Origin of the sequence: Natrarchaeobius halalkaliphilus, from assembly GCF_003841485.1 — an archaeon.
GTDB lineage: Archaea > Halobacteriota > Halobacteria > Halobacteriales > Natrialbaceae > Natrarchaeobius > Natrarchaeobius halalkaliphilus.
In genome coordinates this window covers 57,672-173,014 of the sequence record NZ_REFY01000004.1, presented here as the reverse complement: position 1 = coordinate 173,014, position 115,343 = coordinate 57,672, and the positions used below count along the sequence as shown (strand labels likewise).

At 60.0% G+C, this 115,343-nt stretch carries 107 protein-coding genes, 2 tRNA genes and 1 pseudogene (2 of these 110 cut by a window edge); 61 read left to right on the top strand and 49 right to left on the bottom strand.

What is annotated here, in order from left to right:
* Positions 1-806, top strand: partial view of a 3-dehydroquinate synthase II gene (locus EA462_RS10940; RefSeq protein WP_124178614.1) — the 3' portion only. The gene continues 379 nt to the left of window position 1, outside the view; 806 of the gene's 1,185 nt are visible here — the last part of the coding sequence; the start codon falls outside the window, past its left edge; its stop codon occupies positions 804-806.
* Between the two features lie 24 nt (positions 807-830).
* Here EA462_RS10940 and EA462_RS10935 read toward each other — a convergent pair whose 3' ends face one another.
* The 3 genes from EA462_RS10935 to EA462_RS10925 form a co-directional block, all read right to left on the bottom strand.
* Positions 831-1,286 carry a zinc ribbon domain-containing protein gene (locus tag EA462_RS10935; protein WP_124178613.1) on the bottom strand — a complete coding sequence of 152 codons (456 nt, stop codon included), beginning with the start codon at positions 1,284-1,286 and terminating at the stop codon, positions 831-833.
* A gap of 60 nt (positions 1,287-1,346) precedes the next feature.
* On the bottom strand, positions 1,347-1,985 hold the full coding sequence (locus EA462_RS10930; protein WP_124178612.1) for a hypothetical protein: 639 nt from the start codon (positions 1,983-1,985) through the stop codon (positions 1,347-1,349).
* Positions 1,986-2,081: 96 nt separating this feature from the next.
* Complete coding sequence (locus tag EA462_RS10925) at positions 2,082-2,651, bottom strand: DUF2391 domain-containing protein (protein ID WP_124178611.1); 570 nt, start codon at positions 2,649-2,651, stop codon at positions 2,082-2,084.
* Between the two features lie 142 nt (positions 2,652-2,793).
* Here EA462_RS10925 and EA462_RS10920 point away from each other — a divergent pair, with 142 nt between their 5' ends.
* Entirely contained in the window at positions 2,794-4,470 is a 1,677-nt protein-coding gene (locus EA462_RS10920) for an aldehyde ferredoxin oxidoreductase family protein (RefSeq protein ID WP_124178610.1), read from the top strand.
* An 88-nt stretch (positions 4,471-4,558) separates the two neighbouring features.
* Here EA462_RS10920 and EA462_RS10915 read toward each other — a convergent pair whose 3' ends face one another.
* Genes EA462_RS10915 through EA462_RS10905 form a run of 3 tightly spaced genes read right to left on the bottom strand, consistent with a single transcriptional unit; the run spans position 4,559 to position 7,083 of the window.
* On the bottom strand, positions 4,559-5,221 hold the full coding sequence (locus EA462_RS10915; protein WP_124178609.1) for a hypothetical protein: 663 nt from the start codon (positions 5,219-5,221) through the stop codon (positions 4,559-4,561).
* A 39-nt stretch (positions 5,222-5,260) separates the two neighbouring features.
* Positions 5,261-6,808 (bottom strand): sodium:solute symporter family protein, encoded by a 1,548-nt coding sequence (locus EA462_RS10910; protein ID WP_124178608.1) that lies wholly within the window; start codon positions 6,806-6,808, stop codon positions 5,261-5,263.
* Complete coding sequence (locus EA462_RS10905) at positions 6,805-7,083, bottom strand: DUF3311 domain-containing protein (protein WP_124178607.1); 279 nt, start codon at positions 7,081-7,083, stop codon at positions 6,805-6,807. The genes EA462_RS10910 and EA462_RS10905 overlap by 4 nt, the downstream gene beginning before the upstream one ends.
* Before the next feature lie 176 nt (positions 7,084-7,259).
* Between EA462_RS10905 and EA462_RS10900 the strand changes: the two genes are divergently transcribed.
* Together EA462_RS10900 and dnaG are read left to right on the top strand one after the other, a co-directional pair.
* A complete protein-coding gene (locus tag EA462_RS10900; protein ID WP_124178606.1) occupies positions 7,260-8,216 on the top strand; it encodes an ArsR/SmtB family transcription factor in 957 nt (318 codons plus the stop codon).
* A 117-nt stretch (positions 8,217-8,333) separates the two neighbouring features.
* A complete protein-coding gene (gene dnaG, locus EA462_RS10895; RefSeq protein ID WP_124178605.1) occupies positions 8,334-9,728 on the top strand; it encodes a DNA primase DnaG in 1,395 nt (464 codons plus the stop codon).
* Positions 9,729-9,798: 70 nt separating this feature from the next.
* Here dnaG and EA462_RS10890 read toward each other — a convergent pair whose 3' ends face one another.
* Complete coding sequence (locus EA462_RS10890; RefSeq protein ID WP_124178604.1) at positions 9,799-11,130, bottom strand: DUF92 domain-containing protein; 1,332 nt, start codon at positions 11,128-11,130, stop codon at positions 9,799-9,801.
* Positions 11,131-11,294: 164 nt separating this feature from the next.
* Here EA462_RS10890 and EA462_RS10885 point away from each other — a divergent pair, with 164 nt between their 5' ends.
* Both EA462_RS10885 and EA462_RS10880 read left to right on the top strand, forming a co-directional pair.
* Complete coding sequence (locus EA462_RS10885; protein ID WP_124178603.1) at positions 11,295-11,900, top strand: undecaprenyl diphosphate synthase family protein; 606 nt, start codon at positions 11,295-11,297, stop codon at positions 11,898-11,900.
* Between the two features lie 138 nt (positions 11,901-12,038).
* Positions 12,039-12,800, top strand: a complete 762-nt coding sequence (locus EA462_RS10880) for a hypothetical protein (protein WP_124178602.1) — start codon at positions 12,039-12,041, stop codon at positions 12,798-12,800.
* Positions 12,801-12,879: 79 nt separating this feature from the next.
* Here EA462_RS10880 and uppS read toward each other — a convergent pair whose 3' ends face one another.
* Entirely contained in the window at positions 12,880-13,863 is a 984-nt protein-coding gene (gene uppS, locus EA462_RS10875) for a polyprenyl diphosphate synthase (protein WP_124178601.1), read from the bottom strand.
* Between the two features lie 414 nt (positions 13,864-14,277).
* Here uppS and EA462_RS10870 point away from each other — a divergent pair, with 414 nt between their 5' ends.
* Together EA462_RS10870 and carB are read left to right on the top strand one after the other, a co-directional pair.
* Positions 14,278-14,694, top strand: a complete 417-nt coding sequence (locus tag EA462_RS10870; protein ID WP_124178600.1) for a DUF5778 family protein — start codon at positions 14,278-14,280, stop codon at positions 14,692-14,694.
* A 144-nt stretch (positions 14,695-14,838) separates the two neighbouring features.
* Positions 14,839-18,063: a carbamoyl-phosphate synthase large subunit gene (gene carB, locus EA462_RS10865; protein WP_124178599.1), complete on the top strand. Its 3,225-nt coding sequence runs from the start codon at positions 14,839-14,841 to the stop codon at positions 18,061-18,063.
* A 111-nt stretch (positions 18,064-18,174) separates the two neighbouring features.
* Here carB and EA462_RS10860 read toward each other — a convergent pair whose 3' ends face one another.
* The 4 genes from EA462_RS10860 to EA462_RS10845 form a co-directional block, all read right to left on the bottom strand.
* On the bottom strand, positions 18,175-19,365 hold the full coding sequence (locus tag EA462_RS10860; protein ID WP_124178598.1) for a M24 family metallopeptidase: 1,191 nt from the start codon (positions 19,363-19,365) through the stop codon (positions 18,175-18,177).
* 415 nt (positions 19,366-19,780) lie between these two features.
* Entirely contained in the window at positions 19,781-20,188 is a 408-nt protein-coding gene (locus EA462_RS10855) for a hypothetical protein (protein WP_124178597.1), read from the bottom strand.
* Between the two features lie 4 nt (positions 20,189-20,192).
* Positions 20,193-20,876, bottom strand: a complete 684-nt coding sequence (locus EA462_RS10850; RefSeq protein ID WP_124178596.1) for a hypothetical protein — start codon at positions 20,874-20,876, stop codon at positions 20,193-20,195.
* Entirely contained in the window at positions 20,876-21,853 is a 978-nt protein-coding gene (locus tag EA462_RS10845) for a hypothetical protein (RefSeq protein WP_124178595.1), read from the bottom strand. Before EA462_RS10845 ends, EA462_RS10850 begins: the two co-directional genes overlap by 1 nt.
* Before the next feature lie 600 nt (positions 21,854-22,453).
* On the opposite strand from EA462_RS10845, the gene aroA reads away from it, so the two are divergent.
* The 3 genes from aroA (at position 22,454) to EA462_RS10830 (ending at position 25,633) form a co-directional block, all read left to right on the top strand.
* Positions 22,454-23,749 carry a 3-phosphoshikimate 1-carboxyvinyltransferase gene (aroA, locus tag EA462_RS10840; protein WP_124178594.1) on the top strand — a complete coding sequence of 432 codons (1,296 nt, stop codon included), beginning with the start codon at positions 22,454-22,456 and terminating at the stop codon, positions 23,747-23,749.
* Positions 23,750-23,979: 230 nt separating this feature from the next.
* Positions 23,980-24,942 carry a hypothetical protein gene (locus tag EA462_RS10835; RefSeq protein ID WP_124178593.1) on the top strand — a complete coding sequence of 321 codons (963 nt, stop codon included), beginning with the start codon at positions 23,980-23,982 and terminating at the stop codon, positions 24,940-24,942.
* Between the two features lie 136 nt (positions 24,943-25,078).
* The gene (locus EA462_RS10830; protein WP_124178592.1) at positions 25,079-25,633 is read left to right on the top strand and encodes a hypothetical protein; all 555 of its coding nucleotides are present in this window, start codon (positions 25,079-25,081) and stop codon (positions 25,631-25,633) included.
* A 264-nt stretch (positions 25,634-25,897) separates the two neighbouring features.
* On the opposite strand, the gene EA462_RS10825 is transcribed toward EA462_RS10830, so the two are convergent.
* The 3 genes from EA462_RS10825 to EA462_RS10815 all read right to left on the bottom strand — a co-directional run bounded on the left by EA462_RS10825 (position 25,898) and on the right by EA462_RS10815 (position 29,352).
* Positions 25,898-26,551, bottom strand: coding sequence for a bifunctional 4-hydroxy-2-oxoglutarate aldolase/2-dehydro-3-deoxy-phosphogluconate aldolase (locus EA462_RS10825; protein WP_124178591.1), 654 nt, complete (start codon positions 26,549-26,551; stop codon positions 25,898-25,900).
* Positions 26,552-26,937: 386 nt separating this feature from the next.
* Complete coding sequence (locus EA462_RS10820) at positions 26,938-28,176, bottom strand: mandelate racemase/muconate lactonizing enzyme family protein (protein WP_124178590.1); 1,239 nt, start codon at positions 28,174-28,176, stop codon at positions 26,938-26,940.
* Between the two features lie 105 nt (positions 28,177-28,281).
* A complete protein-coding gene (locus EA462_RS10815; protein ID WP_124178589.1) occupies positions 28,282-29,352 on the bottom strand; it encodes a glucose 1-dehydrogenase in 1,071 nt (356 codons plus the stop codon).
* Positions 29,353-29,556: 204 nt separating this feature from the next.
* Here EA462_RS10815 and EA462_RS10810 point away from each other — a divergent pair, with 204 nt between their 5' ends.
* Positions 29,557-29,712, top strand: coding sequence for a rubrerythrin-like domain-containing protein (locus tag EA462_RS10810; RefSeq protein ID WP_124178588.1), 156 nt, complete (start codon positions 29,557-29,559; stop codon positions 29,710-29,712).
* Between the two features lie 39 nt (positions 29,713-29,751).
* On the opposite strand, the gene EA462_RS10805 is transcribed toward EA462_RS10810, so the two are convergent.
* Positions 29,752-30,126: a CBS domain-containing protein gene (locus EA462_RS10805; RefSeq protein WP_165872048.1), complete on the bottom strand. Its 375-nt coding sequence runs from the start codon at positions 30,124-30,126 to the stop codon at positions 29,752-29,754.
* A gap of 26 nt (positions 30,127-30,152) precedes the next feature.
* Here EA462_RS10805 and EA462_RS17295 point away from each other — a divergent pair, with 26 nt between their 5' ends.
* Together EA462_RS17295 and aroC are read left to right on the top strand one after the other, a co-directional pair.
* Positions 30,153-30,302: a hypothetical protein gene (locus EA462_RS17295; RefSeq protein ID WP_165872047.1), complete on the top strand. Its 150-nt coding sequence runs from the start codon at positions 30,153-30,155 to the stop codon at positions 30,300-30,302.
* Between the two features lie 26 nt (positions 30,303-30,328).
* Positions 30,329-31,483 carry a chorismate synthase gene (gene aroC / locus EA462_RS10800; protein ID WP_124178587.1) on the top strand — a complete coding sequence of 385 codons (1,155 nt, stop codon included), beginning with the start codon at positions 30,329-30,331 and terminating at the stop codon, positions 31,481-31,483.
* A gap of 13 nt (positions 31,484-31,496) precedes the next feature.
* Here the strand turns inward: aroC and EA462_RS10795 are convergent, their stop codons facing one another.
* Complete coding sequence (locus tag EA462_RS10795) at positions 31,497-31,685, bottom strand: HVO_0649 family zinc finger protein (protein WP_124178586.1); 189 nt, start codon at positions 31,683-31,685, stop codon at positions 31,497-31,499.
* A gap of 139 nt (positions 31,686-31,824) precedes the next feature.
* On the opposite strand from EA462_RS10795, the gene EA462_RS10790 reads away from it, so the two are divergent.
* The 4 genes from EA462_RS10790 (at position 31,825) to EA462_RS10775 (ending at position 37,021) form a co-directional block, all read left to right on the top strand.
* The gene (locus EA462_RS10790) at positions 31,825-33,684 is read left to right on the top strand and encodes a bacterio-opsin activator domain-containing protein (protein WP_124178585.1); all 1,860 of its coding nucleotides are present in this window, start codon (positions 31,825-31,827) and stop codon (positions 33,682-33,684) included.
* 219 nt (positions 33,685-33,903) lie between these two features.
* Entirely contained in the window at positions 33,904-34,092 is a 189-nt protein-coding gene (locus tag EA462_RS10785) for a DUF1328 family protein (RefSeq protein ID WP_124178584.1), read from the top strand.
* 271 nt (positions 34,093-34,363) lie between these two features.
* Entirely contained in the window at positions 34,364-36,289 is a 1,926-nt protein-coding gene (locus EA462_RS10780; protein ID WP_124178583.1) for an aldehyde ferredoxin oxidoreductase family protein, read from the top strand.
* Positions 36,290-36,454: 165 nt separating this feature from the next.
* Positions 36,455-37,021 (top strand): metal-dependent hydrolase, encoded by a 567-nt coding sequence (locus EA462_RS10775; RefSeq protein ID WP_124178582.1) that lies wholly within the window; start codon positions 36,455-36,457, stop codon positions 37,019-37,021.
* 42 nt (positions 37,022-37,063) lie between these two features.
* Here EA462_RS10775 and EA462_RS10770 read toward each other — a convergent pair whose 3' ends face one another.
* Complete coding sequence (locus EA462_RS10770; protein WP_124178581.1) at positions 37,064-37,447, bottom strand: winged helix-turn-helix domain-containing protein; 384 nt, start codon at positions 37,445-37,447, stop codon at positions 37,064-37,066.
* Positions 37,448-37,645: 198 nt separating this feature from the next.
* Here EA462_RS10770 and EA462_RS10765 point away from each other — a divergent pair, with 198 nt between their 5' ends.
* Both EA462_RS10765 and EA462_RS10760 read left to right on the top strand, forming a co-directional pair.
* Positions 37,646-38,320, top strand: a complete 675-nt coding sequence (locus EA462_RS10765) for a helix-turn-helix domain-containing protein (RefSeq protein ID WP_124178580.1) — start codon at positions 37,646-37,648, stop codon at positions 38,318-38,320.
* 218 nt (positions 38,321-38,538) lie between these two features.
* Positions 38,539-38,688, top strand: a complete 150-nt coding sequence (locus tag EA462_RS10760; RefSeq protein WP_124178579.1) for a DUF7560 family zinc ribbon protein — start codon at positions 38,539-38,541, stop codon at positions 38,686-38,688.
* A gap of 13 nt (positions 38,689-38,701) precedes the next feature.
* Here EA462_RS10760 and EA462_RS10755 read toward each other — a convergent pair whose 3' ends face one another.
* The 6 genes from EA462_RS10755 to EA462_RS10730 all read right to left on the bottom strand — a co-directional run bounded on the left by EA462_RS10755 (position 38,702) and on the right by EA462_RS10730 (position 41,430).
* Positions 38,702-39,154, bottom strand: a complete 453-nt coding sequence (locus EA462_RS10755) for a pyridoxamine 5'-phosphate oxidase family protein (protein WP_124178956.1) — start codon at positions 39,152-39,154, stop codon at positions 38,702-38,704.
* Positions 39,155-39,285: 131 nt separating this feature from the next.
* A complete protein-coding gene (locus EA462_RS10750; RefSeq protein ID WP_124178578.1) occupies positions 39,286-39,645 on the bottom strand; it encodes a hypothetical protein in 360 nt (119 codons plus the stop codon).
* Between the two features lies 1 nt (position 39,646).
* On the bottom strand, positions 39,647-39,913 hold the full coding sequence (locus EA462_RS10745; protein WP_124178577.1) for a hypothetical protein: 267 nt from the start codon (positions 39,911-39,913) through the stop codon (positions 39,647-39,649).
* Positions 39,914-39,978: 65 nt separating this feature from the next.
* Positions 39,979-40,296 (bottom strand): AzlD family protein, encoded by a 318-nt coding sequence (locus EA462_RS10740; RefSeq protein WP_124178576.1) that lies wholly within the window; start codon positions 40,294-40,296, stop codon positions 39,979-39,981.
* Positions 40,286-41,110, bottom strand: a complete 825-nt coding sequence (locus EA462_RS10735) for an AzlC family ABC transporter permease (protein ID WP_207891653.1) — start codon at positions 41,108-41,110, stop codon at positions 40,286-40,288. The genes EA462_RS10740 and EA462_RS10735 overlap by 11 nt, the downstream gene beginning before the upstream one ends.
* 23 nt (positions 41,111-41,133) lie before the next feature.
* Positions 41,134-41,430: a ubiquitin-like small modifier protein 1 gene (locus tag EA462_RS10730; protein ID WP_124178574.1), complete on the bottom strand. Its 297-nt coding sequence runs from the start codon at positions 41,428-41,430 to the stop codon at positions 41,134-41,136.
* A gap of 178 nt (positions 41,431-41,608) precedes the next feature.
* Here EA462_RS10730 and EA462_RS10725 point away from each other — a divergent pair, with 178 nt between their 5' ends.
* The 3 genes from EA462_RS10725 to EA462_RS10715 all read left to right on the top strand — a co-directional run bounded on the left by EA462_RS10725 (position 41,609) and on the right by EA462_RS10715 (position 44,837).
* Positions 41,609-42,718, top strand: a complete 1,110-nt coding sequence (locus EA462_RS10725; protein WP_124178573.1) for an OBG GTPase family GTP-binding protein — start codon at positions 41,609-41,611, stop codon at positions 42,716-42,718.
* 171 nt (positions 42,719-42,889) lie between these two features.
* Positions 42,890-43,918: an LLM class flavin-dependent oxidoreductase gene (locus tag EA462_RS10720; RefSeq protein ID WP_124178572.1), complete on the top strand. Its 1,029-nt coding sequence runs from the start codon at positions 42,890-42,892 to the stop codon at positions 43,916-43,918.
* Between the two features lie 121 nt (positions 43,919-44,039).
* Positions 44,040-44,837, top strand: a complete 798-nt coding sequence (locus EA462_RS10715) for a VOC family protein (protein ID WP_124178571.1) — start codon at positions 44,040-44,042, stop codon at positions 44,835-44,837.
* A 105-nt stretch (positions 44,838-44,942) separates the two neighbouring features.
* Here the strand turns inward: EA462_RS10715 and EA462_RS10710 are convergent, their stop codons facing one another.
* Positions 44,943-47,687, bottom strand: coding sequence for an efflux RND transporter permease subunit (locus EA462_RS10710; protein ID WP_124178570.1), 2,745 nt, complete (start codon positions 47,685-47,687; stop codon positions 44,943-44,945).
* Positions 47,688-47,696: 9 nt separating this feature from the next.
* A complete protein-coding gene (locus EA462_RS10705; protein ID WP_124178569.1) occupies positions 47,697-49,298 on the bottom strand; it encodes a COG1361 S-layer family protein in 1,602 nt (533 codons plus the stop codon).
* Positions 49,299-49,491: 193 nt separating this feature from the next.
* On the opposite strand from EA462_RS10705, the gene EA462_RS10700 reads away from it, so the two are divergent.
* The 6 genes from EA462_RS10700 (at position 49,492) to EA462_RS10675 (ending at position 61,217) form a co-directional block, all read left to right on the top strand.
* Positions 49,492-50,091: a TetR/AcrR family transcriptional regulator gene (locus EA462_RS10700; protein ID WP_124178568.1), complete on the top strand. Its 600-nt coding sequence runs from the start codon at positions 49,492-49,494 to the stop codon at positions 50,089-50,091.
* A gap of 384 nt (positions 50,092-50,475) precedes the next feature.
* On the top strand, positions 50,476-53,007 hold the full coding sequence (locus EA462_RS10695; RefSeq protein WP_124178567.1) for a BGTF surface domain-containing protein: 2,532 nt from the start codon (positions 50,476-50,478) through the stop codon (positions 53,005-53,007).
* Positions 53,008-53,688: 681 nt separating this feature from the next.
* Positions 53,689-56,313 (top strand): BGTF surface domain-containing protein, encoded by a 2,625-nt coding sequence (locus EA462_RS10690; protein WP_124178566.1) that lies wholly within the window; start codon positions 53,689-53,691, stop codon positions 56,311-56,313.
* A 976-nt stretch (positions 56,314-57,289) separates the two neighbouring features.
* The gene (locus EA462_RS10685; protein WP_124178565.1) at positions 57,290-59,911 is read left to right on the top strand and encodes a BGTF surface domain-containing protein; all 2,622 of its coding nucleotides are present in this window, start codon (positions 57,290-57,292) and stop codon (positions 59,909-59,911) included.
* Between the two features lie 228 nt (positions 59,912-60,139).
* The gene (locus EA462_RS10680; protein ID WP_124178564.1) at positions 60,140-60,424 is read left to right on the top strand and encodes a hypothetical protein; all 285 of its coding nucleotides are present in this window, start codon (positions 60,140-60,142) and stop codon (positions 60,422-60,424) included.
* 574 nt (positions 60,425-60,998) lie between these two features.
* On the top strand, positions 60,999-61,217 hold the full coding sequence (locus EA462_RS10675) for a hypothetical protein (protein WP_124178563.1): 219 nt from the start codon (positions 60,999-61,001) through the stop codon (positions 61,215-61,217).
* Positions 61,218-61,313: 96 nt separating this feature from the next.
* On the opposite strand, the gene EA462_RS10670 is transcribed toward EA462_RS10675, so the two are convergent.
* The 3 genes from EA462_RS10670 to EA462_RS10660 form a co-directional block, all read right to left on the bottom strand.
* Positions 61,314-61,751: a hypothetical protein gene (locus tag EA462_RS10670; RefSeq protein WP_124178562.1), complete on the bottom strand. Its 438-nt coding sequence runs from the start codon at positions 61,749-61,751 to the stop codon at positions 61,314-61,316.
* 2 nt (positions 61,752-61,753) lie between these two features.
* The gene (locus EA462_RS10665) at positions 61,754-62,278 is read right to left on the bottom strand and encodes a DUF7342 family protein (protein ID WP_243641399.1); all 525 of its coding nucleotides are present in this window, start codon (positions 62,276-62,278) and stop codon (positions 61,754-61,756) included.
* A 99-nt stretch (positions 62,279-62,377) separates the two neighbouring features.
* Complete coding sequence (locus EA462_RS10660; RefSeq protein ID WP_124178561.1) at positions 62,378-63,748, bottom strand: FAD-dependent oxidoreductase; 1,371 nt, start codon at positions 63,746-63,748, stop codon at positions 62,378-62,380.
* A gap of 115 nt (positions 63,749-63,863) precedes the next feature.
* On the opposite strand from EA462_RS10660, the gene EA462_RS10655 reads away from it, so the two are divergent.
* On the top strand, positions 63,864-64,151 hold the full coding sequence (locus EA462_RS10655; RefSeq protein WP_124178560.1) for a DUF357 domain-containing protein: 288 nt from the start codon (positions 63,864-63,866) through the stop codon (positions 64,149-64,151).
* 179 nt (positions 64,152-64,330) lie between these two features.
* Positions 64,331-64,405: transfer RNA gene (locus EA462_RS10650), tRNA-Glu, on the top strand.
* A gap of 352 nt (positions 64,406-64,757) precedes the next feature.
* On the opposite strand, the gene EA462_RS10645 is transcribed toward EA462_RS10650, so the two are convergent.
* From EA462_RS10645 to EA462_RS10630, 4 genes are read right to left on the bottom strand one after another with little or no spacing between them, the layout of a single operon-like run.
* Positions 64,758-65,462, bottom strand: a complete 705-nt coding sequence (locus tag EA462_RS10645) for a TOBE domain-containing protein (protein WP_124178559.1) — start codon at positions 65,460-65,462, stop codon at positions 64,758-64,760.
* Positions 65,463-65,514: 52 nt separating this feature from the next.
* Positions 65,515-66,282 carry an amino acid ABC transporter ATP-binding protein gene (locus EA462_RS10640; protein WP_124178558.1) on the bottom strand — a complete coding sequence of 256 codons (768 nt, stop codon included), beginning with the start codon at positions 66,280-66,282 and terminating at the stop codon, positions 65,515-65,517.
* Positions 66,279-66,995: an ABC transporter permease gene (locus EA462_RS10635; RefSeq protein ID WP_124178557.1), complete on the bottom strand. Its 717-nt coding sequence runs from the start codon at positions 66,993-66,995 to the stop codon at positions 66,279-66,281. The genes EA462_RS10640 and EA462_RS10635 overlap by 4 nt, the downstream gene beginning before the upstream one ends.
* 12 nt (positions 66,996-67,007) lie before the next feature.
* The gene (locus EA462_RS10630; RefSeq protein ID WP_124178556.1) at positions 67,008-67,937 is read right to left on the bottom strand and encodes a substrate-binding domain-containing protein; all 930 of its coding nucleotides are present in this window, start codon (positions 67,935-67,937) and stop codon (positions 67,008-67,010) included.
* A 272-nt stretch (positions 67,938-68,209) separates the two neighbouring features.
* Here EA462_RS10630 and EA462_RS10625 point away from each other — a divergent pair, with 272 nt between their 5' ends.
* The gene (locus EA462_RS10625) at positions 68,210-69,658 is read left to right on the top strand and encodes an aldehyde dehydrogenase family protein (protein WP_124178555.1); all 1,449 of its coding nucleotides are present in this window, start codon (positions 68,210-68,212) and stop codon (positions 69,656-69,658) included.
* A 968-nt stretch (positions 69,659-70,626) separates the two neighbouring features.
* On the opposite strand, the gene EA462_RS10620 is transcribed toward EA462_RS10625, so the two are convergent.
* From EA462_RS10620 to EA462_RS10610, 3 genes are all read right to left on the bottom strand, one after another.
* Positions 70,627-71,877 carry a Zn-dependent hydrolase gene (locus EA462_RS10620; protein ID WP_124178554.1) on the bottom strand — a complete coding sequence of 417 codons (1,251 nt, stop codon included), beginning with the start codon at positions 71,875-71,877 and terminating at the stop codon, positions 70,627-70,629.
* Between the two features lie 30 nt (positions 71,878-71,907).
* A complete protein-coding gene (speB, locus tag EA462_RS10615; protein WP_124178553.1) occupies positions 71,908-72,852 on the bottom strand; it encodes an agmatinase in 945 nt (314 codons plus the stop codon).
* A gap of 80 nt (positions 72,853-72,932) precedes the next feature.
* Complete coding sequence (locus tag EA462_RS10610; protein WP_124178552.1) at positions 72,933-73,544, bottom strand: DUF1989 domain-containing protein; 612 nt, start codon at positions 73,542-73,544, stop codon at positions 72,933-72,935.
* 268 nt (positions 73,545-73,812) lie between these two features.
* Here EA462_RS10610 and EA462_RS10605 point away from each other — a divergent pair, with 268 nt between their 5' ends.
* The 3 genes from EA462_RS10605 (at position 73,813) to EA462_RS10595 (ending at position 76,254) form a co-directional block, all read left to right on the top strand.
* Positions 73,813-74,568: a DUF7114 family protein gene (locus EA462_RS10605; protein ID WP_124178551.1), complete on the top strand. Its 756-nt coding sequence runs from the start codon at positions 73,813-73,815 to the stop codon at positions 74,566-74,568.
* A 259-nt stretch (positions 74,569-74,827) separates the two neighbouring features.
* A tRNA-Thr gene (locus EA462_RS10600) sits at positions 74,828-74,899 on the top strand.
* A 305-nt stretch (positions 74,900-75,204) separates the two neighbouring features.
* Positions 75,205-76,254 (top strand): tyrosine-type recombinase/integrase, encoded by a 1,050-nt coding sequence (locus tag EA462_RS10595; RefSeq protein WP_243641398.1) that lies wholly within the window; start codon positions 75,205-75,207, stop codon positions 76,252-76,254.
* Between the two features lie 76 nt (positions 76,255-76,330).
* Here the strand turns inward: EA462_RS10595 and EA462_RS10590 are convergent, their stop codons facing one another.
* A complete protein-coding gene (locus tag EA462_RS10590) occupies positions 76,331-76,927 on the bottom strand; it encodes a hypothetical protein (RefSeq protein ID WP_124178549.1) in 597 nt (198 codons plus the stop codon).
* A gap of 96 nt (positions 76,928-77,023) precedes the next feature.
* A complete protein-coding gene (locus tag EA462_RS10585; RefSeq protein WP_165872045.1) occupies positions 77,024-78,367 on the bottom strand; it encodes a PD-(D/E)XK nuclease family protein in 1,344 nt (447 codons plus the stop codon).
* A 216-nt stretch (positions 78,368-78,583) separates the two neighbouring features.
* Between EA462_RS10585 and EA462_RS10580 the strand changes: the two genes are divergently transcribed.
* The 10 genes from EA462_RS10580 to EA462_RS10530 all read left to right on the top strand — a co-directional run bounded on the left by EA462_RS10580 (position 78,584) and on the right by EA462_RS10530 (position 86,796).
* Positions 78,584-79,963: a hypothetical protein gene (locus EA462_RS10580; protein ID WP_124178547.1), complete on the top strand. Its 1,380-nt coding sequence runs from the start codon at positions 78,584-78,586 to the stop codon at positions 79,961-79,963.
* A gap of 765 nt (positions 79,964-80,728) precedes the next feature.
* Positions 80,729-81,226, top strand: coding sequence for a hypothetical protein (locus tag EA462_RS10575; protein ID WP_124178546.1), 498 nt, complete (start codon positions 80,729-80,731; stop codon positions 81,224-81,226).
* Positions 81,227-81,234: 8 nt separating this feature from the next.
* Positions 81,235-83,097 (top strand): hypothetical protein, encoded by a 1,863-nt coding sequence (locus tag EA462_RS10570; RefSeq protein ID WP_124178545.1) that lies wholly within the window; start codon positions 81,235-81,237, stop codon positions 83,095-83,097.
* 361 nt (positions 83,098-83,458) lie between these two features.
* Entirely contained in the window at positions 83,459-83,806 is a 348-nt protein-coding gene (locus tag EA462_RS10565) for a hypothetical protein (protein ID WP_207891652.1), read from the top strand.
* Between the two features lie 770 nt (positions 83,807-84,576).
* Entirely contained in the window at positions 84,577-85,074 is a 498-nt protein-coding gene (locus EA462_RS10560) for a hypothetical protein (protein WP_124178543.1), read from the top strand.
* Positions 85,071-85,457: an SWIM zinc finger family protein gene (locus EA462_RS10555; RefSeq protein WP_124178542.1), complete on the top strand. Its 387-nt coding sequence runs from the start codon at positions 85,071-85,073 to the stop codon at positions 85,455-85,457. Before EA462_RS10560 ends, EA462_RS10555 begins: the two co-directional genes overlap by 4 nt.
* Positions 85,454-85,855, top strand: a complete 402-nt coding sequence (locus EA462_RS10550; protein ID WP_124178541.1) for a DUF6166 domain-containing protein — start codon at positions 85,454-85,456, stop codon at positions 85,853-85,855. The genes EA462_RS10555 and EA462_RS10550 overlap by 4 nt, the downstream gene beginning before the upstream one ends.
* A complete protein-coding gene (locus EA462_RS10545; RefSeq protein ID WP_124178540.1) occupies positions 85,848-86,030 on the top strand; it encodes a hypothetical protein in 183 nt (60 codons plus the stop codon). Before EA462_RS10550 ends, EA462_RS10545 begins: the two co-directional genes overlap by 8 nt.
* A 277-nt stretch (positions 86,031-86,307) precedes the next feature.
* Positions 86,308-86,532, top strand: coding sequence for a hypothetical protein (locus tag EA462_RS10535; protein ID WP_124178538.1), 225 nt, complete (start codon positions 86,308-86,310; stop codon positions 86,530-86,532).
* A 33-nt stretch (positions 86,533-86,565) separates the two neighbouring features.
* Positions 86,566-86,796, top strand: coding sequence for a hypothetical protein (locus tag EA462_RS10530; protein WP_124178537.1), 231 nt, complete (start codon positions 86,566-86,568; stop codon positions 86,794-86,796).
* Positions 86,797-86,827: 31 nt separating this feature from the next.
* Here the strand turns inward: EA462_RS10530 and EA462_RS10525 are convergent, their stop codons facing one another.
* Entirely contained in the window at positions 86,828-87,067 is a 240-nt protein-coding gene (locus EA462_RS10525) for a PadR family transcriptional regulator (protein ID WP_124178536.1), read from the bottom strand.
* A gap of 180 nt (positions 87,068-87,247) precedes the next feature.
* On the opposite strand from EA462_RS10525, the gene EA462_RS10520 reads away from it, so the two are divergent.
* The 5 genes from EA462_RS10520 to EA462_RS17290 all read left to right on the top strand — a co-directional run bounded on the left by EA462_RS10520 (position 87,248) and on the right by EA462_RS17290 (position 96,311).
* Positions 87,248-87,985 (top strand): YccF domain-containing protein, encoded by a 738-nt coding sequence (locus EA462_RS10520; RefSeq protein WP_124178535.1) that lies wholly within the window; start codon positions 87,248-87,250, stop codon positions 87,983-87,985.
* A gap of 223 nt (positions 87,986-88,208) precedes the next feature.
* A complete protein-coding gene (locus EA462_RS17560) occupies positions 88,209-92,315 on the top strand; it encodes an Eco57I restriction-modification methylase domain-containing protein (protein WP_124178534.1) in 4,107 nt (1,368 codons plus the stop codon).
* Positions 92,308-95,673 carry a helicase-related protein gene (locus tag EA462_RS10510; protein WP_124178533.1) on the top strand — a complete coding sequence of 1,122 codons (3,366 nt, stop codon included), beginning with the start codon at positions 92,308-92,310 and terminating at the stop codon, positions 95,671-95,673. Before EA462_RS17560 ends, EA462_RS10510 begins: the two co-directional genes overlap by 8 nt.
* Positions 95,674-95,684: 11 nt before the next feature.
* Entirely contained in the window at positions 95,685-96,002 is a 318-nt protein-coding gene (locus EA462_RS10505; protein WP_124178532.1) for a hypothetical protein, read from the top strand.
* A 162-nt stretch (positions 96,003-96,164) separates the two neighbouring features.
* A complete protein-coding gene (locus EA462_RS17290) occupies positions 96,165-96,311 on the top strand; it encodes a hypothetical protein (protein ID WP_165872044.1) in 147 nt (48 codons plus the stop codon).
* Between the two features lie 80 nt (positions 96,312-96,391).
* On the opposite strand, the gene EA462_RS10500 is transcribed toward EA462_RS17290, so the two are convergent.
* Positions 96,392-97,102 (bottom strand): hypothetical protein, encoded by a 711-nt coding sequence (locus tag EA462_RS10500; RefSeq protein ID WP_124178531.1) that lies wholly within the window; start codon positions 97,100-97,102, stop codon positions 96,392-96,394.
* 42 nt (positions 97,103-97,144) lie between these two features.
* Positions 97,145-97,570: a DUF6884 domain-containing protein gene (locus tag EA462_RS10495; protein WP_124178530.1), complete on the bottom strand. Its 426-nt coding sequence runs from the start codon at positions 97,568-97,570 to the stop codon at positions 97,145-97,147.
* 146 nt (positions 97,571-97,716) lie between these two features.
* On the opposite strand from EA462_RS10495, the gene EA462_RS10490 reads away from it, so the two are divergent.
* Positions 97,717-98,178 (top strand): hypothetical protein, encoded by a 462-nt coding sequence (locus tag EA462_RS10490; RefSeq protein WP_124178529.1) that lies wholly within the window; start codon positions 97,717-97,719, stop codon positions 98,176-98,178.
* A 2-nt stretch (positions 98,179-98,180) separates the two neighbouring features.
* A complete protein-coding gene (locus EA462_RS10485) occupies positions 98,181-98,510 on the top strand; it encodes a hypothetical protein (RefSeq protein WP_124178528.1) in 330 nt (109 codons plus the stop codon).
* 89 nt (positions 98,511-98,599) lie between these two features.
* Here the strand turns inward: EA462_RS10485 and EA462_RS10480 are convergent, their stop codons facing one another.
* Positions 98,600-100,291 (bottom strand): hypothetical protein, encoded by a 1,692-nt coding sequence (locus EA462_RS10480; RefSeq protein ID WP_124178527.1) that lies wholly within the window; start codon positions 100,289-100,291, stop codon positions 98,600-98,602.
* A gap of 175 nt (positions 100,292-100,466) precedes the next feature.
* Here EA462_RS10480 and EA462_RS10475 point away from each other — a divergent pair, with 175 nt between their 5' ends.
* The 4 genes from EA462_RS10475 (at position 100,467) to EA462_RS10460 (ending at position 103,799) form a co-directional block, all read left to right on the top strand.
* The gene (locus EA462_RS10475) at positions 100,467-101,435 is read left to right on the top strand and encodes a hypothetical protein (RefSeq protein WP_124178526.1); all 969 of its coding nucleotides are present in this window, start codon (positions 100,467-100,469) and stop codon (positions 101,433-101,435) included.
* On the top strand, positions 101,432-101,941 hold the full coding sequence (locus EA462_RS10470; protein WP_124178525.1) for a hypothetical protein: 510 nt from the start codon (positions 101,432-101,434) through the stop codon (positions 101,939-101,941). Before EA462_RS10475 ends, EA462_RS10470 begins: the two co-directional genes overlap by 4 nt.
* A gap of 428 nt (positions 101,942-102,369) precedes the next feature.
* Complete coding sequence (locus EA462_RS10465) at positions 102,370-102,978, top strand: hypothetical protein (protein WP_124178524.1); 609 nt, start codon at positions 102,370-102,372, stop codon at positions 102,976-102,978.
* Between the two features lie 5 nt (positions 102,979-102,983).
* Positions 102,984-103,799 carry a nucleotidyl transferase AbiEii/AbiGii toxin family protein gene (locus EA462_RS10460; RefSeq protein WP_124178523.1) on the top strand — a complete coding sequence of 272 codons (816 nt, stop codon included), beginning with the start codon at positions 102,984-102,986 and terminating at the stop codon, positions 103,797-103,799.
* 82 nt (positions 103,800-103,881) lie between these two features.
* Here EA462_RS10460 and EA462_RS10455 read toward each other — a convergent pair whose 3' ends face one another.
* Positions 103,882-104,625, bottom strand: a complete 744-nt coding sequence (locus EA462_RS10455; protein WP_165872043.1) for a hypothetical protein — start codon at positions 104,623-104,625, stop codon at positions 103,882-103,884.
* 180 nt (positions 104,626-104,805) lie between these two features.
* Positions 104,806-105,626, bottom strand: a pseudogene (locus EA462_RS10450) (IS5 family transposase).
* A gap of 335 nt (positions 105,627-105,961) precedes the next feature.
* On the opposite strand from EA462_RS10450, the gene EA462_RS10445 reads away from it, so the two are divergent.
* Both EA462_RS10445 and EA462_RS10440 read left to right on the top strand, forming a co-directional pair.
* Positions 105,962-106,423 carry a hypothetical protein gene (locus EA462_RS10445; protein WP_124178521.1) on the top strand — a complete coding sequence of 154 codons (462 nt, stop codon included), beginning with the start codon at positions 105,962-105,964 and terminating at the stop codon, positions 106,421-106,423.
* A gap of 21 nt (positions 106,424-106,444) precedes the next feature.
* Entirely contained in the window at positions 106,445-106,960 is a 516-nt protein-coding gene (locus tag EA462_RS10440; protein WP_124178520.1) for a hypothetical protein, read from the top strand.
* 98 nt (positions 106,961-107,058) lie between these two features.
* Here EA462_RS10440 and EA462_RS10435 read toward each other — a convergent pair whose 3' ends face one another.
* Positions 107,059-107,640, bottom strand: a complete 582-nt coding sequence (locus EA462_RS10435) for a DUF1102 domain-containing protein (protein WP_124178519.1) — start codon at positions 107,638-107,640, stop codon at positions 107,059-107,061.
* A gap of 405 nt (positions 107,641-108,045) precedes the next feature.
* Here EA462_RS10435 and EA462_RS10430 point away from each other — a divergent pair, with 405 nt between their 5' ends.
* On the top strand, positions 108,046-108,657 hold the full coding sequence (locus tag EA462_RS10430) for a DUF1102 domain-containing protein (RefSeq protein ID WP_124178518.1): 612 nt from the start codon (positions 108,046-108,048) through the stop codon (positions 108,655-108,657).
* Positions 108,658-108,667: 10 nt separating this feature from the next.
* Here the strand turns inward: EA462_RS10430 and EA462_RS10425 are convergent, their stop codons facing one another.
* On the bottom strand, positions 108,668-109,822 hold the full coding sequence (locus EA462_RS10425; protein WP_124178517.1) for a DUF5305 domain-containing protein: 1,155 nt from the start codon (positions 109,820-109,822) through the stop codon (positions 108,668-108,670).
* A gap of 31 nt (positions 109,823-109,853) precedes the next feature.
* Positions 109,854-110,861 (bottom strand): S26 family signal peptidase, encoded by a 1,008-nt coding sequence (locus EA462_RS10420; protein WP_243641397.1) that lies wholly within the window; start codon positions 110,859-110,861, stop codon positions 109,854-109,856.
* 469 nt (positions 110,862-111,330) lie between these two features.
* Here EA462_RS10420 and EA462_RS10415 point away from each other — a divergent pair, with 469 nt between their 5' ends.
* Complete coding sequence (locus EA462_RS10415; protein WP_243641396.1) at positions 111,331-111,903, top strand: DUF7344 domain-containing protein; 573 nt, start codon at positions 111,331-111,333, stop codon at positions 111,901-111,903.
* A gap of 382 nt (positions 111,904-112,285) precedes the next feature.
* Here the strand turns inward: EA462_RS10415 and arcS are convergent, their stop codons facing one another.
* Positions 112,286-114,043 (bottom strand): archaeosine synthase subunit alpha, encoded by a 1,758-nt coding sequence (gene arcS / locus EA462_RS10410; RefSeq protein WP_124178515.1) that lies wholly within the window; start codon positions 114,041-114,043, stop codon positions 112,286-112,288.
* 213 nt (positions 114,044-114,256) lie between these two features.
* Here arcS and EA462_RS10405 point away from each other — a divergent pair, with 213 nt between their 5' ends.
* A complete protein-coding gene (locus tag EA462_RS10405) occupies positions 114,257-115,174 on the top strand; it encodes a DMT family transporter (RefSeq protein ID WP_124178514.1) in 918 nt (305 codons plus the stop codon).
* Between the two features lie 118 nt (positions 115,175-115,292).
* On the opposite strand, the gene EA462_RS10400 is transcribed toward EA462_RS10405, so the two are convergent.
* Positions 115,293-115,343: the end of a TRAM domain-containing protein gene (locus tag EA462_RS10400; protein WP_124178513.1), read on the bottom strand. 312 nt of this gene lie beyond the right edge of the window; 51 of the gene's 363 nt are visible here — the last part of the coding sequence; its start codon lies off the right edge, out of view; the stop codon is at positions 115,293-115,295.

Here is a 115,343-nt window from a genome sequence, read left to right as displayed (position 1 = left end):
ACGAAGCGTTCGCAGAGACCGCCGCCGAGGAGGCGGACCACACGATCGTCATCGGTGACGACTGGACGATCATCCCCCTCGAAAACCTGATCGCACGGATCGGTGAGGAGACCGACCTCGTCGCGGGTGTCACGAGCGCCGAGGAGGCGAAAACGGCGTTCGAAACCCTCGAGATCGGAGCCGATTCGGTGTTGCTCGACTCGGACGACCCCGACGAGATCCGCAGAACGGTCGAGGTCCGCGATCAGGCCGAACGCGAGTCACTGGACCTCGAGTACGCCGAAGTCCTGGACGTCGAACAGATCGGAAGCGCGGATCGCGTCTGCGTCGACACCGGCAGCCTGCTCGAGCACGACGAGGGGATGCTCGTGGGTTCGATGTCTCGCGGGCTCGTCTTCGTCCACGCCGAAACCGCCGACTCCCCGTACGTCGCTTCGCGGCCGTTTCGCGTAAACGCGGGAGCCGTCCACGCCTACGTCCGAACGCCCGACGGCGGCACCAAGTACCTCTCCGAGCTCCGGAGCGGCGACGAGGTTCAGATCGTCGACACCGCCGGCCACACCCGCGAAGCCATCGTCGGTCGGGTGAAGATCGAGAAGCGGCCGATGTTCCGGATCGCACTCGAGACCGCCGACGGCGATCGGATCGAGACGCTCCTCCAGAACGCGGAGACGATCAAGGTCTCGACCGCCGAGGGCCGAGCCGCGGTCACGGATCTCGAGGCGGGGGACGAACTCCTGTTGTACTACGAGGACACGGCGCGTCACTTCGGTGAGGCGGTCGAAGAGAGCATCATCGAGAAGTAACGCAACGGACGGCGCCGAGGGCGATCAGTTGTTCGCCCGTATCGGCCGCTCGTCCTGTTCGGCGTCCGTCGGCTCCTCGGGATCCTGGGGCTCGAGGCGGGTGGTACACCAGTGACAGAACGAGAGGTCCTGATCGAGTTCTTTGCCACAGTGTGGACAGGTCGGTCCGTCGGCCGCCTTACTGTTCGATCCGGGCGGAAAGCCGAGCGATCGGAACGTGGCGTCGATCGCGGCGAACAGGACGATAAACGAGAGGATGAACTGTCCCATGGTGTCGATCTCCTGGGTGACGAGTTCCATACTGTCCGTGATCGAGCCCGCGGCAGCGATCTGCTCGGGCGAGGGCAAAAAGAGGACGGCAGCGGTGAGATACAGTCCGGCGAACACCAGCGTCCGAAGCCAGTCCCGGATGAGCGCGTGGCCCGCACCCGGAAGGAGTACCGAGAGGCCGGCCGCCGCGAGCGCACGGAGCCATGTCATACGTATACCATAGAAGAGCCGACTGGTTAACATTCCGATTCGGAGTCGACTCCGCGCCGATCACGGAGCGGAGTCCTCGACGCCGGCGATCAGTCGCGAGCCACACCGCGAACACTCGAGGCACACCGACGACCCGCCCGCTCCGTCACCGACTGGCGGGTTCGTCCGTGCGGTCGGTTCCCCTTTACAGTTCGGACACCGCTCGAGAAACAGCCGAAGGCCGGTCAGGACGAGTCGTCGCTCGTCCCGCTCGAGCGTCTGCCAGACCGGATCACTTTCGCTCAGAACTGCTGTCGCCGCGAGGTCCGCGAGAAACGCGCTATCGGAGGGCCAGCACCCGATTCGATCCCGGTCACGGCTCGCGACGAAACCGTCGGAACTCACCGAAAGCGCCAGCCGGTCGCGCTCGCAGTCGAGACGCGCGGCGAGTTCCTCCAGCCGACTGTTCGTCTCGCGTATCTCCTCGATTCGGTCGTTCCAGGCGGTCCGGAACGTGGGCTCGAGACGCAGCCCCCGGTCGCCGTCTTTGCGTCCCGCATCCACGACCGCGCTGGTCGACCGTAACAGCGTCTCGGCGTCGGAGCCGGCCGCACGCTCGAGTGGCGGTGCACTGGCCGCTCGCGACCGATCGCCGTCGGGTTCTGTCGTCCGTCCCCACGGATGGAGCGACTCGAGGACGGTCGTTACCGTCGCGTACATACTCGATCGATCCGACGGACCAACTCATTGGTATGGAGTGGTTACCCCCCGTATCGGTGGGTGGGACGTCGATCATTTCGACCGGGAGAAACGGTGTCAGCGCTCTCCGGGAAGGATATCGCCCAGGGAGCCGCCGATCGCCATCGCGGTGACGATCACCGACACCTGACAGAGATTCACCCAGGGGTCCTCCCAGGTGACGCGTCCCCAGAGCGTCATCATCGCCGTTGCAGTCCCACACGCGATACCGAGGACCCAGAGCGGACGTCGCGGGACGACACCGAGGTACGGATCGGTGATTCTGACCTCCCGGAAGTCAGCGATGTAGAGGATACCGACGACCATCACGACCGCGAGCGCACCGTTGGCGACGAAAAACGCGGGCGTCTCGGCGAGGAACTCCCCGATCTCGATGACACCGTCCTCGACGAGCAACGGCATGCCGATGATCACGCTTCCGAGGAACGCTTCGGCCTTGTCTTTGCCGGTGAACTCGGTGATCACCCGACCGACGGCCCCGTTGTGGGCGACTCGATCGAGCAACGTCATGGTCCGCCGGACCTCGGTTTGCTCTGTTGGATCGTCTACCGTCTCCTCGAGCGCCTCGAGTTGCTCGTAGATGTCGTCTATCGTGGCCGCTTCAGGTATTCCGTCCGGATCGCTCATATCGGGTAACTCTCCCGTGTGAAAATAATGGTTGGCAGCCGGTTCGTCGACATTTTTGGGCCGTGAACGAATCGAAAGAATAATACGAGATAACGTCCGAAACCGGTACCGTTTTGCGGTCGGCTATCCAACTATCGTAAGTATGAAACACGTACGGGGACCACTGTGTACGATCGACGTCAGCGCACGAACGGTCGAAACCGAACCGATCGACGACGTACTCGAGTCGTCGATCGGCGGACGCGCACTCGGGACACGACTCGCACACGATCGGATCCCGTTCGACGCCGATCCGTTCGGTGAGGAGAACCGACTCTACTTCGCGACGGGGCCGTTCCAGCACTCCACGATGAGCTTTACCGGACGAATGTCGGTCACCGGCGTCTCGCCGCTCACCGACGGACTGCTCTCTTCGAACGCGGGCGGATTTCTCTCGCGGAACTTCACCGGAACCGGATACAGCGCCGTCGAGGTGGCGGGCGAAAGCGACGAACTCGTCATCGTCCACCTCACCGACGAGGGCGTGGAGTTCGAGTCGGTTCCCGACCTCGAGGAGGCGACAGTCTTCGAGACCTGCGAGTATATCGAGGACGAACGCGGCCTCGGCTCAGAGCACACGGTCGTCATCGGTCCCGCCGGTGAGAATCAGGTGCGCTTTGCGTCGATCATGACCTCCAAAGAGCGTGCCTTCGGTCGCGGCGGCCTCGGTGCCGTCCTCGGCTCGAAAAACGTCAAGGCGATCACCTTCGACGGCGACTCCACCCGCGACGTCGAGATTCCGCCGATCCAGATGGAGGTCCACGGCGAGGCCGCACAGGCCGACCACCCGATGAAAGATCAGGGGACGACGTCGGTCGCGGAGTACGCGAACATGGTGGAGGCGTTGCCGACGCGGTACTTCTCGGAACTCACGTTCGAACACATCGACGACATCAGCGGGGATCGCGTCGAGGAGAAAAAGTACAAGAAGGGGACCTGCTCGGCCTGTGCGTTCGCCTGTAAACTCCCGACGAAGGACGAAGAAACGGGCCTCGAGACCGAAGGCCCCGAGTACGAGACGCTGATGGCCTTCGGTTCGAACTCCGGCGTCGACGACATCGTCGACGTGATGAAATCGAACAGGCTGTGCGACGAACTCGGTCTCGATACGATCTCCGCGGGCGACGTCGTCGCCGCCTACCTCGCCAGCGAAGACGAGTTCGGAAACGCCGAGTTGATCCACGAAACCGTCGAGAAGATCGCCTATCGCGAGGGGATCGGGGACACGCTCGCGGAGGGCGTCGCCCGGATTCACGGCGAACTCGGCGTCGAGAACTGGTCGGTCAAGGGGATGGAGTTCTCCGCCCACGACGGCCGGACGCTGAACGGGCAGGGCCTCGCCTTCGCCACTGCGAATCGCGGTGCCGATCACATGTACGCCGAGTTCTACCCCTACGAGTACCCGCTCGTCGACGCCGAGAAGGCCTTCGACAAGGAGGGTCTCGAGGGTAAGCCCCCGAAACTCGTCGAACTCGAGAACGCCAATGCGATCAAAGACAGCGCCGTTCTCTGTAAGTTCTCTCGGGATTTCGTCGACGAGGATCGCCTCTCGACGCTGCTCGACGCCGACTACGAGGAGCTACTCGAGATCGGCAGCGAAATCGTCACGCTCGAGCGCCACTTCAATAACAAACGCGGCTTCGACCGGGCGGACGACACGCTGCCGTACGAGGTTCCGGAGTTCGAGCGGGGTCTCGACGAGTACTACGACGAACGCGGCTGGAACGACGACGGAACGGTCCCCGACGCGCAGTTCGACGGCGTTCCCGCGGACGACTAATCAGGTTGGCGATCCTCCCGATCGGCCGCGTTCACTGGCCGAATTCGATTGTCGAGACCGATGTCACTGATCGACGTCGAGATCGATGTCACTGATCGGCGTCGAGATCGATGTCACTGATCAGCGTCGACACGGTTTCTCGATCGCGCTCCGGATCGATCTCGACCGTCCGGTTTTCGTCCGAACGGCCGTCGCTGACCGCCGCTGTATTCGTTCGGAACCGGTCGGGCCGCTCGAGCGGCAGCGTCCCGCCGGCGACGCCGAACGTTCGTTCGCCCGGCCAGACAGCGACGTGGGCCTCCGCGCGGATAGGATCGGCGTCGTCGGTTCCGTTCGTCGCGTCTACGGATCGGCCGTCGGCAATCGGGTAGCGGACGTCGACGACGGACCACGTTCCCGGCTTGCCGTTCGGCGCTTCGAACTCGAGGCGCTCTCGCACGCCATCGACGATCACGCCGGCGTCCGTGAGCAGCGAGACGAGCTGGTCGGTGGCCCTCGAAACCGCCTTCGAGTGAACCGACGCGGGCGAGACACCGAGCGACGGTAACGGTGGTGAAAACGACAGCTCGACGACGAACAGCGAGCGGACGGGAAGCTCGCTCGCGAGGGCCGCCTCGAGCGGCGTCGTTTCGACGGGTTCGAACACCGTCGTTTCGGCGCTGATCGACGCGAAGAGGACCGTAAGCTCGTCCGCATGCGTCGCGTGTGGTTGCCACGCGCCTGCGAGCGACTCCGGCAGGTCGGCGGTCATCGACCGTGGATACGCGACGTTCGCTTTTCGGTGTGGCGATCAGTCGGCGTTCAACCCGTCGAAGTAGATCGCCCGTCGCTCCTCGGCCGCCGGGGACGTCGCGAGGGAGACGCCGACGGTGAGCACGAAGCCGACTCCCATTCCCACGAGTCCGGCCGTCCAGCCCAGGTACGTTCCCTGAAAGACGACCGTGACGAGAGCGACCAGGCCGGGCTCGAGGCCGCCGAGAACCGGACCCGCGAGTTCGATCGCGGCCACGATCGAGTCGACGAACAGGTTCGCGAGGTAAAACAGCTGACTCGCGACGATGCCCGCCGTGATGCCGGCTCGAGTCGTCCGTCGCCAGTAGAGCGCAACCAGTACGGGAAGTGCGAGCTGGGCGAAGCCGCTGAACGCCGCATCACCCAGTTCGAACAGCGTCGCGGGATTCCAGAGGCTCGCACCGAAGGCTGCGGTCGCAAAGATGACGACGCCGACGCGAGCGAGGAGGTCCTCGCGGCGGTCCGAAATGCTCCGATCGACGAACGGACGGTAGATATCTCGAGTGAAGTACGACGAACCCGAGAGCAACATCGAGTCCGACGACGACATCATCGCGGCCATCGCGCCGGCGATGACGAGCGCGGCGAACCAGAACGGGGTGAACTCGGCAAGAACTGCGGGGAGGACGTTTCCACCCTCCGGGACGGTCACGTCGAGGCCGCGCGCCCACGCGCCGAGCATGAACGCCGGAACGAACAGCAGGACACAGAGGATCGGCCAGAGCGCGAACGACCGTTTCAGGACGGTGCGCGAGCCCGCGACGAAAAAGCGCTGGTTCACCTGCGGGAACATCGCGACGCCGAAGCCGATGACGATCGCCGTCGAGAGCATCCACTGAACCGTATAGAACTCGCTTCCCAGCGCGAGGTGCTGTGTCGCTTCCGCCTCGAGCGCCGCGGTCGCCACACCGGGACCACCGACGACGGCGAGCACCCAGATCATCGCGACCCAGGTGGTGACCAGCATGAACGCCCCCTGGAGCGTGTCGGTCCAGGCGATGCCGCGCATCCCGGCGACGACGACGTAGAGGATCATGAACGCGGTGATCAACCCGGCACCGACGGCGTACGGCAGTGCGCCCTCGGTCAGCGCCGCGAGCGCGGTGCCCGCACCAACCTGCTGTAACATGACGTAGGGAAAGAGCCAGAGCAGGCTCACGCCGGCGACCAGTCCGCGAAGCCGTCTCGAGGCGAAGCGGTCGCCGAGCATCTCTCCGAGCGTGACGTAATCGTACTGGCGGCCGAGCAGCCACTGCTTGTAACCGATGACGTACCAGAGGATCGCAAAGATGATGCCGTCCATCAGGCCCATGACGAGTATCCATTCGGGACCTTCGTGGTAGGCGATGTTCGGACCGGCGAAGAACGTAAACGCAGACAGCAGGGTCGCGAACGTCGTAAAGAGGAGCACGACCGTTCCGAAGGTTCGGCTCGCGAGATAGAAGTCCTCGGCGGTTCGGTCGGTCATCCGGTAGGCGACCACGCCGACGACCAGCGCCAGACACAGGTAGGCGACGATAATTCCCACCTGGATCGATAGCGTCACCGGCGGTCACCCCCTGCGTCCGAGCGCGACGGCCGAGTTCCATCTTCGGCCCTCGAGTCGTCGGGCGTCGACTCGGGTTCGATACCGATTCCCCAGGCCCGCCGTGCGAACAGCCAGAAAACGACCGACGCGATCACCATCCAGGCGATGTGCCACCAGAGCCACAGCGGGAAGCCGGCGACGACGGCGTCCGATCCCCACAGGAACCACGGAATCGCGAGGGCGCTGAGTGTAATCCCGATCGCGACCCACCCGCCGAGTTCTCCTCGAGGCATGTCGGACGGTCGGCACTCGACCTGTGTAACTGTTTCCGTTCGAAATCGAGCGTTGAAGAGATTCGTTCTTCACCGGGTCGATCTCCCGCCTACGAACGGGTTTCGAAAGCTGAAATCGTCCTTTTACGTAGGAAAAAGCGTATAGGGATCCGTGCGAGACTGGAAACTATCCTGACATGGCCCGTCTGTTCCCGTTTCGTTCCGAGACGACCACCCGGGATGGGCAGCCGCGCGTCGTCGACCTCGAGGGTGAAGACGGCGACGCGGTTTTCAGCGCGCTCTCCTCGACCACGGCCCGGCGGATCTACGCCCGACTCGACGAGGACCCCGGGACGCCGAGCGACGTCGCGGACGCGATCGACTCCTCTATTCAGAACGTTCGCTACCACTTAGAGAAGTTAGAGGACGCGGGGCTGGTCGAGATCGTCGACACCTGGTACTCCTCGCGGGGCAACGAGATGAGCGTCTACGCGACGACCGACGGGCCGTTGATCGTCACGAGCGACGAGTCGACGGCCTCGCAGCTGAAGACCGCTATTTCGCGACTGATCGGCGGCATCGGCGCGCTCGCGGGCGGCAGCCTGCTGGTCCAGTACGGGGCGAGCAGGTGGTTCGGGGCCTCCGGTGGAGTGCTCGATGAGTCCGCTCCGGCGACGGGCGAAGAGCGAACGCCGGCGGACGACGGCGACGAGACGACGGGCGAGGAGTACACCGTCGGAGACGACCGACACGAGGAACCGACGGACGCTCCCGACGAAGAAGCGCCACCGGAGGACGAAGAACTCGAGGCCGAAACCGCTGACGACGAGGACGCTGCGAACGATGACGAACTCGAGGAGGATGCGGAGGACGCCGACGCGCTCGACGAACCCGAAGCCGACGTATCGACGGAGGAGGATGCGGACGCCCTCGACGACGAACCGGCGACGGAGACGACCGACGAGCCGAGTTCGTCGTTCGATAGCGCCGCAGAGCCCGCGGCCGACGACGGGACGATCGTCGCGGATGGCGGTGCCGAGGCGGCGGATGCGGCAGTCGGAACGCTGCCGCCCGGGTTGGTGTTCTTTCTCGGCGGCCTCGCCGTGCTGGTCGCCGTCTCGATCTACTGGTACTGGTACCGACCAGCGTGCTGAGTCGCGTCCTGGCTCAGGTCAACAGCTATTTGCCGCTCACGACCCACATTCCATCCAAACCGGTCTCTGTACGCGATAGCCGCGTCACCGCGCCCCTTCCCAGGGGACAGATCTCCCATGGAAGACACCACCAAATACCTCATTCACGCGGACGTCACGGCCGACGGGGTCGTCGAGCGGAGCGACGTCGTCGGTGCGATCTTCGGGCAAACCGAGGGCCTGCTGGGCGACGATCTCGATCTCCGCGATCTCCGTCAGTCACAGAAAGTCGGCCGTATCGACGTCGAAATCGCGAGCACGCACGGCAACTCGCGCGGCCACCTGACAATCGCAACCAGCCTCGACAAAGTCGAAACCGCGACGCTCGCCGCCTCCCTCGAGACGATCACCCGGGTCGGTCCCTGTCGGGCCGAATTGGCGGTCAGCGAAATCGAGGACGTCCGGGCTGCGAAACGAAAGGAAGTCGTCGAGCGAGCGAAGGAACTGCTTCAGACGGGGTTCGACGACACCGTGATGTCCTCCGACGAGATCCTCGCGGAGGTTCGCCAGCACGTCCGAGTCGAGGACATCACCGAGTACGAGGGGCTGCCGGCCGGTCCCCGCGTGACCGACAGCGACGCGATCATCGTCGTCGAGGGCCGGTCGGACGTCCTCACGCTGCTCAAGTACGGTGTCAAAAATGCTATCGCGGTCGAGGGAACCAACGTCCCCGACGCCGTGGCCGAGCTCACGCGCCATCGGACCGTCACCGCCTTCCTCGACGGCGACCGCGGCGGTGACCTGATTCTCGAGGAGCTGTCTCAGGTCGGTGACCTCGATTACGTCGCGTTCGCTCCGCCGGACGAATCCGTCGAGGAACTCGACCACCACCAGCTGTTCGCCGCTCTTCGAAAAAAGGTTCCCTACGACAGCGTCTCGGACCTGAACGAGCCTCGAGACGCCGTTGCAGCGACCGACGGCAGTGCGACTCCCGCCCCGGTTCCGACGGACGAATCCAGTGGGACGCGATCGGCAGTCTCTCCGTCCGGGGAAGCCGAATCCTCGCCGGGACGGGGGGAACAGCCGACGAACGGCCCCGAGACGGGACCGAACGCCACGGTCGCCCCGTCACACCCATCGACGCCGGAACGGGCGGATTCGAGTCCTCCCGCTCGAGCGCTCGAGACCGACGACGCTGTCGACGAGACGCCGGAGCCGGCCTCCGAAACCGTCTACGACCACGCGGACGCCGTCATCCGGGCGAGTACCGACCGGGTTCGATTTGTCGACGCGGACGGCGAAACCGTCGACGAGACCGACGCGAGCGAGGCCTATGACGCGCTCGAGGCGATCGAAACGTCGCCGGAAACCGTCGTCATCGACGGCATTCTCAGCCAGCGCCTGCTGGATCTGTCCGCGGATCGGGACGTCGACCTCGTCATCGCGCGCTCGCTCGGTCAGTTCACCAAGCGGCCGACCAGCGTCCGCGTTCACGCGATCGACGAGATAGCCGAGGAGTCGCCACCGGAGTAGCGCGCCCGGATCCCCGCTCGTCCGAGGACGACGGCCGAGACCGTTATTCGACGGCGATCGAGATCGCTACTCAGCCGAGGACGGCGAACGAGAGAACGAGCAACGCGCCCGCGAGTGCGCCCGACAGCGTCGCGAGGAAGTTGACGCCCTGATTACCGAGGACGGTCCCCTCGAGCGTCGCTCCGAGCAGGCTGTCGACGGTCATCCCGACGAAGCCGGCGGCGACGATGATCGCGGCTCCGGTCGCGTCGACCTCGGGAAACAGCGCGTACGAGATTCCGGCGACGATCGCCGCCCCGACGAGTCCCGCGAGTTCGCCCTGCCAGGTGACGCCGCCGTCGGTTCCGGGCTCGACGCGCTCTAAGGTGGTAATGAGTCGCGGGGTCTCGAAGACGCTCCCGATCTCGCTCGAGAGGGTGTCGCTCATGGCGGTCGCGACGGAGCCAGTGAACGCGAAGAGAAACAGGATCGGATCGGGGTTTCCGGGGAAGAGACCCGCAGAGCTTGCGGCGTACCCGAGGACTGCGACGAGCGCGACGGCGGCGTTTCCGAGGACGTTCCCGGTTCCGCGTGCGCCGTTGTTGTCCTCTGCGACGCCGAGGTCTTCCTTGCGGTCGTATCTGAACTTCGTCGAGAGTCCGCCGATGGCGAAGAAGGCGATGAGGACGGCGAACCAGCCGTAGCCCCCGAGAACGATCGTCACCAGCCCGAGGAGAATTCCGGTGACCATGCCGGCGATCGACGCCGTATCGAGGACGTACGAGACGTAGCCGAGCGCAACGGTGACGACCAGCGCCGCGACGATCTCGAGCGGACCGATCGCCGGCTCGAGTTCGGCCAGCAGCCAGAGCAAGAGCCCGACCGAAACCATGACGATCGGATCATCGTAGAGCAACAGGACGTCCCGGAGCAGGGCTGCCAAGAGCGCGCCGGTCGCGGCGAGAAAGACGATCGTCGGAACCATCGGCTCGATCGGGACGCCGTCGATCGCGTGCGTAGCCGCCTGGCCGACGACCGCTCCGACCGTCGCAACCAGTGCGAAGACCGTCGCGACGACGACCTCGTCGTCGGTTCTCGAGCGTGCGATCTGCTCTGCGACATTGCCGTATCCGATGAGGAAGGCGGTTCCGACGAAGACCGCGATCGACATCGAGGACATGACCGCGATGAGACCGAGCGCAACGACGGCGAGCACGAACGTGATGAGCCCGTAGAGGCGTCCATCCTCGTAGTCGCCGGGATAGGCGAGTAGATCGAACAGCGGGCCCTCGGTCACGACGAACGCGCCCAGCAAAACGACCGCCGCCAGGACCGCACCCGTTCCCGGACCGGACAGCGGAACGGCGAGCGAGAGCGTACAGATGGCCGCAAAGACCGCGGCTCGCCGGATCGGGGTGGTCACGATATCGGTCTCTTTCTGTGGCGGTTACTTGAAGGTTCCCGAACAACCGTCATGCATGTATAGGCCCCCAGAGCTCCCCTACCCGGAAGTAACGCCGGATCGAACCGGTCCGCTGTGTGAACAGTCTCGTAACTGGTATAGTATCGGGTCGGGAATGCGAACCCGTGGGACTGTACGAGCGTTATCTCGCCCGCCGTATCCGCAATCACGAGGCCGATCCCCCGAACCACGTCGCGCTCATCATCACCGAACGGGACCTCCTCGAGGACGGTGCCTACGAGACGCTCGTCGCGTTTTTCTCGTGGGCGCTCGAGTACGCCGGCCGGGTCACCGTCTACGTTAGCGTCCTCGACGCCGAGGCGGTACCGACCCTTCGTCGCGATCTCGAGGGAATCGACGCGCCGGAGGTGGTGGCCGTCCGCGGGCCGGACGACCGAACGCGGGCCGATGCGCCGATCCAGATCGGGATCGGACTCGGCGGCAAACACGAGTTTACGAGTGCCGTCCGGACGCTTGCCGAACGCGTCGACGCAGGCGAGATCGAGCCCGACGAGATAGACGACGGGGACGTCGAGGATCACCTGGTGTTTCCCGCCGAGCCGGATCTCGTCATCAAGACCGGCGCGGAGCGACTCTCCGATTTCATGATCTGGCAGTCGGTCTATTCGGAGCTGTACTTCACCGACGTCAACTGGCGCGATTTCCGCAAGCGGGACTTCCTGCGGGCGGTCAGGGAGTACTGCAACCGGTCCCGACGCTTCGGACGGTAGGCGGTTCCGGTCGCCAGCGAGTTCGTCCGTCTCGAGTCCGAACCGATCGCTCGAGCGAGCCGGGAGTTCGTGATCGCGACGTCGACCCGGCAGTTGCACCGAAAGCGACAGCCGTCTGCGCGGTGTCGTCCAACGGAGATGTCCCTCGCGTTCGCGGCGTCGATCGACGGAGAGACGGTACTCGTGGCGGTTCTCGTCGCGCTGGTCACGGTTGCCCACCTGCTGCCGGACGAGCTTTCGGTGTCCGTCGGACTGTCGCGTCACGACCTCCTTTCGCTGACCGGCGGCGTCTCGATCGTCTACGCGTTCCTCCATTTGCTCCCCGAACTCGACGAGCGCCAGGAGGCGCTCGAGGGTGTGCCCGTCCTCGTCTGGTCGCTCGCTTCCCACCACGTGTACGCCGTCGCGTTCGTCGGACTCGCGCTGTTTTACGGGCTCGAGCGACTGGCGAGGATGTCTCGCTCTTACGGCGTCGAGCGCGAACTGGGGTCGGTCGGAGAGGAGCCAGTCTTCTGGATCCACGTCGGGGGCTTCGCCGTCTACAACGCCTTCATCGGCTACGCGCTCGTCCAGGGTGAAACGGGGACGGACAACGTCGCGCTGTTCGGGGTCGCGATGGCGTTGCACCTGTTCGGTAACGACGAGGCGATGCAACACCACCACCGCGAGCTCTATAGCCGGTTCGGGAAGTGGATCCTCGCGGGCGCGGTCGTCCTCGGTGCCGCGGTCGGCGTGGGCTATACGATCGACGACGTGACGGTGACGACGCTGCTTGGCTTGCTGACCGGCGGCATCCTCTTCAACTCGATCAAGGACGAACTTCCCCGGACGCGAGAGAGCCGGTTCTGGCCATTCGCGCTGGGTTCGGGGACCTACGCGGTGGTGTTACTTCTGCTCTGATTGCAGATGGGAGTCGGCGCTCGACTCCAGTCGGCCGGCCGTTCTAATCTGCCGGCCGTTCTAACTTCGCCGGCCGTTCTCAGTCGGCCGCCCGTCCGCTCGAGTCGATACTCTCGACACCCTGTCCCCCGGGCTGGCCCGTCTCCTCCGCGCTTTCTTTGCCTTCGATCTCCTCGAGATCCGAGCGCTCGGCGGTCGGGAGCGAGTCGCGAAAGCGATCGACGACGGACCGGGCCTCCGGCAGGTCGGGTTCGCTCATCGCGGCGAGCAACGCGAGTGCCCGCCGGGCGCGGGTTCGACGCCAGGACTCCTTTCGGTGCTCGTAGGTTCGGATGCCCCGCAGGAAGTCGGCCTTCGAGAACTCGGGCCAGTAGGGCGTACAGAAGAAGACGGCCGCCTCGTTTCCGTTCGCGTGCCACGGCAGGAAGTTCGAGGTGCGCTCGTCGCCGCCGGTTCGAATAATGAGGTCGACGTCCCGGACCGGCTGGTCGTAGAGTCGGTTCTCGATCGCTTCGACGTCGATCTGGTCGGGCTCGATCGCGCCCCCGTCGACCTCGGTCGCGACGCCTCGGGCGGCCTCGAGCAGCCGGGAGCGACCGCCGTAGGCCAGTGCGATGTTGAGGACGAACTGGTCGTAGTCGCGGGTCCGCTCTTCCGCGTAGGCAACCGCCTCCCGGACGCGCTCGGGGAGCAGTCCCGTCTCCCCGATGGCGCGAATGCAGACGCCGTTTTCGTGGACGCGGTCTGCGTCCGCGAACTCTCGAAGCTTCTCGACCAGGAGGTCGAACAGCCGTTCGTTCTCCTCGGGCGGCCGATCGAAGTTCTCCGTCGAGAAGGTATACAGCGTCAGTTCCTCGACGCCGACGTCCTGACACCACTCGAGAACGCGTTCGGTCGTCTCCGCACCCGCTCGGTGGCCGTCGTGTGCGTCGCCGCCGCGTCCGCGGGCGTACCGCCGGTTGCCGTCCTGAATCACCGCGACGTGCGTCGGTGCTCCCGCGATCTCCCGCGAAAGCAGGCGCTCGTAGGCCGCGTCGACGCGCTGGCGGAGCCACCGCTTCATCGTTCGATTCGACGGTATGGATGACTATGTTTCTTGTGTGTCACTCTCCGACAGTGAGAAGAGTCAAAACACTAACTCGTCTCGTGGACCGGGTCGGGCGCGGATCGCGTTCACGGAACGGATGGTCTGCCAACGTCCCCGCGACCGGGCGATCGAGGAGGGACCAATCACCCCCGCTGATCCATTACTTCGGAAACCAAAGTAATAGGGAAGACGTACACCAGTGGCCTTCAATCGACAAATATTGAAACCGATCGACGTCTACCGCGATGACTCTCCGGCGGGCGGGTTCGTCTCACTCGCCGGACGGACTCGAGTGCGTCCAGGCGCAATCGGATCACTCCCAGGGCGGCTCGAGCCATCCCACGGGCGGAATCGTGACGGCTATCAGTCCGGGGAGCCTCGAGTCGAGCGATGACAGACGCGAACTCGAGTCCCGTCGACGACGACCTCTACCGGCGGACGAAGGCGCTTCTCGAGCCTGGCGAGATCGACCTCAACGGCGTGATCATCCAGACGCCCTACGACGGGAGCGAGGACGTTCGGATGATGCAGGCGACGATCGACGCCGGCGACATCATCGCTGAACACTCGGGGTACGACCCGCAGGATTGTTTCGTCCACTCGGGCAACGACGACCCGGAGTTCTCCTCGAACCAGCACCAGGGTTTGACGCTCGGGGACGAGGCGTTCGTCTGGGAGTGCCAGCAACTCCTCCGGGAGGGGAGCTTCGACGTGGTGATGTACTACGACGGGCGCGCCGATCACGAGGCGATCCTCGAGGGAATCACGGATCTCGGCTACGACGTGACGGGCGTCGAAGGCGACTGAGCGTCGACCGACGGCAGCTCAGACGCCGAGAGTCCGGGCTCGAGGCTGGGTGGGCGACGAATTCGAAATTCGAAAAGTGATTTCGAGAATCGTATCGTTTCGTGGGGCTTATTACGATGTGCGAACTTCGAACGGACAAGACCAATGAGTACGGACCAGGACGGAGCGACGGGCGGGGACGGACGCACGATCTTGCTCATCGGGAGCGGACCGATACAGATCGGGCAGGCCGCCGAGTTCGACTATTCCGGCGCACAGGCCTGCCGCGCACTGCAGGAAGAAGGCGCTCGAGTCGTCCTCGTCAACTCCAACCCCGCGACGATCATGACCGATCCGGAGATGGCGGACGAGGTCTATATCGAGCCGATCACGACCGAGGCCATCGCCGAGATCATTCGGAAGGAAGCTCCCGACGGCGTCATCGCCGGACTCGGCGGCCAGACCGGCCTCAACGTCACCGCCGAACTGGCCGAGGAGGGCGTCCTCGAGGAGTACGACGTCGAAATCATGGGAACGCCGCTCGAGACGATCTACGCGACCGAAGACCGCGACCTCTTTCGCAAGCGAATGGAGAAGATCGGCCAGCCCGTTCCCAGATCGACGACCATCTCGCTCGAGGAGGGTGAGTCGGTCACCGAACTCAGCGACGAGGACGTCCGCGAGCGCGTCGAAGCCGCAGTCGAGGAGGTCGGGGGACTGCCGGTCATCGCCCGGACCACGTACACGCTTGGCGGCTCCGGTTCGGGCGTCGTCGGCGAGATGGACGAACTGCTCTCTCGCGTGCGCAAGGGTCTTCGCCTCTCGCGGAACAGCGAGGTCCTCATCACCGAGTCGATCGCCGGCTGGGTCGAGTACGAATACGAGGTGATGCGCGACGCCGACGACTCCTGTATCATCATCTGCAACATGGAGAACATCGATCCGATGGGGATCCACACCGGGGAGTCGACGGTCGTTACGCCCTCACAACTCGTGCCCGACGAGGGCCACCAGGAGATGCGCACCGCGGCGCTCGACGTCATCCGCGAACTCGGTATCCAGGGCGGGTGTAACATCCAGTTCGCCTGGCACGACGACGGCACCCCCGGCGGCGAGTACCGCGTCGTCGAGGTGAATCCCCGCGTCTCGCGCTCGTCGGCGCTCGCCTCGAAGGCGACGGGGTATCCGATCGCCCGCGTCACCGCGAAAGTCGCCCTCGGCAAGCGACTCCACGAGATCGAAAACGAGATCACCGGCGAGACGACCGCGGCGTTCGAGCCCGCGATCGATTACGTCGTCACCAAGGTGCCGCGCTGGCCCAAGGACAAGTTCGACGACGTCGACTTCGAGCTCACCACCGCGATGAAATCGACCGGCGAGGCGATGGCGATCGGTCGAACCTTCGAGGAGTCGCTGCTCAAAGCCCTCCGATCGTCCGAGTACGATCCCGACGTCGACTGGGAGGAGGTGGACGACGACGAACTCGAGGAACGCTACCTCGAGCGTCCCTCCCCGGACAGGCCGTACGCGATGTTCGAGGCGTTCGAACGCGGCTACACCGTCGACGAAGTCGTCGAGCTGACGGGTATCTTCGAGTGGTACGTCGAACGCTACGGGCGCATCGCCGGCTCGATGCGCGCCGCCGCCGAGGGCGACTTCACGACGGCGGCGATCACCGGCCACACCAACACCTCCATCGCGGCGACGACCGCGTCCGACGTCGGAACCGTCGAAACCGAGGTTCCCGGTCGGACCTACAAGCAAGTCGACACCTGCGCCGGCGAGTTCGAGGCCGAAACGCCGTACTACTACTCCGCGCGCAAAACCGAGTTCGAGTCCGGGCCGCTGATCGGTGAGGCCGCGGCCGGCGAACTCGAGGTGTCCCGCGACGTCGAGAGCGTTATCGTCGTCGGCGGCGGCCCGATCCGAATCGGACAGGGAGTCGAGTTCGACTACTGTTCGGTCCACGCGGTCCAGGCGCTTCGCGAGCTGGGTATCGACGCCCACGTCGTCAACAACAACCCCGAGACTGTCTCGACGGACTACGACACCTCCGACGGCCTCTTTTTCGAGCCGATCACGGCCGAGGAGGTCGCTGACGTCGCGGAGGCGGCAGACGCCGACGGCGTGATGGTCCAGTTCGGCGGCCAGACCTCCGTCAACATCGCCGAACCGCTCGCCGAGGAGATCGACCGCCGCGGCCTCGAGTGTGAGGTCATGGGGACCTCCGTCGAGGCGATGGACTTGGCGGAAGACCGCGACCGGTTCAACGCGCTGATGGACGAACTCGAGATCGCCCAGCCCGACGGCGGAACGGCGTACTCGAAAGAAGAGGCGCTCGAACTCGCCCACGAGATCGGCTACCCCGTCCTCGTGCGTCCCTCCTACGTTCTCGGCGGCCGCGCGATGGACGTCGTCTACGACGACGACGAACTCGAGACCTACATCGAGGAGGCCGTCCGCGTCTCCCCGGACAAGCCGATCCTCGTGGACGACTTCTTGGAGGACGCGATCGAACTCGACGTCGACGCCGTCTCCGACGGCCGCTCGGTGCTGATCGGCGGCATCATGGAACACGTCGAGACCGCGGGCGTCCACTCCGGCGACTCCGCCTGCATGATACCGCCGCGCTCGCTCGACGAGGACACCCTGGAACGCGTCCGGGAGGTCACCGAGGACATCGCGGCGGCGCTGAAGACGAAAGGCCTGCTGAACGTCCAGCTTGCAGTCAGAGACGGTGAAAGCGAGGCGCAAGGCGCCTCGGATAACGCGAGCGGTGAAACCGCGAGCGAAGTGTACGTCCTCGAGGCCAACCCGCGGTCCTCGCGAACGGTGCCGTTCATCTCGAAGGCGACGGGCGTTCCGATCGCGAAACTCGCCGCGCAGGTGATGGCCGGCGAGACGCTAGCGAGCCTCGACGTCGACGAACGGATCCCCGAACACACGTCGATCAAGGAGGTCGTCCTGCCGTTCGACCGCCTGCCGGGATCGGATCCCCGCCTCGGCCCGGAGATGAAATCCACGGGCGAGGTGATGGGAACCGCGAGCGAGTTCGGCATGGCCTACTGGAAGGCCCAGCAGGCCGCCTACAACGCGGCCAGCGAGGGAGCCGCGGTCGTCGATCTCGACGTCGACGGCTTCGAGGACCACTTCGACGTCGTCGAACTCGACGAATCCGAGGACACCCCCCAGGCGATCCGCGAGGGGGCGGTCGATTTCGTCGTCAGCCGCGACCGCGAGACCCTCGAGACGGCCGTCGAAGAGGAGGTCCCCTACCTCTCGACGGAATCGAGCGCGAAAGCCTACCTCGAGGCGCTCGCGACCGTCGGTGACGACCTCGAGGTCGCGTCGGTGACGGACCGACCGAAACGGACCGAGCGGTGGGGCTGAGTTCGGCTCGCCCGCGACGTTCGTCTCGACTCATCGGACCGCTGTACCGATTCGCCGGTGCAACCGCCGGCGAACTATTGGCGTACCGGTAAATCGAAACGGAAACCCGTATCAGCGAGCGGCCGGCTCGAGCGCCACCGGATACTCGGTGAGGTTCTCCGATCCGCCCTCGGTGACCACCACCAGGTCCTCGATTCGGACACCGCCGACGGCGGGATCGTAGATCCCCGGCTCGATCGTGAGAACGTGTCCGGGCTCGAGTTCGCCGCCACCGGGCGAGACGGTCGGCTGTTCGTGAATGTCGAGGCCGACGCCGTGGCCCGTCCCGTGGATGAAGCCCGTGTCCGTGCTCGGATCGCTTCGTAGCGTCTCGTACCCGGCTTCCTCGATGACGTCGCAGGCGACGTCGTGAACTTCCGCGCCGGTGACGCCGGGTTCGACCGCCTCGAGGGCGGCCTCGTAGGCCCGTTCGGTCACCTCGTATCGCCGCCTCGCCTCCTCGCCGGGATCACCGCGGGCGAACGTCCGGGTCATATCACCGAAGTAGCCCGTCTCCTTATCGCGCGGGAAGATATCGATCACGATCAGCTCGTTCGCCTCGAGCGGGCCGCTCCCGCGGTCGTGGGGGTCCGCACCGTCCGCTCCGCAGGCAACGATGGTTTCGTCCAGCTGACAGCCGTTTCGGAGGAGCGTGATCTCGATTTCCTCCGTGACGCGCTCGCTGGTGAGTACCTCGCCGTCGTGAACCAGAACGCCGTCCTCGACGTCGGCGCTCGCGATGAGGGCCTCGGCGGTGGCCATCGCCGCCTCGTTCGCTCGCTGGGTCGCTTCGATCTGGTCGATCTCCCAGTCGGTTTTGGTCGCCCGAATGCCCTCGACGATGCTCTCGGGTTCGACCGTCACGGACACGTCCCGGTCGCGCAGGCCGTCCGCCGTCCCGGTCGGGAACGAGCGCGGGACGGAGACGGAGGCCACGTCGTGGTCGTCGAGAAACGTCTCGAGCATGCGGATCTTCCCCTCGTGAGGGCCGTGTTCGACGGCCAGCCCCTGATAGTCGTAGCTCGCCCGGCGGGTCACCGAATCGGCGTTCGACTCGGCGGTAGCGCGGCCGTACTCGAGTCCCGAGACGAGCAGGTGAACCCCGCCGTCGGGCGTGACGAGCGTCTGGTAGGCGTCGGGCGCCGTGAACCCGGAGACGTATCGCTGGTCGGAATCCGTCGAATCGTCGTCGATCAGATAGCCGTCGACGTCGTCCGAATCGAGGACGTCGATCAGAGCCGAGAGATCGGCGGTAAACTCCATGTCAGTGTGTGTGCAGGGCGAACACAAAACGACGGGGGGTACCGGACGGTGTCGCCTTCGATGGGGATTATCGTAGCAGTTCATAATTTTCATGTGAAGGATCGAGACACAGCCACGACGGACGGTGGCCGAAATCTTCGGTTGGCTACGATAATCCTTATGACACAATCCGCTATGAGTCGTTTCCGACCGATCGCACAAGGGTGGGCGATCGACCGGCAATCAGATCCCTTCCACTGGCCCGAAACATCGTAGCGACGACCGACATCGACCCCGACTGTCACCTCCAAGTACAAAACCAGTACGCGATGTCGAACCCGTGAGCACACCCTCTTCTTCCGATACAAATCCCTGATAGATAGCTGAAAGTCCGTTTTCCCCTACGTTCAGAGATGATCACCGAATAGACGGGGGATTAGACGACATCCCTCGAGATGCTGAGTTTGGCGTCGGGCGTGTGCCCAACGTGGATCCAGGCACCAGCACCTGGGCTGATGTCGTCGGTGAGTTCGACGCTGTCTCGGTCGGTGGCAGCGGTCACGGTTGCCTCGAACTCCGCTCCGATGCCGAGATCGGGTTTTTTACTCGGTGGCGACCCGTCTTCCTCGGGTCCAGCGAAGCCATCGAATTCCAGCGCCTCGTCGTAGACGACTTCCACGGTATCGACGTTGGTGATCGTTACGTCGATCGTGATTGGGTCTTCGTGCCAATTGCTGATACTGATGTACTTTGGTTCTTCACCTTCGATATCCAGACAGCCGGCTGCCAAGATTGCTCCGACGGCCGCCGCGTTTCCGAGGACCGACCGACGTGTGCTTGGCATCAGTTCAATATTCGTCACTCAACCAACGAGTAGCTTCTGATTCGGTGCATCCAGAGAGGTCAGGCGTCCAGTTGGGAGACCCCGAAGGATCACCTTCGTACCCACAGAATTCGGACGGGGGGTGATTGGTGTCAACCCCGGGGAGCGAAAGTGCATACCCCGTCGCCATCGGCGTAATGGTGGCCTGAAACCAGGATTCCTCAACGTGACCACAGGAGTGGTCGTCACTTCTCGAAACGTGCGTTCCTGGGCAGTTGTCGTCGCCGTTCATCAACGAGTGGAGGAGTTCGTGTTTGACTATATTTCTGAAAGCACTTTCGCTCCCGATAGAACTCTCCATAAGGTACGCATTGGCAACTGCGTAGCAGCTATCATCGGATCGGAAAAAACTCCGACTAGCACCCGCTGGGACCTCGCTTGACAGGTCGCGTTTGTAGAGGAGAAGTCCCTGATTACCATCGGGGACGAAGTCAGCGTGTACTCCTGGGATGTTTCGGTACTCAAGTTCATCCAGATAGTCACTGTAATCATTATGATCGGGGCCATCTCGTGTGCCGTGGGAGGTGGCTGAAGAGTCAGTCCCAAGTTGGTCCGCGAGGTTTCCAATGGCGTCCACCGCCACGCTGAAGGTGTCATCGTCGACGTCCTCGTCCCGGAACATCGTTATATCCAACGCCGGACTGGACATTAGCAACCCACCCCCCTTGTGACGTCGATAAACAGAAGTTCCGACCCGATTCTCGCCCAGCGACGATCATCGAGTGTCGAAGTCGGATCCACGTTGATGCGCTTGAGGAACTGTGCGACTGCTTCGTTCGGCTCACCTTTCTCGGTGATACCCCCCTCACTTGCGGCCATAAGAACTTCTTCTTCCTGGGCTGAGAGTAGCGATAATTGATCGTCCACCGCGAGTTGCTCCGTTGCGAACCACTCGTCGAATTCCGCGGCCGTCTTCGCGACAGATTCGGTACGGACATCGTAGACCTCTACGCTCGCCTGCATCGGCCGGAGAAAAAGACGGTGATAATCTCCGGTTTCGTCTTGGACGTAGTGGGGGAAATCCACGTCGGCCAACTGGGTCGGAACGTTCTCGGACGAACCGAACACGTACCCGCGCTGGCGGGGCTTTGCGTCATCGACTGAAGTGTCGGGGTCCGTTTCGAGCAGGTGCAGATACCGCTCGCGGCCGATCGCACCGTGAATTGCCTCCCAAGCAGCGGAGGTGAACTCGTCGACCGGGGTGACGGAGTCCGTTTCGAGCTCCTTTCCGTCTACGGACTCGGCGACGAGTACCGGTGTCTCTCTTGTTTCACGACCGGAAAATGAAACGTCGTACTGGTAATATTCGTCGTCGACGACGAAGCCAGTACCACGAACCCACGGTCGTTCGTACCGGATGGTTCGACCGTTTTCGATAGCGATGTTGATCGTCGACTGTGCATCGTCAGCGAGCGTCTCGAACTGATCCGGTACGACCACGGCAGGTGACCTGTCGTCGTATCGTTCGATCTCGACAGTCAGGTGTCGGGTTGCACTCCCGATCTCGTCCGGGGTTCGTTGTTGATCCTCGTCGCGAGCAGCGGCAACCGAGGTCAATCCAGCAGTTGCCGAAGCTCCTGCCGCAGCGAGGACTATACGACGGGGCAGTGGGTTGTCTTTCGACATGCCAACTATTGTTGGCCGACCAATAATATAAATTCTCCTACTAGATAGAGTATTATTTTATTTTCTTTTATTAGTGTATACAACTATATTGCTAGTTTCATTACCTGAGTGTTACTAAGAACAGGAGAAGGAGAAGACCGTGATACGAGTCTGCCTTAGGTCACTTTTCTTGAAAGCCTTCGTCAGTGAGAGTGAACCACTCGATCAAACTTCCCAACTGAGTGTAGCTTCAACTGACCGTGTCATACAATGATTCTTTCTGTACACGATTCGTCGTCTTAATCGTGAGAAAACAGCTAGCTAACGATATTCCGGCTAAACGCTAATTGTGAGTTGTATAATCGTCAGGAAGGGAGACGTATTCTATGACACGCTAAACCGTATGAAGCAGGCGGCATCGGTCGACGGCCCCCAACGGGGCGAGCACGTTCGTCGTTCGAATTCGATCCCGGCGAGGAAGACGAACCGGCGAACCGCCCTCGAGTGACGGAAGCGGGTCGCCGGTACCGCAATCGACGAGACCGGCGATTTATCCCGCGCCGATCCGACACCATTCGCCGGATCGGTACCGGTATAGGGAATCCACCCCACAGACCGAGCATGCACGTCACGATTTCGCCCTCGAGCGTCGAGGGGACGATCCGGGCACCGCCGTCGAAGAGTTACACCCACCGAGCGATCCTCGCGGCCGGCTACGCCGATCGGACGTCGGTTCGGGACGCGCTCTGGAGCGCGGACACCCGCGCGACCGCCCGGGCGGTGGAGCTGTTCGGCGGTGACGTCGACCGACGCGACGGCGGAACCCTCGAGATCGAGGGCTTCGACGGAACGCCCGGCGTCCCCGCGGACGTCATCGACTGCGATAACAGCGGAACGACGATGCGTCTCGTCACCGCGACTGCTGCGCTGGCCGACGGAACGTCGGTGCTCACCGGCGACGAATCGCTTCGCTCGCGGCCCCAGGGTCCGTTGCTCGAGGCGATCACCGATCTCGGCGCACAGGCAGCGAGCACCCGATCGAACGGGCAGGCTCCGCTGGTCGTCACCGGCCCGATCTCCGGCGATGCGGTCTCGATTCCGGGCGACGTCTCCTCGCAGTACGTCACGGCGCTGTTGATGGCCGGCGCGGTGACCGACGACGGCCTCGAGCTCACGCTCGAGACGGAACTCAAATCCGCGCCGTACGTCGATATCACGCTCGAGTTGCTCGAGGCGTTCGGCGTCGACGCACGGCGGACCGACGACGGCTTCGCGGTCGAGGGGGGACAGCGCTACGGGGCCGAGAGCGGCGAGTACGCCGTTCCCGGGGACTTCTCGTCGATATCCTACCCGCTCGCGGCGGGCGCGATCGCCGGTGAGAACGGCGTTCGAATCGAGGGCGCCCAACCGAGCGCACAGGGCGACACCGCCATCGTCGAGATCGTCGACCGAATGGGCGCGAGCGTCGACTGGGACCGCGACGCGGGAACCATCGACGTCACGACGGGATCGCTCGAGGGGATCGAGGTGTCGGTCGAAAACACGCCGGACCTCCTGCCGACGATCGCGACGCTCGGTGCAGTCGCCGACGGCGACACCCGGATCACGAACGCCGAACACGTTCGCTACAAGGAGACCGACCGCGTGAGCGCGATGGCCGAAGAGCTCGGGAAGATGGGCGTCGAGACGACCGAAGAACCCGACTCGCTGACGATCCACGGTAGCGACTCCCGACTCGAGGGTGCGACCGTCGAGGGACGCGGCGACCACCGGATCGTCATGACGCTCGCGCTGGCGGGACTCGTCGCCGACGGCGAGACGACGATTACGGGTGCCGAACACGTCGACGTCTCCTACCCCGGTTTCTTCGACGCGCTCGAGGGGCTCGGCGCGTCGCTCGAGCGTCGACGGGAGTAACATCGATGCGAACACGACGGAGAACTGAACGCTTCTCGCGGCTGAACGGATCGTTCCGACACGGTATCCGGATAGTGCCGGCAGTTAGTTCATCTTCCGAATGAAATCCGATTTCTGATGGACGTGAATGTCGTCGACTCTGCAGTGAACGAACGCTGTATTGACTCGGATTCGGACGCTTTCACAGCCCCAAACCAATCTTTTTTATTGTTCGTTCAGTCGTCCTCTCTATGAGATCTAATCCGATATCTATCACCCGAGATATTATCAAGAATATCAACACAGACTCCACTGTCTCAGTTCCTCTCGAATATAATTCGGGCTCGATGACAGTGCTTGATCAAGACACCCGCAAAGGGATCTATTCACTGTTGAAAAAGAAGACATCAGTAGAAGACGTAAACGAAATCCGGCGTCTGTCATACGAATGGAAAAACGGGAGCTTTTGTGATGAAGGCCAAACCCTGGAGAGAATATACGATTCCTTCCTCGATATCGACCGTCCGCTCCGTGGAAACGGTGGTGAGTTAGCGGGACGACCGTCCCGAGGCAATGAAGACACGGTTTTGGAAGTAATGTACCGACTTTCCTCGCACTACATTAATTCACACAATGGTGTGTCTGAAGTGTATCGGGGTGTGAATACCTATGATGGGATGATCGAAGCGGTTTTGGACGCGTTGAATCCGGAGAGGAACAGTACAAACCTTGATCTCACCAAGCTATCAAATTTCACGCTTGATCGGGGAACAGCGGATTATCATGGACTGGTCGTTGTGCGCGTCGACTTGGAACCTAAACAGGCAGCGATTGCTGCGGATTTTTTCCTACCGTATTCAGAAACTGATCATACTGAGATACCAGCCGCAGACGAAATCTCAAAGAACGAAGGCGAAATACGTCTGATTGGAGATACAGTTCCTGACATTACCACTTCAAAGATCACTGTCAAAGACGGTAGGAAGCCCATCTCCTTATTATTTGATCCCGCAAACCAAAATACGATCGAAGAACATGATTATGCTGCGGGTATTATTAAAAAAGTCGCTGATGAGAACGAGGTTATTCCAGACGCAGCTATAGACGCCGTCGAAAGTTGGTTCTTCAACTATTTCCAGAAAGATCCGAATAAGGCTTTGAACATTAAAGCACAGGTTGAACAAGTGCTTGACCGATCGATCCATCTCCACTGATACGGTTTACTGTAAATCAACGCCGGCGCATCCGTGAACCAGGCGGCGGGTATGCCGGTAAATCGTTACAGTAATCCGTATGAGAAGCCGGCAGAAGGTTTTAAGGGCCTAGTAGTGTAGTTGAAACTAACAACCGATGAGTATCGATTTGACCGAGCGGGAAGAACAGGAATGGCTTCGTCGAGAGGCACCACCGCTTAGATACTCAGAGCTGGTTTCTGATGAAGAGGTCTTCCAGGGTGTTAAAAAGCAACTGTTACCCCATTTTGCAGCGAAACTTGAAGAGGTCCTTTCCTCGGACACTCGTGATATCTTTGTTTATCTGCGTGAACCAGAATACTATCTCATTGCACGGGTAGCGCTTGATTCGGCATCGAAAACAACGATTGAAGAAGTAACAAATGAGGCCAAGCGGATTGCTTCCGAAGAGGACGTCTCTGCTCGCGAGTTTGCGGAACTATATATGGAAGAAATGACCGGTGCTCTTTTCGAGCGAGTTAATGAGATGAGGCTTCGAATGGTCGCAAAATTCATTGCGAAAAACCGGAGGAATGAATTGCGGATGACGGAATCAGGTGCTGACGAAGATGAACCAGATCACAATTCGTCTATAGACACAGTCAAAGATCAGTCCGGCTTACGCTGGGTTGAAGAGGAGCTTCCCAAATATAAACGGAAGATAATAGCTTAGGCGCGACACCCACACGAGTTCCCCCTCATCTGCGGCTACGATAACTCCGGACGACTCGTCGGGAATCACTCGTATCCGGGCTACGGATATGATTTGAGTTTTGACGATCGTATACCGAAAAACGGAATCCTCGTGTCGCAGTTGTTTGATACGGTTTACTGTAATCATTGCCGGCGCACCCGCCGCCCGGGTTGCGGGTGCGCCGGTAAATCGTTACAGTAATCCGTATGATAGCGAGACGAACCTCCGTCGAACGGATCGAAACTAGTCGGACCGAGCGTCTTCGACGGTCTCGACGAACGCCGCCGCGCTCTCGCGAACCTGATCCATGTCGCCCTCGGAAACGGCGTCGTAGTCGACGAGCGCGCCACCCGCGCCGACCGCCAGCGCGCCGGCGTCGAAGTACTCCGCGACGTTCTCGCGCGAGACGCCGCCGGTCGGGATGATGTCGACGCCCCCGAGCGGTCCCTGAAGTGCGCCGATGTGCCCCGGTCCGACGGTCTTCGCGGGAAACATCTTGAGGACGTCCGCGCCGGCTTCCATCGCGGTCACGGCCTCAGTCGGCGTCAGAACCCCGGGAGCGACGAAGACGCCGTGGCGATTGCAGGTGCGTACGACGTCGACGTCGACGTGGGGCGAAACGACGAACGACGCGCCGGCGTCGATCACCGACTCCGCGCTCGAGGCGTCGAGGACCGTCCCCGCACCGACGACCGTCTCCGTCCCCTCGAGTTCGCGGTCGACGGCGGCGATCTTCTCGGCCGCGCGGGTTCCATCCGCCGTCACCTCGAGTGCGCCGACGCCGGCCTCGTGGATCGCCCGGGCGACGGGGACGATCGAATCCTCGTCGACCCCGCGGAGGACGGCGAGGACGCCGCTCTCGACGATCCTGTCTTCGACCGCTCGCTTCTGGCTCATCGGGAGTCGCCCCCGGTCGTCCTGGCTAGGTTCTCGCGCCGGACCGAGCGCCGACTCGAGTCACGCGTCGTCGATGGGAATCGGGTCATCACGACCCCGTTCGTGACGCCGATGCAAGAAATTTACTCACTCACGAAAAACAGCCGATCTCTCGGACCGGCGATCGTTCGACCGACGGCCGGGACACCGGTCGTCGCGACTCGAGAACCAGAATCGATCGCTTCGTCCCTCGAGTGGCCTCTCGAGGCGTCATACGGTTTGCTGTGACTTTTTACCGGGGCGACCGCAGGACGGCTCGCGGTCGCCCCGGTAACGACTTACAGTAGACCGTATCATTGCACGTCGAACGGTTCCTCATCGTCGAACGGTTCGTCGCTCTCGACCAGCTACTCTTCGTCGAACAGTTCCTCGCCCTCGACCATGTGCTCTGCGACGGCGTCCATGTCGAGGGTGACGCCGAGTCCGGGCCTTTCCGGGATTTCGATGTAGCCGTCCTCGATGACGTCCTCTTCGACGAGATCCCCCCACCAGCCGAGTTCGTAGGAGTGGTACTCCACGGCGAGCGAGTTCGGGATGGCCGCACCGACGTGGGCGCTCGCCATCGTCGCGACCGGCGAGGAGACGTTGTGCATCGCGACCGGCATGTAGTAGAGATCCGCCAGATCCGCGATCTTCCGGGTCTCGCGCATCCCTCCGACTTTCGGCATATCGGGAGCGACGATATCGACGGCCTGCTCTTCGATGAGTCGGCGCTGGCCGTGTTTCCGGTAGACGTTCTCGCCGGCCGTAATCGGCGTCGTCGTCGACTGGGTGACCTCCCGCTGAACGTCGTGGTTCTCCGGCGGGACGGGGTCTTCGAGCCACCAGACGTTGTACTCCTCGAGACGCTTCGCCAGTCGCTTTGCACTCCCCGCGGAGAACGTCCAGTGACAGTCGAATGCGACGTCGGCGCGGTGACCCAGGCGTTCGGTGACCGCCTCGACGATGCTGACTTTGTGGTCGATCTCGACGTCGCGCAGGTGGCGGTTCGCGCGATCCTTCTCGTGGCCTGACGGGACGTCGAGGTCGAACTTGAGGGCGTCGTAACCCAGTTCCTCGACGACGCGTTCCGCCTCGTCGGCACAGGCGACGGGATCGGCTTCCTCCTCGGTGTGACAGTCGCAGTAGACGCGAACCTCGTCGCGGTACTTTCCGCCGAGCAACTGGTAGGCCGGCGTCTCGAGGATCTTTCCGGCGAGGTCGTGCAGTGCGACCTCGATGCCGGCGATCGCGGTGACGGTAACGCCGCCGATCGAGCCCTCGCCGGACATCTTCTGGACGAGGTGTTCGGTCAGCCGGTCGATATCGAGCGGGTTCTCCCCCCGGAGAAACGGCTTCATGCGCTCGACAAGCTCGGGCGCGCCGGCGCCCCAGTAGGCCTCTCCGGTGCCGACGATTCCGGCGTCGGTGTAGATTCGCACGAGCGTCCACGGGAAGTTCCCGTCGACCATCGTCGTCTGGATGTCCGTGATCTCGACGTCGCGTCCGCCGCCGCGCTCTCGAGTGACGTTCATCGACTCCGCCGAGAGTTCGCGCATCGTGTACTCGGCGTTCGGATCGTGGAGTGTAGAGTAATCGACGCCCATGTCTACGGTACTTACTCGTGCAATAGTAATAGTTACCATCCGTGCACCGGTCAGGTCCCCGAACGGTCAACGGAGCCGCCAGCGACCGGTTCTCGAGGACGACTGTCAGAGTTGATCGAACTCGACGGCGGTCTTGATGACGCCGTCGTTCGTCTCGAATGCGGACTCGTAGTTCTCGAGGTCGTAGATGCCGGTTACGAGGTCGTCGGTAACCCGGTCGGGGAGCTGTGCGAGCGTATCGACGGCGGCTTCGAAGTGCCCGCGATGGGAGTTGACGGTGCCGATCAGCGCCTTGTTGTGTAGCACCATCTCCCGGTGCAGGCGGCCACCGTCGATCTCGAACGTCCAGGGTTCGGGGACGCCGAGCAGGACGCCCACGCCGTTCGGAGCGAGTGCATCGACCGTTTCGAAGGCGTGTTTCGGGTAGCCGGTCGCCTCGTAGACGATATCGACTGCCTCGTGAGTCGATTGAATCTCGGAAACCGGCGTTTCACGGGAGTCGACGTACGTCGAGCCGAGGTCGTCGATAATATCGATCGTCGGGTCGGGCCGATCCCGGCGGCCGAGGCAGTAGGTGCGATCGATGCCAAGAACCGTCTCGAACATCGCGAGCGTGAGCAATCCGAGCGACCCGTTTCCGAGGACGAGCGCGGATTCCGGCTCCCACTCGAACGCCGAGCGACTGGCGACGGCGTGTTCGATCGCTTTCTCCGTGATGCTGATCGGTTCGACGAGAAACCCGAGCGGTGCCAGTTCCGCGGGAACGGGGACGAGATACTCCTCGGGGCTCGTGACGTACTCCGCCATGAACCCGTGCGCGCCGGCGATACCGCGTTCGACGTACTCGCCGGCCGGTGCCATATCGGGCTCGTCGTGCTCGAAGTACTCGTTGTCGAGTCCGGCCGGCGGGCGTCGAACCGTCGGAACCACGTACTGTCCTTCCTCGAGGGACGTGTCGTTCGGATCCTCGACGACGCCGACCGCCTCGTGACCCAGGACGAGTCGGTCCTCTCCGTCGGGAACCTCGCCGTGATGACCCGCGATGACCTCGTGATCCGTTCCGTCGACTCCCACGCGAAGCGTTCGGACGAGCGCTTCGCCGGATTCCGGTTCGGGACGAGGGCGCTCTACGAGAACGGGCGAACCCGTTCCGGGCTCGACAGCGATCGCGTTCATACTCGAGAACGGATGCCGATGAACAAAACATTTACCCAATTAGTAGTAAATATGTGATTTCACGTCCGTACCGTCGTGATCCTCTCGCAGTGACCCTCGAGTGGGTCTTCACTCGCGTCGACAGCGAGAGGATATGACACAGAATACTGTCACGGTATCTTTCGTATCCTGCATTTCTTGTCGGCGGCGACCGATGGACGATGTATGCCCCACGAACAGGATGTCGAAGGCGATACGGCTGACATCGACTCCGAGTTCGAGTGTCTTCAATGCGGAACGATCGTCACGGCGGAGACCCATCCCGGAACGTGTGACGACTGTGGCGGCGACTTCCAAAATCGGGCAAAATCGCTCGAGTAGGTGGGTGGCTCAACCACCCGGTCGAGGGAGCTCGGTCGATCAGGACAGGTGAGCGGTGACGTCGGTCGACGAGATCATCCCGACGTAGTCGTCGTCGACGACGGGCAGGTGTTTGATGCCGTACGTCGTCATCATCGCGGCGACCTCCTCCATGTAGAGGTCCGGAGCCGCGGTCTCGACATCGGTCGTCATCACGTCCGAGACGACCAGTTCGGTGACGTCCTGCCCTTCGGCGACGGCGTCGAGTACGTCCGTACTGCTGATTATCGCCCGCGGAGACGTTCGGACGACGAGCGCGTTGATCTCCGTTTCGCGCATCCGCTGCGTTGCTTCCATCACCGTTGCATCCGCCGACACCGTCTCGAGCGGTGTTGACATTACGTCTTCGACGACCGTTCTCTCGTCGGAACTCATACCGGTATCACACGGACACCGTGGTTATGGTTTTTGCGACCGGCGCGCTGTCGATCGTCGCAGGCGTCGTCCAGCTCTACTCGTTTCTCTTTCGCTACTGCGGCCTCGACCAGCTCGGACTGGACTGGGCGCTCGCAGCAGTCAGGTTTCGATCGGTCCCGAACCTGCAGGGCTAAGTGTCCCCACCCCAGATGATGTGATAATGAACGGGAATCGCTTCGGTCGTCTGTTCCAGGTGACCACGTTCGGTGAGAGTCACGGGAAGGCGATGGGTTGTACCGTTTCGGGCTGTCCGGCGGGCCTCGAACTCTCCGAAGAGGATATCCAGACGGATCTCGACCGACGAAAGCCGGGCCAATCGATGATCTCGACCAGTCGCGGGGAGCCGGACGACGTCACGATCAACTCGGGAATCCAGGACGGCTATACGACGGGAACGCCGATCGGGATGGTCATCCAGAACAAGGACGCCCGCTCGGGCAAGTACGAGCCGTTTATCACGGCTCCCAGGCCCAGCCACGGCGATTTCACGTACTCCGCCAAGTTCGGCACGCGAAACTGGGGCGGCGGCGGCCGTTCGTCGGCGCGCGAGACGGTCAACTGGGTCGCCGCCGGCGCGATCGCAAAGAAGCTCCTCTCACTCGAGGGGATCGAACTCAAGGCTCACGTCAACCAGATCGGAGACGTCGAGTCGCCCGAGGTGAGTTTCGAGGAGATGCTCGAACACGCCGAAGAGAACGACGTTCGCTGTGCACATCCCGAAACCGCAGCGGCGATGCAAGAGCGGATCGAAACCTACCAGAACGAGGGCGACTCCATCGGTGGCAGCGTTTACTTCGAGGCCCGCGGCGTTCCCGCCGGCCTCGGTGCGCCACGGTTCGACTCGTTATCGGCCCGACTCGGCCAGGCGATGATGGCCGTTCCGGCCGCGACCGCGTTCGAGTTCGGACTCGGCCGCGAGGCTCGCGAGTGGACCGGAAAGGAGCGCAACGATGACTGGGAGTTCAGCGAGGACGGCGATCCGACGCCCGTCGAGAACGATCACGGCGGCATCCAGGGCGGCATCTCGAGCGGCGAACCGATCTACGGCGAACTCACCCTCCACGCGCCCACGTCGATCCCGAAAGAACAACAGACGGCCGACTGGGAGACGGGCGAGTTGATCGAGGACGCACAGGTCATCGGTCGTCACGATCCCGTCCTCCCGCCGCGGGGCGTCCCCGTCGTCGAGGCGATGCTCGCGCTCACGCTCGTCGACTTCGTGTTACTTTCCGGACGGCTAAACCCCGACCGCGTCGACGATCAGCCCGGAAACTACGACACGGACTACCATCCGAGTAATCCGCGAAACGAGTGAGCGATTTCTCGGTCTAGAGCCGCATCTCCCTGGTGTCGACGGCGGAACAACTCGAGCAGACGAACTGATACTGCACGCGACTTCCGGACGTGGTCACGCGCCACCCTCCGTCGGTGTCGTGGTAGCCACACTGTCGACACGCCAGTTCCGTCTCCTCGAACTTCTCCCGGAGCCGTTCGAACGGACTGGTCTTCGGCACCATACATCACCATAGACCGTGATAGATAATAACGTGCAGGGGTATCTCCTCTCGAGTTGTCAGCTCTGCCAGCTGCCGGAATTCCTGCCCGGGTGTCCCGTCGACCACCGGATTCTTTGATGTTCCAATCGAACGGACCCTCATGGAGGACATCGAGCCACCGAATCGCATCGGCGGAGACGATCGCGGCTCCGCGGTGGCCGCACTCGAGTCCGTCGTCGATCCCGTCGTATTCGTCAGCGACGGCCGGATCGAGTACGCCAACGCAGCGGCGCGAAACGCGTTTTCGCTTCCCGATGAGCCGTGCGGGGCCGCCACGCTCGCATCGTGGGAGCGACTCGAGCGGGCGATCGACGAGACGACGGTCGGAACCGCGAGGCGGGTCGAACTCGAGTGCGAACCGGACCTCGCGCGGATTCACCGCGCCGCCGACGGTGCGACGGTCACGTTCGACTCGAGCGACGCGAGTGAGTCGCTGTCGGACGATCACGCGCTCAAAGAACGCGCGATCAACGAGGCACCGGTCGGGATCACGATTTCCGACCCCGACCGCGAGGATAACCCGCTGGTTTACAGCAACGACGCTTATCGCGACATCACCGGCTACGAGTACGACGAGGTGGTGGGTCGAAACTGCCGGTTCCTTCAGGGCCCCGACTCGGACGAGAAGGCCGTCGCGGAGATGGCTGCAGCCATCGCGGAGGACCGACCCGTCACCGTCGAGCTGAAGAACTACCGCAAGGACGGATCGTCGTTCTGGAACGAGGTTACCATCGCACCCGTACGCGACGAACGCGGGACCGTCACCAACTACGTGGGGTTTCAGAACGACGTTACCGCCCGCAAAGAGGCCGAGCACGAACTCGAGCGCCGAACCGAGGAACTCGAGTACACCCTCGATCGGGTCGAAGGTCTCGTCCAGGACGTCACCGCGTCGGTCGCGGGATCGACCAGCCGCGCGGAACTCGAGCGATCGGTCTGTGAACGAATCGTCGAGGAGTCCGCCTACGACGGTGTCTGGATCGGTGAACCGAACCCCGCCACCGGGGCGATCGACGTTCGAACGAGTGCGGGGAATCGCGGACGGACCGAGGGCTCTCCCATCGACGACGGCCATCCCGCGGTGGAGACGCTCTCGGACGGAACCGTCGTCATCGATACCGTCGACGGCGCGACGACGGCGACGTTCCCCCTGTTCGCGAACGAGATCGAGTACGGCGTCATGGCTGTTCGACTGGATCGCGACCGCGACGTCGACGATCGGGAAGCCGTTATTCTCTCGGCACTCGCCCGAACGGTCGCCAGCGGGATCAACGCCCGTGAAACCAGCCGGGTGCTCGAGACCGACGCCGTCGTCGCCGTCGAACTCGAACTCTCCGATCCAGCGCTCGTTCCCGCGGTACTCTCTCGGGAGGCCGACTGTCGACTCGAGTACAGTCGATCGGTCCACCGGACCGACGACGAGACCGCGTCGCTGTTTACCGCCACCGGAGCGGACGCCGAGACGATCACCGCCGCGACCGACGAACGCACCGACGCGAGCTGTCGGCTCCTCCTCGAACGCGAGGACGAATGCCTGATCGAACTCAGCGGCGGGGACGACCTCGTCGGCTGGCTCTCCGAACGCGGCGTTCGCGTCCAGTCCATCGACTGTGAGGACGGGACGGCCCGCGTCACGCTCGAGATCCCGCGATCAGCGAACGTTCGATCGCTCGTCTCGACGATCGAGAACCGGTACGATCGAGCGGACGTCTTCTCGGTTCGCCACCGGGAGCGAGACGACGAGACCCGGGGCGAGTTCGCGGCTCGAATCGAGGCCTCGTTGACCGACCGACAGTTCGCCGTTCTCCAGCGGGCGTATCTGGGCGGATACTTCGAGTGGCCTCGCCCGGTGACGGGTGAGGAACTCGCGGAGACGCTCGACGTTTCCCGACCGACCTTTCACGAACACCTCAGATCGGCGGAAGCGAAACTCTGCCGGGCGCTCTTCGATGACGACTGAGATCCGTCGGCCCTGGCGACCGCCGGCTCGAGCGTCGTCGTGGAACCGACCGAACCGCACACTGTTCGACCCGATCGGCTGTACCGACGACACGACCCGACGACGACCGGACGCTCACCGGTGAACGTCACCGTATTCGACGTGTAGGCTGCGGTTACGGGCGTGAACCGCGCTTGACGGTCGTGGGCGTTTATCCGATCGGTCGTGATAGCGAACGCCATGTTCGAGTTCACGACTCCGATGCAACTCGGTGGTGGCGGCTTCCTGTACTGGGCGATCGTCTTTTTCGTACTCGCGATCATCGCCGCCGCCGTGGGTGCCCGCGGCGTCGCCGGAATCTCGATGGAGATCGCACGGATCTTCGTGTTGATCTTCATCATCCTCGCGATCGTTGCACTGCTCTTGTAGCGGACGACGGTACGTTACTGTCGTGTTCTCTGGTGACGGGTGAGCCGACCGTCGTCGTCGTGGCCGATGAGAGTATCCGATTCGAGAATGTACAATCAGTTATCGAATAGCAATTCTTACCGATCGAAGTTGCTCGAAGTTTCCTCGAGATCAAGATATGGTGGCTCGATATCGTGTCGGATTCCGTTCCGGTGTAGTAACTACATCTGGTTACCTACTATTGGGAACGCATAACACGATGGATGCCTTATCTAAGGACGAACGATTTACTATGACAGAACTCGGCGGATTCCAGGACACGGTCGCACGCATCGACCTCTCCGAGGAGTCGATCGACTCCGAGTCGATCGACGACGAGGACGCACGGAAGTACATCGGTGCGCGCGGCCTCGGGGTGAAGTACGTCTTCGAACAGGGTGCCGATGTCGATCCGCTCGGTCCGGAGAACCTACTCGCGTTCATGAACGGGCCGCTGTCGGGGACCCAGGTGACGATGAGCGGCCGGATCGCCGTCTGTACGAAGTCGCCACTGACCGGCACCGTCACCGACAGCCATCACGGCGGCTGGTCCGGTGCGCGACTGAAGTGGGCCGGGTTCGACGGGCTCCTCGTCGAGGGCGAAGCCGACGAGCCGGTCTACGCCTACGTCGAAGACGGCGAGGTCGAACTTCGGGACGCCTCACACCTCTGGGGGGCTGGCGTCCACGAGACCCGCGACCGACTCGAGGAGGAAGTCGACGGCGCGTACGGCAAGAACCTCTCGCTGATGGCGATCGGCCCCGGCGGCGAGAACGGCGTCAAGTACGCCTGTATCATCAACGAAGACGATCGAGCGTCGGGACGCGGCGGAACGGGCTGTGTGATGGGGTCGAAGAACCTCAAAGCGATCGTCGTCAAGTCCTCGACGAAGATGCCAAAGCCCGCCGATCCGGAGACGTTCAAAGAGGGCCACCAGCAGGCCATGACGGCCATCCAGGAGTCGGACGTCACGGCACCGAACGAGGGCGGCCTCTCGATGTACGGCACCAACGTGTTGATGAACATCGGTGAGGAGATGGACGGACTCCCGACGAAAAACGGGAGGTACACGTCGACCAGGAGTATGCGCGAGGCCGAGGGCGTCGACATCGACGCCGAACGCGTCTCCGGCGAGAACGTCCGCGAGAACATCCTCGTCGACGAACCGACATGTCACTCCTGTCCGGTCGCCTGCAAGAAGGAAGTCGAGGTACAGGCGATGCACAAAGGCGAGGAGATGAACGTTCGGACGGAATCCTACGAGTACGAGTCGGCCTACGCACTCGGGCCGAACTCGGGACACACCGACCGCGACGCCGTCGCCCTCATGATCGATCGGTGCAACGACATGGGCCTCGACACGATCGAGGCGGGCAACATGATGGCGATGGCCATGGAGATGACCGAAGAGGGCAAACTCGAGGGCGTCGGGGACCTGGAGTGGGGCGACCACGAGACGATGATCGACATGCTCGAACGCATCGCTCGCCGCGAGGACGACCTCGCGGACCTGCTGGCCGAGGGACCACGTCGAGTTGCGGATCGGAAGGGGGCCCACGACAACTCGCTCGCGGTCAAGGGTCAGACGATCGCCGCCTACGATCCGCGCTGTATGAAAGGCATGGGAATCGCCTACGCCACCTCGAACCGCGGGGCGTGTCACCTTCGGGGATACACGCCCGCCGCCGAAATTCTCGGCATCCCCGAGAAGGTCGACCCCTACGAGTGGGAGGGCAAAGGCGAGCTCACCGCCGCGTTCCAGGATCTCCACGCCATATCCGACAGCTTCGACATCTGCAAGTTCAACGCCTTCGCAGAGGGGATCGAGGAGTACGTCCTCCAGTACAACGGCATGACCGGCCTGGACGTCAGCGAAGACGACTTACTCGAGGCCGGCGAGCGTATCTACAATCTGGAGCGCTACTACAACAACCTGGCCGGCTTCGACGGCGATGACGACTCGCTGCCCGAGCGTTTCCTCGAAGGCGGCATCCCCGGCCAGGGAGCGAGCGAGGGCGAGTACTGCGAACTCGAGGAGATGAAAGACGAGTACTACGACCACCGCGGCTGGGTCGACGGCGTCGTTCCCGAGGAGAAACTCGACGCCCTCGACATCGAGATCGGTCCCGGGACGGGAGTCAGTGGCGAAAGCGGTGCAGCCGCACCCGGCGACGACTAAACCCGATTCCTCCGACGGACCGGCCGGGAAGAACCCGTCTCGTGGTTCGATGACCGGCCGTGATTTTTCGACGATCTCCGACTCTGGAGTCGAAGATCAGGACTCGAGTTTCCGGCCGGCGAGCGTTCCGACGAGCATATGCGACCGTCGTTCGTATCGGATCTCATGATGGCCACGACCCACGTTTTCGCGGGGCTCGTGCTCGCGGCGATCGTCGCGCTGATCGCCCCGCAGTTCGCCGCCGTCGCCGCGTTCGCAGCGATACTCGGCGGTCTCTTTCCCGACCTGGACGTCGTCGCGGATCACCGAAAGACCCTCCACTATCCCGTCTATTACTCGGCACTCGCCGTTCCGACGCTGTTGATCGCGGTGGTCGTCCCCGGACCCGCGACCGTCGCTCTGGCCGTCTTCGTCCTCGCGGCCGCCGGCCACTCCGTTGCCGACTGCGTCGGCGGCAGCCACGAGTTGAAACCCTGGCAGGCGGGGTCGAACCGGGCGGTGTACAGCCACTATCACGGCCAGTGGCTCGAGCCTCGGCGGTGGATCGGCTACGACGGCTCACCCGGCGACCTCGCGCTGTCGGCAGTACTGGCGGTGCCCGCGCTGTTCGTGTTCGACGGGACGGTTCAGGTGCTCGTCGTCGGAATGCTCGTGGTTTCGATCGCCTACGCGACGCTCCGACGACCCGTCGCCGCGGGTGTCGACTGGCTCGTCAGGAGAGAAAACCAGTGACCCAGTCACCAGCAGGCGGCTCGCGGAACGCGCAAGACCGTATCAGTCGCCGGCGACGGGCGACGCCGCATCGGATTCGACAGTAGCGCTCGTCATTTCGATTTCGATACTTTCGCCGTCCGCGACCGAGACGACGACGTCGTCGAACGACTTTCGGTACTCGGTCGCGTGTTTTCCGGAGGTGTTGATCCGAACCCGTTCCTCGACGAGACCGGCGTCGGCCAGTTTCTCGACCTTTCGATAGGCCGTCGACGCCGGAATGTCACAGCGGTCCGAAAGCTCCGTCGCGGTCAGCGATTCGTCGCTCGTCGCCTCGAGGATCGCTCGACACGCGTCGTCGTCCAGTGCGCCCAGTACGGCCAGGGGATCGATAGGGGAGTCGTCGCTCGGACATCCTCGCGTCGCGTTGGGGTTCGTCGCAGACATCGTTCACTCGCTAGTACCGACCGCCGCTCCACCAAACGAATCCCACTAAATACAGGGTGGTTTATATCGGGTCGACTATTTCCGCGTCCGGAACGTCGGCCGATCGGTCGAGTACCGACAGCTCGCACCGCGCGTGACCGAACCTGGCGATCGAGCGGACGGAGGGTTTACCTGATCGGAGCCACCATTCACGAGGCGATGGCTTCGGGGATTCGTGCGGAGGTGACGATCGACGACCCGCCGAATTGCGTCGTGACGGCGGTCGCCGGCGAAACGGACGGGAACGTCCACTCGGTCTCGAAGAGTACGAACCCGGTCGCGTGTGATCGCGTCACCGAGGAGTTCGTCCTCGAGGCGGAGACGGCTCCGGACGAGGTCGACGTCGAGGCGGACCTCTCGACGATCTTTTCGTACGGCTCGAGTGCCGTCTACCGGTTCGATCGCGAGCTCGGCCGAGGATGTCCCTGCGAATCGGTCGAGCGCTTCGACTGTCCGGTGACGGAGGTTCGAGCCCGCGGCTCGTCGCTTCACCTGACGTTTCACGCACCCGATATGGAGGGACTCCAGTCGATTATCGGCGAACTCATCGAACAGTACCCGACGCTCGACGTAAAACGGCTGCTCCAGTCCGAACAGGAGCACTCGGCTGGAAACCTCGTGTTCGTCGACCGGAGTACGCTGACCGACCGCCAACGAGAAGTCCTCGAGACGGCCCACCGAATGGGCTACTTCGATCATCCCAAGCGATCGAACGCGGGCGAGGTTGCGGCCGAACTCGATATCACGGGGGCGACGTTCGCCGAACACCTCGCGGCGGCGCAGTCGAAGCTACTCGACGCGATTCTGGACGGCGAGTCCACCGGCGTCGAGTGAGACGATCCGTACCCGCCAGTACCGCAGCAACCGTCAACCCGCTGCGGTTGCACCGGTAATCGGTACGGCCGCACGAAACGCCGCCGCGAGGTGATCCGATCTCAAAGAAAGCTTCGGAACCTCCGCAATTTCGACATCGAACCGCAACCCTATATATACCGATCGCACAGCTAGTAGCGTAGTCAGGTACCGTTCAAACGTACGAGACGAACCCCGCCATGAGTAGACACCAATTTACGTGCCCGGAATGCGGCCAGGAAATCGAGGTCAACGAGTCGATGCGGGAGGCCACGTTGACACACGGCTGTCCGGTTTGTGGCGCATCGGTCACCTCGTCGGCGTTCGCGGAAACTCAGTCGACGTCGTGAGCGAACTCCGATCTTATTCCTCGCGTTCGACGTCGGTCCGGCGGCCCTCGAGCGAGACCGGCGCGAGCCGGTACAACTCGATGTCGAGTTCGTCCGTTCCCTGCGCCCAGATCTCGAACAGCGGCCGTTTCGCCTGCCCGTACTGAGCGATCTCGTTCGGCGTCAGTTCGGACGGGGGAATGTTACAGAGCGCTCCCGTTGCGATTACGCTTCGATAGGTCGATTGCGCCTCGTCGTAGACGACGAGACGCGCGTCGGGTTCCGAGTCGAGAAAGTCGCGCTTTTCGCTTTCTGCCGTCGAGACCAACCGCAGATAGATCGCACGCTCGCTCGCGTCGTATCCGTACGAGATCGGAATCGCGTACGGATCGTCCGATCGCGCGAGCGACAGCACCCCGGTTTCGTTCCGTCCGAGGAACTCGTCGATCTCGGCGTCGGTCATTTCGACTTCCTGGTTGATAGCCATCGTCTCGATGGCTTGCAAAAGGGGAAACGGTCTCTTTATAGTTGCCATCCCGGCGCTCGAGTTCGTGTCAGGCCGACGGGACTCTTCGATATGCCCGTCGGGAGTCGGTTCGCCGCGATCGCGGACCGCCGTTATTCGATCGCGATGAGTACCGCATCGCGGATCTCGAGGGCGGTTTCGAACGCCTCCTCCTGGTCGGTTCGACGGCCGAGTCGGCGGAACTGTTCTTGATGTGCGCGACGGACGGCCGAGCGCTCCCGGTCGTCGAGATCCAGTTCGGTTCCGAGTCCGTCCCAGTGATCGTCGGGCACCAGAAACGCCTCGAGTTCGTCGCCCCGATGGACGCGTTCGTACTCGCGGCGGTACCGTTCGCGGTTCGACCACAGGTGCGCCTGCCCGACCTCGACTATATCCGGTAATCTCACCGGCGGGACGCTCGCTTTCGCGGCGGTGAGAAGCAGTATCTGGCCGTCGATCGGATTGGCGGCCATCTCAGCCACCCGCGCGCATCGCCTTCCGTGCAAAGCGCTCGACGAGCGACTCGAGGTCGTCGTCGGTTCCCTCGAACGTTACGGTCACCTCGGTGAGCGACAGCGTCGGACCGACGGTGACCGATTCGGACGAGACCGTCGCCCGCCAGTCCGCTCCTTCGACGACGTCGTCGTCGATCCGTTCGCCGCCTAAATTTCGGAGATACCGGATCGCGAGTCGCTCCGAGATCCCTCGGAAGGACCGTTCGATACGCGTCGACGGTTCCATACCCCCGGTTCGGGCGCTGGACCGATAAAAGCGCGTTCGGTCGAGACCGACACCGCGGCCGCAGGTCAGACGACGGCTCGAAAGAGGACCACGCCGAGCACGCCGGCACACAGCGCCAGCAGAATGCTCTCGGTTCGCCACATGACGATCAGAACGACGCCGGCAGCCCCCCACTCCGCGGGACCTCCCGCCGTGAGTTCCGGGGCCAGGATCGCGATCACGATCGCGCCCGGCAACACCGACAGTCCGGCCTCGAGTCGCTCGCTCACCTCGACGCGGCGCACGAGCCAGATTCCGCCGACTTTCGTCACCGCCGTGACGACGGCCATCGCCAGGACGACGCCGACCACGACGGGATCGAGCGACAGCGACTCAGCCGTCAAACCGGATCACCTCGAGCGCGGCCGCGGCGAGTCCACCGAGCAGGATATACCACCGGCCAGGAATCGTCTGGGCCGCGAGGACGGAAACGACGAGCGCGACGAGCCAGGGGTGAAGCGACGACCGTCCGTCCCAGAGTTCGACCGCGAGCGCGACGAAAACGGCGGCGAGAACGAAATCGAAGCCGTACCTGGCCGGATCGCCGACGGCGCTACCGGCGATCGTTCCGAGAACCGTCGAGGCGACCCAACAGAGCCACATCGCGATCCCGCTTCCCAGAAGGAACGCGCCCCGTCCGCTCCCGGAGGCCAGCTCGCGCATCGTCAGCGCCCAGTTTTCGTCGGCCATGACGACCAGACTCCCGTAGATCTGCTTCGGTGAGAGGTGCTGAAACCACGGCTGCAAGGCGGCACCCATCAACGAGTACCGGAGGTTGATCGCGAAGACGGTGAACACGATCGTCGCGGCCGGAATCGGATCCGCCCAGAGTTCGACGGCGACGATCTGCGAGGCTCCCGCGAGCACGGTCGCGCTCATCAGTGCCGCCTCGGCCACGCTCAGGCCGGCCTGGTGGGCAAGCACCCCGAAGGCGATCCCGTATCCGCCGACCCCGAGCGCGACCGGTGTCGCCGTCAAAAACCCCGTTCGAAGACCCTCGAGACCGAACGTGACGGGCTCTCGGTTCGCGTCGACCGGCTGCTCGCGGTGTGCGTCCGGCTTCTCGGGACCGCCATCGCCCGTCTCATCGTCTCTACCGAGACCGACGTCTTCCGCCCCTCCGTCCTCGTCGAGTCCGGTTCCGTCTCTCTCGACCACGACGGTTCGAACGGCGAGAGCGCCTATATCCCTCTCGAAACGCAGCCGCCCGCGACCGGTGGGAACACCGACAGCACGTCGCCGTCCTCGAGCGTGGTCTCGGTTCCCGCCATGTGCACCACGTCACGACCGTTTTTCAACACGCTCAGTTGATCCCGAACCGCCCCGTTCTCGATCAGCTGCCCCTCGAGTCCCTCGTACTCCGATTCGAGACTCGAGAGAACGTCCCCGACGGTCTCACCGTCCTCGAACGTTCCCGTTCGTTCCTTCTGCCCGACGGCGTCGCGAAAGGTCGCGAAGAACCGAAGCTCGATCTCCATACCCCGTCGTCGTCCCGAGACGACATAAGTCCGGGCGACTTCCCGACTGCGGCATCCGACGATTCTCGGATCGCTCCCGCTCGAGGCGGCGTTACTGCTCGGGTTTCCCCCTGCGACTCGCGTCGCCGCGGGGTCGCATGGAAAGTGTTTTTCCGCGCGGACGGCTGGATACAGACAAATGGGGCTCGAGGAGGAGATCGATGCAATCGAGGAGGAAATCGCCAACACGCCCTACAACAAGTCGACGGAGGCCCACATCGGCCGGCTGAAGTCGAAGCTTGCGGATAAAAAAGAGAAACTCCAGAACCAGAGTTCGTCGGGGGGTGGAGGCGGTTACTCCGTCGAGAAACACGGCGATGCGACGGTCGCGCTGGTTGGCTTTCCGAGCGTCGGAAAGTCGTCGCTGTTGAACTCGCTGACCAACGCCGAAAGCGAGATCGGCTCCTACGAGTTCACGACGCTCGACGTCAATCCCGGAATGCTCAGCCACCGCGGGGCGAACATTCAGATGCTCGACGTGCCCGGGCTGATCGAAGGCGCAGCCAGCGGCCGGGGCGACGGCCAGCAGGTCCTCGCAGTCGTCCGAAACGCTGACCTGATCGTCTTCGTCCTCTCGGTGTTCGAGATCGACCAGTACGACCGGCTCCAGGAGGAGCTCTACGACATCAACATCCGCGTCGACCGCGAGCCGCCCCGGGTTACCGTCCGGCCGAAGATCAAAGACGGCATCAAGATCACCTCGAGCGCCGATCAGGATCTAGACGAGGAGACGATTTCGGACGTGCTCCGCGAACACGGCTACGTCAACGCCGTTTTGAACCTCCAGGAGACGGTGACCATCGACCGGCTGATCGACGGCCTGATGGAAAATCGCGAGTACATCCCCTCGATCACCTGCGTCAACAAAGTCGACCTGATCGAGCCGGAGTACAAGGAGACGGTCGACGACCAGCTGCGCGACCGCGACCTCGATCCCGACGAGGTGACGTTCATCAGCGCCGAAAAAGAACGCGGCCTCGACGCGCTCAAAGATCGGCTCTGGGAGAATCTGGGGCTTATTCGGGTGTACATGAACAAACCCAGCCGCGGGATCGACTGGGAGGAACCGCTCGTCATCGAGACGGGGTCGACCGTCGGGGAGGCGATCGAGAACCTCGGCGGCGAGATGGAAGAACGGTTTCGCTTCGCCCGCGTCACCGGTCCCAGCGCGACCCACGACGAACAACAGGTCGGCACCGATCACGTCCTCGAGGACGAGGACGTGCTGAAGCTGATTCTCCGTCGGTGACCTCCGGCGGGCCGGCCCCGCTAGATTTATCCGGGTCTCTCGATCGATCCCCTAGCCGATCCGCCGTGGCCGACGACGGAGTCGGTCGGTCGTCCCCGCCAGTGGAGTCGAACCGGCATCCCGGACGGCAGAGCCAAACCATTATCTCTTGGAGTCCCCCAATCCGGGTGTATGGAGCTCTCCGCTGTCGACCTCTCGCCGGTTCCAGACGACGGTACCGCAGCCGATGCCTACGCGAACACCGTCGAGTCCGCACAACAGGCCGAACGCCTCGGTTACTCCCGATTCTGGGTGGCCGAGCACCACGGCACGGCGGACATCAACGCCGGAACGACGCCCGAGGTACTGCTCGGCCACCTCGCCGCCGAAACCGACTCGATCCGGATCGGCTCGGGGGCGGTACTGCTCAACCACTACAGCCCGTTCAAGGTCGCGGAGGTGTTCGGCGCGCTGGACGCACTCGCACCGGGTCGAATCGACGCGGGGCTCGGCCGGGCGAACGGGTCGCCGGCCGCCGACCGCGCCCTCGAGACGGAGCGTCACGTCCAGAACCCCGACGAGGACCACGCCGAGAAGATCACGGCGGTCGTGAATCACCTCTTCGACGATTACCCCGACGGCCACGACTACGGCGACCTGGAGATCCCGCGCTCGAGCGAGTCCGCGCCGGTCCCGTGGGTGCTCGGATCGGGGCCGTCGAGCGCGGCGATCGCTGGCAAACTCGGCTTGCGGTACTGTTTCGCGGCGTTTATCCGGCCGCAGTTCGCCGCGAACGCGTTCGAGGAATACCGCGACCAGTTCCGGTCGACGGAGCTGGCCGGTAGCGTCGACGAACCCCACGGAATGATCGCGGTAGACGCGATCTGTGCGGAGACCGACGAGGAGGCCGCGCGACGACGGGCGGTTTCCGAGGCGTTCTACAGGCGACTGCAACGCGGCGCTCTCGAGGGCATTCCGTCCGTCGAGGAGGCCGTCGACGAACTCGGCGGCGTTCCCGAGCCGACGCCCGCCACGCTCGGTCCCGACGAGTGGCCACAGACGATCTCCGGAGACCCGGACACGCTCGCGGGGCTGCTCGAGCAACTCGCCGGCCGCGTCGGCGTCGACGAAGTGATGATCAAGCACGTCGTCGCCGATCACGATCACGCGCTTCGTTCGCACGAACTTCTGGCCGAGGGCGTCGGACTCGAGCCGCGCTGACGGGCTCGACCGTCGGTTCGATATCGCGGGAGCCGTCGAGCGCCTCGAGTTGGACGGGCCGGTTCAGGTTGAGATACCCGGCTCCGCCACGCTTTTGATTCGAGTTCTCGTGGACACACCCATGGACGGAACGCTCGATCACGTCATGGTCCGCGTCTCGAACCTCGAGGACTCACTCGAGTGGTACGAGAGCCACCTCGAGTACGAGGAGAAAGACCGCCACGAGGGCGACGGCTTCACCATCGTCTACCTCGGCCCCGAAGAGATGCACGAGGAGGGCGCGCTGCTCGAGTTGACTCACAACGAGGGAACCGACGAACTCGCGGTCGGGGACGCCTGGGGACACGTCGCGGTTCGCGTTCCCGAGGGCGAACTCGAGGCGTACTACGAGCAGCTGATGGACGAGGGCGTCGAGGACTATCGCGACCCCGAGTCCTGCGGCGGTCGGTACGCCTTCGTCAAAGACCCCGACGGTCACGAGATCGAAATCGTCCAGCGCGACCCCGACGAGGGGGCGCTGTGGTCGCTCGATCACACCATGATCCGCGTCGAGGACGCCGACGAGGCGCTCGGCTTCTGGACGCGCAAGTTCGAGTACGACGAGGTCGGTCGCTGGGAATCCGACAGCTTCGCGAACTACTTCGTCGAGCCTCGAGACGCGGCCGAGGAGGCGATGTCCGTCGAGTTGACCTACAACTACGACGGCCGGAGCTACGAGACGGGCGACGCCTGGGGACACCTCTGCGTCCGCGTCGACGACCTCGAGGAGGACTGGGAGCGACTGATGGAGCGTGACGCGCCGGAGTATCGCGATCCAGGGAGCAACGACGACATGTACGCCTTTACGACCGATCAGGACGGCCACGAGATCGAACTGTTAGAACGCGATCCGGACGCGGATTCGCTGTTTCCGTTCTGATACGGTCTACTGTGAGTCGTTACCGGAGCGACCGCAGGATGGCTCGCGGTCGCTCCGGTTAAAAGTCACAGCAAACCGTATGAGCCCGTCGGGACGAGTCGACGGCTACGACCGGTCTGCGTCCCACGGCAGTCGGTCGCGTAGCTCGTATCCGTTCTCGAGGCGATCCCAGACCACGATCGTCGAGGGGAGGACGAGGATCGAGGAGAGCCAGGCGTAAAAGACCCCGAGGGCGAGCAAGAGGCCAAACTCCATGATCAGCGGGATCAACGCGAGATACAACACGCCGAGACCGCAGACCGTCGTGAGCATACTCCCGGTGAGTGCGCCGCCGGTTCCCCGGACGGTGACGAGCAACGCGTCGTGGACCTCCTTGCCGCTCTCGTACTCGTCGACGAAGCGGTGCATGAAGTGAACCGTGTAGTCGACGCCGAGTCCGATCGACACCGAGAGGATCGGCGCGTTGATCGGGCTGAGCGGAACGCCGAAGTAGCGCATCGATCCGGCGAGCAACGCGACGGAGAGCAAGACGGGAACGAGGTTGAGCACGCCGTAAATTGCCCGTCCCTCGAGCCACCAGTACGAGAGGACGAGGAACATCGCCGTGAGCACGAAGGCGGCGAAGAGGCTCCTGAGCGCCGAGTCGGAGATCTCTTCGACGACGGATTCGAAGATGACGAGTTGGCCCGTCGCCGTCGCGTCCAGGCGGATGTCCGCCGCGAGCTCTCTGGCGGCGTGAACCGCTTCGTCCTGTTCGGCGTCGACGTCGACCCGAACGTCGATTCTCGACGCGCTCCTGTCGGTCGTCAGTCGATCCGCAGCCTCGTCGCCCGCGTCGGAATCGAACAGTTCGTCATAGACGACGTCGACGTTCCGATCCGGAATCCCGTCGCCGCTCGAGTCGTATCGCTCGACGGTTCCCGCGAACTGCGGGTCGGCCGCCTTCTGGGACTCGATCACGCCGAGGATGGAGTCGGCGTCCGCCTGCCTTCCGTCCGCCTCGAAGGCGTCCGACGGGTTCTGGAGCGATCGATCGATCTCCCGAAGTGAACCGTCGGATCGGAGATTTCGGTCGTCGATATACACCGTCACCGTCCCGTCCATCCCCTGTTCGAAGTCCTCTTCCATGTAGTCGAGAACCTGCATGAACGTGTACTCACCCGGTGCGAGCGGACCGGGGAGCGACTCGTACTGCTCGATGCGATCCTCGTCCGGGAAGAACGCTTCCTCGTCGAATTCGGTGTCGACACCCGTGCCGTAGGCAGCGACGCTGGCACCGCCGACGAGTATCGCGACGAGAAAGATCACGGGGGCGACGCGGGCGATTTCGACGCCGACTGGAAGGATGCGGCCGAGGACCGATTCCTCGTTTCCGAGCGGCCTGGATCCGAACTTCGGGAACCGAGTCCCCTCGCGGAGGCGATCGAATCCGACCTTTCCGGCGGGTAAGAAGACGCCGAATATGAGGAAGGTAAAGATGATGCCGAACGCGGCCACGATCCCGAAGTCGCGGGTCATCTCGCTGACGACGTTCGCGGCGAAGCTGAAGACGGTCGTGATGGTGACGATCAACAGGGCCGTCGTCAGCTGTCCCGTCGTGATCCCCATCGCGTCCCCGATCGCCGCACCCGTTTCCCGTTCTTCCCGATACCGGTTGATGATGTGAATCCCGAAGTCGATGCCGACGGCGAGCAACAGCGGAAAGACCGTAAGCAGCGAGTCCGAGAACGGGATACCGACGAAGCCCATGAATCCGAACGTCCAGATCAGCGTCATCACGAGCGCGGCGAGCCCGAGCCCGAGATCGATCGGATCCCGGTAGGCGATCGTCAGGAAAATCATGATCAGGACGAGCGCCGCGGGAAAGACGACGATCGCGGTGTCGCCAAGCAGCTGCAGGATCTCCTCGTCGAGGATCGCATCGCCGAAGATGACCACGTTCTCGTCGGTGTCGAAGCCGTCGATCTCGTTCGCCAGGTCCTGCGTTTCGAACTGGAGGTGGGCGTTGTCACTCGTATCCGACCGCGGCGCGGTGTCGTAGGTGACCGCGATCTGTGCGACGGTCGCCGACGCCGACTCTCGAGTGAAATCCGTGCTCACGGGAAGTCCCGCCGCGTCGTCGGCCTCCGCGATCGCGGCGTCGATCTCCCGTTGGCTGGCGCGGTCGACGACGCGATACTGTTCTTCTGCCGTCTCCGCGGTCGGATCGAGCTGCTGGGCGGTCAGCGAGGCCGGACTCGTCGAGGAGGACACCCGCAGGTCGTCCCTCGTTTCGATCCGATCCTGAAACTCGAGCATGCGCAACAGGTTCGGCTTCGAGAGGACGTTGCGCTCGTCCTCGACGAACAGCTGAGCGGTGGTTCCGCCGCTCTCACGGCCGTCGTCACCGAAGTTCTCCTGCATGTCGTCGAACGCCTGCTGGGCCTCGGTGTCCTCCGTGAACTGATCGGCACCGGCCTCCTGTCCGCCGCCGCCGAGGACGGCACCACCCAGGAAAACGCCCGTCAGGAGGAGGAAGACGACGACGACCGTCCAGGGCCGATTCGTAATGAGCGGATTAACCCGCCGGGTGAACGGATCCTGTTTGCGACCACCGTCGTCGGGCTCGCTCGAGGAGCCAATCCGATCGAAGACGGCAGTACCGACGCTCGCGAGACCGGGCAACCGGGACCGGCCGTCGGACGACGATCCGTCGTTCGATCGGCTCGAGTCCGCGTCCGTTCCATCCGGGGATATCTCGCCGTCCCCGTCGGACGCCGTGGCGACGCCGTTGGCTCGGATGCTCGCGTCGGAACCGTCGGCTCTCGGGTCGCTGTCCTCGCCGCCGTCTGAACGATCGAAGTCGGTCATCGATCCCGATTACCGCCGTCGCCACCAGAAGCCGATTCCGAGTCCGGCAACCGTGAGGACGGCCATCCCTCGAACCAGGATCGAACCCAGACTGGTTCCGCCGTCGTCTTCGACCGCCTCGACTTCGACCGGGTGCAGATAGGTGTCCGAGACGACCGTGTCGCCGCGTTCGGTATCGTACTGGAAGTCGAGTTCGACCGGGTGGAGTTCGGCCGACGCATCGCCGGCTGCGCTCACGTCGAAGCGGATCTCGGCCGATTCGCCCGGCTCGAGTTCGGGGACGAACGCCTCGTCGTTGGTCGTATCCAGCGGGCTATCGGTGTACAACCGCGCGTCGACGCTCGAGAGCGTCTCCGGGCGCTCGTTCGTGACCTCGAGGACCAGATCGCTCGTCTCGCCCTGACCGACCGTCGCCGAGACGGTCTCGAGGGAGAACTCGTCCCGTTCGTCGTCGACGACGACGCGTTCGGAGATCGGTCCATCGGTGAGCGTCGAGCGATCCCCGCTCGTGTACTCGACGGTAAAGCGAAGCTGTCGCGGCCCCGGATCGGCCTGTCCGCTGACGTCCGTCGGATACCGGAACGTCGTCGACTCGCCCGCCTCGAGTTCGGGAACGGCGTATCGGGTGTCCTCGACGTACAGCGAGTCGCTCATCGGCTCGACGATCAGGACGGCGTCGTCGACCGCCCGGGGTCCGTCGTTCGTGAGCTCGCCGGTGACCTCCCCGTCGTAGCCGACCGAGAGGGTGTCCTCGAGGTCCGAAATCGAGAACGACTGCTCCGACGCGGGGACGAGGCTCGCCGTTTCGGTCTCGCCCTGGCGTTCGATTCCGGATTCGTCCCGGTAGGTGAACTCGAGCTGGAGCGGCTTTTCGCCCGCGCTGACGGACTCCTCGATCGCGACGTCGACGGTGAACTCGGTCGAACGACCCGGATCGAGCTCGCCCAGCAGCTCTTCGGCCGGCGCTTCCGCGGTACTGCCGTCGACCGAGATGCCGGTCCCGCCCGAGATCGCGGTCCTGAGATCGGTGGCCGTCTCGGTGCCGACGTTTCGAACGCCGATCGTCGCCTCGCCGCTGCCGCCCGGCTCGACGTCCGTCTCGACGTCGTCGATCTCGAAGCGCGGTTCGTCGGGAACGACCACGGTGACGCTGTGGCGCTCGCTTTTGGTCAGTCGCTGGACGTCGCCGCCGGAGACGCGGTTCGTGTAGGCGTATCGAACCCTGACGGTGACGGTGTGTTCGCCGGGTTCGATATCGCGGGGCACGTCGATCTCCATCGGAGCCGTCGCCACCTGTCCGTCCTGGATCGGACCGATCGCTCGCTCGGCGCTTTTGGCCTCGAACGGACCCGCGTCCTGAATCTCGACGCTGACGCCGCGTGCGGTCGTCACCTGCTCGCCCGATCCGGAGGCGACCGTCGCGTCGTTACCGACGTCGATCTCGATCGTTTCGGTCGTTCCGGTCTGTACCTCGTTATCGGAGAGATAGACGTCGATGTTCGGCTCGCCGCGTTCGACGCCCTGCGTCGCACTGACGATCCCGACCGCTGCGATCGCCGCGATCGCGACGAGAACGACGGCGGCGATCACCAGCCGTCCGTCACGGTTCATCGCGACCGACACCTCGAGCCACCGTCGCGGAGGGGCTCACGATGACCGCAGTCGGTACTCCGTCCTCGAGTGCCAATCGCGGGGAGGGCGTAAGCGCTCATTACTACGGGATTTGTCAGCCAGCACATAGGCTTTGTGATTGAACGTTCATTCACATCCTTTATCTATCCGCATCGCAACTCTCGAGAGTACCGTGGCCACCGACCTCTTCGACGAGCCGGACGGAACGCGCGAGGAGATCCTCGCTGCGACGTACCGTGCACTGCGCACGCATGGGTACGCGGACCTGACGATCAGCGCCATCGGCGAGGAGTTCGAAAAGAGCCCCTCGCTGGTCTATCGCCACTACGAGAGCAAGGACGACCTCGTCCTCGCGTGTCTCGCGTTCATGCTCGAGCGGTTCGAAGCGCGCATGACCGACGACGAAATCACCGACTCGCGCCGCCGTCTCGAGGCGTTTCTCCACTGGGGACTCGACGAGATGTCTTCGACCCGGTACCGGTTCGTGACCACGCTCGTCGAACTGCGACTGCAGGCGACCCACGACGAGGCCTACCAGGAGCACTTCACCCGAAGCGACGACGTCTTCGAGAGTCACGTCGTCGAAATCGTCCAGTCCGGCGTCGATCGCGGGGACTTCCAGGAGTGCGATCCCGAACGCGTCGCGGCGATGCTCGTCACCATCGTCTCCGGCGCGCTGTTTCGCCGCGCCACCAGCGACTCCGCGGCGTGGCCGGCGGACGTCCAGGCCGAACTCGAGGCCTACCTCGAGAGCACGGTCTATCGAGACTGATTGCGAGAACGGACGGCCCAGTTCCGTCGCCGTCCCCCGCCGAATCCGGATGTTTTTTCCGTTTCTCGAGCGACCGAATCGGGACCCGAATCCGTTTCTGACCAGTACTATAAATTTGATATGTGTATCGAATCCACTCAGTCACTAGATCCTACCTGTTAGTATCAGGCCCTGTAATTGGATATTAGAGTCAAGTAAGGAGATTATACTACACATAGCTCAAATGAAGTGTTTAACAGAAAGCTTATACCGAGACGATTAGTACGATGGGGTACCCCTACCCGAAAGACCGATGATTCGACCATCGAGTCACAAAGCAGGTAAGCCGCGATTGCCTCCGCAGAACAGCGCGTAAACCAACCCAACACGACAATAACACAACACATGACAAGCGAAATTTCGCTTCGCGAAAAGGGACGTGCAGTGTTCCTGGCCGCGATTATGGTCCTTTCCGTCGTCGCGATGTCGGCTGCGTTCGCCGGCGCGGCAACGGCGACTGACGACGATCTCAGCTCGGGATCGACCTACTGGCAGGGACAGGAGTTGAATATCACAGAAACCGATGGCGTCGATGACGGCGCCGACTTACAGATCCGTGAGTACGACGGCGACAACGACATCGGAAGCCTCGTAAACGAGTTCTCACTCGACGGTGACGGTCACGCGGTCGTCGAGACCGACGGCCTCGACGCGGGTGACTACGTAATCACTAACGCGAGCGACCGAAGTGAGGCCATCGAGTTTGACGACGGCGAAGCGTCGGTCGCGTCCGACGCCGAAAGCGCCTACTTCGAGATCACCACGCAGGACCTCGACGCCGAGTTCGACGACGAGATCGTCAACGACGGCGACGACAGCGTTACTGACCTCGAGATCGACTCGAACCGAGGAACGTACTCGGTAATCGTCAACGCTGACGGCGACCTCGACGACGAAGAACTGTTCAACATCTTCGTCGAGGACGGCCAGGATATCTACGACAACATCCGAGACGACCCAAGCACGGACAACACCTCGGTTGACGAGGATCTGGAACCAACTGAATCCGGTCCCGACCACCGGTTCGGTGACTTCAGCGCCGCGCTCTTCGACGACACCGAGGACGACTACGAAGAGCAGATCGTTCTCCTCGACATCAACGATCTCGAGGAAGAAGTCGACTTCGCTGACATCGATACCGGCGAGTACGACCTCACGTTCGACGTCGTCGATTCGACGGCCGAAGACACGGCGACGATCGAAGTCGTCGAAGAGGACGTTGACGCCGCGTTCGACCAGAGCGTCTACACGCAGTCCGCCGGTGACGTCGTCGAGTTCACCGTCGAACTCGATGACACCGACAGCGCGTACATCCAGTTCGGTGACGAAGACGCTGGCTACCTCGACGTCCTCTACGTCGAGGACGACAGCGACAACGACGAAGTGACCTTCCAGGTCAACACGCGTACCGCGGGTGCACCTGACACTGACACTGATCTCGTCTTCCACTCCGAAGACGACATCGTCCAGAGTCTCGTCCACGACGGCGGCGACGAAGTCGAAGACGCCGAGTTCTACGATGAGGACACCGACGGAACCGCCCAGGACTTCGAGTGGTACCTCGAGGAGCTCGATCTGATCCAGGACGGTGACGACCCAGAAGACCAGCTCGTCCGTCCGCTGCAGGCGACTGACTACGACGTCGCCCTCAACGGTAACGGACACTTCATCGTCAACAGCGACGGCGAGGCCGAGCTCGACGACGAGCTCGACCTGGCCACGCTCGACCTGACGACGCCCGGCATCGACTCGATCAGCACGCACGTTGCACCGTCCGACGACGCTGACGAACACGACCTCGGCGAACTCCGAGACCTCCTCACCGAGCGCTCGGACATCGCTGAGGACGACCAGCTAGTCATCACGGCCGAAGCGACCGGCCTCCACGGTGCACTGCTCGCTGAAGAAGGCGACTGGAGCGCTCTCGAGGACGGCTTCGGAGCGGACTCCCTCTACGAACTGACCGACAACGACGGCGAAGGTATCAACTTCGAGGTCGAAGCCGACGACGCCACGGGTAACCAGGACCCAACGTCGCTCGTCCTCGAGAACGCTGACGACGAGGACGTCTTCGTCCTCGCAGACAACGACGCAGGCGAACTCTACATCGTCATCGACACGAGTTCCAGCGACGCGTTCGACCGCTCCATCTCGGACGGAATGGACTTCACCGCTGAACTCGAGTACGAGACGGACAGCGACGACCGCTACCAGTTCGACGACGAGTGGAACAACGGTGGCGCTGGCTCCAGCCACGACGGAGCGGCCTACCCGTACTTCCCAGCTGACTCCGATCAGTCCGTGAGCACCGAGTTCACGATCGTCGACCCTGAAGTCACGTTCGACAACCTCGACGAGGACGACTACGTCCAGCTCGAGACCTCGGACGAGTTCGAAATCACCGGCGAGACGAACGTTGCGCCGGGCACCGACTCGAGCGTCCGCATCACGAACGCTGGCGACACGCCAAGCTTCCTGCACACGCTCGACGACACCGAGATCGACAGTGACGGATCGTTCACGACGAACGCCGTCGACTTCAGCGACCGTGACGAAGGCGACGAAGGCGAAGTCGACTTCCGTGTTGGCGGTAGCACGGTCGACGACGCCGACGCGCTCTTCGTCGACGAGCTCGCAACCGACGACGATCCAGAAGAGACTGACGACACTGACGAAGAGACCGACGACACTGAAGAGACCGACGACTCCGATGACGAGCCAGTCGAGACCGACGACTCTGACGATGAGCCAGTCGAGACCGACGACTCCGATGACGAGCCAGTCGACTCCGACGACAGTGTTCCAGGCTTCGGTGTTGCAGTCGCACTCGTTGCCCTGCTGGCAGCCGCGATGCTCGCGCTTCGCCGCCAGCACTGATCGGTAACTAACCACCGGCTTACGCCGGCCTTGCAGAACGTTCCTTTTTTGTGCCGCTTCGTCCGCAGCGACAGCGATGTGTCTCGCTCTCGAACTGCCGACGCTATCCGGCTATCGACGGATACCGCTTACTCGCTCACCGTCCGTTTTGAAAAGACCCGCCGAGGAGAACACTTTGGCCCTACCCGAAAGTACACCCCGGCCGGCTACATGACAAGCGCCCGCTTCGCGTAAGTGGACGCAGCGTGGGCCCATCCCACATGACACTAGTTCAACCTCTCCTAAATGAGTATTTCGGTAGACCGTCTCTCGTTTTGACCCGTCCGTCTGGGAGGGAGCCAGGAACCGAGATCGCGGCCAGTGAATCGATCCTGCTCGCCGTCGCGTCGTGGCACTTTAGATCGGTCACCTGCGTCAACTCGAAGTGTATAGCCAGAAGACTATTGTGGGTAGAATCAACAAGTGAAAATTCTGCATTTTGATTGGATTTGCTGTTATTCCTAGACTCAAATCTAGAAATACAGTCGATCACAAGACTTATGCTTAAACTGAAAATATTGCTAAAATACCCCTATCCGGGTGGCCACTGTCGGAACGTGACGAGTTGTCGACGGAAGTCGATGGTCGCCTCCACGAACCGCACGCAAACTAACCGAAATCCGAAACATAACAACACAATACATGAGCGAAAATTCATATCGCGAAAAGGGACGCGCAGTGTTCCTGGCAGCGATCATGGTCCTTTCCGTAGTCGCGATGTCGGTCGCATTCGCCGGCGGAGCAGCGGCAGCCGACGCCGACCTCGACTCGGGATCGACCAACTGGCAAGGACAGGAACTAGCAATCACCGACGTCTCCGATAGCGCATCGTCCGAAATCGCTTCGGACGAGGAACTCCAGATCCGCGAGTACGAAGGCGACGACGACGTCGGCGGTCTCGAAAACGAGTTCTCGCTGGACGAGAACGAGTCCGTCGTCGAAACGGACGGCCTCGAGGCTGGAGACTACGTCATCACGCTCGCGGGCGACCGCGATTCCGCGGTGAAACTCGACGGTGGCGTGGCGGACGAGATAACGGACGCCAGCGATGCCTACTTCGAGATCACCTCGCAGGACCTCGACGTCTCGATCGACGCCAGCGAGGTCAACAACGGTGCCAACAGCGAAACCGAACTCGACGTCGACTCGAACCGAGGAACGTACTCGGTGGTCGTCAGCGCCGACGGTGATCTCGGTGAGGAGGACCTGTTCGCCATCTTCGTCGACAACGACAGCGTCGACAGCGGAGTGATGAGCACCATCGGAGCAGAGAGCGTCGACGATCTCTACGACGCAATCACTGACGACACCGAGACCGACGTCTCGACCGTCTACGACAACCTGAGCCCGACCGAGCCCGGTGCCGAGTTCGGCTTCGGTGAGTTCAACGCCTCCGTCTACGACGACGAAGACGACCAGATCGTCCTCAACGACATCGACGACAGAGCGGCGGATCTCGACTTCGACGGCATCGGCGAGGACGAGTACGACCTCACGTTCGAGGTCGCTGACTCGACGGCCGAAGACAGCGCCTCGATCGAAGTCCTCGACGAGGACGTCGACGTCGAGTTCGACCAGACCGTCTACACGCAGACCGCCGGTGACGTCGTCGAGTTCACGATCGAATTCGAGGACACCGACGACGCGTTCGTCCAGTTCGGTGACGAGGACGCGGGCTACGTCGACATCCTCTACATCGAAGACAGCGAGGACGACGGTGAAGTGACCGTTCAGGTCAACACGCGCGCGGTCGGCGTCAACAGTGACGCCGACACCGGCGACGTCTACGACGCCGGAGACGACACCGTCGAGAGCATGATCATCGAACACGGTGGCGAGACTGACGGCGACTTCGAAGCGGTCGAGTTCACCGACGAGGACGGCGACAAACTCGACGCTAGCAATGCCGAGCACCACCTCGACGAGTACGTCGACGAACTCGGTCTCGGTGACGACGCCGAAGAACAGCTCGTTCGCCCGCTGCAGGCGACCGACTACGATCTCGCCATCAACGGGATGAACGAGTTCACCGTCACCGACGACGGCGAATCCGAACTCGGTAACGAACTCGACCTGGCCACGCTCGATCTGACGCCGCCTGGCGTCGATTCGATCGACACCTACGTCGCACCGTCTAACGACGCGAACGCAGAAGACGATCTCGAGGAAGTCCTCGATACCGTCACGCAGCGAACGGACATCGCAGCGGACGACCAGCTGATCATCAAAGCCGAAGCGACCGGTCTCTTCGGCGCGCTGGTCTACGAAGAGGAGGACTTCGGCGCACTCGAGGGCGGCTTCTCGCCGGAGACGCTCGGGAACGTCGTCGACGATGACGACTGGGAGGGTGACGGAATCACCTTCGACGTCACGGCTGACGACGCCACGGGTAACCAGGAAGCGACCTCGCTCAAACTCGACGACGACGCCGAAGACGGAGCCGTCTTCGTCCTCGCAGACAACGAGGCCGGCGAACTCTACGTCATCGTCGACACGAGTTCCAGCGACGCGTTCGATAGCTCGATCGACGACGGCATGGACTTCACCGCCGAACTCGAGTACGAAAGCCATCCCGACGACCGCTACGTCTTCGACGGCGATTCGGTCGAGGACGCGTACGACGGTGGCGCGAACGGCGACGATCCCGCCTACCCGTACTTCCTGCCCGATACCGTCCAGTCCGTAAGTACTGACTTTACGATCGTCGAGCCGGAAGTCACGTTCGAGAACCTCGACGAGGACGACAACGTCCAGCTCGAGACCTCGGACGAGTTCGAAATCACCGGCGAGACGAACGTCGCACCGGGTTCGGACGCGAGCGTCCGCATCACGAACGCCGGCGACACGCCGAGCTTCCTGCACACGCTCGAGGATACGGAGATCGACTCTGACGGGTACTTCGCGACGGAACCCGTCGACTTCAGCGACCGTGACGAAGGCGACGAAGGCGAACTCGACTTCCGCATCGGCGGCAGCGGAATCGACACCGCTGACGCGCTCTTCGTCGATCAGATCGAAGATGACGACGACGGTGCCGACGACGATGACGACGACGGTGCCGACGATGATGGTACCGACGACGACGGTACCGACGACGGCGCTGACGACGACGGTACCGACGACGGTGCCGACGACGATGGCGCTGACGACGACTCCGACGACGGCGCTGACGATGACTCCGACGACACCGTCCCCGGCTTCGGTGTCGCAGTCGCACTCGTCGCCCTGCTGGCAGCCGCGATGCTCGCGCTTCGCCGCCAGCACTGATCGGCACCTACCTACCGGCTCACGCCGGCCCTGCGACACACTGCCTTTTTTGTGATGGCCGTCCGGCGGAGCGGGCGCTCCGCTCGACAGCACGATGCCCCGCTCGAGAACGCATCGATCGCACGAACGAGGTGACGAACTCCGGTTCTCGCGACGGCTATGGTCCTCGAGTTCGAATCCGACGGTATCATGATCGACGTCCGGTCACGGGCGGTGGCCGACGGGTGAACGCGGATCTCATCTTCGTCGGTTTCCCCGGCCATTTAAATCTCGCGCGCGAACGAACGAGCGGATATCGTCGCTGTCAGTGCGAACTACCCTCGTCACACGGTAGCGTGGGTCGCTGGTGGGTTTCGCGAGCGCTATCGCTCGAGAGCCGACGGATTCGATCGCGTGGTTCGATCGGGACCGTCCGTTCCGAACTGTCGGGCAGACGGCGATCGGTCGCGCGTTGGCCGGTCTCCGTGGACTCGAGCGATCCAGCCGTGGCGTGGCTTACTCCTCGGTATCGTCCGAACGAGTCCCTCTCGATGGCCCGATAACGATACGTGAATCGGAACCATGGGATGTAATATTTATATCTTCTGGTAGTAGATGAACGTTTCGTGGTGGGAAAACAACCCTGTGACCGTACTGTCTGACTATTTCTCGAGCGATAGACGAGGATAGATTTGGTCTATTATCCTATTAGAATTTACTAAACGTGTTCTGATACAGACGTATTGATATCTCAAATAAACGGTAGTGATGGATCCCAGACGCTGCTATACGAAACTCTCTGCCCCCGTAGCGCTATTTTTCAACATATCTACTAAAATCTATAATAACACAAGACTTATACCAGACGTTGAAAGAGACTCGAACACCCCTATCCGGGTGGCCACTGTCGGAACGCGACGAGTTGTTGACGGAAGTCGATGGTCGCCTCCACGAAACGCACGCAAACTAACGAAAACAACGAAACATAACATACAACATGAGTACACGAAACACAACATCATATCGTGAAAAGGGACGCGCAGTGTTCCTGGCCGCGATTATGGTCATTTCCGTCGTTGCCATGTCCGCTGCATTTGCGGGCGCCGCAACGGCGACCGACGACGACCTTGATTCCGGTTCGACTTACTGGCAAGGGCAAGAGCTCCACCTGAACCTGACGGGTGCTGACGACCCTGATAATGAATACCAAGTCCGCTCGTACGATTCGAGCGACGATGACGTTGGTGGACTCCAAGACGAATTCTCCACTGATGAAGACGATAACTACACTTACGAAACGGACGGACTCGATGCTGGTGACTACGTAGTCACCAATGCTGGCGACAACTCCGTTGTTGAATTTGACAATGGTGTAGTTCATGACCCCGATGCAAACGCTAGCGACGCCTACTTCGAGATCACCACCCAAGATCTCGACGTTGAGTTCGATGACGACGAAGTCAACGACGGTGACAGCAGCACCACCGACCTCGACATCGACTCGAACCGAGGTTCCTACTCGGTAATCGTCGGTGCTGACGGTGACCTCGACGACGAGGAGCTGTTCAACATCTTTGTTAACAACGACAGCGTTGGCTCGGATACGCTAGACGACATCGACAATGCTGACCACGCTGACGATCTCTACGACGAGATCCGCGACGAGAGCGTCTCTAACGCCTCCACGATCAACGACGATCACGAGCCAACCGACTCGGGGTACGAGCACTATGGCTTCGGTGCCTTCAATGCCTCACTGTACGATGACAGCGAGGACGATTACGAAGAGCTGATCGTTCTCAGCGACATCAGCGACAGAGAAGAAGAAGTTAACTTCCAGGATATCGACGCCGACGAGTACGACTTCGACTTCGAGATTGTCGATACGACGGCTGAAGACTCCGCGACGATCAACGTTGTTGAAGAAGACGTCGATGGATCGTTCGATCAGAGCGTCTACACGCAGACCGCCGGTGACGTCGTCGAGTTCACCGTCGAACTCGAGGACACCGACGAAGCGTGGATCCAGATCGGTGACGAAGACGCTGGATTCGTCGACATCGTTCACGTCGAGGACGACGACGACAACGACGAAGCGACCTTCCAGGTCAACACCCGTACGCTCGGAACGAACACCTCTGATATCGATCGAGTCTATCACTCTGAGGACGACGAAATCCAGAGTGAGTTCTTCGAAGATGATACCGGTGCTGTGTTCTGGGACGAAGAAGTCGATAACTACGATGGACCCGGTGACATCGACGAGTACGCCGACTACCTCGAAGAGCTCGACCTGATCAACGATGCAGACGATCACCACACCGAAAGTGGCGAGGATTACCAGCTGACCCGTCCACTGCAGGCGACTGACTACGATGTCGCTGCAAACGGCAACGCACACTTCATCGTTGACGACGACGGCGAGTCCGAACTCGACGACGAGCTCGACCTTGCCACGCTCGATCTAACGACGCCCGGTGTCGACTCCATCAGTACGTGGGTCGCTCCAGGTGACGACGCTGACGAGGATGACGAACTCGACGAAGTCCTCGACATCGTCACTGAGCGCACGGACGTCGCTGAAGAAGACCGTCTCGTCATCAAGGCCGAAGCGACCGGCCTCTACGGCGCGATGGTTGACCATGACGACAACGACTGGGACGCACTCGATGATGGCTTCCAGGCCAGCACTCTCGATGAGCTCACCAACAACGATGGTGAGGGTATCAACTTCGAAGTCGAAGCTGACGACGCCACGGGCAACCAGGACGCTACTCAGCTCGACCTCGATGGTGCAGATGACGAAGACATCTTCATCCTCGCCGATCAGGATGCAGGTGAGTTCGTCGTCATCGTCGACACGAGTTCCAGTGACGCGTTCGACAGCTCCATTGAAGACGGAATGGACTTCACCGCTGAACTCGAGTACGAGACGGACAGCGACGACCGCTACGAATTCGCTGACCTTCAAGAGCCATTCGACGGTGGCGCGAACGGCGACGCCGCGTACCCGTACTTCAACGCTGACTCGACCCAGTCCGTGAGCACCGAGTTCACGATCGTCGAGCCAGAGGCCACGTTCGAGAACCTCGACGAGGACGACAACGTCCAGCTCGAGACCTCGGACGAGTTCGAAGTCACCGGTGAGACGAACATCGCACCGGGTTCGGACGCGAGCGTCCGCATCACGAACGCTGGCGACACGCCAAGCTTCCTGCACACGCTCGATGACACCGAGATCGACTCGGACGGATCGTTCGCGACGGAAGCCGTCGATCTGAGCGACCGTGACGAAGGCGACGAAGGCGAAGTCGACTTCCGTGTTGGCGGTAGCACGGTCGACGACGTCGACGCGCTCTTCGTCGACGAGCTCGAGACCGACGACGAGCCAGAAGAGACTGACGACACTGAAGAAGAAACCGACGACACTGAAGAAGAAACCGACGACTCCGATGACGAGCCAGTCGAGACCGACGACTCTGACGATGAGCCAGTCGAGACCGACGACTCCGATGACGAGCCAGTCGACTCTGACGACAGTGTCCCAGGCTTCGGTGTTGCAGTCGCACTCGTTGCCCTGCTGGCAGCCGCGATGCTCGCGCTTCGCCGCCAGCACTAATCGGAACTAACTAACTACCGGCTTTCGCCGGCCCTTGCGACACACTCCATTTCTTTGCGCCGCTTCGTTCGACAGTGACGACGCTCCGCGCTGATCGACTCGCGGTCAGGCGACCCGACCACGGCATCGAACGATCGAAGCGCGATATCGGGCGATGAACTCGATAATCGACCGGGACCTCATTCCGTTCACCGCAACAGTCATGTCAAACCCAGCCATGAATCGCGTATGGACTGGGACGACCCCGCACACGAGATCAACAGGGGACTGCTGTACGAGGAGGACGGGCGCACCGATCCGGACCCGGACGACCAGCGCCTCGAGACGTTCAAACGCGGGTGGCGATACGGTGTCTATCCCGCCGACGAGGACTTCGGTGAACTCGCCTTTTCGAAACTGTCGTGGCAGAACCTCGGCTACCGTCTCGGCGTCATGTTCGGTGAGACGTCCGAGGAACTTCAGGAGGAACTGTACGACTGGTGCGTGAGACAGATGCGGGAATCGTCGGCATAGCTCTCGGTCACGACGACGATTTCTGTACGTTGGTCTCTCGAGGACATCACTGTCCACTGCGTTCTCGAGGACCCATTCAGAAATATATTCACAAATACTACAATAGATATAAGTCTACACACGTGGACAATAAGAACGGAAGCCACGCTCCACCCGCCGCAGGGGACATGCGCTGAAATGTCCCGGGTGTCATCAGCACCCGAGACGTGGCTTCCAAATCCCATCGGGGATCCAGAGCCATGAATACGTACACCCCAACCCATCATAAACGTCCCGCACGACCGCTGTGCCGCCCGGTACAACCAGCTATTGCGATCCAGTTTTCGCCACCATCAATCGCTCGAGCGACCGATAAATCCGACATTCACCGCGATTTCGAACCGCGCGTCCACCTCGAGACCGGCCGCGGTCCCACAACCCATCGCAGCCTCGAGTCCGTCCGGTCCCTTCGGACGTACCGCGGACTCGAGCCGCCGGCAGACTGGAGACTCGAGAATCCGTCCGATCCAGTCCCTCGACTTCCACGGGGCCGGCGACCGACTCGAGCCCACCGACTCGCTCGCGGGGAACGCCGATGACCGACGAGGACGTCCCGACGGCGACGCTGCCAAGCGACGAGCGACGCGAGGCGACGTTACGCGACTGTCCGGTCTGTGGGGCGGGCATCTCCGTAGTGTCCGTCCTCGGGCCGCTCGAGGCCACGGCGATGCCCTGTGGCTGTCGCGTCTCGCCCGCCGTCCTCCGCGGGTCGCCGGTCGGGTTCGACTCGAGACTCGGCAGGGACCGCGACTGACTCGAGGCGTACAGCGCTCTCGGCGGCGTAGCTGAACGTGCAGGTGCTGCGTTCCCGTCTGGGAGACGCCAACGGCCACGTACGAGTCGGAGTCGTTCACACGGTGCTTGTGAGTGACGGAATCCGCTCTTCGAACAACCGGTCGAGAACGGTCCACAGAATTTCTGTTGGAACGCACTGCTCGAAGTGGACGGGTTCGCGTTCGCCGGTCACCGGATGATCGAACTGGAAGTGAACCGGTCCGAGCTCCGGGTGATCATCGTCGCGATGCCAGCCGCAGTTGAATCCCGCGTTCGAATCAGCGTAGTGGATCCGATAATACGATTCGTTCTCGAGGAACCGCCATTCGATGTCGAGCGTCGGCGGCTCCGGGCCTGACGGCGGCACGAGACGACTCGGATCGACCCGTGCTCGAAGGAACTGCTTGACGATACGATCCGGTTCGTATGCGACAGCTGTGATGACGGGATATCGTTGTAAGACGTCTTTCAGCCCTTCGTAAACCGAACTGTCGATCGTTCCTGGAAGCCCCATTCTCACGCGGGGAGTGCGTCACGTTTCGTCGCCCACTCGTATTCGTTAAGGGCCGCTCGAACGACCGGAATACGATCGTCGAGATGCTCCCACTCGCCGGCGATGTCGCGACGTCTCTCGACTTCCGCTCTGTCCTCGAGGCCGGCGATGCTTGCCCGAAGCTCACCCGGCGTCTCGACGTCGTATTCGTCTTTCCAATCCGTGATTCTGGCACGCATCGACTCGAGGGAATCGGTGAGCTCCTCTCGATGGTGATCGCGCTGGAGGGAAGCGACTTCGCGATAGGTTGCCATAAGCTGGTCGACGCAATAGAGCGTCTGACCGCCCTGCTCGGTCGTTCGGAGAACGTTGTCCTCGACGAGTTGATCGAGATATTTTTTGGCCGTCTTGGCTGACACGTCCGTTTCGGTGGCGAGCCACGACGCAGTACGGGGTGTCCGAAGCGTGCGCGCGGCGGCGCGAACTCGCTCTCCGCGCGTCATCGAGGCCTGAGTACGGCCGTCGTCCCGGTCACGATCGCTGGTCATACGCGGAACTACGTTCTGCTATAATATATATCCACTCCCCCGGAGATATATCCCCAGCACTGGGCGGGTATTGCCGGAGGAACTACCCGCACTGCGTCCCTAATCGTCCGCCGCGGCCACTTCGGTTTCGCCCTCCGCCGCGGCGCGCTCTCTCTCCTCTATGTACTCGTCGGCGTCGAGGGCGGCTTTCGAGCCCATCCCGGCGGCGGTGACCGCCTGCTGGTAGTGATAGTCGACGACGTCGCCGGCACCGAAAATACCCGGAACGCCGGTTTCGGTCTGGCCGCCGCCGTCGCCGCCCTGGGTCTTTAGGTAGCCGTCGGCGTCCATCTCGACGCCGGTTCCCTCGAGGTACTCGGTGTTCGGGGTGTGGCCGATCGCGAAGAAGACCGCGCCGACGTCGAACTCGAACTCCTCGGTTTCGGGGTCGTCGAGCCGATCGGTTGGATGGCCCCGCTCGTTTTGGACGAGGGTGACGTGGTCGACGCCCGCCTGCTGGGAGCCGTGGATCTCGATCACTTCGGTGTTTTTCATGATCTCGATCTCGCCGGCCTCGACTTTCTCGTGGACGCGGTCGACCCAGTAATCCTCGGCACGGAACTCCTCGCGTCGGTGGGCGATGTAGACGGTGTCGGCAAACTTGGTCAGAAACGTCGCTTCCTCCATCGCGGCGTCGCCGCCGCCGACGACGAGCATGTCCTCGTCGCGGAAGAACGCGCCGTCGCAGGTCGCACAGGTCGAGAGTCCGTACCCCATGAGCTCGTCCTCGCCGGGGATGCCGAGCGTCCGGGCGCTCGCCCCCGAGGCCGCGATGATCGCGTCGGCGGTGTAGACGTCGCCGTTGGTCAACTCGACGCGGAACGGTCGACTCGAGGCGTCGACGGAGTCGACGATGCCGTTTTCGAGTTCGGCACCGAATCGCCTGGCCTGCGCTTTCATGTTGTTGACCAGCTCCGGACCGCTGATGCCCTCCGGGAAGCCGGGATAGTTCGCGACGTCGGTCGTCAGCGTCAGCTGACCGCCGGGTTCGTCGCCCTCGATGACCAGCGGGTCGTTGTTCGAACGACCGGCGTAGATCGCCGCGGTCAGTCCGGCGATTCCGGTTCCCGCGATCAGGAGCGGGCGGTGCTCGACCTCGTCGTCGCCGTCGGTCTCGAGGCCGAGTTTCTCGTCGAGTTCGCCCGTCTCCTCGAGCGCGCTGGTGTCGTCCCAGCCGCCGATCAGCTCGTCGTCGATGAACACTTCGGGAGCCGTCTTGCGGCCGTCGGCGCGCTCGACCATCTCCTCGAACAGATCGTCGCTGTCCTCTCTCGAGTTCTCCTCGCTCCAATCGGTCGGGAACCTTCGTTTCCCGGTCGTGACGTTGTGCGTCACGTACTCGATACCCTTGCTGTCGAAGAGATCCATCGCTTTCTCGCAGTAGGGACAGTCCTCCTTGGTGTAGATTTCGACTCGAGGCTGGTCGCTCATCTGTCTATCGAATAGTAGGGAAACGGCGCGTAAACCGCTTGCGTTCCCCGTACGACCCCGCCGGAGCCGATGACGCGGTCGACGCGTTTACGGCCGCGAGACCCGACGTCCCAGTATGTCCGCGGATCTCGAAGAGAAGACGGATCGCTACGGCGAGTTGCTCGCGGAGGCGCTCGAGGAGGCGACGGTCGCCCCGCCCGAGGGAACCCCGATGGCCGACGCCGCCGACGACTGTTACGAGATGGCGGCGTCGTATCTCGCGGACGGCGAACACTTTCGCGAGAACGACGACCCCGTCAACGCCCTGGCGTCGTTTTCCTACGGCCACGCCTGGCTCGATGCGGGCGCACGCGTCGGGTTGTTCGACGTCCCGACCGAGGGCCACCTGTTCGCCGCCCAGTGAGCACCCCGGCGACACGCCATCGACGGACGGCCGGGTTCGTGACTCGAGCACGCCAGTCTGTGCCACGACGGACGTGGAACGGAACGCTTTTTATGAGGCCTCGGCAACCTGTGAGTGCGTACGACGTTCCGTCGGTGAGACGGACCCGCCGTCGAAGTCGGAACGGAAACGACGCGAACGCTCCGTTGGTGTAGCCCGGCCAATCATTTCGGCCTTTCGAGCCGATGACCTGGGTTCAAATCCCAGACGGAGCACTCTTCTGAACGAACGAAGTGAGTGAAGAAGGAAGCGTACGGTCTGGGATTTGAATCGGGGAGCACGCAGCCGAGCGAAGCGAGGTCGTGCGACCGTGGTTCATAATCCCGGACGGAGCACTTTTCAAGCAGAGCGAAGCAACGCGGAGCGCAGAAAAGCGCGCACGGATGGGGTTTGAATCGGAGAACACGCAGCCGATCGAAGCGAGGTCGTGTGACCGTGGTTCGAATCCCGGACGGTGCATTCGTCCGAGAAACGGCGTGACGAAAGGAGAGCCGACGCTCTGGGCACCCATGACGAACGAACCGTGGTTCTGACGGAGATCTCGTAGTCGATAGCGGTGAGATCCCCCTATTCCCGAGTCGGAGATTCGATCGAGGTTGCTCGTGCAGCCGTTGCTTTGAACGAGACGGAAATGGTTCGCTCCGGCTCGAGCGCTAACCGTTCTGAACTGGTTTTGGTGATCAGTGCCTGAATCGTACTGTCCGCTCCGAGTCGAATAGATACTCTGACGATCGCGTCACCGGGTTCGATTTCGTCAACAGTACCAGTGAATTGATTCCGTAGACTCGTTCCGTCTGTTTGCGGCGCTTCGTCTGGGTCGGTCAAGACGACTGCGTCGGAGCGAACGCTAATTTGGACGTCACTCGTCTCTTCGGGAACCAGCGCGAGGACCGAACCGATGTCAGTATCGACGGTCGCAAGTTCTCCGGATCGATCTCGGACAGTCCCCGTAAAGACGGACTCCGTTACCTGTGCAACACCGTTGAGTTCCGCTTCGTGCCGATCGAACTGCTGGCGCAGCTCTCGGGCAGTTTGCGTCAGTTTGGTTCCGCCGCCACCGCTCCCGCCTCGCTGTCGCTCCGTGATTGTCCCCACGGCTTCTTCGATCTCGACGACGCGATTTTGCAATCGTGCATACGACCGTCCCAGCGCATCGGCTGCTTTGTGCATCGAACCGTACTGGTCGATCGCGTCGAGCATTTCGATGTCGCGTTGCTCGATCGTGACACCATCGACCGAGAGTTTCGTACTATATTCCCTTTCAATCGTCATCGTTGATAACCTCGACCGAGTGACTGAAGAGATGGAACAGGAGCATCGTCTGTCAGTATATCAGTTCACCATCGATAAATTTCTGGGTGCGTTCGTCAGTCGGATTTTCGAAGACCGTTTCGGTGTCTCCAACCTCGATAATGTCGTTCTCGAGGAGGACTGCGACTCTATCGGCGATCCGCTCAGCTTGATGCATATCGTGCGTTGCGATCACAACGCCGATCCCACGCTTTTTCGCCTCGAGAACCGCGTCTTCGATGACTGCCGTATTCCGCGGATCGAGATCCGACGTCGGTTCGTCGAGGAGCAAAATATCCGGCTCATAAGCCAAAGCGCGGGCAAACGCGACTCGCTGGGCCTCTCCACCAGAGAGCGATGAGGCGTCCTGGTCGACTTTCTCCCGCAACCCGACGGTATCGAGGGCCTCGATCGCATCACCAGTCCCATTTGTCTTTCCGACGAGACTCGAGAGTTCGTGACGAAGCCGATCGGTCCATGATTGCCGAACGCGGAGACCGTACTCTGCGTTACGACGAGCGCTCGCGTCGAAGAGACTCGCTTCTTGGAACACCATGCCGATCTGTCGGCGGTACTCGAGACGCTGCTGTTCCGACACTTGCCAAACGTCCTCGTTCTCGTACGAAATCGATCCCTGATTAGGAGCGTCGAAGAGTGCGAGCAACCGAAGCAACGTGGACTTTCCCACTCCTGATGGGCCGATGATTCCGACGACTTCACCCGGTGTCACTGTCAGCGATACCCCTTCGAATACCGTTTCGTTTCCGTAGCCGTGATGGACGTTGATTGCTTCGAGGGTCATCCGTACCGTCCACCTCCGTTCCCGAGCCGAACGACGATCGCATTGACGAGCAACACGAGGACGACCAAGATCGCACCGAGGATCATCGCCGTCTCGAAGCGACCCTGCCGCGCCTCGAGCTGTATCGCGGTCGTGAGGGTTCGCGTAACGGATGTTCCGTCCGAACCAGCGATGTTCCCACCGACGATGAGAACGGAGCCGACCTCGCTGATCGCTCGTCCGAACCCTGCGAGAACTGCCGTCGCGATTCCGTAGCGAGCTTCTTTGATCGTGACGAGAGCGACGTCCATCTTTGTCCCGCCCATCGCATATGCTGCATCGCGGACGTTCTGTTCGACGCTACTCACTGCGGCGAGACTGACGCCCGTAATGACTGGCGCGGCAAGAACGAACTGTGACATGATCATGGCTTCGGGCGTGAACACGAGATCCCACGACCCGAGCGGTCCCTCGTTGGACACTGTGAACAGCACGATCAACCCGACGACGACGCTTGGAAATCCCATTCCCGTATTGATGATCGACGTGAGGAGCGTCTTCCCGCGAAAGTCTTTGAAGCCGACAAGAAGTGCGACAGGAATACTAAATAGCGTACTCAGCACGACAGCTGTGATACTCACGTAGAGCGAAACCCGAATGATACTCCGAATGTAGTTCCATTCGAAGGGAAAGTCAACGAACAGTAGTGAGAGTATCGGTAGATCGAGTGGCATCGTCGATCGCTCTTAGTCGCTATTCGAACCGTCCCAATCCTCGGGAACGTACTGTTGGAAGTTCGGTTCCTCTGCGATCGCTTCGGGGAAGAACAGTTGTTCACCCTCGACGGTGTACTCTTCGATGATCTCCTGGCCCTCGAGACTCGTAATGAAGCCGATGTACGCCATCGCGAGGTCGTAATTCACGTTGTCGTGAACGCCAGGGTTAATCGCGAAAATCCCGTACGGGTTCGAAAGTATTTCCGGACCGTCTTCGACCGGCCCCTCGACGTGAATCTCGAGATCGGTATCGTTGATCATCGAGAGATAGGTCCCCCGATCGGAGAGCGTGTACCCTCCACTCTGGCCGGTCTGAACGATCACCTCGCCCATTCCCTGCCCGGCTTCCTGATACCACTCACCGAACTCTCCGCCTTCGAACCCGGCTTCTTCCCAAATCTCGAGTTCCTGGGTGTGCGTCCCCGAATTGTCTCCGCGAGAGACGAACGCGGACTCCGATTCGGCAATCTGTGCGAACGCTTCGACCGCATCATCACTGCCAGAGATCCCAGCAGGGTCATCGGGATCACCAATAATGATGAAGTCGTTGAACATGAGATCGCGACGATTGATCGCATAGCCATCTTCCATGAACTCGTCTTCCTGCGAACGAGCGTGAACCATCACGACGTCGGAATCGCCGCTCCGCCCGGTTTCAATTGCCGCACCCGTTCCCTGTGAGACGGTATCGACAGTGACGCCGTATCGATCCTCGAAGGGTGCGTTGAGTTCGTCAAGCAGTCCGGTATCGTACGTACTCGTTGTCGTTGTAAGAGTCAGTGTTTCCCCGCTAATCTCCGGTCCATCACCGTCGTCACCACCAAGAGCTGCACAACCAGCCAATCCGACCGCAGCACTACTTCCGATCGCAGCGATGAACTCCCTCCGTTGTATCTCCATAGATACTTCGATAGGTGGCTGGCTGAAATAACTTTGGATACCATCATTTCACCCAGAGTATCACCGCTGCGTGAGAACGTTGGTGACACAGCTGCGAGTACGCAGTTAACTATCATAGGCCACATTTTAGTTCAATTTGGGCAAATATATAACCCATATTGGTTATCATATAGGTGAATTGATGAATACCATTATCAGGGACGAATGCATTGGTCCGTTTACAGCGGGGTTTTTCCTCAACGGGCATCCGCTCGAATCCGCTGGTGATACCGATGGCAATCGCAACAGAAGAACGCTATAACTTGTTCATCGACGGTGAATCCGTGGACGGATCGGACGAAGAGTATCTCACGACGACGGACCCCGCCACGGGTGACGAAATCGCCCAGGTTGCGGCGGCAACATCCGAAGACGTCGATAGTGCAGTCGCAGCGGCGCGGGAATCGCTTTCCACGTGGCAATCGAAGTCACCTATCGAACGCGGACAGATCGTTCACAGTATCGCAGAGCGCATCCGCGAGAGCGCGGACGAACTCGCAACGATCGAGAGTCGGGATCAAGGAAAGCCGCTTGCACAAGCTCGCGACGACATCAAAGGGGCCGCTCGATACTTCGAGTACTACGCGGGTGCCGCCGACAAACTCGAGGGAGACAGTATTCCGCTCGGCGACGACAAACTCGATTTGACGACTCGGGAGCCGTACGGGGTAAGTGGACAGATCATCCCGTGGAACTTCCCGCTGAGTATTACCGCTCGTGGTGTGGCTCCGGCATTAGTTGCCGGAAATGCAGTGGTTGTGAAACCGGCACCGACGACACCTCTCTCTGCGCTCCACTTAGCGGAGATCTGTGCAGACGCTGGCGTTCCCGATGGCGTCATTAACGTCGTTCCGGGCGGAGCAGAGCCGGGCGTTGCCCTCTCATCACACGATGACGTCGATCAGCTCACGTTTACCGGCAGCGTACCCACGGGAGAGGCAGTGATGCAATCCGCCGCCGAGACGATCACTCCGGTAACGCTCGAGTTGGGCGGAAAAAATCCCGCCATCGTGATGCCCGATGCGGATCTCGACGAGGCAGTCTTTTGGATTTCGACGGGAATCTTCACCAACGCCGGCCAGATCTGCTCGGCGGCTGATCGTGCGCTCGTTCACGAATCGATCTATGACGAGTTCATCGAACGGATCGTTAACCGTGCGGAATCGTACACGCTCGGTTCCGGAACGGACGACCCGGATATGGGGCCGCTCAATCACGCCGAACACTTCGAGTCCGTATTGGAATACATCGAAATGGGCGTTGACGAGGGTGCGACGCTCGAGACCGGCGGGGACCCCCTCGATCGAGACGGCTACTTCATCCCGCCGACGATATTCTCATCGGTCGATAACGAGATGCGAATCGCCCAGGAGGAGATCTTCGGACCGGTCCTCACGGTTATCCCGTTCTCCGATCGCGACGAGGCGATCACCATCGCGAACGACGTCGAGTTTGGGCTTACTGGTGGTGTCTTTTCCCGCGACATCAAACAGGCGCTAAATATGGCTCGAGAGATCGAAGCAGGGAGCGTCTACGTGAACGAATGGTTCGGCGGATCGACCGAAACACCCTTCGGCGGTATGAAAAAGAGCGGAATAGGCCGTGAGAAAGGTCTCGAGGCACTCGACTCGTATCTCCAAACGAAAAACATCTCCGTGAATCTTGACGAGAGAAACCGCTAACCAACCATCTCCGAAATCGGGATCGATTTTCACGGTATGCGGGCAGCGCTGGTGGCACCCATAGACGAATGTCCCTTACGAGAAGGCGGCTTCGCTGATACAACGATCAGTCCGCAGCTATTGCTCACGTGGGATGACCGACTCGATAGCGGTAGCTGGCTGCCTTCTCGATCGACAGCCTGTAAAACACAGAATACCAGCGGTCGGTGTCACTGATTAGGTCCGTTTGTTCTCTCTGCAACTCCATCGCCTTCGGCCAAGGGCTACTAAAGTGGTCTTTATATATGATGAGTGCATAATTCTTTCTTGAGTGACCGAGAAACCGGCTTCAAAGGCGGTTCCCTCGTTTGATTCGCCGCTCAATCGTGATCGGCGACGCGAAGCGGAGCCGGGCCTTTCGAGCCGATGACCTGGGTTCAAATCCCAGACGGAGCACTACTGCGACCGAAGTGAGTGAAGCGCGCACGGATAGGATTTGAATTACGGAAGACGCACGCTCGCGAGCGGAGCGAGCGAGACCGTCTTCAGGTGGTTCAAATCCCAGACGGAGCACTTCTCCGGCGATTTTCGGAACTTTTGGATTAGCCTGCTATAGGCCGATGAAATTAGACGGATCAATATTTGCCGGGTTTTCTTGACCCACTCTTCCGGAACCTCCATATAAATATAATTCCGATGATTTTTATCGAACACAGCGAAACAGCAGTGTCTGGTTGGTGTCACAACCACTCGTGCAAGATACAGACGGCTCAGTTACCGCTCGCTACGCTCACGGTGCCTTCGCCGTACCGCAGAGAGACGCGCTGTCGCGCGTCTCGAACAGCGATCTACCCGTGTAGAAACTGCGAGCGAAGCGAGCAGTTTGCACGTGGAGTGAACGGGTAGTTCAGTCTATCGGGGACGAAAAGAATTCTATTGGAATCGTTCTATGACTCCCACCCGCACACTAACCGCTCGAGCGAGCGTCGCTAGGAGTCGGCGGTATCGGTCGGCCGTGCGAGCTCGAGCGCCGCGTTGGCCAGCGTGTTCGCCGCGGCGTAACAGTCGTCCCAGCTCGTGTACTCCGCTTCGGTGTGGCTTTTTCCGTTCTCGCTCACGGCGAACACCATCCCGGTATCGCAGACGCGAGACGCGTGGGAGGCGTCGTGACCGGCACCGCTGAAGATGCGCGTCCGGTCGTACTCCAGGCTCGTCGCCGCCGATTCGACGGCGTCGACGCACCGGTCCGCGAACTCCACGCTCGAGACGCGCATTCGTTCCTCGAAGCGCCAGTCGAGCCCTTCCCTGTCCGCCGCTGCGTCGGCTTCCAGAAGGACGCGATCGAACGCCTCGTCGACGACCTCGTCGTCGGGATCCCTGAATCCGAACGTGAACGTGACGTCTCCGGGGATGATGTTGATCGAGTTCGGGCTGGCCGAGACGTACCCCGTGGTCCCGACGGTTCGCGGACCGAGCGTCGAGGGGATGCGCCGAACCTGCGTGATCACGTCCGCAGCGCCGACCAGGGCGTCGCTCCGGTGTGCCATCGGCGTCGATCCCGAGTGGTTTGGCTCCCCGGAAAACGTGATGGCACCCCAGACGAATCCGACGATTCCGGTGACGACGCCGACCTGGTGGCCGCCGTCCTCCAGGTACGGGCCTTGCTCGACGTGCAACTCGAGGTACGAGTCGTACTCCTCGAGCGGTTCCGCGGGCGCGTCACCCAGATAGCCGATCCCCTCGAGCGCCGTTTTCAGCGACACGCCGTCCTCGTCGGTCGTCGCGTACTCCTCCTCTTTGTCGTGTGCACCGGCCCAGACGCCGCTCCCCTGCATCGCCGGCTGAAAGCGAGAGCCCTCCTCGTTGGTCCAGTTGACGATCTCGATCGGACGCTCCGTTTCGATCCCCTCGTCGTCGAGCGTTCGGACGAACTCGAGGGCGGCGACGACGCCCAGCGCACCGTCGTAGATCCCCCCGCTGGGCTGTGAATCGAGATGCGAGCCGAGCAACACCGGTGCGGCGGCAGGATCGGTTCCCTCCCGCCGACCGAACATGTTGCCGAATTCGTCGATTCGGGTCGAGAGCCCCGCGGCGTCCATTTGCGCGGAAAACCAGTCGCGCACCCGTTCGTCCTCCTCGGAGAGCGCGAGACGGTGGAGCCCGCCACCGTCGGTCGCGCCGATCGACGCCTGCGCTTCCATCGTCTCGACGAGCCGATCGCGGTCCGGAGAAATCGTCATAGTAGGAGTCACTGGCGGCGGCTATTCAACCTATTGCCGTCCGGCTGGTCCGCTCGAGTCGACCGCTGCACACAGCGCCTCGAACGTGGCCGATGCGGCCAGGGTCGCCGTCGATCCGGCCGCGTCGTCGTACGGCGGCGCGACTTCGACGAGATCGAATCCGACGAGCGTCGTCCCGCGAAGGGACCTGATGAGGCGCAGGAACTCGCGCGAGGTGAGTCCACCGGGACTCGGCGTTCCGGTTCCGGGCGCGTACGCGGGGTCGACCGCATCGATATCGAGGGTCGCAAACGTCGGCCCGTCGACGCGCTCGCGCAGTCGATCGCCTATCTCCTCGATCCCGCGGTCCTCGAGTTCGTCTATCGGGTAGTACTCGATGCCGGCGTCGTCGTGACGGTCGACGTCTTCCGGCCCGTAGAGACCGCCGCGCTCGCCGATTCGGATCGACGACGACGGATCGATCAGCCCCTCCTCGATCGCGTGATGGACGGTCGTCCCGTGACTGTACGGCTCTCCGAAGTACTCGGTCCACAGGTCGGAGTGAGCGTCGATCTGAACGAGCGAGACCGGACCGTATTTCTCAGCGACCGCCCGGAGTACCGCGAGCGTCGTCGAGTGATCTCCGCCGGCGATGGCGGGGAACACGTCGGTCTCGAGGACGGACGACACGCGGGCCTCGATCCGAGCGAACGTCTCTTCGGTGTAGCCGGGAACGACCGGAACGTCGTCGTGATCGACGATCGTTACGGGTGAGAGATCGGTTTCCGTGACGGGATTGTACGGTTTGAGCAGCGTCGAGGCCAGCCGGATCGCACGTGGCCCAAAGCGCGCACCGGGTCGAAAGCTCGTCGCGTCGTCGTAGGGAACTCCCAGGAACGCGATGTCCGGAGACGCCGTCTCGAGGTCGTACACGTGCGGGCTCCGCATGAACGTCGGGACCCCAGCGAACCGGGGCACCTCCTGTGGGTCGATCATGAGCGTCTCGAGAATTGATGAGTACCGCCTTGAAAATTCGGTCCACCGATCACCCGCGTTCGACGGCTACTCCCACTGCATCAGGAGTAGTTGCGGTGCAGGACCGACCCGTCGGGGACGGTGACGTCGATCGGTTTGGTTTCGTCGGCGTTGACGGTCGACTCCCCGGAACAGGCGGCGATCCCGACGATGACGTCCTGTTTCGCTTCGAACGTCACCGTATCCCCCGGTTCGGACTCCGGTTCCGCGATTTCGACCGTCGTCTGATCCGTGACGACCGACTTCATGAAGACGTTCAGCGTCTCCTGGAGGTCCCGCTCGAGGACGCCCTCCGGTTCGAGAACGTCCGTCAGGTTTTCCCGACAGCCACCTTCGCCCGTCTGGCCGTAGTAATCTCCGACGACCCAGTGATTACAGGGAGCGTACAGCAGGTCGTGAACGCCACAGTCGTCGTCGACGAACTCGAGGATCGGGTTTCCTTCGGTGGTGTAGAGCGTATCGCCGGTCGTCGGACGGAGCGCGTTCGTGCGGCGGTAGGAGTACTTCGGTGAGAACCGCTCGCTCACATCGTGGCGATTGAACGCGACGAGGTCAGCCACCTGCTCGCCCTCCGGATCGGTTACCTCGAACTGTTCGCCTTCGTCGACGGCGAACGAGATGCCGCGCTTCTCTTCGATGCGTTCGTCGATCATTCTGTGCAGTAATCGTTGCTATTCCCACAAATAGTTACGCCCCGTGTAGTACTGTTGGCCATCCAATCACATTTCGTTGCTCGTTTTCACGCATGAACGAAAAACCGCGCCTGTCGGAACGCTTCGACGTCGGCAACGACGCTCACTCGAGGGCGTGCCGGGAATCGATCCCGGATCGCGCCGGACGGTCGTCCCTCTGATCTCGACCGCCTCCTCCAAATCGAGCCTTTCCAAAGGTCTTTGGCTCCCCCCTCGTAAGGTCCCGGCAATGGAAGAGGCCGACAGCTGTCGGCGTGCCGCGTTCGAGGCCGTTGCGGACGTCGAACCCCCGCAGTTACACGATCTCGTCGAATCCGTGCTCGCCAACGCATCGATGATCCCCGGCGTCCTCACGATCGAAAGCGCCGCCAGAGCGACGACGCCCCCTCTCGAGAACGCGGCCGACGAAGCCGACTTCGAATCGGTGGAGATCGACACCGAGGGGATATACACCCACGCCGCCGGCGTCCAGCTCATCTACGAGGGTCTGGGATTGACCCGAACGCTGGCTCACGACGAACCCTGGACGGCAACGTCCTCGGAACCGATCGCAGCGGAGGCCGACCTCGAAATCCTCGCCGCCGATATTCTCGTCGCCCGCGGATTCTACCTGCTCGCACGAACCGACGCCGCCGGAAAGGCCGTTCGAACCGTCCAGTCCTTCGGCCGGGACCAAACTCACCTCGAGGATCTTCGGCGCGACGACGGACAGAAGGTCGACGCGCGACCTTCACAATCCGACCCAGCCGCGATCGACGCGAACCTCGAACGCGACGTCCTCGAACTCGCCGTCCGTGCGGGTGCCGCCGCCGTCGAAGAGCCACCGTCACCGCGGCTGCTCGCACTCGCCGACGAACTCGCCGGCGACGTCGCACCGTCGTTCCCACCGGTCGAAGAGTGTCTGAACGACTTCTCGTTTTCCCCCTCCGATCGCTCGCTCGAGGAGCCCACGACGGACCGAGCGACCTCCGCGACCGACCCCTGATCCGGATCGCTACACCGGTGCACTCGTCCGCGTGCTGTCGTCGGAGCTAACCGACAGCGGCCCGTTCCACTCTCGGCGTCGAGGACCGTCTCCGCGCGATCTCGAGTGCGAACGATCACGACGTCGCTCGACGAGCGCTCCACTCAGTTTCACTCTTCCCGATCCGAACCGGTAAGGCCGTCCGAACTGCGCGAGCGGTTCTCACTCTCCCGTCGAATCGAAACCCATAAAGACGACTCGAGTCAACTGATGATTGCGCGCCTGGGTAGCTTAGCGGTAAAGCGCGTCCTTGGTAAGGACGAGAGCCCGGGTTCAAATCCCGGCCTAGGCTTCAGCGGCCTTAGCGTCTCTCTGACCTGATTTCGACCTTTTCAGGAGAGACGAACTATGTCCAAGAACGTCCGAAAAAAACTACAACCCGACAGCCGCGCAGTCTTGCGATTCTGAAACGTGTCATGGCACACAAACAAAACGGGGTGTACGCCGATGACCAACCACCCCGATCCGCTTGACAACCTCCCCGCCGGAGATGGTACTCGACGGGATGGTTTACCCCCGGCTCCAGAACAAGTTGAGTTCGACTTTCCCCTCGCCAGTGAACGTACACGCGAGGATCTCGAAAACTACGGGCTCAATATGGTCGACGACTACCGCGACTTCAAGAAAGACCTTCTCTCGTGGCTCGCCACATACGGCAAGCACCCAGAGAAGGGTCAAGGCCTCGCAGAGAGCACCCTTCAGTCGACACACTACAAGCTTGAGATCGTCTTCCGATGGCTCTGGGAGGACGAAGACGGCTACACGACTGACTTCACACCTGACCACGCCGACCGCTTCATCCGTCTGCTTAATCGCTCAGACGGGATGGCCGATTCCAGCGTGCTTCACTACGGGAAAGCCGTCCAACGGTTGTTCAAGTACCAGAACCACATCCACGGAACCGACTACGACTGGGAGCCGAAACCCGAGCTGAGTCAGGCGACCGGTGACGAACGAGACTATCTCCGTAGAACCGCGTTCAAGCCGCTCTATCAGGCGGCGCTGGAACACAGCTCAGTCAAGAGCTACAACAGCAATATGTCCACGGAGGAGCGTGATCGGCTGAAAACACACGTATCACAGCGCCTCGGCGTGCCCAAGTCGGAGGTCGGTCCCGAGCACTTCGAACAGGCGAACTCGTGGAAGGGGCCATCGATCATCGCTGTGACGCTGGACACTGGCCTCCGTCCCATCGAAGTGGGGCGAGCCACCACGGACTGGGTCAATCTTGAGAACAACGAGCTCAACATACCCAAGGATGAGTCCACGAAGAACGAGGCGCACTGGAACTGTTCCATCAAGAAGCGCACGTCAAGAGTCCTCAAACGGTGGTTAGAGGAGCGAGCAACCTACGACAAGTACAACGGTCGGGACGAACTGTGGCTGACGAAGCAAGGAAGCAAGTACAGTTCCAAGTCGTGTAACTATCTACTCAGCCGCCTCGTTGAGCAGGGCGACCTTCCTATCCCTGACCACAAGGATATTACCTGGTACTCGATCCGCCACGGGGTTGCGACCTACTGGGCAAACCACATCGGTCCACACCACGCGAAGGAACAGCTCCGTCACAAGAGCGTCACGACGACGATGAAATATCTCCACTCCGACGCTGAAACTCGTAACGACGCTGCTGAGCAGATCTGGTAGCTGCTCACCTCGAAGCGGTGAGTGACAGACTATCACAGCCCGACTAAGCTTCTCTTCTATCCCTTCTTTGGATGGGTCACACGGCGTTCTGGATGAGCTGATCAATCTCGTTCGGGGCCTTTACTGCTTTTTTGATGCGATGCCGATGTGAGCTATACGAGTCAATATGTAATCTGAATACTGGATTATGAACCAGTCTATTGCGTGTTTTCCTCACATCGGTTGCAGGCGAGTAGACCTTGTCATCAATAACGTTGGCCGCCTTTGCAAACTCTAAGTTTTTGTATAATCCTCGATTCTCGAAGCAGGACTGAACGATTCCGTCACGTCGCTTATCAGGTATAAGATCCTGCGAGAGCAAGATTTCCAACTGTTTCTCCATTATTCCACAGGACAGGGCCATTAGTGCTACGAGCCGATATGTATAGGGCCGTGGGATAGCTGTGTCATCCGGTAGCCCATTCAAATCCTGCTGGTCAAAGTCAGGGTCATCCCTCATCCCAGTCTGGTTGGATTCCAATCTATCTATTCTATCCAATAGGTCGTCCCTCAAGTTTTCCAACTCAGCTTGGTGGGAGTGGATTACTGACTCTCCGATTCGGCCGTGATCACTTCGGTACTCCAAGATCACGTGTCGCCAATAATCGGTCTCATACTCGCTACCGATCTTCATACTTCAGAGTGTTATCATAGAAACACAAATCACTACTGTTGGTCAGAGTTTTGTGTGGTTCGATTTCCGACTCCGCCACAGAGTTGTCCAGATCTGTTAGTAATACTCCTCAAGTGATTCATCAAAAGCCTCGTCGACGATGGTGATCAGTTCGGAGTTCTCAACAGCCAAATCAACGAAGGCATCTCCCAGTCCCGCAGTGTAAGCATCAAAGAAGTCGTCGTGCTCGGCGATGGGGATATTGTATGTTGCCGTAAGTATATTTCCAGTACGATTGGTTAACTCAACTGTAGGCGGGAGTTCATACTCCCGCTCGTCGATCTTCTTGGTGACTCGGTCGTTGACCAGCTTATAGAACTCATTGTCGCTACTGTTGCCGTGCCAAAGCGTGAGTTCCAATATACCGTCCTGGATCGCCTTCTTACGATTCTTTTCAAGCCGATGATATAGGGTGATGTGTGCGTAGTTGTCGTCATCAGGGGCACCGTAGATGACAGCGTAGTCACCTGTTCTCCGTCGCCGCCACTGTTCTTTGGCGATACCCGCCCACGAACTTCCCTGGCGGAAAATCCATCGAGCGGATTCTTCGGAGTCTGGGTTTAGTTCGATCCCGACGTGGTTGTCGGAGAGATCCGGGATCTCCACGATTTCGACACCATCCAACTCTCGGGCGAGACGTAGACCCCAGTTATCCGTGAAGTCGTCCCACTGGTTCTCAAACGCGCTCTGTACGTCTTGGAGTTCGTCGTAGTAATCGAAGTACAGCTGTGCCTTCTCCTGCTGGTTCTTTTGGTGTTCAGTCATCGTTAGTTCCTGCTGTATCGTGCTGATGAAGTCGTCGAGCTGTGCTGTCGTCCGTGCCGGATACCCGCCCTGACTCTCCGCGAGGAACGTCTGGAGTTCAGAAGCGATCCACTCCCAAGAGATCTGTACGAACTCGTTTGCCTCTGGTGATGATGCGCTCTCGGGGGCGAGGTAGATGTAGTGACGATTGTCTACTGGCACTTCGTCTTTCGATAGTTCGATCGCCGGGAACGATGAGGCATCGATGTAGGCCTTGGTTTGCTCATGGGTCTCGGACGCCCAGAGTTTCAGTTCCCAACAGATGAACCAGTCTCCCGGTAGCCAGAGAACCGCATCGGGCCGGGTATCGTTCGAGGTGACGACCTCTGTTTCGACCTTGATGTCCTGTAGATCCAGTCGAGAGAACGTGTAGTCCAAGTCTTCCCGCTTCGAGAGCGACGACAAGAGGTGTTCCAAGAGCCCGTGGTCAAGTCCGTGTCCCTTGCCGGGCGAAAGGAAATGGAACAGAAGTCGTTGCCAGTCCTGCTCCTGATGATTGCGTCCGAGTATCTGGAGCGTGGTCGGCGGAGGTTCGTTAGCGTCTGGGAGACGGTTGAGGCGCTGAACCAGCTCCTGTAGTTGCTTTTCGGCTGACACACAGTGTACTCGTGTGACATAGAAAATCAAAGTATCGCAGACTCCCCTGGCCGTGAAGACCTCATCGGTGCTCGTATTTGTGTGGCTGTTGGCATTGTCGCGCTGTTCGTTATCCGTTCTCTATCACCGATTTTGAACCACAACTACTGTCAGAATAGTCAGATAAAAGATATTTTTATCATCGGTCAACACCAATATCCACATGGATCATATCCTATGGCAAAGAACAACGAAGAGCGACAGCAACGGCTTGACGGCTCTCCCGTTGATGACGAGGACGAACCGGGCGAAGAACTGAACGATGTCGGTGAGACGTACAGCTGGCATCAGACGAAGGGCGGTTACAATCGTCACATCTTGTCCAGCCTGATGCAGAAATCGGTTCGGCGAAACCAGCCAGAGATCGCCGAGTGGGTCGCCTACGAGATGTGCCGGTCAGGCTACTCAGACAACGTCTGGAAACGGCTCAATCTCTACATCCTGGAGGATCTCGCTGCTGGCGTCCAGGGGGCGACGGAGATTCGAGTCCTCGAACGGATCGCCGATCAGTCTGACGATCGGGACGTAATCCTGTGTGCAATGAGAGCCGCCAGAATTGCCGCTAAAGCTCGCCCATCACGAGAGGCCACTTACCTCAATGACGGCTTTGACAAGGCCTGCAAGGACCGTGTACGAGCCCAGCAGGACGGTGAACACGAGACACTGTACGACCTCCCGGTTAACCCCGGTACCCTCACTGATGAGGACGAGTTGGGGCCACCGATCGAAGAGGCGGACACTGACAAACAGCTCACCTTCGGTGACGGGAAACGAGAAGACGATTCAGACGACGAGGTTCCGACCAACGATTTCGGCGAGCCACTCCGTGTCGAAGAGACGCATCACAGCTTCGATCAGCGGTTGTTGCGGGAACGGCTTCGACGCGCAATTTCCGATGACGACGAGGAGGTAGCGTCGTTCTGTAGCTGGGAACTTGCCCGTTCAGGATTCGGGGAGAAGTTCTGGTCAGAAATCACAAACCTCGCCATAGAGCACGCCTCTGCGTCGGCGATCACTGTGGTGGAGACGTACGAGCGGATGGCCCGAGAGCGATACGAAGACCTGTCCTGCTGGGAATCGAAGCTTGCGGCCATCTATGCCGCGTTGAGCGTCGTCAGGTCCGAACGGCCAGCAGTCAACGATCGAATCGCGGAGTTCGATCGAATCGCAAGCGAACGAGCCGAGGCGATGATGAGTGGAGAGGAGCCGGAGGTAACGTTCCCAGCAGAGCCAGACGAGCTCGTGATCGGTGAGAAGTACGACGTCGTCGTCGACAAACATTGCTACGCTGGCAAGGGTGCCGGACGTGGGTGGGACCACTTCAAGATTCACGGTGGTCGTGTCGCGGAGCCAGGGGAGCCACCACTCGCGATGAAGTGGCGACGGATCTCGATGGAGTACGATCATCCACGGTTCGACTACCGGGTGCCCGAGGTCGCGTTCACTGAAGCTGAGATTGAGCACTCGCTGAAACCGGTCGATCCCGAGGATGCGTGGGACGAGCCGGTGGACCTCCGCAACAAGACCTTGGGCGAAATTGGGGGTGCGGAGAAGTAGCCCCCACTGTTTTCGTCCCCTAAACCCGTCGAAACTGGATGTCAGTCCGCTCTAAGACCCCTTCTTACTGATGCCAGCTGATCTCAAACAAGGGTAGTACCCCTCCTCGTCTGTTTGACCCTCCCCTTGACGATAGCAGCCCTGGTCCTACCCCCGGTCGAAATTCCAAGCCGACCGGTGTTTCACTCCGGTGGTGTCCGAGCAGTCCGTACCGCCGGATGTGTTGGCATATCCACGCTGTCGTCGTGAATCCGATTCTGAAATATCACCTGACTGTATTGTTTTATTGACACCGGCCATCGATCGCCGTCAGCTAGTTTAGTTGGTTTGTCGAGGATAGAATACACAGTTTCCACACTTGGTGCAGCAGGAACGGCGAGTGACCTTCATCACGGAAAACTGGTATATATCCCCGGGGGTGTAGATACATCTGAAGCCTGGCATAATGACCCGAAATCGAACCAGTATCAAGCTGGATCCAAGCGTGAGAGATCGACTGAGAGCCCAAAAATCAGGTGGAGAAACTTATAGTCAACTTCTCGATAAGATGATCGACCACTACTCGGAGGTAACTACTCAGTAGCAGTATAAAACCAACGGCCGGAACTTGTAGCAGGGGATCGGCCGCTGGATCCTAACTTGAGGCCCGCAACTCCGGGTGAAAGCCTCGTTCACGTTTACGCGTTTTCGAGGCTTGTATCTTCCGACGAGTGGCGGGCCTATGCAAAAATAAGTGATTAAAATATGATGAAAACACACAAACCGATGGAAGAATCGGAGTACAAGAGTTTCGGCAACAACCATATGTACAACCCCGACACAGTAATATTTCGGCACGCAGAGAAGTACTACCAGGTGCTTAGCACTGGGGATCAAGACCAAGTAACAAACTGTCGCCAACAGCTATTCCATCATCTATCAGCATATCAACACTGTCTCAATACTGACGAACCACCACGAGACTCGTGGACGGTTCTACAACTGACGATCCGCTACGCATCAACGTACGCTAAGAACTACGTCAAAAGTGATGACTACTCATCACCAGAAACGGTGAAGGTGATTCGACAGCAGATGGTGGAGGAAGGGAGACGTCTCCCCTATGGTGTCGCGGAGTGGATCGTTCAACACGTCGAAGCTCGGTCTACGAACCAACGAGGAGGTATGGAAGAAATGCAAGACGGCTTCACCGGTTTCAATGACGAAAAACTCCAGCAACGAATCAAGTTCGACTCCGAGACCCTCGATACAGCTGAAGAGTAGTAGAGACGATGGCGTTGAAAGAGATCGAAGGTATTGGAGACGGGTCAGGTATCAACGAATACCGTCGAGAGCTTGCAAAGCGTGTCGTTGATCACATCAACAACGGGCGCAACCGTCTGATGCTCGCGCTTATGACGCTCGGGAAAACGTATCTCGCTGGCCATCTTGCGCAGTGGCAATCGAAACCAGTGACTGTGTTCACCCGTCAGTGGGATACACGCCACGATATCTACGACTACGCTGTTTCATGTCGTAGGGTCTGTGAAGATGATGTTGCGATTGCTCCCTCCTTTCAGCAGCATTGCGACTCCTACGACGAAGACGACCATCCTGAATGGGTGGAGATCATCGACACCCTCACTTCGAACGGAGCGACCGCCAGTAAAATTCACAAGTGGTTCGGAGTCGAGAAAAAGAAGAACATGCCGTGTCAACAGCGGGACGGGAAGTGCACCTACTCGGAGAGGTCTGATTTCGAGGCTGAAGACAAGAAGCTGATTATTGCCAGTCCACAACATGCCTATGTCGAGTCGTACACTGAAGGCCGAGTGTGCGTTTTTGATGAAGACCCAGGTAAGGCATACGAGACGGAAGTAGCAGACAATACCGTCACGAGGGCCGTGAGCCAGATGTTATCGACAACCGATGAGATCGATGACGTCGAGACGCTGGCCGACATCAAAGATATGGCACCTCCAAAACAGATGGAGATCGTCGAAACCATAAAAAACCGGGATGGTGGACTAATCGACCCCGAACTTGGCCTGTCGATGAACGGACGCCGGGCTGATACTCCGCTGCTGATTGTCGGCGAGCTAATGGCCACGCCACTGGGCGACTCGAACTTCAAGCGATGCGAAATCAACCTGGAGGGTAGAGAAGCTACCTTTCTCAAAGATGATCAGGAAGGCGGCGTGACGACGCGTGTCCCACCAGCACTCTACCTCGCTGACACGGTTATAGGTCTTGACGGGACACCGGTGCCCGAGATGTGGAACAACCGACTTGGCCTCGAACTAAAAGTTGACCAGTTCCTCACCACGGAGAAGCGACAGGACTACATCAACGACATCCTCGGGTACAACGTCTATCAGACAACATGGACGACAAAGCCGGCCAGCTCCGGAGAATACGTGAACGAGCGACACAATATGGTTCTACTCGAACACGCTTACGATCGTGGTGCGCCCGGTCGTCGAGGAGAGCCTGTCGCGTTCATCACCAGCAAGAAAGGACGCAAGCAGACCAGAGAGTTCGCCGAGAGACAGTACGATGAGTTCGTGGCTAACGACGAACTCTACTTCGGCGGACTCAAGAGCTCAAACGCTATCTCGCACATGGATACGTTAGTCGTATCGGGCTCACGACACCCCGGTGATCGTGAGATCCAGCGGTTGGCGGCTCTCGACGGATACGACGTACCCGAGGGAGAAGGGAAGGGCTCCGAAAAGACGTATGGCCCGGTCGGCGATCGGTACTACGACCACGTTACTAAGCATATGACCGCCCAAGCTATCTTCCGGATTGGCCGAGACGAAGACGTCGACGGTGCGGACATCTATGTCCACACTTCGACAATCCCGGACTGGATCCCCATTACAGCTGCAGTTGATGATGATGATCGCGACTCCATCCGAACGAGAACCGACAAAGAACACGTCACTATCCGTGCTCTCCAAACAAAAGAGGTCGCCACGACTACCGAACTTGACGAGATGGTCGACTACGGAACCAGCTCCATCAAACGCCATCTAAACCGTCTCCATGAGGATGGCTATGTCGAGAAGGAAACTGACCGAGGTGCTACCGTGTGGATTGACGCTGGTCTTGACGATGGCAACTGGTGGGGAGAGGTTCGTATCGACGATTGAACGCTCCTACCCCGCCTCACCCAAACAGTAAAAGATCACACAAGTGTAGCCCAAATCCCTTATTTGATTAGATATGGGTAGTGGGCGCAGGTCACTGGCTGAATCGTATATATGTTCAGTTTTAACAATATGAGAGCGACACTTCTTGAGTATATCAAAAGCACAGAGGCTCAGAGCCAGAGCATCATTACCGGTTCTGACCGACCCATGCCAACAGCCTCGGTGGCACGGACCCAATAGTTCGTGTTGCCACGGTGAAGACGGGTTTTTAACATGCTCGGGTACGCACAGATACCTCATGCAGCCGTCTTCCCTTACCAAAATATTGTGCCGAGCGGACCTCATGCGAGGTCAAATAACGTTGCTGAAAGTACTCTACGAGCGAGACGAACCGATTGGTCGCGGGGAACTTGCGGAGAAGCTTCGCGGAGGGATACACCAAGACCCAGAGCAAAGCCTCACAGGGGTCTTGGGAGCCTTCGGAAGGCGAATCAACGAGACTGATGATATTCCCGGTAGCCCTGGTACTGACGCCTTTATCAAGCGACAACAGATCGACAGAGAGACTCACTACTTGTTGCGGCCGGAAGCACGCGAGGCGATAGGAAATGTTCCTGCGTTGGTCAGAAGGTTCGACGAGCCGTGGGATAAACTACTTGAGCCAGACTCCAGAATCGAGGCGAAGAATCTCGTTCCAAATTCAGACTGATTAGTCAACAGAGATCTTCTCTATTTGGACCCCTTCCAGATCGCTTTCGTCACTCTGATTAATCGCGGAAAAGAGTCGGAAAACGGCTTGCTGTGGGTTGCCCTCGGACAACGCAGCTGTTGGCATTGCGCTCTCGGTCCCCGCTAATAGGTTCTGAAACGCTCATTCTCGACAGTTATTGCTGTCAACAAGTTTACTAATATCCTACCCCTCCTACTACTATATAAGGAAACCTACACGAGGAGCCACGGCTCTGGGCACAGAGTTCCGGAGTTGAGGCCGGTGCTGGAGCACCGGACTCGGTAGGCTTCCTGATGGAGGCAAGAAGCCAATGTCAGATAGCTACAGCTACGGCAAAAGAGCATCGGCACAACAACACCCAGACGCGGAGCGAGTCGGCTCACATCTGATCATCGACAAGGCGGAATGGGTTCCGGGGCAGCACCCCGATCCACATCGAGGACATCCAGAGCAGACGGAGTACTTGGAACATTTCTACCGCTGTACTCTGTGTGGCGTAGAGGTCCTCCAGAAACGTGACCTCCCGAACTCGTGTCGAGGTGAGGCGTGATGAGCGAGCAGCGAGCGACGCCATCGAGTTCTGGTCCGTACCGTCGGGAGCTCGGTTGTCAGCGAGAGGCCACTCACACGGTCATCGTGAACGCGCCCGTGAGGGGTTACGCTCAGGACCCAGCGTGTACTGAACACGCCGAGAAGGCTCGGAGCCACGTGTACGTCAGCGATGTCCAGCGGCGGGGAGGTGACGCCTAATGGAGTTGAAAGCGGCGTCAGTAGATTGGATGGAAGATGTCGGCAACGACCCACGTCTACAGGTCGTCGTCGACGAGATCCCGTCGCGAGACAAACTCCGATTTGAGCACGAAGACGGAATCTGGTGCGGAATCAAGGACGGTTTCGTGTCCTACTACGCGTGGTCTGGCGACGGCAACGATGGCGGCTACGCCGGTCGGTGTTACACCATCACGATGCGTGACGGCACAGAAGTCACGCTCAAAGGCCCCTGGTCGTCCCGTGCGGGGTGCGTCAACCAACGGTCGTTCGGCCCGGTCGTCGACGTACGGATCACTACCGATCCCTCGGCGCTGGAGCGGGGCCACACGTTTGGGACGGGCTCATTAACTCTGGAAGCTGCCAAACAGGCGATCGACCTCGTCGACGAAGATGCTCACTTGGAACGACAGCTCAAATACTCCAACGACGAGCCCGTTTGGGTACCAGTCCGCGACACTGGGGGTGACGAAGCGTGAGTTCAGAGTCGGTCCAGCCCGAAGTTGACGCCCGGACGCTTCGGGCCGCCCGCGAGCACATGACCGTCATTGAAGAGGGAGATGCGCTCTTCGAGGTGACGACGCAATCCGGATCAGCCTACACGGTTGACCTGCGAGAGCCAGCCTGCTCCTGTCCCGACTTTCAGTACCGCGAGGAAGTAAAAGAATGTAAACATGTGCGGAGGGTGAGGATAGAGGTAGGGCAAGTCGACATCGATGCGCTCAGCGAATCGCTCAGCGAACAGGCCAACGACATCCAGCAGGATGCCGCGGAACTGATCCAGGCCGCTGACGAGTTAGGCGAGACGGCTACCAAACTCGAAGATGCAGTCGAACGGCTTCGAGAGGTGGCGGAAAGATGAGCCACGATGTCGGGGGCGAAACCCAGGGTTCGAGCATCCAAAGCACCGATCCGGGGCCTTCAGCAACGACCGATTCGGCGGAAACAGTCTATCACGGCTATCGAGATCCTACTTCACCGGTAGGCGAAGAGTGTACTGTCAGCGTCGACGGCGAGCCGCTCGACTTCAGGTATGATCTGCTGTCGGCTTCGAGAAGCGGGTTCGAGTGGGGCTATGGAGGAAGCGGCCCCGCACAACTCGCGATTGCGTTGCTCGCGCACGCGTTTGACGGTGACATCGCCTGTGATCACTACCAGAGGTTCAAGCAAGACGTCGTGGCTAATCTCCCCGAGAAGGGATGGACACTCCACTCGTCCGATCTCGACGCGTGGTACAAGGAGGTGAATGCCGATGATTGAGCGATTCATCCGCCTGATGGTATGGTGGTTCCGCAAATGGTATCCGATCTTCCGGCTCGTCGGTGAAAAGACGGGACGCGAAGAGTACGTCGAGACAGCAATCGAAGTCAGCGAAGAGAATTTCCAGAACACAGCTGAAGCAATCGGGATTGAACTGGAGGGAATCGACGGATGAGCCGTCCTGATCCCGCAACATCGCTCAACGGTGTGCAGACCGGCCACATTTGCGATAGCTGTAACAAGCAGATTCAACACGGGGATAAGGTCTCGATGTATGCCACGTGGTACGACGAAGGCGGCTGGACACCAAGACGGACCTGGTGCATGAAGTGTTGTCCCGGATCAGTGGACCCTGGAACGGAAGGAGCTGACGAAGTGATCGTCGAGGCCGTGTTCTGGAGTCACCAACTTGCTGGCGTTCGTGTGAAGGATCGGAGTCGCCCGATAGAGCAATGATTACGTTCAAGAAACACGACACGGCGACGTGTCCTGACTGCGGTGCGTTACTGGTCTACGGTACGAAGGAGGAAGCGTCGAGCTGGAAAGTCTACTACGAGTGCAACGAACGGTGTGGTTGGGAGCAGATGACGGGTCGAGTGCCGCTGTCTGCTGTCGACCATCGAGACGACGTCGACGACCGTGCCCGCGAGATGGGCGATCAGTGGGCTGGACCGTAACGACCACGAGCCAGCCCCGTGATGGTTACGCCGATGAGACGATTCGAGGTCGGAGATCGGGTCCGCATTGACATTCCCGACAAAGGTGATCCCGATTTTGAGCTGTATCACGACCGGAAAGGCGAGGTTGTCGATCTGATCGAAGACGACGCAGATGCAGTTACCGGCGACGTGCGCGACTCGTACTTGTTCGCCGTTGAGTTTGGGAATGGCGAGATTGAACACTTTCGCTGGCGAGATCTTCGACCAGTACCGGAGAAGTAGTCATGAATCTCATTCTATGGGCAGTTGCGAACTATTCACCGAGGGCTTTCAGCAATAACTCTCCATTTTCGGTCAAGTGGTAGCTGGTACGCTGTCGACCCTCTGTTTCGTCCTCATAGACCTCAATCATTCCCTCATCTTGTAGCTCTTGAAGGTGCTGATAGACGTATCCAGACGAGATGTCCAACTCCTTCGCCAAGTCGTATCCATGCGCTGGTTCTTCGCGGAGCCGGAGTAAGATACTCTGCTTCGTCTCTCCGATTAGACTCATCGATTAGGATTTCCAGACCGCCTAACAACAGCTATATAAACGATTCTACTAACCGATGAGAAAAACTAACCGGTAAGATAAAACTAAGTGGTAGTCCTCTCAACCAGACTATCATGCGTCTTCTTGTATTTGATTGGGGAGAGAAGTTAGTTCGAACAGGTGGCTTAGACCGGAGAATCGATGAAATCGGAGAACGCTCGCTGGCTGTGGAGACACCCCCACGAAGATGGATTGGGTGGTAGAATCATGGGCTCCATATCAGACATCGTAACAAACGGAGCTTGCCCAAGCTGTGGACTTTTTGCGATTGTACAGGGAAACGATGCATACGTATGTCAGTTGTGTGGAGAGCAGTATCAACGGGACGATCTCAACGTAGACGAATCGAGAACACTCAGTGACGTGGATTCTGAACGGGTCTATGACATCGAAAGAGAAGACCTGAGCATACTCCGGACGACCAGTGTGGGAGATAAACACTGGGAAGATGCGGAGGTGTATGCCAAAACAGGTCCGTGTCCGGAATGTGGTGCTTGGGCTTTGAACCCCGGTCTCGGTGGAGCGACCTGTGACAAGTGTCACGAGGACGTTTGGAAGGAGGCGATGGATATAGATCCGAGGCGTCAGCCAGTAGACATCAAGGGAGAGGTATACTCGGGTGGGTTAGATGGGGTTCTCCGCGGGTCGATAGTCGAAAAAGCAATCATGTGGGTGTTAGAGATCCGGGAGGAGATCAAGGCGGACAGCCCAGACCGAGAGTTGACACCGACTGAGAAGTATAAGAAGAACCTTGCTAATCTCTGTTTCATATTGGGGATCATGTTTTGTATTACGATCATAGGGATTCCGTTCGGTGTCTTATTCTTTGTTCTGGCAGCGATCGTGACGCCGAATTTGGAAGAAAATCCTAATACGTGATGAATCAGCCGTAGCGAAGTTCGCACCTTCCAGATAGGATCTGTAAGTAAGTACGGACCCATATGTATGTGCAACCCCCGAGACCTGGAACCGGATTATTGATCCTGTCGTGACAATGCCAACAGATGCGATTGCTTGGACGTCGGGGACAAGGTAGCAAATCCACCGCCAACTGAGAGCAAGCTACCAAGATATATGTCCCCGGTCTTCCAAGTCCGTTGATATGGCTTCGGACTTTCTCGAATCACGCTCTGGCCGTCCATGGGCTGACGATCCGGCTGGAGGCGATTTCGAGTTCTACCAGGGAAACGGATCAAGTGCGCTGGAGGTCGTTGTCGTCGATCACGGCGAACGACCGACCAAAGAGTTTCTCCAGAAGGCGTACAAAGATCGACGTGGCGGGCGAGTAAACCCGATTCTCGTTGTTGCCCTCTACGACGGCTACGCGGGGCTGTGTGGGCCGAGTGGCGAAGAACCACCAGTCTACCGGGATGTCGACCGTGGACAAGCAGATCGCGTCTGTGACACCGCTCTCGACGAGCCTGACCGACACGCGGCCCAGCGGTTCCTCACTGAGATGCTCCCGCAGCTTGACGAGGAACTAACCGGGCTACGGAATCAGGGCCTCCTTTCGACACACGAGCTAAAGGTCGGCGTCCCCGAACGCGACGACTGGGAAGAGGCTACCGAACGAGCCAAGCAGGCAATCGACGACGACCCACGCGAGCTGATCAAGGGTCTCAACTACGAGATCGACCAGCTCACCGACCAGAGTTACGTGCTCAAGGACACGAGCGACGGCCACGAACGCGCCGTAGCGATGTTCCTCCAGGAAGATGAGTCATTCGACCACACGCAGGAACGGTTCGTGGGCCAGTCGCCGGTAGCCTACGCGCTCAACGAGGCCGACAAGCGCAACCTCGAATACGTCATCGGGAGCAGCGGTGACACTCTGCGGCTGTACACGACGAATCCTGACGCTGGATTCGGCTCGCGCGGTCGGACGGACACCTACGTCGAGGTGAACACCAGCCTACTTGCGGACGAGAAAGCCGCCTATCTCTGGCTGCTGTTCTCCGCGAACGCCCTCCGTGAAGACGGAACGCTTCACGACATCATGGAGCGGTCGAAGGATTACGCGGCTGATCTCGGAGAACGGCTCCGTGAGCGCATCTACGACGATGTCGTCCCGGACCTCGCGGAGGCTATTGCCCGTGCCCGCGACCTCGACGACCCTACGAAAGAGCAGTTGGACGAGACCTACGAGATGACGCTCGTGTTGCTCTACCGGCTGCTGTTCATCGCTTACGCCGAAGACGAGGAGTTCCTTCCGCGACGGCGCAACGAGCGGTACGACCGGAACTCGCTGAAGCAGAAGGCCCACGATCTCCATGGCTTCATCGAGGACGACGGCGACTTCGATGCCGCGTTCTACGACCACTGGGACGATGTGATGCACCTCTCGCGGGCCATCCACCACGGCCATGACGAGCTGGGGCTTCCAGCCTACGACGGCCGCCTGCTCTCCGAGGATGAGAACATCTCCGAGGCGGGCGCGAAGCTGGCGGACATCCGACTCAATAACGCCGAGTTCGGTCCGGTGCTGGCGAAGCTACTTATTGACGAGACGGGCGACGGGTATCAGGGGCCGGTCGACTTCCGCAACATCGGTGTGAGGGAGTTCGGCGTGATCTACGAGGGACTTCTTGAATCCGAGCTGTCGCTGGCGGAACAGCCGCTCACCACCGATGACGAGGGGCACTACGTCCCGGTCGACTCGGACGGACAGCAGACGCTCGGTGACGAGGAAGTCATTGTCGACGAAGGCGAGGTTTACCTCCACGGTCAGTCCGGCGAGCGAAAGGCGACGGGAACGTACTACACGAAATCCCGTTTCGTCGAGCACCTTCTCGACCACTCGCTTGAACCTGCGCTGGACGATCACCTTGACCGGATCGACCGGCTCCGCGAAGAAGAAGGCGAGCACGCGGCCGCGGATGCGTTCTTCGACCTCCGTGTCTCTGACATCGCGATGGGGTCGGGACATTTTCTTGTTGGGGCTGTTGACCGCATCGAGTCGCGCCTCTACGCATACCTGACTGAGAACCCGCTGTCGCCCGTCGAGGACGAACTTGATAATCTAGAGGACGCGGCACTTGAGGCGTTCGAGGACGAAGAGTACGCGCCGCCAGTCGAACGTGGACAGCTTCTACGGCGTCAGGTCGCCCGACGGTGTATCTATGGCGTCGATCTCAACCCGTTGTCGACCGAACTCGCCCGGCTGTCTATCTGGGTACACACGTTCGTTCCAGGGCTTCCGCTGACGTTCCTCGACTACAACCTCGTAACTGGGGATTCGTTGGCCGGAATCGGCACTCTTGATGAAGTCACGGAAATTCTCGATGTCGAGCAGTCCTCGTTGGGGATGTTTGCTGGTGGTCAAAGCGTGATGAACGAGATCCGAGATGACATCGACGAACTCGGTAGCTTTGCTGATGCCAGTGCCGAGCAGGTACAGGAAGCCCGTGAGACCCGTGCAGAGATTGAGAACAAGATGGAGCAGGTTCGGGCGCGTTTTGATATTTTGGCTGCGTCACGTATTGATGATGATATTGACACATCGCCTGTTTCGAATACAGAAATAGATGTGACTGATCATGAAAGCTACACGCTGGCTCAAGCGGCATTAGAATCGACTGAGCCTCTTCATTTCCCCGCCGCCTTCCCGGAAGTGTTCGATGGGGATGGATCCGGATTTGATGTTGTTGTCGGAAACCCACCCTGGGAGAAGACAAAGGTGGAACGTGACACCTTCTGGAAAATGTATTATCCGGGATTATACGAAACAACCCAAACTGAGGTCGAAAAACGTATTGATGAACTTGAGGAAGAACGACCAGATCTCGTTGAAGAACTTGAAAGGAAACGTACAGAAGAGTCTGTGCGGTCGTCAATCCTGATCAATGGTCCATATCCTATCGGAGGAAGCGATCCAGATCTATATGCTGGCTTTGGGTGGCGATTCTGGGACTTAGTCAATACCGGTGGTCACCTTGGCGTAGTGCTACCTCGTGCGGCTTTATTAGGACCAAAAATGGAGGAATTCCGTCTCCGAGTTGTTGACGAAGGGACTGGAAGCGATCTCACACTACTCACAAACAACCGCGGATGGGTTTTCGAAAATGTTCATCCACAGTATACAATCGCACTCTGGAGTATCGAAAAAACTGCTCCCGGTCCAGATACTGAGTTCCCACTTCGCGGTCCTTACTCTTCGCCAGAAGCCTATGAAGAGCGAAGAGATCCTCATTCATTCCCCTTAGATGTGGTAAGACGGTGGGCAAAGAGTGCGTTCCCGATGTTACCCACTAATCCAGATTCTGTAAAGACACTTGAAAAAATGGCGCGTTCTCCACCTCTTGACACGGAAAACGACGACTTTGGTTGGCGTGCCCTGCTCGTACGAGAACTGGATGCTACGCAGGACAAGAAAAAGGATGACGGAACCACCCTGATGCACTTTATTGATGATCCGCCAGAGAGCTATTGGCCGATATACAAAGGCGGATCTTACAACCTCTGGGAACCAGATACCGGAGTGAGATACGCCTGGGCTGAGCCTGACCTCATTAAAGAGTATCTTCAGGAGGATAGACAAAGCTCGTATGGTCATTGGCGTTCGCCATTCACAGAGATGTCTGAAGCGTGGATAGAGGACATCGAAACCCTCCCCTGTCTGCATCCACGCATAGCCTACAGACAAATCGGGAGAAGTACAGATACTCGCACGGTCATCTCCTCACTTATTCCACCGAAGACGCCACTCACCCACCACTCCTGGTACTTCATCTGGCCTAAAGGAGATGAACGTGATGAAGCCTACCTGCTAGGGATTCTAAGTTCGATCCCCTTCGATTGGTATGCCCGCAGATTTGTTGAGGCAAACGTTACGAAGAGTCTAATGAAGACGTTCCCCGTTCCCCGCGTTAATGGTATACTTAGAGACCGTGCAATAGAGCTGGCCGCACGACTGGCCGCAGTTGATGAACGCTACTCAGACTGGGCTGATGCAGTTGGTGTCGACTATGGTCCTCTTGGCGAGGAGGAAAAGCAGGACAAGACCTACGAACTTGACGCCGTCGTTGCGCACCTCTACGGGCTCTCCCGTGAACATGTCGAGGTCCTCTTCGAGACCTTCCACGACGGCTGGGACCACGAGGAACGGTTAGACCGTGTACTCGACTACTACACGAGTTGGGCTGACAAACTCGACCTCGATCACGCTAACCGTGAGGAGGAACGAGAGGCGGGGACACGAAGCGATGACTGAGCAACCGCAGTTCGTCGACAACCGGGACGGCAACACGCTCTCGACCGCGATTAACGACTACCTCACGGACCTCGACAACACGCTCGCGGACAATCCCGACCTCGACATCGTTACGGGCTACTTCAATCCGCGTGGGTACTTCTCGGTTTCCGATGGCCTCGAACACGTCGACCAGGTGCGGCTCTTGGTCGGTGCCCAACCAAGCAACGAGGGCACGGAACGCTGGCGACAACCCGGCGAGCCCCGTGACGAGCAGTACAATCAGAAGCAGATCAACGAGTCCCTCCAGTCCCTCGACTTCAACCTCAAACGTGATCGAGACCTACTCGGGTTCTCTCGTGAAGTCGACGAAAACCTCCAAGAGCTGGTCAACTTCCTCCGGAGCGACAGCGTCGAAGTCCGCCGCCACGAGGACCGGTTCATCCACGGAAAGGCGTATCTTTTCTCGGACCACCAGGGCGTCATCGCGGGCTCGTCAAACTTCACCGGCGCGGGCCTGAACTCAAATCTGGAGCTGAACATCGGCGCGTACGACCCCCACGTTACGGGTGAGGTCCAGGACTGGTTCGACGACCTCTGGGCCGAGAGCGAGGAGTTCGACCTCGCTGCACTGTACGAGGAGCGGTTCGAACCCTACGATCCATACCTGATCTACCTACGTGTCCTGTACGAGCGGTACGGCGAGGAGCTGGAAGAGGAGAAAGACGAAGACGGCGGTATCAACCTCACGAACTTCCAGCAAGACGCCGTCAGGCGAGCGAACCGTTTCCTTGAGGATCACCGTGGCGTCATCATTGCCGACGAGGTCGGCCTCGGGAAGACCTACATCGCGGGCGAGCTCCTCCGCCAGTACGTCCAGCAGAACCGACAGCGCGCACTTGTCGTCGCACCCGCGTACCTTCGAGATGGGATGTGGACGCAGAAAGCACCGGAGTGGGGTGTGCAGTTCGAGACGGTGTCGTACGCTGAACTCCGGCGGGATCGGCAACTCGGCGGCGACCTCAACGTACTGAACCTCGACGTCGACGAGTACCAGCTGGTTGTCATCGACGAGGCCCACGCGTTCCGCAACCCCGGAACTCAGCAGTCCCACGCACTTCGCACGCTCCTGCGTGGCGACCCACCGAAGGACGTAGTGATGCTCACGGCGACACCCGTGAACAACTCGCTCTGGGACCTGTACTACCTGCTCAACTACTTTATCAAAAACGACGCGACGTTCGCCAACGAGGGTATCCGGTCGCTCCGCGAGCGGTTCAAGACGGCCCAGTCAGAGGACCCGTCCGACCTGAGTCCCGACATGCTGTTCGACGTCCTCGACGAGACGACCGTCCGGCGGACTCGTCGGTTCATCAAGAATCATTACGAGAATGCGACAATGCCTGATGGCGAGGGCGGCTCGGTTCGGATCAACTTCCCCGACCCCAACCCCCGGCGCGTTGACTACACATTCTCCGACACCTTCGGGGACGCATACTTCGAGGACGTTGCCCGTGGACTGGCCGCAGGCGATCATGACGAGTCCGAGCTGACGCTGGCCCGCTACCGACCGTCGTACTATCTCGAAGGCGAGGAGGACGGCTCAGAGCTCTCCCTCGTTGGCCTGCTACGGACGGGACTGCTCAAGCGGTTTGAGTCGTCGAGTCACGCCTTTGCCAACACGCTCGACCGGATGGTGACGCAAAATCGCGCCGCCCTCCGGCTTATGGAAGAAGACCGCTTCCCCGACCCAGAGGCGATTGATGAGTGGGTGGAGATGGATAGCGACGAGGCGTTCGACGAGACCCTTGGTGACGTCTCAGACGGCCATATCCCGCTTAGCGCCGTCAACGCCGACCCGGGACAACTCCGTGCCGACCTAGAGAATGACGTCGAGATCCTCGAACGCTGGCGTGACGGCGCACGCGAAGTTGAACGCGACGACGACGAGAAACTCCACGCTCTACGGAATGCACTTCAAGATGTCGTCACAGAGGCGCGTGAGGACGCCCAGTCGGAAGGCGTCGACGACGAGAGTGTTGAGTCGGCCTTCCGTCGCAACCGCAAGGTACTGCTGTTCTCGTACTATGAGGACACCGTCGACTGGATCTACGAGTATCTGGAAGAAGCCGTCGAGGATAGCGAAGAACTATCCTGTTACGAGGATCGAATCGCAGCCGTCAGTGGTGACGGATCGAAGTACGGCGTGACGCGAGAGAAAGCGGTTCACGGATTCGCGCCGAACTCCGGTGACGCACCCCCGGATGCGACTGACGAGTTCGACATCCTGATTTCGACGGACGTGCTCGCCCAGGGTGTCAATCTCCAAGAGGCACGTACCGTCATCAACTACGATCTTCCGTGGAATCCGATGCGTGTCGTCCAGCGGAACGGACGTATCGACCGCGTAAACTCGCCGCATTCGAAGATCTTCCCGTTCACGTTCTTCCCCGAGGACCGCCTTGACGATCTCCTTGAGCTGGAACACCGAGTCCGCCAGAAGCTCACGCAGGCGGCTCGATCGATCGGCGTAAGCGGCGGCGTGATCCCTGACATGGAGACGCTGAACCAGAACTTCGCGGAGCGCGTCGCGGACATCGGCTCGATCCAGGAGGAGGACAGGGACTTCTACGAGGAAGGCGGCGGAACTGCGGCCGCCTACTCCGGTGAAGAGTACCGTCAGGAACTTCGCAAAGGGCTGGAGACGCGAGAAGACCAGGTCACGTCGCTTCCGTGGGCGGCGGGCTCTGGCTTCGAGGGTGACACGCCGGGCTACTTCTTTTGCGCCCGGATTGGCGAGGAGGTGTTCATGCGGTTCCTCCCCGAGGAGATGGACGAGGAAGACGACGAGATCGTCCAAGACACGCTCACTTGTCTCAAGCGGATCGAGTGTACCGAGGAGACGGAGCGAACGCTTCCAGACTCGATGCGTGACCGCGTGTACGATGCGTGGGAAACGGCGCGGTCAGACATCTACAAGCAGTGGCAAGAGCAGACCGACCCGTTGAACGTGCAGCCCGACATCCGGCGGCTGTTCCGCGAGGTCGCCCAGCACCTACGGGAGAACTGGCCGGACGACATGACCCAAGATGAGCTTCAGGAGACGGTCGAGGCCGTCGAGGCTCCGTGGGGTCGTCGGTACGAGCGCGAGCTACGGGAGATATACGAGGACGATTCGCTTGCTCCGGTCGAGAAGTCCCGTCAACTCGTCGAGAAAGTCGAAGATCTGGGTCTCCAGCCGTTCGAGGCACCTGATCCACTCCCACCGATTCAGGAAGATGAGGTCAAGCTGATCTGCTGGATGGTCGTTGCACCCGAAGAAGACGAGGAGGAAAATGATCGACCACAGTTGATGTCCCAGGTTACGTTCAGCACATAGGGAAGGATACGATGTATCAAGGATCAGAAAAGTATTTCATTCGGACTTTCATCGCCCGATTTGGATTCCTGTACGGTGCTGGCGGGACAGTCAACACCGCACTACAGCTACTGGTAATCAATATCGGGTTGTTGAGCCGTCAACCACAGAACTTTGAGACGCTTCCGTACTTTGTCGAGGCTTGGGTGTCGATTGTTCTCCCCATTCTCCCGCCTTACACAGCTGGTGATGTTCTGAACGTCCTGTTCAACCTGCTAATCGCAGCACTGATCGCGCTCTCTTGGACGCTCAGCTGGAGCGAGGGGATGTACCGACACCACGGTCGTTAACTACTCTTTCCGGGACGAGATCTTTTATCGGTTGAACTCCTACGGTTTGTTAACACCGACGCGTCTGAGGACAGCGGGTGTGGACCCTGGATTTCGAGGTTCGAATCCTCATGAGGGGATAACGGCGGATCGGAGAACCGCATCCTAAAATACCTCAGACAAATGACGAAGGAACTCATAATCTCCGGCTGTCTAAGCGTCGTGTTTGCAACCACCGGCGTAGCGCCTCCGGTCATCCTGGCGCTCAGCGCGTATGTCGGCCTCCGGCTGAATGACGTAACCCTCAATCCTCCATCCGCAACGGGTTGAGAGTCATCTCTACGCGGTTCATGCCAACAGCTACCCGGCAGACGCTACGACGGCCAGGGCACCCCTAGGTCACAGTTAACTCAGAGGGCAGAGGTATCCGCTACGGCATCAGCCAACCGGTCCAGAAACGCCGTGTCGTACTCTTCTCCGACGTGGTTGATGTTCCATAGACCCGAGTCGCTGATCTCGCTACGGGGACTGTCACGCCCCAGCCAACCGCCACTCCGAGGGTCGAGGGAGTCCTTCCGGTAGTTGCTGACGAGAGCGATTGCGTTGCGTTCGATATAGGAACGGTCACTCTGCGGGCTGGGCTCGTCGTCGACGTGGATCCACAGGAACGGGAGGTCACGGATGTACTCACTCACGCGACGTTCGTGTTCTAACTCTGCGAGGCGACGTTCTCGATTCGCACTGGAGCCATCACCCCAGTGTGGATACTCGTCGCGAAGACCGTCTCGTTCGATCAGAGCCTCGCCGACACGCTTACGGAAGACCGAACCCCGATGATTTCCGCCGTCTTCGTAGGTCCCGCTGTTCGCTCCGCGGTGTGTCCGTAGTCGGTTCCACAACGATGTACCCGATCCCGAGGACACCGCATGTGTGCCGATCCGGGTGAGCCGAAGCTGATCAGCTGCGTCTCGCGTCTCATCCTCAGCGAAAAAGAAATACACGCCGCGATCCGGCCAATCCATGTATCCCGTGCAGTCCTTGAGTCGTTGCTTGCCACCGACGTTTGTTTCGAGACGGTTGAGAAGGTCGTATAGTCTATCGAGATCCGAATGACGCGACATACCACTCCGTTCGGAGGTAGCACACAAAATCGCTCGGGATTTTCACAGGTGTTCGTTGTACCACGCGAGCGACTCACCGAACTGGAGGCCATCAGTCGGGGTTTCGATGTCTACCGGGGTATCGTCCAGTAGCGGGATGAGTTCGGAGTAGTAGTTGCGCCCTGCGTGGAAAACGAGACGATTGCCTTCGTCGAGTAAACCCTCGTCTTCGAGCTGGCCGTACACGGTTTCAGCCCACTCACGTTTTCGGGCAACCGGCGCACCAGACAGGGTGTCGTCGTAAGGTTCGATAGGCGGGCCAGCAGGATCGAGTAGATGGTGTTTGGCTGAAAGGACATACCAGCGGTCGTGGTTGGCTTCGACGTACTCACGCGCCTTCTGGAAGAACGTCGACGGCATGTAGAGGTCAGCGGGCTTTGCAGCCTGCTCGCGTTTGCTCTTGGTACAGCTCACGAGCCCGATGTCCATAGCGGGTAATCTCTTTCCGGCCCGATGAAGCCTCTGGTCGTTCTTATGGAGATTCAGCACCGAGCGTAAACGGAGTCTCCATCAGAATTTGCTTAGTAACCAAGGACAGGATAAGGTTTATGTGGTCGGGCTAATGATAGTACAGTATGGCGCGAACTATCAAGGTAGACGAAGACCTCTACAGAGACCTCGGTCGCTACGGAAACCGAGACGAATCGTGGAATGACGTGCTCGCTCGCGTGCTCGCACACATAGATGAAGAGGCGGCGCTCGAAGATCGAGACAACCGAGAGACGACGCACAACAGCCAGGAGACGGAAGCAGAGGATTCCGCATTGAGTCAGTTGCCGGATGGTACCGTGGTCCGACATCGATACCAGCGCGGCGAGTACAGCGGCGAAACGGTCGAGGCCACCGTGCAAGGTGGCCGGTTGTCCGTCGAGGGTGATACGCAGGAGACGCGAAGCCCCACCGGAGCCGCACGGATAGCCGACAAAAAGCTTCGCGACGATGACGCTCGCGGCGAGGGATACAACGGCTGGACTTGGTGGGAGTACGAAACCGAGGATGGTGACTGGGAACCGATCACCGTACTCGCGGAGGGATAACGATGGGAGAAGAAATGCCTTGGTGGCTGAATCCGAAGCTCGGGCAACTGGACAACGGTACGACGCTCCGCCATGTCTACAAGAGCGGAGAGTACGAGGACGACGTCGTGACAGCCCACGTCCAAGGTGAGCGGATTGATGTCCCTGGTGATACCGGGCCGGACGATTCTGACTTCACGACGCGCACACCGTCAGGAGCCGCCCGAGAAGCTGATCGGCGACACCGAGGTGCGGACTCTCGCAACGATCCCTACGGATACAGCGGATGGGACTGGTGGGAGTACCAAGACGATGATGGAGAGTGGGTTCCAATCAGCGAACTTCCAGAGTAGACGTATCCGCTACAGTGCAGTACGCGCGAGTAGCTGCATAGGCGAAGCATAGTTTTCACCACCAACCACTTGAATATTGACGGGTGCTGCTAGTGAAGAATGCCAACGATGATACACCGCTCCTGCTCGTCACCGATCGGGAGGTTTAGTAACTCGAAGTCAGTGTATTCCACGTCTCGGTCGGCCAACCGCTCAAGTACGTGGCGCTGAACACCAGACACGCGGTCGTCCCCCCACTTCTGCTTACGTAACCCGTCGATACGACGAGTGTCCTCATCGACTCCCCACAAGAACAGCTTCTCATCATAGTTTCGACCCTCTTTCTCTATGTTCTCGACGATGCTAGCTGCGGTGTCCTCTTTGCTGAGGTCGTCCTTGTCCTTGTATTCAATCAACCCATCACCCTCCTGCTCCTTCGTCGTCACAACGTCGTGTTGACGGGTTGCTCCGTGGTTCAGGTTGATGAGCTCCTTGATACCGTTCTTGAATCCGACACTGACACAGTCAGATTCAGCGAGTACGTGGAGGAAGACGAACCCGAGACAGCGGCGAACTGTCTGCCCCGTGGCGTTGTCTAAGTGATTGTGGGTAGTTGCGAGCAACGAGGCTCTTTCCGAGGCGATTTCAGCCTTGTCGATGTTGAGAAGCGAGAGTCCGTTGAGTTTGAACTCCTCTGATGCGAACGACTCCGACGGATGGTAAAGAGAAAAATCGGCGGTGTCGATTAGGTCACGGAAGATGTCACCTGCAAAGTCGGCACTCAACGCGATCGAGTTGTTTGCATACATCACGTGGATATGGTCAGGGACCTCTCCCTTTGGCTGGACTTCTGGCTCACCGTCCTCGCCCTCGATGATGACTTCGCTTTTGTAATCGGTCAGGGTCACGTCGTCACTGTAGGCCGAGGGAACATCGTTCCCGGGAAGCCGCTTCAGATCGTTGTATCGGCGAGCCTGTCCGTCGAGTTCGTAGCTGTACTCTTTGAACTCGCTCATGAAGCTCTGCGGCGTCTCGTAGGAGTCACGCCCCCACCGGATTTCCTTGATGTTGTGTGAGTGTCCGTTTGAGAGCTTGAACTTCCCATTGAAGAACTCAAGCGATCCCTGCTGGAGCCACCGTTCTTCCATTTGATCATTACTGAACTCGAACTTGCACTCGATACCGCTCTTGCCCTCGTAGTGGCAGATGATCTGGATGTTCTTCCGACGGTAGTTGAACCGTTTCTCGGAGACACCGAGGAAGTCACGGAACGAACCAGAGTCCGTGTCAGTGAAGTGTGAGAACTTAATGTCGTCTTCCAAGTCCTCGAAGTAGGCGGCGCTGAGGATGTTGTCGACGTCGAGAAATCGGCGGACCAGTTCTACGTCGCCACTTTCTTCTTGAATCGACATCCCACGTTCTGCTTTGACGTGTGCGAGCAGGAAGTCGGTTTCATAACAGACTAACATCGCGTACTTGTCTTTCGTTCGCTGCTTGGATTGGAGAGAGTCACAAAAGTTGGCGAGAAAGAGCTTGACGTTCGTCTCCTTGTCCGCCCCGGATCCTACAATATCGACGGCGTAGTCGAAAGCAACCTCGCCCATCTCCGCGTCCTTGAGACTGGTCGGGTACTTCAGCTTGTCTACCTTAATATGGCTTAGAAGCTTGTCTACTTCGGCGGCCTGAGGGATCCGCGTAGCGTCCAGCTTTGGAATACCACGCGTATCGACCTTGATAGGTCTGTAGAAAACCAGGGCTTCCGTGGGGGTGGATTCCTCGACGAATCTTTGCTGTTCCGACATAAGATGTACTCGTTGGGGCGATACTTCTAGCTGGGACATCATTACTGTTGCGTGACCACATCACCCATTTGATAGGGAGAGAGAAAAAGCACCTGCCAACAGAGGCGTCGGCCTCGGCTTCGATCGCTCCGAGAAGTCCCTCACGGTTTTAGCCCCTGACCACCTCTTCGCTGATATGACGTTCAGCGTCTCGTGGCACACGCTCCTCGACGAACTCGACGATCTTCCCGAGGGAGCGACGCTGATCACCCCACTCTCGCACAAGCGATTTCGGGTCACCGACGTGCAGGAGCAACGTGTCATCATCGACTTCGAGGACAGAGACGAGAAACGACCACTCCAGCGCGACCAGTTCGAGACGTTATATCGGCGCATCAGCGACGGGCATGGCGGCTTCGAGCTTGATCGACTTCCAGCTGACGCAGATCCGTACCCTGCGGTGCTGAGTCTCCACCCACGGTTCGAGATCGACGAGGACGCAGGCCTGATCATCGAGAAGGACGGCCCGACCTCCAGCCAGCTTCTCGACGCCGAACTCACCAGAGATACCGACGAACGGTCGGAGCCGGACCTGGACGTGTATGCGGACGCGCTGTTGCTCGTAGACGCTCTTGAGCGCCATGACGTGACCACACTGTCGGAGATGGAGACGAACGCGCTGGTGAACCTCTACACCCTCCTCTCGGATGTCCAGCGCAACGCTAACGATCTCCGCCAGGACGTGGCTGGCGTACTGCTGAACCGCCTTCATCACGACCGGCCCGTGAGCGGCCCCTTTGGTTCGGTCCAGCGCACGACTCGTCGGAATCGGTCGTTGAAAGACGAGGAAGAGGTACTGGCAAAGCTGGAGAACGCGGGCGTCGATCGCGAACGGGTGACGGGTATCGACCGGAGCAAGGTCGACGACGCGTTAAAGGTCACGGAGTTATCCGAGAGGGACGTCTACGACATCGAGGAGAGTGAGTACGTCCGCAAGGCAGAGGTTGACGAGGAAGTCAAAGAGACGCGACTCCAGGGCCTCAAGGAGCAACTCGCGGCGACTGAGGGTGAGGAGGCCGAAGAGCTACGCCAGGAGATCGAAGATCTGGAAGGCCGTATCGACGAACTCACCAGCTTCCGAACGGGGACTGAGGTTCACGAATGACAGTCACTATCGAAGTACCGCCCCGATATGCTCGGTTGGTTCGTAAGAAGGCAAAGGAACGAAACCAGTCATTCGAAGAGTACGAGGACTGGGACAACCAGTCGAACACTTGGGGCGTAGATCCTGAGAGCCGGCATATGATTGGGCTGATGGGTGAGATGGCGTTCGCGATCTACGCTGATCTGCAAATCAATACTGAGGTCTTAGGGTGGTCAGACGAGGGTGTTGATTTTGAGATCTCAATCGAGGGGATTGAGAGAACAGTTGACATAAAGACGAGTCAGAAGGAGCCGTACGCCTTACCAGTGAAGAAATCGCGCGTCAACTCCGATTACTACGTCCTTGCACATCTGCAGGACACTACGGTGACGTTCTTGGGAGCGGCAACGAAAGAGATGGTCCTCGACAGAGATCCAAAGAAGTCGAAGTTCGGCCACTACAACTACCAAGTACCGGTTTCTGAGCTGAACCCGCTCCCAGATAGTGAGTCGATCGTGAGTGTGTAGCGGTTGGTAGCCAGAGCTGGGTCTGCGCGGTGTTATCCGGTACGTGTTCCTGTGGCTCCCGAGAGTGTATCATCGCTTACTTATAGGTCCGTGTAGTTATTTCGGGATGAGAAGGTACGAGTCAGGTCGAGAACCGGCGATAGTGGCCGTGAAGTGGCCGGTTTGAGGCGATCTCGAAAAAATCCTTGGTAAGGACGAGAGCCCGGGTTCAAATCCCGGCCTAGGCTCTCTTTCCCCGTTCTTTCGGGTTATTCTTGGTACAGAACTTTTGGCGAGGGGTTGGTTGAGATTATAAGTGATTCTTTTGCCAATGGGTTGCTTAGCTATTTATATACTGTAGGCTACCAATGCATTGGCCGAGTATATATAATGGAGTCTTTGCCAATGCGTTGGTTAGGTATATAAGCATAGGAGTTAACCAATGTACTATGGTGCTGCTGGAGAAACCGGACAGAGAACGCGGATTCAACAAAGAACGGATAATCAGAGTCCTCTTGAACCACGCAGACGGAAAATTAACAAAATACCGAATAGCCAAACTTTCCGGCGCATCAGAACCCTGGACACGACAATACACGGACAAACTCGAAAACCAAGGCCTGATACAGGATACCGAAGTCGTGGAAGTTGAGGAGTTGTATCGAGAGTGGCAACGAACCCGGATCAAGCCCAGTCAATTAGAGGTCTCGCTTCAACAGCCAATGCAGCTACTGGAAGACACGGGTTTGAAGTACGCGTTAACAACATATCAAGCCGAAAACCTGCATCAAGGCTTCCTGTTCGCATCAACCACTGACTTCTATATCTCCCCTGATCAGACCAATGACTGGCTGAATATTATCGAAGAGAAAGGCCTGTTAGGAGGCGGAAACACCCGGGTACGAGTCTTGGATGAACACGTATTCTATAACGGAAAAACCGCGGATGATTTCTCTACAGTCTCGATTCCACAACTGATCCTAGATCTATTGGATGAGGGAGGACCATGCAGAGAAGCCGCTGAAAAACTGATTCAAAACTTCCACGGTGAGGCCTGACAGAAATGGTGCGTCAGTACTATGTGCCGCAGGTTACGGAGCTTTCTGAGGAGGAGCTTCAGGCCGTTTTCAGGGTTGCGGAGCCGCCGGTCTGTCTTCTTGGAGGTTGGGCGGTCCATCTACACGTAAATCAAGGATTTCAACGTGAGCATGGACGTGGCTACATCGGTTCCCGTGACATCGATCTTGGAATCCATGTTGAGCCGGATTGGACGGCAGAAGAGTACGATGATACCGGTGTTGGGAAAACGTTAGCAGGTATTGAGGAGTTAGGGTACGAGAAGAGCCGGTTCGGGTTCGTCCAGAATTTTGATCGAGAAACTGGAGAGCGAATCTCTGAGAGCGAGGCCAAGGAGTATGGGATGCATGAAGTCTTCCAGGTATACATCGACGTGATACCGGATACTACGGAGTTAGATAGTTTTAGAGAGCAGTATGGCTTTACACCACCCGCAGAGACCTTGTTAAAACCTGTGTTTGAGGGTGGTGTGGGAGTGCCGTTGTCTGAATACGTGTCTTGGGAAGCACCGGCGGACGTTTTTATTGTGGCTCCCGAGCTTCTGGCGGCGATGAAGATTCGGTCGTTACCTGACCGAGATAAGAGTCATAAACGAGTGAAGGATGCGGCAGACCTCCACGCGCTGTTGTGGTACACTAAAGATTATCAGGAGATGAAGGACGGAGTCCAGCAGTACGTCACAGAATATGATTTGAACCAGTTGGAGGCGGCAATCAACGAAGAACTGTTTGAAAACACCGCTCAGCTACTGCAAATCGAGCCAACACCTGTATCCGGATCAATCCGACGTCTCTTTCGTTGAAAATACATCTCTGAACCTGGTAGACTCCTGAAAGAGAAGATGACTATGACACACTCGTTGATAAGTTCGCGAGATCGGGTCTTCACACGACAGGGAACCCGGCAAAGAACTCGTCAAGAGATTTCATTAATATTGGTCCGTCCTCGTCCTCAATTCCTGCACACACGTTTGGAATGATTTCCTGGTTGATCCATTTCTTTTCACCGACAAACACATCAGATGCATAGATAGCGTAGGCGCAAATCTCCAGGTCTACATAATCCTGTGTTTCGATGTTTTCATTTGGTTGAATCTGCTTTGCGTGCTCCACCGTAAGCTGCCTTCTAACGTAGCCGAGTTTTGAGGCATCGCTCAACTCAACTCGCGCCCGATCGTCCTTCCGTTCGATATATCGCCAGAACGCAGCCATCTTCAAATAACTCTCTCCGCCTTCTTTGTGGATGTCACTAAGCGCGCGTGATAAGTCCGGAAATCCTTCATCAGGGTTTTGCTCCATCGAACGGAATAAGAATCTCAGTGTTTTTGCCGCCCTGAAGTCCAGCGTGTGTTCCTTGAGGGCGTCGCGGATTTCGGGCGGAGGGATTAGCAAAGGGTCGTCCGAGTAAAGATATTCATCGGAATTATAGTCTTCAACAACAACGTACGTGTCGGTGATTTCGGCTATAATATCGCTTAGTCTGTCTTGCTGATCCCATTTGGCAAGATCGACGAAATTCGGCCGAGTGAATAGAACATTGAATCCATGTCTTAGCTTCGACTGTTTGAATCTAGAAAGGATGTCCTGGTTTTCCTTGAGTGTGATCCAGTAGTTAGTATCCAAAATCACATCCAACATTCGAATTCATGTTTCTCTTTGAGGGTTATTAGCTTTCGCAGGGGGTTGACAAGCAACCGAACACCGTTCCGCATTTAAATTCTGTGCTTCGTAGGGTCGCTAGACGAGGCTTGATTTCGGCGTTTTCACTCACTCTGCTATCCGGTGAAAACCGATACACAGCGGTCGGTTCTACGGATATCTTACCGTTCGACGAAGATTGTAGACGGCACACTTCAGCACTATCTCCCGGAATTCGAGCTGGCAGCTTCGCGCACGCACGGCGGAGCCGAGCGTGCGCTTGATTGACGAGAAGACAGTCTCAACCATCCAGCGGCGGTTGTACCAGCGGCTACTCATTCGGGCGTTATGCGCTCGATCAAGCGAGGAGTAGATCCGATGCTTGATCAACGGACGAATGCCGTCGCCACGAAGTTCGTCGCGGAACGGTTTCCCGTCGTAGCCACGGTCAGCAGCCAGTGACCGCAGGTCCGCGGCGTTTCGCCGCGCGACCTGCGGCCCGATCTTCGCATCGTGTTTCTTCGTCGTGGTACAGTGAACGTCGAAGACGTACCTCGTTTTTACGTCAACGAGCGCAGTGACTTTGAGCGAGCGAACGCGATAGTGTGCTCGTTGTGCGTAGTGACGGGATGGCTGATCACGGTCAAAGCCAGTTGAATCGACCGCTGCGTGGCCAGTGCGTTTCTCAGCTGATTCGCCGAGAAACGCACGATAGGTCTCCATCGAGATGGTCTCGAACCAGTCACGAAGTACCGTGAAATGGGGGAGTCGCGTGAGCCCGATTTCCTCGAGAATGCCGGGCATTTCACTGAGGAGACCGATCGTCTGGCGGTAGGATTTTCCAAGTTCAATCCGCAGTGCCTGAAGTGTCAGCATCGCCCACTCGGCGAACCCGCCACCCCCTTCGGGGTCGGCGGGTTCGTCGGGATCAGCGACAACTGCTTTAGCTTTCGCACCGAATTACGGGTGAAGAGACGGAATTCCGAAGTCACAACATTCCGTCTCTTCGCTTTCTACCGAGATAACGCAGTCGTAGCGACGCTGTCTAGCGATCCTACAGAGCACATCATTGTAAACCTGCACAAAAGCAGTGTTCAGTTTTCAGATTGTCTGAAAGAACGGGTTGGGATCTTCATATAAACAAGGCTCAGTACCTCACAAATCACGCTTCAGCTACAGTTAGCTGAGGCTGATTTGTGAGGTACTGAGTCTCTTTCTATAGGGTAGGAAGTGAATACTCATGTTTAGTGGAAAGTCAGTTACTGGACGAAGTGATGCATCACATTAAATCGTCTGTAGTGAACTATCCGCTCGCTTTTAAGAAAGGATGATTGGACGAATCGCTATCGGACTTATCCTCATTGGCGGCATCGGATTCATCTTGTCGACGGCCGGGTATAGCGCGTTCACGGGGGGTCGAGAGGCGATCGTGCAGGTCGCTCCGGCAGCGGAGGCCACCATTGGTATCGAAGATGAGTACAATGGTACCCCAATCGAGAACGGTGAGGGGGAGATCATCCTCGACCTCAAGAATAACTCACCCGAGCCAGTTGAACTCGACGTGGAGATCGAAGACGTCGGAGGCGTCGATCCAGAGTCGATCGAGGTCGTTCAACACCCTTCCGAACTGCAGCCGAATGGTCAAGGAAGCGTCACCGTCGGTTGCAGCGGCCGCGCTCCTGGACAGGGAGCCGCCAACGTCACGTTTTGCGTCCAGGCATCGGGGACATCGACGGCAATCGAGGCCTCGAAAGTTGCCCAAGGGCTCAATATCGATTGTCCGTCCTGAACAAACCAAGGGAAATACCTAATGAAACGACGATCATTCACACTCGGAATCGGTAGTGTCGCCATCGCGATACTCGGCGTCATCGGCTCGAGCGCACTTTCTAGGGTCACCACCGGACGTGCGACGACCGTCCAACAGACAGGTGATGGAACAGCCTACCTTGGGCTCGCCCCATCGGACGATCCGAACGGCGAGTACGCCACCACCAACGAAACGACGGGGGCGTTCCGACTCTTCATCGATACGGTGAACCCTGAGGGTGTGACAGAGCTGGACGATGTCTTCGTCATAACCAACAACGGAACACAACCCGTCGACGTCTGGCTCGAGCCAGACGGTGAGAACCCGGAATCGATCGCGTTCACCGACGCCGAGACCGAGACTGACCTGACGGACGCTGACGAGCCGGTTACGATATCCGTTGGAGAATCGATCACCACGGACATTTTCGTCGACACGACAGATCACGGCGAAGAGACCGAGATCATCGACACACTCATCGTGAACGCAAATATCGGTTCGATGAGTACTGAATAACGATCGATCCTGCGAGAATCAGCGTTCTCTCGAAGCGTGAAGCCAAGTATCCTAAAGGGATGAATTTGAGATCGTCAGAAAAACGGTTGCCGATAGGATCAGCCGTTACCGTTCTCCGGTTCACCGGCATCCGGCGAGTCAGCGATGATGGTGACGTCGTCGTCGAAGACCGGGTCGGACTGTTCTTCCGCGGAGTTCACACGAACACCGATCTCTTCACACGTACCGACTGCGATGTTGATAGATTCCGTTTCGCCAACGATGAAGTCAAGGCCGGCGTCGCCGTCCCCGGCACCAGTGCCCGTGTAGAAACTGACTTCACCGGGATCTTCACCGAGACCTGCTATGTCTTCGATATAGACGTCGGCGTCGGCTGTTCCCTGATTACAGATTTCGAACATGCCGTCGAACCAGGTAATCGAGTTGGAGTTGACTCCCTCTCCATCGTTCTCGTTCGTGGCGATGTCTATCTCGAGGTGCCCGTTTGCGTCGAGTTCGACGTAGGCGTTGCTGTTCGGAGTATCCAACGGGACGAGTCCAAGGTAGGCGTCGGGGTCGTCGGCGGCCGCGACGGTGAGCGACCGGTCCGCCTCCACTCGACTGAACGCGCCTGACCCGATGATCGCGCTGGCTCCGATTGCTGTGCTTCCGGTACCGATTAAGAATTTTCGTCGTTGCATTGTATCTCTGGACGCTCAAGTCCGTCTGGCTGCTCCAGGTCACGCGGTGTATGGGTGGGTCGAACTCGAGTGTCACAATCGGGGCCTCAACGATCGTCCCTTTATGTATACGTCGCCGGTAGAATCTTCACACCACCCTTGTGCTGACAATGGCCTTCCCTATACTGAGAAAGGGAGCCGTACAAGTACCTACAATCGAGGTAGCGGTTGCGACGCCAGCGGTCGACGACTCGGCCAGCTCAGATGGGCGATTGGACGAGAATTCCAGCGCACGCTTGGCTTACACGCAAATTAGCACCGAATACCAAAGCGTACACGACCAATATCCTGTCCAGGGGTTCCGAACCGCGGCCGAATCTTCGCGTTTGATCGGGGTTCACGCACGGTAACGAATCCCTGGTCATCATGCATCGGCGAACTCTACTGCTCGTCGCGGGTGGAAGTGCCACAAGTACCGGCATCGTCGTTGGTTCAGGGGCATTATCGCGAGAGGTTGCCGGCGTCCGGGTTGAGGTCTCCGAAGATCCCGATGGCTACCTTGGGCTCGAGCCCTGTCCGCGATCACCTAACAGGAGGTACGCCAGACTGGACGGGAACGGTCACCTCAAAATAGATCTCTCGCCGTCGAATTCGATCCGGAAATCCAAGACCAAGCAGACCGGCCTCGGGATCAACGGAAACGCGGTCACGTACATTCACGACGTCTTTCGGATCTGTAACCAGGGAACGGAACCGGTCACCGCCTGGATCGAAGTGCCTGAACGGATACCCGTCCAAACGAAGAAAGATAAGGGATCCGTGAAACCGGCCGACGAGGATCGCGTTGCGTTCTACAAGGGGTCTCAGGTCGATCGACGGGTCGACAGCGAATCGAATGCACTCACGCTATCAATTGGCGAGTGTACCTGTATCGGCCTTTCCATTTCCACGAAGCTTCTCTCGAAGGAAGATAGTTACCTGGACGTCGAACGTATCATCGTTCACGCTCGTCAGATCGAGGAGACTACCAAACGGTGATGCGGTAGCTTCAATTCGTTCCGGGTGGTGTAGACTCGTCATCCGACCTCGGCTCGCTATCATCGGCATCAGTATCCGAGAGATCGCTACCGTCGTCATCCAAACCGACGGGTTCCGCACCATCCATCCGATCGTAGACGTACACCGGGTCGTCGAGGACGTAGTAAGTTCCTTCGTCGTCTGCGTTCTCAATTACACGCTGGTCAGAATCGACAGCAACATCGACAAGATCCTCAAGCGAGTTAAGGTCGATACGAGCACGGTCGTACACCTTCTCGGGAACGGTACCGGTCGAGATCCACTCATCGAAGGACGCCCGTTCGTGTTCGCGCCGAAACCGCGCGAGTTCGCGCTCGGAAGGGGAAAGTGTCCCGTTGACTTTCTGGACGGTGACGACGCCCAGCGCGGTTATCGAGACGAGCGCTAACACGAGTCCCATCAGGGTCGAACCGGGTCCACGTGCGCTTTGTGTCTCGGTTACGGGCGCTTGCTCGGTGTCGTGGTGATCGATACCTGGCGTGTCGAGGGAATACGTTTCGTCATCTTGTTCGATCAACAGCTCGTATGATTCGGTCACAGTGACGGGATCCCCGTCAATTGTACCCTCCATGGTGACGTGTGCGACGATCACCATCTCGACAGTTCCTGGAGAGGCCTCCAAGCTCGACTCAATCTGCTCTGTGTCGTTCATCATCGCGGGAACATCGACGGAGAACGGCGTTGTGATCACCTCGCCGGGCCCGACCGACTCCGCCGCGGTCTCATCAATGGGATCGTTCGTCGACCAGTATTCGTCGTCGTCTGACACAGAACGGAGTTGTCGTTCCAGGGAAATACCGACCTCGGCGTCGCCACGTTCAGCCTCGTAGCGGTAGGCGAACTCGCCGTCCAGTTCGGGCGTCACCGTCGTGAAGTACGCCGATCGATCCGAGAGCACTTCACCGGCCTCAAATACCTCTGTGTCACGGTCTACTTCTGCGCTGTGGTCGAACGTGGCGACCGGCGACCACTGTGCGCTCGTCGGCCCGTCCCCCGTGTCGGGTTCGGACGCGACGCCGGAGTATGCTATCCAGCCACCCAGAAGGGACAGGGCGAGTAGGGCGATGACGACGAAGACGAACCAATCGCCTGCGACGGCTCGCAGGCGGATGAAAGCGGCGTTCATGGTTGATACCTCCGGTGTGTGATGTTGGGGATCATATTCTCAGGTAATCGTGGGTGTGTCCACCCGATTTTCGCTCGCGGAGAACGATTCGACCCGTTCCGAGGAGCAGGGCAAACGGGAGTGTGAACAGGGAGACGACGACGGCCGTCACACTTGTCATCGCTATCCAAGGATGTACGTCGTGTAGCATTTCGAGGAGAGGAGGAGGAAGCACCGCGAGATACCTAAACTCCGAGACGGCGTGCAAGACGTACCCTCGCTCGGTCGGTGCAGTGACGGTAATTGTCGTGTTCGCAGATTCACCGTGGTGCAACTGGGTCGGTTCATCTTCGACCGACACGCCCTGGCTGGCGGGCTCGAGAATCGAGACGACTGGCAACAGACCACCGTTGTGGCGCTCGTAGTTACGCTCGCCGGTCTCGCCGGACTGGATTACGTGCGGAGCGTCGGACTCATAATCGGCGCTGACGGTACCGAACTCGGTCGAACCCGAGATTGCCAGCATCGTTCCGAACGTCACTATGCACAAACAGACAACCAGACCGAATACAATTCCACGCGCGGAAACCGACGTACGTCGCGACCGCGTTCGTTCCCGATGTCGGCTCCGTGACTTCGTGAGGAACGTGAACGCGAGGAGGGCAACGCCGACCCCGAACAGTAGAGTAGCTATTCCTTGGGATCCGAGTCTTGGACCAATCCCAAGTACATCTCTGATCGAGTCGATCCCAGACTGGATGTTCATCACGACCGTACCGAGGTGAGGGATCGTTACGACATCCCCACCGACCGTCCAAGCTTTCGCGACGATCTGCCCGTCGGTGACGGCGGGTTCACCTCCATCCTGATCGGTCACGATATTGGCGTCTCCAGCAGTCTCGTATCCATGGTCGGTCGCGCCGACGACGCGGTGAGTCGTCAACCCACCTTCGTTAGCCTCTTGGGCGTCGTAGATGACAACATCGCCAACTTCCGCTGACCCGAGACCCGTCGAGGGAATCACGACGAATCCATCTCCTTCAGCGATCGTCGGGTCCATACTCCCTGTCTCGGTGTATGACAGCAGAATTGGCTGACCGAGCATTGCCCCAAGAAGGAGTGATCCTAGGGTGAGAACTATCACCACGGCAAAAGTAACGCGGAGCAGCCGTCGCAATCTCATCCGTTCACCCTTCGGATCCGATCAAACCGCGACTGCCCCAGCCTCTCGGGTGAGTCGCATCCGTTGTTTAATTCGGTACGGCCAGACTCGACTGCCGAATCGGGGCACTCGCCGGTGAAGGGACGGATGGCCGGCCGAACGGATGAACGAGTCACACCAGATGTCAGGTTAGTTCGGAATGTAAGTAATCGGTGACTGAATTCTAACAGTGATTTATTGCCTTATTGAATTTTGACCAACCAGAACAGTAACAGGCAAGTAATGATAGTAACTTCTTAACACAATTTCCGTCAAGAGCCCTATACTTAACAGACATAGGAACAATCGAACAAGGAGAAAGCCATTGATGAGGCTCGACGGACTGAGACCCAAAATGCCACGCCCGGAGGTGGCGATGCGGTCCCGCGACGAATTATTCACGGTACTGAGCAACCGACGACGGCGACGCGTTCTCTACTACCTTCTCCAACACGATGTCAAACAAGTCGACCTTCGTACCCTGGTCGACGTTCTTTCTGAGTGGGAGTACGGCGAATCGGTCGATGACCTATCCTGGAAGCAACGAAAGCGAGTATATACTGCACTACACCAGTCCCATCTTCCAAAGCTAGCAGAGGCAGGCGCGATCGAGTACGAACGGTCGCGCGGACAAGTGACGCCGACCGAGGAGATTGGTGAATATCGGATTTATCTCGAATACGTGCCCGCTGACGACATTCCGTGGTACCGCTACTACTTAGGACTCACCGCCATCGCGGCCACCCTCACGGGTCTCGTCTGGTTGTCCGTATTCCCGTTCAGTAATCTATCAGGGCTCGCTCTTTCGACGATTCTTGTCTCGGTCTTCGCTGTTTCGGCGATAGTTCACGCTCACCATTCTCGATGGAATCAGATCGAGATGAGCGAGTTATTTCGGTAGGGCTGTTTCTCCTCCATTATCCCATCACTTCAGAGAGAGTGGAATGCTCAGTTGGATACCGCCTTTCCAGTTCGGATTGTCTGTCCCGGTTAGCCGTGTTTTCGGTTCCCTTTCCTCGCTCCGAGGGTTCCAGCATATGAACGGCTTCAGGTCCGGCCTTTTCCCTGTTTCAGGTTATCCAGTCGTGCTAGAAATGATACGGTAGGGTTGGTGTAGGAATCATTTTCAGTACCTCACAAGGTAACTTCAACTGAGCCGGTCTAACTACTGGCTTTGTGACTTGATAGCAGCGTTTCCATAGGTGAAGTATTGTTCGTACGGTACTGTACGAGATGATCGAGAACCGTTCAGACGTTCACCGCTCCTCACGAAGTACGGCGCTTTACGTCTCTTCGACGTGGCGAATCTCACACGCGATCCCGCGCGTGCTCTCGGCCATCTCGCGGCCGAACATCTCCGCGCGGCCGACGCCGAACGCCTGTGGTCCCTCGACGACCACCTCGTCACCGACGCGAATCTCCTCGTCTGCGTCGACGACGCCCGGCGCGAGGACGCTGCCGTGGGGGACGAAGCCGTCGATCTCGACTCGTTTCGTCGGTGCGTCGCTGTCGACCCACCGCGTTGCGCCCTCGAGTGTGAACGAGAGCGTCCCGTACTGCGGAACCATCGTCGCCAGCTGGGTTTCCTCGCTGTCGCGGACCTGAATCTTCGGATAGCGACTGGTCGTCCGGATGTCCTCGAAGAGGTCGTCGCCCGCACCGTCACCGAGAAGGTAGTCCGCGATCGCTCGAACCGTGTTGTGCTCGCGTTCGCGCTTCGAGTACTTCAACTCGCCCGAGAGAGCCTCCGAGAGGTTCGACAGGGACTCCTCGTCGGTCGGGTGACCATCCTCCGGGACGGTGAAGGTAATTTCGAGATCGAGATCGTCCTCGACGCGGGAGACGATGTCGCGGTAGCCCTCGTCGGGAACGTGTGCGATGATTTCGGGGTAGTCGTTTCGCTCGAGGTAGCGTTCTAACACGCGGCTGACGAAGCGCTTTTCGTCCTCGGACCACCGACCGGTGACGACGGTGTCGTAGTGCTGGGCCGGATACGTCGTCTCGAGTTCCTGTGGAACGACGCCGATCGGGCTCGTCATCGACACGAGGTGAGCGCGCCACTGGACGGCGTCGTGGAACTGACGGTGGCTCTGGGAGTCGCTGTAGGGTTTCGTTGCCGAACAGGGAACCAACACGAGCGGGTTCTTGAAGCGGTTTCGGTACCGCGACGTCACGCGGTCGGCAAAGCGCTGGATCTCGACCCGCCGGAGGGTGTCTTCGGTCGCCGCGTCGATTCGCGAATCCCGGAGGATCGGGGTCCGTTCCTCGAGGTAGCTCCACTGTGAGTCGAGTTCGCGCATGGCCGCGGTGAGCCACTGATCGTGACGGACCTGGCCTTCGACGTAATCCCGCAGGCGGCCGTCGCGGATCCGCCGCCGAACGATCCCGAGTTCTGCCCGCAACGCGTTGACGTTGTGTTCGGCGCAGTCCTCGCGGGTGAACGTTTCGCGGGGTTTCTGACAGGCCGGACACGAACAGGGCAGTTCCTCGAGGTCCTCTAGGAAGTACGCCTCGTCGGTCGTCAGATACCTGCCCTCAGTCCCCGTCACGACGGCGGCCGTCTCGTCGACGCAGTCGACGCCGGCGTACGCGAGCAGGGCGACGTTCCGGGGCGTCGCGACGCCCGATAGAACGAGGGCGGTGTCCGCCGGAATCGCCTCCCGAACCGCAACGACGGCCTCGGCAAACGCCGCGCCGTGGCCGAGAATCGACTGAACGTCGGAGACGACGTAGGCGTCCGTCCCGTGGTCGGCCGCGAGTTCGCTCGAGACGACGGCCGCGCTCGGGAAATCGACGTCGGGATAGTCGACGGCGAACGATTCCTGGACCTCCTCGGCGGTGCCGCCGGGAAATGCCCGGTGGGGCAAGACGGTCAGCTGCGCGTCGGTTCCCTCGGGAACGTCGCGCTCGGTCGACCAGAGCGAGCCAGCATCGGAGAGAACGTCGTCGACGAGTGCGGGCGTCGTCCGCGGTGACTCGAGACGGAGTTCGCCCACGCGAGCGGCCCCGTCGCGTGCGTGAACCTCGAAGTAGTCGGTCATATCAGAACTGGGTGGGGGAGGGCGAAAGAGGCTGTCGGTGTGATCCGGGCGGTGTGGAACGGGTTTTGCGTCCCGATCTCCCGCACACCCGCCGCCGACGTTGAGAGCGTCGGAACTGACCGATAGCAGTCCGCCTCACCACGAGTTTCCCTCCGAGAAACCGCCGGCAATCATATCAAAGTCCTTATGGATGGTCGATCTGAACGTGGCTGTATGGTGCTCGAGATTTCGGACGCTCTCCTCGGGGTACTTCTGGCTATCGCCGGCGCTATCGCGTTCTCGGGTCAGTTTCTGTTCGTTCGCCTCGGAACCGAAGACGGGGGCGTCGACGACGCCGTTCTGGTCGTTCTGTTGTGTAACGTCGCGATGGTCGTCCCGCCCGTCGCGTTCCTGTACTCGCCGCCGTACTCGTCGCTGTTTACGCCCGCTTCGTTCGCGTCGTTCGCGGGTGCCGGTCTCGCGGGAATGTTCGTCGCTCGACTGTTGATGTTCAAGAGCATCGAAGAGATCGGCGCGAGCCTGACCTCCCCGGTGATCGCGTCGAACGTCCTCTTTGCGACCGTGTTCGCCGTGTTCCTCCTCGGGGAGCGACTGACGACCGTCCACTTCGTCGGTATCGTGTTGATCGTCGTCGGACTGGCGGTCGTCTCCTGGGAAACCGCGGCGACGACGAATCCCGACCAGTCGATCCGCGACACCGGCGCGACGCTCGTATTGCCGTTCGCCGCCGCCGTCTGTATCGGGATCGAGCCGATCTTCGTGTCGACCGGACTGTCGGGCGGAACGCCGATCCTGCCGGGACTCGCGGTTATGTCCGTCGCCGGTACGGTCGGATTCGTGAGCTATCTCGCGATGATGGGATCGTTACGTCCGATCGAGTTTCGAAGCACGTCCACCGCGTGGTACGTCGGCGCCGGCGTCTCCACGACGGTCGGATTCCTCGCGTACTTCTCGGCGCTCGAGATCGCACCGGTCGTCATCGTCATGCCCCTGCTCCAGCTTACGCCCCTCATCGTCGCCCTGATCTCGATGGTGTTCCTCCCCCAGCGTCTCGAGCGCGTGACCTGGCCGGTGGTCGCGTCGGCACTCGTCGTCGTGGTCGGCGCAGCGCTGGTGTCGCTGTCCGGCTGAGAACCGACCGAACTGGAGCGGAGACGAACGGGTTCGGAAATTCGGGAGAGAAGTCGATCGAGAACGAAGGCGAGATGGAGAGATCATCGCGACGTGGTCCAAAACAGGTCCACCCCGATCACGCGCGTCCGAGGAACGTCGCCGTCGCTGACGTGTGTCCGCGGTTGAA

What these genes read in the sequence shown, in the direction of transcription:
- EA462_RS10710 (WP_124178570.1), bottom strand. Translation starts at nt 47,687, where the DNA reads ATGACCGACTTCGATCGTTCAGACGGCGGCGAGGACAGCGACCCGAGA.
- EA462_RS10525 (WP_124178536.1), bottom strand. Translation starts at nt 87,067, where the DNA reads ATGAGTCTAATCGGAGAGACGAAGCAGAGTATCTTACTCCGGCTCCGC.
- EA462_RS10595 (WP_243641398.1), top strand. Translation starts at nt 75,205, where the DNA reads ATGGTCGACGACTACCGCGACTTCAAGAAAGACCTTCTCTCGTGGCTC.
- EA462_RS10820 (WP_124178590.1), bottom strand. Translation starts at nt 28,176, where the DNA reads ATGGGCGTCGATTACTCTACACTCCACGATCCGAACGCCGAGTACACG.
- EA462_RS10560 (WP_124178543.1), top strand. Translation starts at nt 84,577, where the DNA reads ATGGAGTTGAAAGCGGCGTCAGTAGATTGGATGGAAGATGTCGGCAAC.
- EA462_RS10655 (WP_124178560.1), top strand. Translation starts at nt 63,864, where the DNA reads ATGTCCGCGGATCTCGAAGAGAAGACGGATCGCTACGGCGAGTTGCTC.
- EA462_RS10425 (WP_124178517.1), bottom strand. Translation starts at nt 109,822, where the DNA reads ATGAACGCCGCTTTCATCCGCCTGCGAGCCGTCGCAGGCGATTGGTTC.
- EA462_RS10805 (WP_165872048.1), bottom strand. Translation starts at nt 30,126, where the DNA reads ATGAGTTCCGACGAGAGAACGGTCGTCGAAGACGTAATGTCAACACCG.
- EA462_RS10695 (WP_124178567.1), top strand. Translation starts at nt 50,476, where the DNA reads ATGACAAGCGAAATTTCGCTTCGCGAAAAGGGACGTGCAGTGTTCCTG.
- EA462_RS10610 (WP_124178552.1), bottom strand. Translation starts at nt 73,544, where the DNA reads ATGATCGACGAACGCATCGAAGAGAAGCGCGGCATCTCGTTCGCCGTC.
- EA462_RS10795 (WP_124178586.1), bottom strand. Translation starts at nt 31,685, where the DNA reads ATGGTGCCGAAGACCAGTCCGTTCGAACGGCTCCGGGAGAAGTTCGAG.
- EA462_RS10505 (WP_124178532.1), top strand. Translation starts at nt 95,685, where the DNA reads ATGTATCAAGGATCAGAAAAGTATTTCATTCGGACTTTCATCGCCCGA.
- EA462_RS10485 (WP_124178528.1), top strand. Translation starts at nt 98,181, where the DNA reads ATGGGAGAAGAAATGCCTTGGTGGCTGAATCCGAAGCTCGGGCAACTG.
- EA462_RS10570 (WP_124178545.1), top strand. Translation starts at nt 81,235, where the DNA reads ATGGCGTTGAAAGAGATCGAAGGTATTGGAGACGGGTCAGGTATCAAC.
- EA462_RS10680 (WP_124178564.1), top strand. Translation starts at nt 60,140, where the DNA reads ATGGACTGGGACGACCCCGCACACGAGATCAACAGGGGACTGCTGTAC.
- EA462_RS10790 (WP_124178585.1), top strand. Translation starts at nt 31,825, where the DNA reads ATGGAGGACATCGAGCCACCGAATCGCATCGGCGGAGACGATCGCGGC.
- EA462_RS10690 (WP_124178566.1), top strand. Translation starts at nt 53,689, where the DNA reads ATGAGCGAAAATTCATATCGCGAAAAGGGACGCGCAGTGTTCCTGGCA.
- dnaG (WP_124178605.1), top strand. Translation starts at nt 8,334, where the DNA reads ATGGAAGACACCACCAAATACCTCATTCACGCGGACGTCACGGCCGAC.
- EA462_RS10430 (WP_124178518.1), top strand. Translation starts at nt 108,046, where the DNA reads ATGCATCGGCGAACTCTACTGCTCGTCGCGGGTGGAAGTGCCACAAGT.
- EA462_RS10760 (WP_124178579.1), top strand. Translation starts at nt 38,539, where the DNA reads ATGAGTAGACACCAATTTACGTGCCCGGAATGCGGCCAGGAAATCGAG.
- EA462_RS10830 (WP_124178592.1), top strand. Translation starts at nt 25,079, where the DNA reads ATGAGTATCGATTTGACCGAGCGGGAAGAACAGGAATGGCTTCGTCGA.
- EA462_RS10755 (WP_124178956.1), bottom strand. Translation starts at nt 39,154, where the DNA reads ATGGCTATCAACCAGGAAGTCGAAATGACCGACGCCGAGATCGACGAG.
- EA462_RS10845 (WP_124178595.1), bottom strand. Translation starts at nt 21,853, where the DNA reads ATGTCGAAAGACAACCCACTGCCCCGTCGTATAGTCCTCGCTGCGGCA.
- EA462_RS10745 (WP_124178577.1), bottom strand. Translation starts at nt 39,913, where the DNA reads ATGGAACCGTCGACGCGTATCGAACGGTCCTTCCGAGGGATCTCGGAG.
- EA462_RS10730 (WP_124178574.1), bottom strand. Translation starts at nt 41,430, where the DNA reads ATGGAGATCGAGCTTCGGTTCTTCGCGACCTTTCGCGACGCCGTCGGG.
- aroA (WP_124178594.1), top strand. Translation starts at nt 22,454, where the DNA reads ATGCACGTCACGATTTCGCCCTCGAGCGTCGAGGGGACGATCCGGGCA.
- EA462_RS10520 (WP_124178535.1), top strand. Translation starts at nt 87,248, where the DNA reads ATGAAATCGGAGAACGCTCGCTGGCTGTGGAGACACCCCCACGAAGAT.
- EA462_RS10930 (WP_124178612.1), bottom strand. Translation starts at nt 1,985, where the DNA reads ATGTACGCGACGGTAACGACCGTCCTCGAGTCGCTCCATCCGTGGGGA.
- EA462_RS10620 (WP_124178554.1), bottom strand. Translation starts at nt 71,877, where the DNA reads ATGACGATTTCTCCGGACCGCGATCGGCTCGTCGAGACGATGGAAGCG.
- EA462_RS10535 (WP_124178538.1), top strand. Translation starts at nt 86,308, where the DNA reads ATGATTACGTTCAAGAAACACGACACGGCGACGTGTCCTGACTGCGGT.
- EA462_RS10480 (WP_124178527.1), bottom strand. Translation starts at nt 100,291, where the DNA reads ATGTCGGAACAGCAAAGATTCGTCGAGGAATCCACCCCCACGGAAGCC.
- EA462_RS10715 (WP_124178571.1), top strand. Translation starts at nt 44,040, where the DNA reads ATGGACGGAACGCTCGATCACGTCATGGTCCGCGTCTCGAACCTCGAG.
- EA462_RS10685 (WP_124178565.1), top strand. Translation starts at nt 57,290, where the DNA reads ATGAGTACACGAAACACAACATCATATCGTGAAAAGGGACGCGCAGTG.
- speB (WP_124178553.1), bottom strand. Translation starts at nt 72,852, where the DNA reads ATGATCGACCCACAGGAGGTGCCCCGGTTCGCTGGGGTCCCGACGTTC.
- EA462_RS10850 (WP_124178596.1), bottom strand. Translation starts at nt 20,876, where the DNA reads ATGTCCAGTCCGGCGTTGGATATAACGATGTTCCGGGACGAGGACGTC.
- EA462_RS10765 (WP_124178580.1), top strand. Translation starts at nt 37,646, where the DNA reads ATGGCTTCGGGGATTCGTGCGGAGGTGACGATCGACGACCCGCCGAAT.
- EA462_RS10630 (WP_124178556.1), bottom strand. Translation starts at nt 67,937, where the DNA reads ATGGAGATACAACGGAGGGAGTTCATCGCTGCGATCGGAAGTAGTGCT.
- EA462_RS10545 (WP_124178540.1), top strand. Translation starts at nt 85,848, where the DNA reads ATGATTGAGCGATTCATCCGCCTGATGGTATGGTGGTTCCGCAAATGG.
- EA462_RS10575 (WP_124178546.1), top strand. Translation starts at nt 80,729, where the DNA reads ATGGAAGAATCGGAGTACAAGAGTTTCGGCAACAACCATATGTACAAC.
- EA462_RS10870 (WP_124178600.1), top strand. Translation starts at nt 14,278, where the DNA reads ATGACAGACGCGAACTCGAGTCCCGTCGACGACGACCTCTACCGGCGG.
- EA462_RS10470 (WP_124178525.1), top strand. Translation starts at nt 101,432, where the DNA reads ATGACAGTCACTATCGAAGTACCGCCCCGATATGCTCGGTTGGTTCGT.
- EA462_RS10445 (WP_124178521.1), top strand. Translation starts at nt 105,962, where the DNA reads ATGATTGGACGAATCGCTATCGGACTTATCCTCATTGGCGGCATCGGA.
- EA462_RS10750 (WP_124178578.1), bottom strand. Translation starts at nt 39,645, where the DNA reads ATGGCCGCCAATCCGATCGACGGCCAGATACTGCTTCTCACCGCCGCG.
- EA462_RS10490 (WP_124178529.1), top strand. Translation starts at nt 97,717, where the DNA reads ATGGCGCGAACTATCAAGGTAGACGAAGACCTCTACAGAGACCTCGGT.
- EA462_RS10500 (WP_124178531.1), bottom strand. Translation starts at nt 97,102, where the DNA reads ATGTCGCGTCATTCGGATCTCGATAGACTATACGACCTTCTCAACCGT.
- EA462_RS10640 (WP_124178558.1), bottom strand. Translation starts at nt 66,282, where the DNA reads ATGACCCTCGAAGCAATCAACGTCCATCACGGCTACGGAAACGAAACG.
- EA462_RS10720 (WP_124178572.1), top strand. Translation starts at nt 42,890, where the DNA reads ATGGAGCTCTCCGCTGTCGACCTCTCGCCGGTTCCAGACGACGGTACC.
- EA462_RS10670 (WP_124178562.1), bottom strand. Translation starts at nt 61,751, where the DNA reads ATGGGGCTTCCAGGAACGATCGACAGTTCGGTTTACGAAGGGCTGAAA.
- EA462_RS10900 (WP_124178606.1), top strand. Translation starts at nt 7,260, where the DNA reads ATGGCCCGTCTGTTCCCGTTTCGTTCCGAGACGACCACCCGGGATGGG.
- EA462_RS10530 (WP_124178537.1), top strand. Translation starts at nt 86,566, where the DNA reads ATGAGACGATTCGAGGTCGGAGATCGGGTCCGCATTGACATTCCCGAC.
- EA462_RS10920 (WP_124178610.1), top strand. Translation starts at nt 2,794, where the DNA reads ATGAAACACGTACGGGGACCACTGTGTACGATCGACGTCAGCGCACGA.
- aroC (WP_124178587.1), top strand. Translation starts at nt 30,329, where the DNA reads ATGAACGGGAATCGCTTCGGTCGTCTGTTCCAGGTGACCACGTTCGGT.
- arcS (WP_124178515.1), bottom strand. Translation starts at nt 114,043, where the DNA reads ATGACCGACTACTTCGAGGTTCACGCACGCGACGGGGCCGCTCGCGTG.
- EA462_RS10415 (WP_243641396.1), top strand. Translation starts at nt 111,331, where the DNA reads ATGAGGCTCGACGGACTGAGACCCAAAATGCCACGCCCGGAGGTGGCG.
- carB (WP_124178599.1), top strand. Translation starts at nt 14,839, where the DNA reads ATGAGTACGGACCAGGACGGAGCGACGGGCGGGGACGGACGCACGATC.
- EA462_RS10465 (WP_124178524.1), top strand. Translation starts at nt 102,370, where the DNA reads ATGGTGCTGCTGGAGAAACCGGACAGAGAACGCGGATTCAACAAAGAA.
- EA462_RS10925 (WP_124178611.1), bottom strand. Translation starts at nt 2,651, where the DNA reads ATGAGCGATCCGGACGGAATACCTGAAGCGGCCACGATAGACGACATC.
- EA462_RS10605 (WP_124178551.1), top strand. Translation starts at nt 73,813, where the DNA reads ATGGAAGAGGCCGACAGCTGTCGGCGTGCCGCGTTCGAGGCCGTTGCG.
- EA462_RS10780 (WP_124178583.1), top strand. Translation starts at nt 34,364, where the DNA reads ATGACAGAACTCGGCGGATTCCAGGACACGGTCGCACGCATCGACCTC.
- EA462_RS10775 (WP_124178582.1), top strand. Translation starts at nt 36,455, where the DNA reads ATGATGGCCACGACCCACGTTTTCGCGGGGCTCGTGCTCGCGGCGATC.
- uppS (WP_124178601.1), bottom strand. Translation starts at nt 13,863, where the DNA reads ATGAAGCGGTGGCTCCGCCAGCGCGTCGACGCGGCCTACGAGCGCCTG.
- EA462_RS10860 (WP_124178598.1), bottom strand. Translation starts at nt 19,365, where the DNA reads ATGGAGTTTACCGCCGATCTCTCGGCTCTGATCGACGTCCTCGATTCG.
- EA462_RS10935 (WP_124178613.1), bottom strand. Translation starts at nt 1,286, where the DNA reads ATGACATGGCTCCGTGCGCTCGCGGCGGCCGGCCTCTCGGTACTCCTT.
- EA462_RS10705 (WP_124178569.1), bottom strand. Translation starts at nt 49,298, where the DNA reads ATGAACCGTGACGGACGGCTGGTGATCGCCGCCGTCGTTCTCGTCGCG.
- EA462_RS10785 (WP_124178584.1), top strand. Translation starts at nt 33,904, where the DNA reads ATGTTCGAGTTCACGACTCCGATGCAACTCGGTGGTGGCGGCTTCCTG.
- EA462_RS10810 (WP_124178588.1), top strand. Translation starts at nt 29,557, where the DNA reads ATGCCCCACGAACAGGATGTCGAAGGCGATACGGCTGACATCGACTCC.
- EA462_RS10510 (WP_124178533.1), top strand. Translation starts at nt 92,308, where the DNA reads ATGACTGAGCAACCGCAGTTCGTCGACAACCGGGACGGCAACACGCTC.
- EA462_RS10625 (WP_124178555.1), top strand. Translation starts at nt 68,210, where the DNA reads ATGGCAATCGCAACAGAAGAACGCTATAACTTGTTCATCGACGGTGAA.
- EA462_RS10460 (WP_124178523.1), top strand. Translation starts at nt 102,984, where the DNA reads ATGGTGCGTCAGTACTATGTGCCGCAGGTTACGGAGCTTTCTGAGGAG.
- EA462_RS10420 (WP_243641397.1), bottom strand. Translation starts at nt 110,861, where the DNA reads ATGGACCCGACGATCGCTGAAGGAGATGGATTCGTCGTGATTCCCTCG.
- EA462_RS10835 (WP_124178593.1), top strand. Translation starts at nt 23,980, where the DNA reads ATGAGATCTAATCCGATATCTATCACCCGAGATATTATCAAGAATATC.
- EA462_RS10580 (WP_124178547.1), top strand. Translation starts at nt 78,584, where the DNA reads ATGGCAAAGAACAACGAAGAGCGACAGCAACGGCTTGACGGCTCTCCC.
- EA462_RS10440 (WP_124178520.1), top strand. Translation starts at nt 106,445, where the DNA reads ATGAAACGACGATCATTCACACTCGGAATCGGTAGTGTCGCCATCGCG.
- EA462_RS10665 (WP_243641399.1), bottom strand. Translation starts at nt 62,278, where the DNA reads ATGACCAGCGATCGTGACCGGGACGACGGCCGTACTCAGGCCTCGATG.
- EA462_RS10825 (WP_124178591.1), bottom strand. Translation starts at nt 26,551, where the DNA reads ATGAGCCAGAAGCGAGCGGTCGAAGACAGGATCGTCGAGAGCGGCGTC.
- EA462_RS17290 (WP_165872044.1), top strand. Translation starts at nt 96,165, where the DNA reads ATGACGAAGGAACTCATAATCTCCGGCTGTCTAAGCGTCGTGTTTGCA.
- EA462_RS10675 (WP_124178563.1), top strand. Translation starts at nt 60,999, where the DNA reads ATGACCGACGAGGACGTCCCGACGGCGACGCTGCCAAGCGACGAGCGA.
- EA462_RS10855 (WP_124178597.1), bottom strand. Translation starts at nt 20,188, where the DNA reads ATGCCAAGCACACGTCGGTCGGTCCTCGGAAACGCGGCGGCCGTCGGA.
- EA462_RS10475 (WP_124178526.1), top strand. Translation starts at nt 100,467, where the DNA reads ATGACGTTCAGCGTCTCGTGGCACACGCTCCTCGACGAACTCGACGAT.
- EA462_RS10405 (WP_124178514.1), top strand. Translation starts at nt 114,257, where the DNA reads ATGGTGCTCGAGATTTCGGACGCTCTCCTCGGGGTACTTCTGGCTATC.
- EA462_RS10645 (WP_124178559.1), bottom strand. Translation starts at nt 65,462, where the DNA reads ATGACGATTGAAAGGGAATATAGTACGAAACTCTCGGTCGATGGTGTC.
- EA462_RS10435 (WP_124178519.1), bottom strand. Translation starts at nt 107,640, where the DNA reads ATGCAACGACGAAAATTCTTAATCGGTACCGGAAGCACAGCAATCGGA.
- EA462_RS10660 (WP_124178561.1), bottom strand. Translation starts at nt 63,748, where the DNA reads ATGAGCGACCAGCCTCGAGTCGAAATCTACACCAAGGAGGACTGTCCC.
- EA462_RS10725 (WP_124178573.1), top strand. Translation starts at nt 41,609, where the DNA reads ATGGGGCTCGAGGAGGAGATCGATGCAATCGAGGAGGAAATCGCCAAC.
- EA462_RS10880 (WP_124178602.1), top strand. Translation starts at nt 12,039, where the DNA reads ATGTCCCTCGCGTTCGCGGCGTCGATCGACGGAGAGACGGTACTCGTG.
- EA462_RS10905 (WP_124178607.1), bottom strand. Translation starts at nt 7,083, where the DNA reads ATGCCTCGAGGAGAACTCGGCGGGTGGGTCGCGATCGGGATTACACTC.
- EA462_RS10635 (WP_124178557.1), bottom strand. Translation starts at nt 66,995, where the DNA reads ATGCCACTCGATCTACCGATACTCTCACTACTGTTCGTTGACTTTCCC.
- EA462_RS10495 (WP_124178530.1), bottom strand. Translation starts at nt 97,570, where the DNA reads ATGGACATCGGGCTCGTGAGCTGTACCAAGAGCAAACGCGAGCAGGCT.
- EA462_RS10815 (WP_124178589.1), bottom strand. Translation starts at nt 29,352, where the DNA reads ATGAACGCGATCGCTGTCGAGCCCGGAACGGGTTCGCCCGTTCTCGTA.
- EA462_RS17560 (WP_124178534.1), top strand. Translation starts at nt 88,209, where the DNA reads ATGGCTTCGGACTTTCTCGAATCACGCTCTGGCCGTCCATGGGCTGAC.
- EA462_RS17295 (WP_165872047.1), top strand. Translation starts at nt 30,153, where the DNA reads ATGGTTTTTGCGACCGGCGCGCTGTCGATCGTCGCAGGCGTCGTCCAG.
- EA462_RS10590 (WP_124178549.1), bottom strand. Translation starts at nt 76,927, where the DNA reads ATGAAGATCGGTAGCGAGTATGAGACCGATTATTGGCGACACGTGATC.
- EA462_RS10550 (WP_124178541.1), top strand. Translation starts at nt 85,454, where the DNA reads ATGAGCCACGATGTCGGGGGCGAAACCCAGGGTTCGAGCATCCAAAGC.
- EA462_RS10915 (WP_124178609.1), bottom strand. Translation starts at nt 5,221, where the DNA reads ATGACCGCCGACCTGCCGGAGTCGCTCGCAGGCGCGTGGCAACCACAC.
- EA462_RS10770 (WP_124178581.1), bottom strand. Translation starts at nt 37,447, where the DNA reads ATGTCTGCGACGAACCCCAACGCGACGCGAGGATGTCCGAGCGACGAC.